Raw genomic sequence first — 115,343 nt, forward strand, 5'->3', positions numbered from 1 at the left:
GCTTAATTGATGGCGTCCTCCGCGAAGGTGAATCACTGCAGACTCTGTATTGCCTGCGTTGCGTAAGGTTCTCACCGCTTCCACCGCATCCGGCAGGGATCCGTAGGGTTTCGCCAGGCTACCATCTGCCTGAGCATCTCCATCAACGGACACATAGATGTCCATGGCAAAGCCTTCCCCCGGAACGGCAAGGACAACCAACATTGAAAGCCATTGAAGAACGTTCCACCTTGACCAAGAACATTTGAGTCTAGTTTTCATCGAACACTCCCCCTTCTTGTGTTGCTACTTCGCAGATCAGTTCAATTTCACTCACTGCCGACCGCCACAGATCCACATTTTGCCAGTGCGATGTTACACAGCTTACCATTGGCGAACGTCGGCGTCTTCAGCGACCAGGACTCACGACGTGGCCCAGGGTGTCCCGTTTGATCAATGCATTCTCATCAAACACTCCTCCCTCCTTGCATTCACTTTAACGGCCCCGGTCTCAAGAGACTTCGGCGCAACAGCAATGATTGCATCAGAAGATGGACCGTAGGTATCCGGCCTCGTGTCATCGGCAACACAAACCTGCATGAGCATGAGCAGAATGGCTGCCGCGTAGATTGTCGTCATCGTGATTGTTCCTCGCCAAATTCCAGAGACTCAGGCAACGATTGAAAGGTCACCGAGACTTCATCAATGATGGGCTTGGACTTGTTCTCTGTCGCGTCGGTGATTTTCATTTCGTACTGGAAGCCGTAACCGGCTTGCAGAGCGCTGAGATCCATTTCTGCCGGCATTCTAGCAACCTGCTTGGCGAATCCGGTTATGTAGTCGTAGCTCTCTTTGACTTCCTGCCAGTCGGTCCACCTGTCGATCTTCGCATCGTTGTCCGTGTCCACGCCGACACGCACTTCGACGTGCTCCACCCACGGGCCGGGACTCACGAAGTCATTTTCCGGCTGGGTTGCCAACCAGAAACGTCCTTCGGCAAAGCAAATATCCGGATCGGGATGCCCCTGCCCAACGTTCCCGCAAAACTCAAACTGCTCATCCAGACTCGATGACGTGAACCAGCCGACACTCATCTTGCTTCCTTTGGTGCCATGGGATCCGGCAGGATCATAGTCGCCAAACAGGTAATACTGTCCGCCAATACAGATTGATGCCCAGTCGCCGTAGGCATTCTGTTCCGGTTCATGAACTTCGTATTTGCCGATGTCCGATTTAAAACGCTCGGGAGACTCTTTGACCCAGTGGGGGTGTTTGTAGGTTTTGATCACGCCGGTCGGATTGGTGCGCTCGTCTACCGCAGGTGCGAGAATCTTGAAGCCGCCCTTCCCGTCTTTGCTGACCGCATGGCCGGCCAGCGGAGAATCGAACGAATGGCTGTTGGCATGAATCGGACTCCAGTCCTCGTAGATCACGTGAAAGTTCCCTTCCAAATCGCGAATGAAACCGCAATCGGAACCATGCGACGGATCTTCAAATGCCATTCCCATTTTTTCGCCGACCTCGCCATCGGTCAGGTCGTCATCAATGATCAGATGCGGATCCTGATCGTTGGGAAAGTCATAGTAAAAATAGGCTTGGCCATCGGCGTACTCCGCAGTGGTCATCCATCCCGACTCTTTGTCGGTGATCGGTCCGTGGTGTACCCAATTGACCATGTCGCGACTCTCCCAAGCATGATAGCCGCCCAGACTTCCTTTATTTCCACCGGGCGCGCGGAACTGGTTCGGCATCGCCGTGGTCTCCAACGGAACATCGAAGCCGTCTAAACGAACGGACTTCGGAACAAACGCTCCTTGGGACGAATCCCACGTATTTTTTTCCATGGCAGCGTGATGTCGCGCAAACATCCAATAGTTTTTCGGACCCAAACTAAGGAAAACCGGTGAATCAAAAGTACATCCGGGACCGATATCTCCGGCCGGTTCCCAGTTCTCCCAAATGGGTGACTGACGGAGGACAATCGACTTCGCCTTCTTCTTGTTGTCGAAGCGTTTCAGAACGCTTTGGAATGTCGCGGTTTTCGCAGTTGGCGAAGCCATTCCGTTTTTGATTTCGATACTGGTTTGAGTTCCGACATTCTGTTCCCAGTCCGCCTGACTGTGGACGCTCCAGGCGTTTCCCTCGTCCTTCCTAGCGGCCGGGCGCGAGCGCTCAGGTGACACACTGGGCGGCATGCGCCGCGCCGCTAACGATGAAGTTTGGCTCGAAGCGTTTGTAAACTCAGTGATGGTACGTGCGGCACATTTTTCTTTTGCGTACACCGACTTCCGGTTTTCATCGAGGATGCGAACGGTAAATCCCTCCAGTCGAGTTGAGTTTCCCGTTCGGTTGTGAACGCGAATCGAGTCGATCTCAACGCTAGTGCTTAGGTCGACTTCCCACCAAGGGTTCGTGCCATCGGGCTCGGTATGGGTCACCGAGTAATTGTTGTAGTCGCCGTCCGTGTTGCCATCGACAGCCCGCTCTGCCGCACCGCCATACACGATGGTGGACTGTGTCGCCTTCCCATTGAGTGCCACGTTCTTGCCGCCCGCGAACACTTCGACCTCAGCCAGCGAAAGAGTGCGTTGCTCGCCGGGCAGTTCGATGCGGACATATCGCCCGGTTGGCAGAGCTTCGCGCTCAACAATTCTCGGTGACGAACCAGTCGACGGTTCCCGGACAGAGCCAGCAGTCGACTCTTTGTAATAGTGCTGATGGCCCGGCAGGCGGGTGGTCTTTTCGTTCAAACCGAACAGATTGCGGTCCGCCTCGGAGACTGGAATCGGCTTGATCGTTAAATCAACCTGCCTCAAAGCAACCTGCGCGAATGTGACGCTCTGCCCCTTATTGAGTGGGACTTCATAGCTGCCGTCCTTTCCGGCTTTAAGCTTTGCCGTGGATCCATCGATTGTGATTTTCGGGTTAGAAATGTCCGTCCATACCACGCAAGGCGAACCGATCAAACTCTTCACCGTCACAAATTGAGTCACCTCCGCCCGCTTTTTGGCACTAACCAGGAAGGCTCCTTGCCCGCGCAAATCCTTAAAGGCAACATCACCCCACAGTTTCGGTGCCGCGGGAAAGACACGCAGAACTCCGCCCCAGCTTTGCAGCAACATGTCGTGAATGCAGGTGGCGAATGAAAGCGGGCTTTCGATCACTGGATTCCCCTCGGCGTACATCGTCGTTGGGGATACGCGGTCGTGCTTGATCAAGTAGTCGAGATAGTGATACGCCTGATCCGAATCACCTAGCCACGCATACATCGACGCCGCACCCGTTGCGGTATAGCCAGTCACGGGCATCGCATCCACTTTGATTCTGCTGTTGAACGTCACGTCCAACCAGCGATCCAGCGACAATCGCATCAGCTGCTTGCCTTCCGGGGTATCCGGAGTCAGGACAGCCAGCGGATAGAAAGGCAGCAGGTGGGAATAGTGACGGTGGGGCTTGTCGAAGGGAACATCCTTGCCGATGCGCAAGCCGTCTTCATCGATCTGGAAGTCAACGAGATTGTCAATGATGTTCTGCCACTCGTCAGCCAGCGGATCGTTGAGGTTATGCTCGTCGTTGATGTCGAGCAGGGTCTGGAAACACCATTTCATCAGCCCGATCGTGAAATTGATATCCTGCCCGCGACCACCCGGATACTCAGGCGACCAGCTGTTCTTAATGTGTATCTTTCCGTCGCCAGATGAAACCGGATTATCTCGCACGTAGTTCAGATAACTGTTTCCAACGCCGCGCAATTTGGAGAACAGTCCGTCGCGCAACCGCTCGCGGTCACCTGCGAACCGACAGTGTAGCCAGTAGTCGTGAAGGATCCAGCAGAGCATGTCCGGCACGGTCGCGCCCTGGCTTGCCACTAGATCTTGTGGAAATAACGTGGCCAGACCGGCGCTTTCTTTCCAGTGCTTTGGCACGTTCTTAAACAACTGCGCCTCATGTTTGTCGAACCAGTTGCACAGGGAGGAGCCGACATCCAACCGGTTGGCTGTCAGGTGCGTCCAATACTGTAGCTCCACATTCAAGTCGCCCCAGACCATCGGCCAAAAGGTCTTGTGATACCACGGGCCCATCAGATCCATCACCGGACCGTTGCCGCGGGTGGCCGACGCGAACTTGTACATCTGAATCCAGTAGAAGGCTTCCTTCTCTGGATCATTGATGGTCAAGAAGCTGAGCGGATAATATTCGTTCCACCATTTGCGGTGCGTGGACAAGAACGTGTCGTTAGAAAGTAGCGAGCTGGCTTTCTGCAAATTGCCCGTCACCCGTTCCATGCTGTCTTGCTCTGGAAAGCTGTGATGGACGCTGGCCAGCAGGATCTGTTTTCCGGTTGACTTCCCCTGGGCCTTCCAGCCCGTCGTTGTTTCGCCCCGGTTTTGATACAAGGGCTGAAAACAGAAATGCATGCCGTCCTTTTCGCTCACGGTCGGCTGCGGTGGCAATTCGTAAGGGGCTTTGCGCATCTTGTCCCAACTACCGCCCTTAGGCCCGCCGCCGCCATCCAGAGTTGTGCGTACTGGTGCCTTTGGAATATCCGGGTGCCATGAGATTGCAATCGACTCGCGATCCGCATCCGTCTCGAAATAGATCACGTCGTGCAAACTGTGAGAAAGGCCACGCAGGGCATAGGAACCTTGGGTCGTCTTAACGGTTCCGGTCAGTTCCGCGTCCCACAGGTCCAGCCGCAGATCGACGTCGGTGATGTCGCCTTCGGAAGTCAGGTTGAAATGGCCCAGCGGCAGGCGGCTTCGATAGATCCACAACAATTCGTTTCCATCATGCGGCGCGCGATGATCATAGTAGTCATGGCGTCCCGTATAAATCGAAATCACATTCTTCGCTCCGCCTTGAGCTTGATAGAACAAGAAACCCACATTGCCGTTCCCTGAGTAGGGTGCTACTTCCCAGCGGTTGGGAATCCGGTCCCAAACCATATCGTGCTGAGAGAGAAACGTTTTATAGTCGACATCGGATACGACCACAGACGTCACCGTTTTAGCTTCGTCCGCAGTCGCCGCAGGGACCCATGCCATTGAAAGTAAGATGGCATGAACAATCATTTGATTATGCGGTCGCATGGTTTTCTTTCTCAATCGATTTGGATGTCTTCGTGCGGCTTCGTTTTCTGCCTGGCGTCAACGGACTGCGTTTCAAATTCATTTCGTGAATCACGTCGCACCCATCGGCAATCAACCTAAATGTCACTTCGGAATGGGGGAGATCTGGATCGCGATCAGATTCCTTCAGGTGCCCATTCTGGGATCCCCTTTTCTTCAAGTTGCTTGTGGTAGCGGATCGCCAGTGGCTGATCCGTCGGCTTGACCTTGGGGAGGTTTTCGTTGACCAACAGCGGAGTCAATGACGTCCACCAAACGTCGTAGGACTTGCGCAAATTGCCAACGACCTCAGGATTCGAGTCGGCAACATCCGTCGTCTCACCAGGATCGGCAGAAATGTCGTAGAGTTTTTCGTTGTTGACGAAACGCCAGCGATCGGTCCGGACAGCGCACTTTAGGAACTTGAACTTTTTCTGATCACCCGTCGGCCAACGACCGCAATGGAAGAACAGTTCGCGATCGGCCCACGCTGCCTTGGGATCTTTCAACAAAGGCAAAAGTGACCGCCCGTCGAACTTTTGCACATCCTCAGGCAACTTCGCGCCCGCCAGATCGCAAAACGTCGGGTACAGATCGATGTGGGCCGCCAGCGCGTTGATGTCGACGCCTTCTCCCAACACGCCTTTCCAATACCAGAACGCGGGGACGTGCGAACCGCCTTCGTAAGGCGAATTCTTGCCACCCATCAGGTTGGCGTTGAAGTGCTTGACCCTCTTGCCGTTCAACTTGCCGCTCAAATGAGTCGCCCCGTTGTCGGTCATGAAAATGATCAGCGTGTTGTCGAGTGCGTCCCACTGGTCAAGTTTTTCCATCAAGCGACCGAAATTGTCGTCGATGTTTTCGATCATGCCGTAGCGACCTGCCGTTCCTTCGTCCCAGCCAAGATTCAAGAACCGCTTCGTGTATTTCTCCGGCGCGACCAGCGGCGCGTGCGGAGCGTTCAGCGCGATGTAGGCGAAGTACGGATTGCCGGCTTCATGTTGTTCCTTGATCCAAGCCAAACCGGATTGAAAAAACAGATCCGTGCAGAAGCCCTGGGTCTGCACAATCGTGTCGTTGTGCAGCAGCACGTTGTCGAAATAGACGTTTTCCTTGTTGGGCGGGAAATCACCCAGCGTAACCTGTCCAATTCCGCCGGAGCCATGAATCAGGACTTCGTCGAAGCCACGGCTGCCGGGCAGATAGGCTTCCTCGTCACCCAGGTGCCACTTGCCAAAGATCCCTGTGTTGTAACCGGCATTCTGCAATGCTTGCGGCATCGTAAAAGTACTCAGCGCCATCCGCTCTCGCTGCATGATCGTGTGTGTCACGCCGTTCTTAAACGGAACACGTCCGCTCATCAGTGCGGCTCGGGTTGGCGCGCATGTCGGGCTGACTTGAAAGTCGGTGAAACGCGTTGCATGCTCATAAAAGTGATCGATGTGCGGAGTCTTGACGACTTGGTTTCCCATACAAGAAAGATCGCCCATCCCTTGATCGTCGGTCATGACGAGCACGATATTCGGGCGACTGCCCATGATGGATTGTGCTTCCGCGAGACGAGCGCAGGCGAGCAGAAGGAAGATAGTGAGGATTGATTTCATGTGTTGTTTGACAGCTAGATGTGGTATGTGCGTTACTTTTTTTCTTGGTGATGCGGACTTTCCAGCAGGTGTTTTCTAAGGAGGACTTCACCGTCGTCGTTACCCGGTTCGTGACGCCGACGAGAAGGAACGCATTGAGAACGAATAATCTCTTGCTCGGGATATCTTAGTGGAATTCGGGAATCGAGATGTGCGGTGATCCCGGAGACATCGGATTCAGAATGTGGAGCCTGCGGGCTCCACAGCCAATCTACATTCGATGGTTCATGCTTTTGCCTTTCACTTAAATTCGTCAGGTGACAACAGAGAGTCGCCATTGGTTTCAAAGTGTCTGAAGCGTCTTTCGAGATCCGAATGCCCACTCAATCCTGCCTTGTATTCGTCCAGTGAGAGCGATTGGTCCTGATTGGTGTCCCAGCGACGGAATGCTCTTTGGCGGTTGGTTTTGGGGCGGTGCGTTTTGGACGACACCGTGCCCTTGAAGTTTTCGTTCTCCAACGCGGTCAACGAGTAGGGATGCTTGCCATTTTGCTGACCGATGACATCCACGACTTCCGGATAGCTCCGCAGGAAGTTGTTCTCGTCAATCAAATTAAAAAAGTAGTGCGTTGTACCCTCGGGCAACTTGGCCGACGCCTTTGACTCGTCATGTAAAGTTGCTGCCATTCGATACCACTCCTCGTACCTCTGCCCGCCATTGGGCGTGTAGATCAAGTTGGCGCGTACGACTTTGGCACCGTTCTCGTGGAACACAATGTTGACGTTGCTATCGATCTGTTCGTGCGAAACAACGTTGCAGACATGCTCTTGGTGAGGCAGTGACTTGTTGTAGTCGGGGTTGTAGTAGGGGTAGCTCGCCTTCATTTCCGACAAGAGTTGGGTAAGTCGATCGTTCATCTGCTTCGCCTTCTCCGGCATGGCTTCCGCCAGATTCGCGGACTCTTCAATGTCAGCACGTTCTTGCTTGCCGTCGTCGCTCTTGTAGAGTCGAAACAGCTCAAGCTCGCTTTCGACGTTCGGATTGCCGACGTGATCGTACTTGCGGATCAGTTTGTAGTCGCCGATTCGGATCGTACTTTCCATCGCGACACTGTGCGGAAAATGCCAAACGAGCGTGTCGCGAACTGTGCCATCTGCAGTTTTTACAACTGCTGGATCGGTGGGGTCGCCAAGCAAGAGTGGTCTTAGATCGCAGCCGTCCAAATGCTTTTCGACGGGCTTCTTGATACCGCACAGCGATAGAACCGTCGGATAGAAATCCAGTCCGTTGACCATCACGTCTGATTGGGTTCCGCCGGGAATTCCTGGCCCGGCGACAATCAGCGGGACGCGAGTGCCACCTTCGCGGGCAGAGATTTTGCCACGGTCGAGTGGATAGTTGTCTGTGATGATCTCACTGGGATGCTGTTCCATGCCGCTATTGTCGGACGTGAAAATCAGGTAGGTGTTTTCAATCAGCGTATGTCCAGGCCAACGGGGGTCTTCAGTTTGATCGAGGTAGTCGAAGAGTCTGCCGACGTGGTGGTCAAGTTCTTCGACCATCGCACAGTAAAAAGGAATTCGCTGGCCCTCAAGTTCCCATTTCTCAGGGTCGGTTGGTATATTGACGCCCAGCTTCTTGCAGTATTTTTCCAAGTTGGCGAGCGACCGAGTCTGAATTGGCGAGTGAACAAGCCAAGTTGCATAGTACAAGAAAAAGGGTTGGTCTTTGCTTTCACGCAGGAACTCCATCGCGTCTTCGTTGTTCTGGTGGTACGGGTACCCGTTTTCATCGATACGAAATGGATCGTCAGGTGCGGTACTGGCGAATCCTGTCAAGCGATGAGGGGACATTTTTTTGGTCACACCAAGACTGTGACATGTCCAATCGAAACCCTGATCTTCGGGTTGCGGAAACGCATGGTGGTTGATCGCCATGTGCCATTTCCCTCAATGTCCAGTGGCGGGAAATCGATTTCATGTCTTCTTTGATGGCTGGATGTGGTGTGTGCGTTACTTTTCGACTTGGTGATGCGGACTTTCCAGCAGGTGTTTTCGAAGGAGGTCCTCACCGTAGTCGTTGCCCGGCTCGCGAAAGACGGTATGAATATGGTTGACAGCACCGGAGTTGCGTCCGGGAGGGAAGTGGTTATCGAACTCGATGATGACGGTGGGGCCATGGATCCGGTAGTAATAGGGCTTGCCTTCCTCTGTGCCAGCCCATGCGAAATGAATCTTTTCTAACCCGGCCGCTAAGATTCGATCCATTTGGATGTGGGCAATGTTGTGTTCGAAATTGTGAACGTATTCGTTGATCAGAGACATCAAGAGGCGGCGCTGGGCGGCGTTAAGATCAGATGCCGGCAAGCCAGTTGGCGTCTTCAATTGGTCGCCGCGTGTCGGACCGGTGATCACGTCACGGGGAGCCACGTTGCCAATGATCGCTTTGGCACGCTGTTTCTCGTTAAGGGATGCGAAGAGCTGCTTCCCTTTTTCATCCTCCGCACTCTGAACTTTCCACCCCGAGTACGTTCCCTCGGGCAACCTGGCAGGGTCGGAACCCATGAATGTGGGGCGGACCGAAACTTCATCCCCAATCACGGTGATATTCAACGCAAGGTGATGTCCGTCCAATTGCCAGCCCCACGAGCTGTCCTTCGCTGGATCGCCAAAGATCCCAATCCAGTAAAGATCATGTCCAAACATGGGCGTATTGGTGGGGCGGCGTTTTTCAGCCAGGCTCTTGAGGATCTCATCAAGGTGCATGATCCCCGTCGTTTTGAGATAGCCCTGGCTGCTTAAAGTGCTTTGAAGCAGTCGATGCGCTAGCGATCGTTGTTCGGGTGACATCTCCTTGAAACTGACACCCTCTCGCTTGAAGGAAGTCGCCGGGAGATTGCTCCACGCCCGACGCTCCTGGTCGTCCAGGGTGAACGACGCTTGTTTTCGCAGTTCTGGGCTCAGACCCTCGAGGAAGCCAACCGCCGCCTGGCGAATTTCGGCTACGGGAGCCTTGGGTTGCTCCTTCTTCTCTTGAGCATTCGTGACCGTGACGCCGACTAAGAGGATCGCAGGGAGGGCGAATCGTTTCATGTTCGATTTTCCTTACAGGAATTCGGGGAGTTGATGTCCAGGCAAACTTATCGCCAAGTGATCTTAGCGTTTCCCGTTTCGGTATTGACCCAGACGCTGGCATGCTCAAATTCGCGAGTGAACTCCCAGCCATCGGGTGTGGTTCGGTCGTAAGCACCTTTGGGTGGCCCGAGTGCTTTGCGCAACTCAGGAAACTCATGTAAGGATCCTGACGACAAAGTCCATCCCCATCCGTATTGAAAGTAGGAATAGGGCTGGGCTCCGATCAGGTAACAGGCGAGGTAGTATTCCGCCCGTTCCTTGGCCAAAACGGGTTGATCACGTCTTGATCCCCGTCGACCTTGATCCTGACTCGCGCGCGGGTCGGATTCGACACCGATCCGAAAGATTGACATCTTCCCGGCCTGGGCGATACGCAGCATGTCGTCCCAGTCTTGGAGCAGACTCTCTTTGCTCAGGAGTTTCTCGTTGTAGTGCTCGAACATGCTGGCATCCATCACGGGGAAAGCATCCTTAGCAATGTCTTGGTTGGCATTGTTGCCGAGAAGGATCTTGTCCGGGCCCATTTTCCGCTTGAGCAAGGCCATCATTTCGCCCATCGCCTTTTGAACATCCTCGCTCTTGTCTGCACGAAGCCAGGCAAAACCATGCATTTGATCGATAAATGCCCCATCGCAGCCGGATTCGGCAACGCCCTTGGCAACGGTAGTCGACCACCATTCACGAAGTTCAGGATTGAGAACGTCAAAGAAGAAAACATTGCGTCGATGAGCCAGCTCTGCTGTTTTCGGATCAACGATTAGAAAACTCTTTAGCTTCGGATGCTCGTCGATCTTGTTCCGCGTGAACGCTTGATTGTAAGAGGTAAAGGGCCATGCATATGCCGAGTTGAAGTAGAACAGCACCTTCATGTCCGGCTTGATCTTTTTAAAGGCCGCGGCCTCATGCTTGGCCCCCAACTCGGCGGCACCGAGTGGGGTGCGTCCATGCGATTTTTCAATGCAGAGGAAATCCGTTCGCTCAGCAATGAACTCAACTTCCTCAGGTTCCAGCAACCGTGTCGTATCACCGAACATGTAATACATGGGCGTGGTATCCCAGCTGAACTTTGGATAAAAGTCCTTTGGCACGAATCGACTGCCATCACTATTGAGGTAGTGCTGACCTAGCAAAACCGACGGAAGCCCCGCACCGACGACGAAAGATAAAACTCCAACAATCACTCGTTTATTCATGGCTCTTCCGCAGAATCGGTGGATGAAAGTCGTCGGGTGTCACTTGACGTCTCGGTCGATAGCGTGCCAATGGCGCGAGCAGCCTGAGCGAGACTTTCCTCGTCAAGGCTGCTTTTCAAGCTCATTGGACACAAGAGCCTATGCCTTCGAAAATCCAAAGTCAAACCGGTGGTGACTTTTGAACCGGGTGTATTCGCCGAAAATATTGGGTTTTGCGAGGTCAGAATCGCGGAACGGACGGGAGCTTGCCCACCGATTCTGCTGACGAGCCCAAAAAGGAGACATTCGGATGGTCACAACTGCAACTGGATTTTGCCTCGCGCTCTCAGTTCGAAGCTGAAATTGTCGGAGTCTGTTTGCGACCATCCGTAAGGAGAGATCGCAATTTGCCTGGAATACTCAGCACTAACGATTCGATGTCGTCTAAAACCGTGTAGACAACGGGGATAACCAGCAAGGTTAGCACCGTCGAGGTGATCATGCCGCCGACGATGCAAGCTCCCATCGGCGATCGCGTTTCCGCTCCTTCGCCCAGCCCCATCGCTGCAGGCAACATGCCCATGATCGTCGAACATGTGGTCATCAGAATCGGTCGCAATCGGATCGGGCCGGCTTCAAGCACGGCCACGTTTCTTTCTCGCCCTTGAGACCTAAGTTGATTGGTGTAGTCGATCAACAAAATTGCGTTCTTCGTTACCAAGCCCATCAACATGATGATGCCAATCAACGAGAAAATGCTAATACTTTGGTTTGTGATCAACAAAGCCCCTAAGGCTCCGGTGATCGAAAGCGGCAGGGTGACCATGATTGTCAGCGGGTGCAATAGGCTTTCAAACTGAGCCGCTAAGACCATGTAAATCAGAAGCACGGCCAGCCCCATGCTGACACCGATACTTGCAAAGGATTCTCCCATGTTCTCCGCTTCTCCGGAGAATCTTGTGGTAACGCCCGGCGGTAAACCGATTCGAGATTCGATTTCGCCGGTGTTTCTAACGGCATCGCCCAGCATCATCCCAGGCGGGAGACTTGCGTTGATCGTGATCTGACGCATGCGGTCGATCCGATCGACTTGAACGGGGCCGAGACGATCTTCCGAATCGACCACGTTACGAATCTCGATTAGCTCTCCGGTGTCTGTTCTCACCGGAATGGAAAGAACGCTGTCCGTGCGGTCGCGGTCCTGTTGCACCAGACGCATGCGAACGTCAAATGTCTCGCCATCGCTTTCAAAAGTCGTGACATCGACTCCGCCAACGAGAGCATAAATCGCGTTCCCAACGTCCTGAGTCGAAACGCCCATGAATTGGGCTTTCTTGCGATTGGGATGGATTTCCAGTTCAGGTTTGGCGTCGTCCCAGGTGGAATTGACTTCGATTAACCCGACCTTCGCCAACTCCTCCTCCATTTGCTTGGAAAAGACGACGATTTCGTCTTGCTTGGTGCCGCAGATCACATATTGGTACACCGCCGTGCTGACACCGCTGGCGGAAACTCGCGGAACGATCTCGACGCTGGTTTTCAAGTGCTTTAGATCATGAAGCTTCTCACGAGCCCTATCCATGATCTCGAATTGACTGAGCGAACGATCTTTTTTGCCGGTAAGTTTGACCAACACCGTGGCGACGTTGACGCGTTCTTCGACACCGGCACCAATCGTGGTGAAGATATCGACGACTGCCGGCAACGACACCAGTCGGCGTTCGATTTCTTGCAACAAGTGATCGCTTGCCGTGATCGATGTGCCCACAGCGGCTTCGATGTGAATATTGAACTGGTCTTCATCAGCCTGCGGAACGAACTCGTCGCCCAAGAACTGCGCGATGTAAAGACTGGAAGCGAAAAACGCGATCGCTCCGCCAATCACAAACCAGCGGACTCCGATCGAAACACCGGGAAGCGTAAAACGACCTCCCAGCGAAATTCGAGGTAGGAGTTTGAGTTTCGAATTGATTGCGATGTCAAGGATACGGCGATAAAGCTTCTCCGTTCCTCCTAGGATGCTCTCAACGAAACGAAAGAGAAAACCGTGGCTCTTCGATACCACCAGGACGCGTCCGCATAGCATTGGTGATAAGGTGACCGCCATCACGGTCGAGATGAACACCGCAGCGGTCACGGTCAAGCCAAACTCGAAGAAAAACTGCCCGACCAGTCCTTCCATGAACGCCACCGGGATGAACACGGCTGCGATGGCAAGTGAAGTCACGATCACCGCGAAGCCGATTTCGTTGATCGCCATGCGTGCGGCTACGATCCGTGGATGACCGGCTTCCATGTGCCGATAGGTGTTCTCCAGTACCACAATTGAATCGTCGATAATCATCCCGACAGAAATCGTCAGAGCCAACATCGTCATCATATTGGCGGTAAAACCCATCGCGTACATGAAGGCATACGTTCCGATGATCGTTGTCGGAATCGTACAGGCCGCAACGAATGAACCGCGAAGAGAACGAAGAAACAGAAAGATCACCAGCACGGCCAATGCGGCACCACGCATCAATTCGCCTTCGGCCTCCTCAATACTGGCGTTAACGAAGACGGAATTGTCTTGAGCAATCGTGAGCGTGACTTGTTCCTCGGCGACGGATTGACGAATCTCGTCCAGTCGTGCTTTTACGGTATGGGCAACCGCAACCATGTTGGTGCCAGATTGTGGTCGAACTTGCAAACAAACCGCCAACTGCCCGTTGAGCCGTGCGATGCCACGACAATCCTCCATGCCGTCTTCGACGTAGCCAACGTCGCTGAGTCGAACCATGCGCTGGCCGTCACGTTTGACGATGATGTCAGCAAAATCCGCAACCTTTTCCAGCTTGCCCTTGGTCTTAACAATGATCTCGCGGTTGCCGGTTTCCACGCGGCCTCCGGGCGGCTCCAGGTTTTCCTGTCGCAAGACATTGATCACGTCCTGAGCGGTCAGATGGTGCGAACGGAGGTCGTCGGCGCGTAACCAGATACGAATCTCACGGTCGCGATCACCGACCATGCGAATATTGCCGACGCCAGGAATCGTTTCGATCAATGGCTTGATTCTCTCGTCAGCAATCCGTGTCAGTCGGGACACCGACAACGGCCCGGCGACTAGGATCGACATGATCGGTTGGACATCCAGATCCAGTTTTTCGACCGTCGGTTCCTCTATTTCGCTAGGAAGATCACGACGAATCAGCGAGATTTTGTCTCGCACGTCTTGTGCTTTGACGTCAACGTCCTCTTCCAGCTCGAATTCGATGAAGACCTGGGTGATCCCTTCCAAACTTTGGCTTCGCAGCGTATCAATTCCGCTGATCGTGCCAACCGATTCTTCTATTTTGTCGGCGATATCACGGTCCATGGTCTCCGGTGCCATGCCAGGATTGAGCACCGTGACGGTCACGACAGGAACATCGACATCGGGGAACATGTTCGACCCGATGCCCATGTAGGAAATGCCGCCAAAAACGATCAGCGCCAAGACCGCCATCGTGGTCATGACCGGGCGGTTAATGCACAGCTCTGAGATTCTCATTTGTGCATCGCTCCGTCCGTCGCCACCGTGACGGTTGCTTGCTCAGACAAAGTGATGCCGTGCTGCTCAGATTTCATCCGAGACCGGATCATCAAGCCGTCGTTCAAAATCGCCGTCTGTCCATAAGCAACCCGCTGCCCTTCGTTCAGACCGGACAAGATTTCGTAGTGTTCGTGACTGCAAACGCCCAAGCGAATCTCTTGGCTGTGGACTTTCCCCTGATCAGCGCCTTGGCTATGGAACACAAAAACTACCGGACGCCCTTCCTGGAACGCGACGGCTGAGTACGGCACGGTCAACGTCGCCTTTGCAGAAGCAACCGGCAGAAAAACTCGAGCAAATCCGCCGGGTCTGAGCCTACCCTCGGTGTTGTCGATAGAAAGCCGAATCAAGAACGTACGAGTGTTGGAGTCGATCTCACCACCGATACGATCGATGATGCCTGCGACCGGTTCGGTAAGCCCTTCGACAGCAATCTGGCCCGTGTCTCCAAGCTTGATTCCCGAAAAGAAACGCTCCGGAACGGCGACTTCGGCCTGCAAGACTCTGGCGTCGATCATATCAACGATCTCAGGGTCTTTCATTTCGATCAAACGATCACCGATATCGATGTAGCGGTGCGTGATGATGCCGTCATAGGGGGCCTGGATCGTCATCTTGTTGAGCGTGTCCAGACGGCTCGCGACGTCGGCTTGAGCGACGGCAAGCTGAGCCTTGGCGACGTCGATCTGCTCCGGGGTCGGTCCCGCTAGAGCGATTTCCAACGATGCTTCCGCCCGTTCGACTTCGGCGCGAACACGTGCGGCTTCGGCAACCGCTTGATCATAGACCGACCTTGAGACTGCGTTTTGCGGTAGTAGTTTTTTGAACCGATCAACTGTGGCAATGGCGTATTCGGCCTGAGCCTTCTTCTCCGCCAGCGTGGCTCGCAACTGCACGATTTCTTCATCGCGACGCCAGGAGAGTAAATCGGCAAGTTGCTTTTCCAGTAAGACGCACTGAGCCTTTGCGCCTTCAACGGCAAGTCGCTGTTCGGAATCCTTTAGTCGTACCAGTACATCGCCTTTCCTAACGATGCTACCGATGTCGATCACAAGCTGCATTGCTTCTGTGCTTTTTTTACAACCAAATTGTACGCGGCGATCCGATTCGGCGATAAATTCAACCACGCCATTGACTTCAGCGACTATCGTTGTTTTTCGCACGGGAATTAAGGTCCCAACCAGTTCCAGGTCTTGGCTAACATCTCTGCGAGTGACAGTGGCAATATCGATTTCCGGCAACGAACTTGAGATGAGCGAGACATTCGCTGTCTCTGTATCCTGCTTGCTGTCTTCCGACGACGCCAGGGGCCGATTGCATCCGCCTGCTATCGCGATAAGCAACGATCCGATGCATCCGAGTCGTCGCATCGATTGAATTCCTATGCCAAGTTGTGCTGTTTCGTTTTGCATCATTGAGCCCCATCTTGTTCCAGACCCCGCAAAAAGACATCAACTGAAATTTCCATAAACTCCACAAGACTCTTTGACCACTCGAAAGACTCCGCATAGCAGTACATGTTCACGACGCCGCGTAACATTGCGATGAAGCAATACATCAAGTCGCGACTGGAAACGGAGTGTCCGCAGGCGGTCTGCTGGAAATTCTCAAACTGTGTCGTGAGTATTTCGAGCTGTTCGCGGTGTTGTGCGAGGTGATGCTCGGGAATGGAACCTTGAAACTCCGAACGTGCGAGAATGGCGATTTCTAGGCACGAAGGGTTTTGGGCATGGAACTCTGCAAACCGAATGGCAATCGATCGCAAATGATCGCGATAGTCTTCCGACGGTTGTTTAAGCCCATCGTTGATGTGCTTGATGAGCCGGCCGTCCACTTCTCTAGAGACGGCCCAGAACAACTCTTCTTTGGTGCCGTAACTTCGGTAAACCGTCCCCTTGCCAACCGATGCGAGATTCGCGACCTCCTGGACATCTGTCCCGCGAAAGCCGTTTTGGGCAAACGTTTCGATTGCAGCCTCGAGAATGCACTTCCGCTTGGGATCGGTCTCGATTTCCGCGGAAAACAGCGCCTCTTCGGCACGGTTTGGTGCATTGTTTTGCATGGGTGTGGTGTTTTCCTGCGCCGAGTCATTGCGGACGGACGCGTCCGTCCATTTGCTAAGTGTATTTTTGGAACGCCCAGATTGCAAGAGAAGCTTCTAATTTTCTTTGCTGAAGAACGCACGTCGCAGGTTCTGCAGTAGCCTTCACGCTGTCACGGGGCGCCCAGAATGAGACCTGCCGCACTTTTGGTGAAGGCCAATTACCTTGAATAGGTGACCAACGCTCTTTCCCAGGCAAATGTCGGAGCCACTCGTGGAAACATTGCTGTCAGCTTGCGTGTCTCTTCGGCACGGCATCGCGTCGCGGCCGCCAACAGCAATAAAACAATCAATTGGCGTTTCATCTTCCGTTCTGCCGTTACTTCACTTGTGGCGGCACGCGGCCATAGGTGGGGTCGTAGATGGGGATGCCCATCCCTTGAGGAGTTTGCCAGCCAGGCGTCGGCAGGTGCGTCACATAGGCATAGTAGGGTGTGGCCGCCAGACCTGGGCCGATGAAGACCGGAGCAAGTTGGGTGACTCCCTTTTTGAGGGACACACGAAAGGTGATTTCCTTGGCTCCCTCAGGAATATCTTTGGTTTCGTCGACATCACCGATACGCAAGCGCGCCTGCTGATAATTGAACGCTTTACCATAGGTTCCGTCGTTGATCCCCATATCCGCTTCCACCGGCCAGCGTCGCAGTGAGATTTCATAGTCGCCATCGCGTTCGACCTCGATGGCCCAAAACGATGCCTCGGCAACCGCTCCTTGCTTAATATGGGACTGGTTCCATGGCGGAAGCTTGTCGATCAGCCAGTCGTGCGAAGAGAGCGAGACGATGGGCGAGTGCTCGGAGCCAATGACCATGTAGCTGGTGAGGTCGTGTTCTCGAGAGACATCGTTCCAGAACTTGTCGTATTCGCCCCGCAAACGCTGGAAGACCTCGGGATACTGAGACGCAACGTCATTCGTCTGTTTGGGGTCGGCCTTCAGTTCAAAGAGCTCTTCGCCGTTGACCAATCGCCAGCGGTCGGTCATCACGGCGCTCTTGCGCCATTTGATCGGATCGACCACGCGTTGCGATTCAACCACAAGGGCGCGATCCTGCCATTCTTTGCCATCGGTGTAGAGCAGGTCGCTGATGTCGCTTCCATCGAATTCAATGTCAGGCGTTTTAAGTCCGCAGAGTTGAATGAATGTCGGCAAGATATCGATGTGCGCGGTCAGTTGCTCGACAGATTTCCCGGCTTCAATCTTTCCATTTGGCCAACGGATAATGAAGGGAACTCGGTGACCGCCGTCGTATTCGGAATTCTTCATACCGCGCATGCCGCCATCGTAGCCGCGGCCGTTCTTCAACCCGCCGGCGGTCCCGTTGTCGGTCATGAAGACAAGGATCGTGTTGTCCGCGATCCCTTCCTGTTCGAGCAACTTCATGAGCTTGGCCATGTTGTCGTCGATGTTCGTGATCATGCCGTAAAACTCGGTAATGGAAACCTGTGGATTCCCTTCATAGGGCTTGGTGTACTCTTCAGGGCAGTAGTACGGGCTATGCGGAGCGTTGGTCGAGATATAGGCCAAGAAGGGTTTGTCCAGGTTCGCCTTGATGAATTTCATGCCCTCGTCGAACCAGACATCGGTACAGAAGCCGTCGAAACGCTGGTGCTTTCCGCCCGCGATGTAGGTGTCGTCGAAGTAGTCGTTGCCCCAATAGTCGGGCGCTTGTCCAACGCCGCCGGCCTTATGATAAACGCAATGTTGAAACCCTCGATCTTCAGGCCGGTAAGGATAGCAATCGCCTAGATGCCACTTACCAAAGAGTCCAGTGGCATAGCCGTTCTGGCTGAAAACATTGGCCATCGTGATTTCGCGTCGACGCAGCATGTTGCGTCCCTGAACCGTGTGCCAGACTCCGACGCGGTCCGAATAGCGGCCGGTCATCAGCGCCGAACGCGTCGGCGCGCAAGTGGGATCGACATGAAAGTTGTTCAGCAACGTTCCCTGTCGGCAGAGTTTGTCGATATTGGGAGTTTTGATCGCAGGGTTGCCGGTAAAGGCCAGATCGCCATAGCCTTGGTCGTCCGTGATCACGATCACGACATTGGGCTTTTCTGCTTCGACTCGGTAGGCTGTCGTTGCAAACAAACATGCGACGACAAAAAGTTGAATGAAACGTCTTGGTTGCATCAGATTCTCTTTCTAAATCTCGGACTCTTAATAAATTTCGGGAAGTACATTGGTCACGGTATCTGCTTCGAGGTCGTCAGTCGCGGGAACTCAATTACGCTGTCGGTATTTCCGATTGATCCTGGACCTGTTCTGTGTTTCCAAGTGAGTCAGTTAGTTCTCAAGAGGAATGAATTCGACGAAATCGAGGCGGACGCGTTCTTGCCGGTCTGCTTCTGCGACCAGTTTGATCTCGTCACCCGCGTTCACCTGAATGTTTTCAAAACGTCGCCAGCGCCAACAGTCTACATCCTCATCCAAGCTGAAATTGATGACCTCTTTGCCGTCAACAAAAAGTCGAACTTTGCTTTGTCCCCGTTCCTCGTCGAAATAGGAGACACGGATATCATAGCAGCCTGAGGTGTTGTCAAATCGATAGGAAGCCGATCCCTTACCAGTGGTCTCGGCGCCCCACTCTTCCACGTAATCATCGAAACGCTGGAAGTTATCGAGTTCCATCTCTTCGACCTCTTTTCCAATGATGGGCGTCAGTCCCTGCACACCGGCATCAATCATTCCCTGCTTGAAGGCCCGCATCAGGCCGAACGAGGCGCCGTCATAATGTTTGAAGGCCAGGCCGTTGACCTCGGCCGGATGTTCAAGGGCAACCTTGATCCCCCGCTTCACCAGTTCGGGTGTCGCCTTGATGCGAGGGGCAATTCCGCAAACGATGGGCAGGTCAGGACCGACCAGACGTCGACTCTTGGTCAGCCAGGCCTTGCGTAAGGCAAAGTCCTCGTCGGGCTTGCCCTTTTGTTCTTCATGGTCCTGATGGACAAGCGAACCGAGATGGCGCCCCACCTTATCCAAATGCATGCCGACGTCCTCCAGGATCCAGCGGCGGTAGGGATAGGTATCATTGTAACGCAGATGGCATTTGGGATTTTGCTTCACCCTGTCGATCTCTTCAGCGATGAGTCGATAGAACTCCGTGGTGGAGTTTCGTCTCAACCGAATCCAACTGCCCTTCTCGGGTTGACTGTCTGGATGGGCTCGCAGTTTGGGAATGGCAGCCTCAAGATCAAAACCGATCTTCATGGCTTCGGCCTTGCAGTGACGGCAAAAACAACTTCCTGCTTTGTCAATGGCATCGTTTCGATCGAAGAGGTGCTGACAGGTTTGGATATAGTCCAAGTCGTAGTTGGCAGCCAAATCGCCAAAGAGGGCTACCACGTATTCACGAACTTCCGGGTTATTGGGGCAGAACCGGCTGGTGCTCCAACTGCTGCCATCGATCTTGCGCTGTTGCCAGTCCGGGTGGCTTCTGATCAGCGATTTGGGAATAGGGAAATGAGACACCTCGGCACCGACCGCCATTCCCCTGGCTCGACAGGCATCCACCATCAGCCCGAGCCAATCCGTTTTCCTGATCCAGTCAACATCCGATAGGAGCGGTTTGACTGCTCCATAACGATCCATCTCGGGGAAAAAGGTCACCCGCGAATCTTCGGCCTGCCACGTGTCTCGAGCAGGATTGTGGGGAAACGCCGGAGCGGCAAAGGGACGGTGTTCCGCGTGCATGACCACGACCATGTAGAGATTGTTGATGCCGCACATCTGCTGCATATTGTCCAGGATGGTGTCCATGCCCTCGTCCTTAATCGTCCAGGCACGAATTTGGGCACCGACTTCAAACTCGGAAGTTGCATCGGGTTTCCATACCCTCGTGACAGCAGGAGGTCGAACTTGCGGCACGTACCCGCCCTTGTTGAAGTTTGTGGCGTCATGCAGATAGAGATCGGGACGCGGGTCCTTGTTCTTGGTCCAGAGATAGACCTCCTTCAACGTCAACCCATCGACGTGTCGGGAAAACATACCCCAGGTGCCGAGATTGCCGTCATAGAGATAAATCAGATTGGGATAGGCACCGGGCTTCTCAGGTGCAGGTTCCTGCACCTCGCCGCCACCAACACTCTCAATCTGAACGTCCTCAAACGTGATGTTTTCAAGCTTGCTCTCACTACGGCCTTCAAGCATGACGCCGAAGGTCCCCATGTCCTTGGCCGTAATATTGCGGAACGTGATATTCTTGATACTACCATACTCTTGCTTCTTCGGTTTGCCCGGCCAATAGGTCTCCCAGTATGGGTCATCAACCTTACCCAAGAACACACCCATGGCCGAGGGAATATTACTCAGGGTACAGCTCTCGACCAGAACACCGTCAATAAAGCCGCCCGTACCAATGTTAAGGAAGATACCCTGCTGCGGATCGTACTGGGTGGCGGGAGGTTTGGTGGCCCCTTCGAAATGACAGTTGCTGATGTGAATGTTCTTGAATCCACCAAAGGTCTGAGGACCAATCTTAAAACCACAAACACGACTGATAAAGGTCGAGTGTTTCACGGTCACATTCTCGATCAGAATCTCTGGCGTGCCACTCTTTAAGGTCATCGCATCATCGTCGGCTTCAACCCGGCAGTCTTCCACCAACACATTACGAGAGTCACAGATGGCCAAACCATCGGGTGTCTCGCCGCCATAGTTGTGGATGTGGACGTTCTTGACCACGAGGCCATCGACTCCAATGGGTTGCAAAGCCCAGTGGGCGGCATTGGTAATCAGCAGCTTACGCTCCAATGATCCCGTCCCCTCAACGCGGACATTCTTACACTTGATGAACCGGATCAAGTTGATCGAGGCTAGACGCTTCTTCCCCTTCAAGGCAGGAACTTTGCCGTTACCATCGATGGTCCCCTCACCTTCAATTGCCACATTTTCCTTCTCCAGAGCAACGATCAGCACGCGCGGGGCATATCGGTCTTTTCTCAACAAGAAGCTTTCATAGACCGGTTCGATATCAGCGGGATAAAGACTGTAATCGGGAGTCCCCTTGATCGTGGCATCCTTCTCCAAACGTAAGGTCACATTATCTTTAAGAAAGATTGTCGCCGTACGATATTCTCCCGGGGGAAAGAGAACCACACCACCTCCTGCCTCCGAGGCGGCATCAATGGCCTTCTGGATACTGACCGCGTCTTCGGCCACACCATTGCCACTGGCTCCATAGTCTGTGACAGAATAGACACTCCGCGATTCCTGAGCGTGGCTTGCACCAAGCGTCAGTAGAACGACGGGCGTGATTAGAACGGTTGTCAAAGCCAGTTGTTGTATCCGAGTCATCTTCAGTTCCTGGAACGTGTTTCAATCCCTTTGCTTTGTCGATCTGCGATCCGGGACTCTCACGGTTTTCTGTTCCAGGTGAAGCGATCGCCTTTGGCGAGTTCTTCCTCACGAGTCTCCGTTCCGTATCGAAGTCTTAGCGGATTTCCCCTGAGCGAACGAATCGTTGCCTCGGTTAACTGACCCTCCTGCCAATGAATGTCCACTTCAAAGCCTCCCCGCGCCCGCAATCCGCGCACAGAACCTGTCGACCAGTCCTTGGGCAGTGCTGGCAAGAGATGAACTTCGTCACCATGACTCTGCAGAAGCATCTCGGCGATACCCGCGGTGGCGCCGAAGTTGGCGTCGATCTGGAACCGGCTACCATTGAAGAGGTTTTCGGTCAGGCCGCGAATGACGTTATTCAGGTTCGTTTGGGCACGATCACCATCGCCCGCGCGGGCCCACAGCGAGATTCGCCAGGCACCGGGCCATCCACCTGAATTGCCCCGTTGGATCAGTGAGGTCCGGGCTGCATGGAAGAGCTTGGGTGTATCAAAGGGATTGATCTGGGCGCTGGGATAGAGTCCGTAGAGGTGAGAGACGTGGCTGTGCGGCTTGTCCGGGTTGTCCCAATCCTGTTGCCATTCCTGAAGCTGACCATGCCGACCGATCTTCATGGGTGCGAGCTGCGCTCGGGTCTTGGCCACCTGGGCACGGAAATCTTCGTCGACGTCGAGAATCTCGGCGGCCGCAATGCAGTTGGCGAAGAGATCGCGGAGAATCTGTCCGTCCATGGTGGGACCAGCACAAATTGAAGCACCTGAGCGATTTGAACTGAGTCCATCCCTGCTCTCACCGCCGTGACTATGCTCGGGTGAGATCGACGGCGAGGTGATCAAGTAGCCGTCTTTGTCTTGAATCAGTACATTTTCCGACAGGAAAAACTCAGCGGCTCCCTTCATGACGGGATAGGCCTTTCTCAGGTGTGCCATGTCACCGGTGTAGAGATAGTGTTCCCAAAGATGTTGACAGAGCCAGGCTCCACCGCTGGGCCACATGCCCCAGTGAGCACCGTCGACCGGCGCAGTGCCGCGCCAGAGGTCGGTGTTGTGATGAGTCATCCAGCCATCAGCGTGGTAATGCGTCTTAGCGGTCTTGCTACCCGGAGCGACCAGTTCACCGGCCATGCGTAAAAACGGCTCATGACATTCGCTGAGGTTGCCGACCTCAGCCACCCAGTAGTTCATCTCAATATTGATGTTGATCGTATACTTGCTGCCCCAGGACGGATGAAGCTCGCTGTTCCAAATCCCCTGCAGGTTCAGAGGCTGTGTACCGGGACGCGAGCCTGAAATCATCAAATAGCGGCCATACTGAAAGACTTGCTCAGCCAGGAGCGGATCGCTGCTGCCCCGGTTTGCTCTTTTGATTCGCTCATCCGTCGGCAGACTCTCCTCTTTGTTCGTTCCGCCAAGATCGATCGCCACGCGGCTGAACAGATTGGAATAGTCATCGACGTGCCGCTGGTAGAGCTGTTCGTAAGATCGGTCGCCAACACCATCGATATCGTCTCGGGCCCTCTTCACCGGATCCGCACTGACGTCCTGATAGTTGACGTAGCTGGTCGCGGCCGCATAGACAAGCGTGACGACGTCTGCATCTTGAACAGAGATTCGATCTCCTTGATCCGTAACCCTTCCACCATCGGCGATGACCTTGACTTGGGCGGCGAACTTCATTCCCTCGCCTTCCCATGGCCCGATCAAACGCCTGGCTCCACTCGTTCCCTCGCCGGTGCGTGGGCCAACTTGGCCTGTCATACGCAACGTACCGTCCGGCGTTGACTTCGACTGGAATGCATGAGGGCTTGTCATCGTCAGATCAAACGTGATTTGCCCCGGTGTATCGCAATCAAGACGGATGACGATGGCCTGGTCGGGCTGAGAAGCAAAGACCTGCCGAGTGAAGTTTGCATTGCCGATACGATAGGTGACCGTGGTCACCGCATTTTGTAGATTCAGCTCACGGCGGTAATCGCTGAGCACTTCGCCTTTGGGAAAGTCAAGAAGCAGGTCACCCAGTGGCATGTACGCCTGCTGGTACCTATGGATTCCCAGCATGTTTTCTGCGGTTGCCTCGGCCTCGGCGTATTCACCTTGCTCAAGCAGTTTTCGTACCGTGGCGAGGTGCCCGTAGGCGTCCGGATTGTCGTAGCAGTGGGGACCGCCGCTCCACAGCGTGTCTTCGTTTAGCTGTAGATGCTCCTGCTCCATCCCGCCGTACACCATGGCTCCAAGTCGTCCGTTTCCAATCGGCAACGCTTCCGTCCACTGCGCTGCCGGCTGCGTGTACCAAAGACTCAATGCATCCGGCGGGGCATTCAGAGACTCCGCGTGAAGCGGAACGGTATGCACACTCAGAAGCAGGAAACACAGACTGGCTCCTGCCATGAAACAACGCTTCTTCATCAATCGATTCATCGTGACTGCTCTCGTTGTTTTTGTGACGATAATAGGAGATCTACCAATGCTTTGCCCATCACAGACTGGAAGCCTATGCCACTTATTCTCCGCTCGCTCCTAAACGTGTTGCACCTGCAGGGTATGGCCAGCAGCGATGTCGAGACCTTGCAGAAATTGAAGGACGATGCGCTGACCGTCTCTCTGGAATCGGGCATCGATATCGCGGTCGTCAAGTTTGACCACGGCTCGGCTGGCCTGCGTTCCGGGTGCAGCGTCAAGAGTCAACTGCTTTAGGTGGAGTTTACCATAGTGCAACTCGATCGTGTTTTTCTGTCGACCACCTTGGACGGTCTGGCTGAAGCGGCCCCAGCCTTCTGCGGTGGTAAAGGCGGCGCGAAAATGATCCTGCTGCATACGCGGCCCGAAGCCGAGTTTGCCCTCCGGCCCATCGTATCGATACCCGCAGATGGCCATGAAGGCGCTGTAGCTCGCCATCGCGCGGGCGTAGTGGTCACTGCATTCTATTTCGTTATACGGGTTGCGGTCTTTCGGCAAATACCGGTCATAAATGGCCTTGCCGATCGCGAGGCCCTTTTCGACCAAGCCTTCCCAGATCATGTGGGCGGCGACCTGCCATTCGAAGCCAGTCATGCATTCATTCAAATAGCCCGCATAGTTTTTCTTACCGCTTTTCGCTTCAACCTTCCCGTGTGGAAACGAACACATGACCAATCCCGCATTGCCTTCCACCGCGTACCAACGTCCATCGGTCATTATGTTTCTGAAATCGCCCACGTTGGGTGAGAAGTTGAATGTCCAAAGCGACTCGAGCGTTTGACGGATCTTGTCTTCTGGAAGAACTCGATCGAGGCCCAGGTTCCGAAGCCAGAACTCGCCCAGAACCTGGTCGATGTGGCAACCGTTGGTGGAGCCGTGCTTTTCATCCTCGCCAGGCCCTGGTTTGTGGATGAAGTGGCCGTACGACTCCTTCCAAAGCATGTTGACCATCTCCGGAGCGCCTTTCGCGACGATTCTCTCGTAGCGCAGAGCTACTGCCGGCTGTTTCATTTGACGCGCCATGACCGCAGACGCCTTGAGCGCGGCGTGGTACAGGTTGATCAGCCAATGCACCTGTCCAAACCAGGGTTCATCCAGCGTGTTGTGCTGAGCGCCCGCCAGTAGCCCATCCTCCTCTTTATCCCATTTCCGGATCACGTGATCCATGGAAAGCTTGGTGCGATCCCAGAGCGCAGCGAGGAAGCGATAGTCCGTCGTCATCTGGCTCTCGCGCAGGACTCGAAGAATCGTGCCGCACTGACCGTCGATAGCATCCTGGAAGTTGACGATGGAATGGCGGAAGTTGATCGAACCATCGCTCGTCCTGAATCCCTTACCATACTCCACCTTGTCGCGGCATTCGCGTTCGATGACCGGAAAGATCCTTGCCAACCCCTGGGCGTATTGCCAAACGTGCGTGCAGTTTCCCGGACAGCAGTTCACGCCTTCGTCCAGGTTGTACATGCCGTCTTGCAGGGCCAACCGCTCGGCCACCTGGGTCTGCATGCAGTCGACCGTAACGAACGTTCGCTCGAGAAACCAGTACGGCAACGTGGAATCGTACCAGGTGTCGGCCCAGGTCTGAGTTGTCGTATGCAACTCCTTATCCCGGCCAGCGACGGCGCCCGCGGCATCGGTCGCAGTCGGCCACAAGGTGGAGTAGAAGTTGATATCGCGAGCTCCCGGCTTGCGTCCGAACGCCGTAACATAACTCGCATTGGGGAAACGCCAAGACAGCGAGAAGGAAACGGTTTTTTCTTCGCCGGGTTTGAGATTCAGAGTACGCCCGACCGAGGCAAATCCCCTCTCGCTGAAAGGTCTTTCGTAAACCTCATCCGTTGTCTCGTTGGTTTGCCTGGAGGCAAAAAGACCGGACGAGCCCGGCTCGGAACGCTTGATATCCACGATGTCCGGCTTTTCTTCCCCCAGCAGCCCCAACGCAATGGATCCGAAATCCGTGGCCAGCTCGAAAGACGGATCCGTTTGTTGAATCGGAGGTTTTGTCGAGAACACGATGTGGTCGATGTCGATATGTCCCCATCCGCCCGACGATGCGTCCAGAATTTCAAGATGTGCTTGCTTGCCAAGCAGTGGGGTGACGTTCCAACCGGCCCATGCCATGTCGTCGGACTGTTTGCCGGCCGCGGAGCGAACCTTTTTCCCATCCACCCACAAGCTGATGTTCAGAGATTTCTCGTCTCGTCCGCCGGCAAGGAGGAAATTGATGAACGGTTTTTCGATCTTGAATTTTGGCGAGATCAGTTTCCCCTGGGGGTTGTCGCTTCCGGTCCAAGAATTGACCAGGCCCGTGCCCTTGAATCCGGACAATTTCTGAATCGTGCGCCCGCCCGATGCCGGCCCACTGCCAAAGGCTTCTCCTTCCACCTTCCAGTCGCCGTAATCGCCTCCCTCGAAATCGGCGAACACCTCGGTTTGCTCGGGGCGATTGTCCTCGGTGGCCCGTTTCGCCCAGCATTCCACGGCCGACAATCCATCCCGCTGGCTATACCGACTCAGCCGGATGCCGCCCGCGTCTTTTCCGCTTCGGAAGTTGGAGAGGTTTTCGACCCACCCCGCAATGGCCGTCTCTTGAATCTGGTCTGTGGTGTTCTTGATCGTGTACCGCATCACGATCACGGGGTAGCTGGAATCGTCGCGGTTCAATGGGATAAAGGGAGTGTACGCTTCCAGTTCGACGCGCACGGGACAAGCCGCGTCCGCATACGCCACCCGGGCCATCGGATACCGATTGGTGAAGACCACGTCCTCAAAGCCCTGGGAATCCAGGGTAAAGACTCGCTTTTCGCCGCCGGAGACAACCTCCAACGCAAAGCCTTGGTCCATGGGGCAGTGGAGGGTGTCCGGATCGGTAAACCGAGGGCCACTTCCCATGTGTTTCGAGTCTCTTGTCCCGTCCAGATTCCAATACCAGAGCCGCCCGTCGCCGCCCAGATAGACTTGCCCTGTGCAGATGCCGCTGATGGGCATGCCGATGAATTCCAAGTCTTCACCTGTCGCACGGAGCGCCTCGCCTCTAGCGTAAAGACTTGCGATCCAATCCTTGCTGAGTTTTTTGTCGGAGGGAATGATGTGCTCAAAGTCCTCCTTGATAAAAGGCCCCGCCATGACCGTGGATCGACCCGCCAGGAGCATTGCGGCCGTCAGCCCAGATGCCTTCAAAAAATCTCGCCGGCCTTCCGGGCCCGGATCGCATGATCGGGTGCCGCCGCAACAGGTATTGCTGACGGAGTCGGATTTCTTGGTCATTGTCTATCCTGTTTTGATTGGAACTTTTTAGTGATTTCCAAATTTGGCTCGAGGAACCGTAGTGGAATTCGTCAGAATTCCCTACCTTACTTGCAGTGAACGGAATTCTGGCGAATTTCACTACAATCCAGCATTTGCGCGTTCTCGATTGCTTTTGCTTGGAGCGAACACGTCGCCGTTACTGTTTCCAATTCGGATTGTTCAGGTTGCCGGGGTACGAGTACTCCGGCCGATCCGTCCCCTCCCTATTCCAGTCGCCCAGTTCAAGGCGTATTTTCGCAGCCAACTTTTGCAGCTCCTTCGTCTGCTCTGGGACGCTCTGGGTCAGATCTTGTTTCTCGGAAATGTCGTCACCTAGATGATTCAGCACGGCGTGGTCGAGGTTCATGTAGGTTTTTTTGGGATGCTGAGCCCAATAGACACGATGGGCAGCCTGACGAGGCAGGTGCAACTTCCAAGGCCCCCTGCGGATGGCCTCGAGGGTCAAGCCGTTGTAGTATGCGAACTCTTGTCGCGGACTCTTGTCGGTCTTTCCGCTGAGCATTGGCATCACGTTATAGCCGTCGAATTTGCGGTCGACGGGAAGCGAGGCGCCCGTGGCGGCAGCAATCGTCGGCAGCACATCCAGCGCACTGACCATTTGATCGCTGACCTGCCCTGCGGGAATCGTGCCCGGCCAGCGTACGATTGCCGGGACACGGTGGCCGCCCTCCATCGTCGTGTATTTCCAGCCGGACAACGGGTACGCCGAGCCGGCCGGAAGCCAGGGACCGTTGTCCGACGCGAAGATCACCAGCGTCTCGTTCTCGATATCCAGCTGCTTGAGCGACGCAAGGACCCGTCCGACATGATGGTCCAGTTCACGCACCATCGCCGGCAGGGCCGTGGGATTCATGCCGCCCTTGCGTTTCTCGACCGAGGCCCACTGCTCGGCAGTACAGAACTCCTTGTTCGGCGACCATGGGCCATGAACCAGGTAGTGGGCCAGATAGATAAAGAACGGCTTCTCCTTTTCCCGTTGCTGCTTCATGAACGCGATGGTCGCATCGGTCAGTTTCTGATGCGCCTCGCGGAACATGATTTCGCCTTGCGGCTCTTCGTTGTGAAACCACACGCCCGGCTTTCCCACATGGAAATTGTGCTTCCTGCCGACATACTCATCAAAGCCCTGTTTCCTTGGCGCGAACTTGTCCGCGTCCCCCAGATGCCACTTTCCGTATGCCGCGGTCGCATAGCCCAGTGGCCCCAACAACTCAGCGATGGTGATCTCGCTTTGCGGCAGGCCGACGTGTTCGTACCAGTCCGTGTGTTCGGGTTTGTCGTTCGGGCAAACCGGCAAACCGTTGCGCTGGGGATAGCGCCCCGTGAGCAACGCGCCACGACTGGGCGAACAGACACTGCATGCCGAAAGGTAGTTGCTCAGGCGTATCCCGTCCGCAGCCAGGCGATCAATGTTCGGCGTCTTGATTCCGGGATCCTGCGCTCCATAGCACCCCAAGTCGTTGTAGCCCAAGTCATCGACATAGATGAGGAGCACATTGGGCGGGGCGTTTTCTGCTCCGGCAAGCAATCCGGTCAGCCCCACCACCACGCCAACAGCAGCAGCAATAACGTTAACGGTCTGGCTCATTCTTTATCCTTGTCGCGAATGCTTGTCTTTACCTGCACGGTCTTCTGTTCGCCCGAAAGGCTACGCCGCGGTGCGCCGAACGTACGGGCAGAAGCACCGAACGTGTTATGATCGCCGACGTCCTGTTGTGCCCGCTGGGCCAGCTGCATTAGCTCAGCCAATTTTTGCGGGTATTTGTCCGCAACGTCAGTGGTTTCGCCGATGTCGGCGTCTAGATCGTAAAGCCGAACCTTTTGAATGCGGATGGCGTCAGCCTTAGCGATATGATTTTTCCATTTGGTTGCAATGCTGCTTTGCTCCGGTTCGGTATGCGGAAGCATCAGCTTCCATGTGCCGCAGCGCACGGCACGAAGGCAGTCGTGTTGGTAGTAGAAATAGTTGCGGTTCAGGCTTTCCGACTTGCCGTGCATCAGCTGCGAAATATCAACACCGTCAATCGCACGATCCGTTGGGCCAGCAGTTCCAGCCAGTTTGGCGAGGGTCGGCATCATATCGATCGTCGCGGTCACTGCATCGCACTCCGTTCCGGCAGGGATTCTGCCCGGTGCACGCATAATGCACGGGACACGCAAACCTCCCTCCCAGCAGGAAGTTTTCGCGCCGCGCAAAGGCTCGGCATGGCCGCCATGGTCACCTCGCAAATGCCATGGCCCGTTGTCGCTGGTGTAGATAATGTAGGTGTTGTCGTCGAGCCCCAGCTCTTTCACTTTGTCGAGCACACGTCCAACGTTGAAATCAATCTCCTCGATCACGTCGCCATAGAATCCGCCCGCCGACTTGCCCTTGAAATCGATTGAAACGGCAAGCTTGGTGTGGGGCATGGTGTGCGCAAGATAGACAAAGAACGGCTTGTCCTTGTTTTTCTCGATAAAGCCAATCGCCTCGTCCGTGTAGCGCCGGGTCAACGTGGACATGTCGGCTTGTTTCTCAACCAACTTTGTGTTGCGAACCAAGTTCACCGACTTGTCGTTGCTGCCGGGCGTGCCGAAGTATTGATCGAACCCTTGATGTGGCGGCAGCAATTCTGGTTTGTATGCAGTCTGGCTGTGCCCAGCCAAATCCCATTTGCCGAATGCACCCGTTGTATAGCCTTGCGTCTTCAACACCTCGGCGATGGTGATTTCATCAAGATGCATTTCGGGATGAATCGAATCGGGGTCAGCCTGCCGCGCGACCCGCAGCGGGTAGCACCCTGTCATCAGAGCAGCACGCGAGGGCCCACAGACGGTCTGGGCGTAGAAGTTGGTAAACCTCATTCCCTCCTTCGCCATTTGATCGATGCGCGCCGTTTTGATGTCCGGCGACCCGAAACACCCGAGGTCCTGATAGCCCTGATCATCGGCAAAGATGATAATGACGTTTGGTTTGCTGGCCTGCGCTATCCCCGCGAAAACGCTAGAGATAACAGTCAGAAGGATGAGTCGGTTTATCGTTTTCATTGGTTTTCCTTTTTGTGGTAGTGCGGAGAGCCTTTGAGCCATTCGTAATCTACATATTGATAGGCATTCTTTCCTTTTTGAATGCTCGTGAAGTAGGAAGGTTTGCTCTGCTGATCTAATTCCTTCCAGCGCGCCAACATCGATTGCACCCGTTCGGGTTCGCTTTGGGAAAGATCCGTGGTTTCGGAAAGGTCATCTCTCAAATGAAAGAGTTGGACCTTGCTTTCCTGGACGATCAGCTTGTAGTCGCCCATCCGCAAGACCCCGCATTCATGGCCGATCTTGCGATCGGTGCGCCAAAATAGTTCTTCATGCGGAGCATCAAGCGTCTGTCCCGTCATGTAGGCGGTGATGTTGACGCCATCGAGGTCCGTCTTTGCGAGATCAACGCCAGCCAGCGATACCGCAGTCGCACCGATGTCGAGCGACGTGACTGGAAAATCCAAAACGGTTCCCGGCTTCACATTGCCGGGCCAGCGTACGACAAGCGGAACGCGTAGACCACCCTCGAAACTGTCCCACTTGGCGCCGCGCAGCGGGCGATTGTCACTCGTTCGCTTCATGCCTCCGTTGTCGCTCAAAAACCAAACAATGGTTTGTTCTGATAGCCCAAGCCGGCTGAGGCTATCCAGCAGCTTTCCGATTCCCAGATCCATCTCATAGGTCATCGCCGCATAGATCGAGCGGCTCTGCGGTTTCACCCCCGGAATCGTCGTCATCTTCTCCGCTGGAAACTTCGCGATGGTTTCGACAGGTGCTTCCAAGTACTCGTGCGGCGCGTTGTAGGACATGAAGAGAAAGAACGGATCGCTACGGTTTTTTTCGATAAAACGAAGTCCGTAGTCTGTCAACTCCCGCGTCAGGTACTGCTCCCACTCCAGCGGTTCCCTGTTATGAAGAATCGGCATCGTATGGTGCATATCCCGCATACCCCAGGGCTTGTTCATCGTCAAATACTTGCCTTTGTACGAAGCATGGTCCAACGGGTAGTAAAGACGCCCACCGCTGAGAAAACCGTACCAGTCGTCAAAGCCGAGAGTATTGGGATGCTGGTCATCGGACGTACCCATGTGCCACTTGCCGACTCCCCCAGTGACATATCCCTGCTGCTGCATCCAGTGCGCCACCGTCTTGATTCCCGCTGGCAGCCCGTGCGTGGGGTTTAGCGGTTGATTCGGATTGCCGTGCCAGCCAAAACGCGACTGCACCTGCCCGGTAATGAACCCCGCTCGTGAAGGCCCACACATCGGACCGGTTACATACCCGGAGGAAAACCGCGCGCCATCCCTCGCCAGACTATCGATATTTGGCGTCGGAATGTCTTTGCAGCCGTTGAAACCGACATCCGCATAACCCAGATCGTCCGCCATGATCACGATAACGTTCGGCCGGCTAGGATCGTGTCGAAGAGGACGTGCCGCATTCGCCGTTATGCTCAATGTGAAAAGCAGACAGACCGTAAATCGCATTGCATTTTTCATCTTTACGACTTGAATCCAGAAGCTAAGAATAGTCACTTGTTAGCCTTCGCAAGCGGTTTTGGATTGTCGACAAAAGCGGCGGGTCGGCTGTTGTCGGCGATGTCTTTTGCAAACGTCTGCAAATACTCGTTTAGCCTTCGCACGACATCCGGATTTGACTTGACGACGTTCTCCTTCTCGCCGATGTCGCTCTCCAAATCGTAAAGCTGTGTGGGCTTTCCTTTGTTCACATGCAGTTTCCACTTCCCCGACCTCACCGCGCTGAGCGTGTTGCCTTGGTGATAGAAGAATGTTTGATGTGGCGTGCCTGCGTTCCCCGTGAGCGTTGGCCAAATGTCTTTGCCATCGATCATCCGATCGGTTGGTACCTTCGCGCCAGCCAGCTTCGCAAAAGTCGGCAACAGATCCATCGTCGTCATCAGTTCGTCGTTTGACTTTCCGGCGGGGATTTGCCCTGGCCAGCGGACGACGGTCGGCTCACGCATGCCGCCTTCGAAGGTTGTGCCCTTGTTCCCACGCAACGGGCCTGGACTGGCAAAAAGGGTGTTCTTCGGCGGCCCATTGTCGGACGTGAACAGGACGAGCGTGTTTTCGTCGAGACCGTTGGCTTTGAGCGTGTCAAGGATTTGTCCGACGGACCAGTCGATTTCTGCGATGGCCTGGCGAAAGATCTGGTCCCGCGCGCGGTAGTCGATCCTACCGTTTTCTTCGCTCAGCGTCGCCACGATCTCGTCTGAAACACCTTCCAGAAAAGGAGGCGAAACGTGCAATGGAGCGTGGGGAATGGGATGTGGAACGTAGAGAAAGAACGGCTCGTCCTTGTTTCTCTCGATGAAGGACACCGCGTGTTCCGTGACTCGCTTTGTCAAGTAGTCGGCATCAGGTTCCATCTCGATCACCGTCTCATTTTCAAGTAAAGGCAGCGGTGGGAATTTGTAGTGATCCTGCCTGGGATGAAACGGATGGATGTCGTGGCTGTAGGGAATTCCGAAATATTCATCGAAGCCTTGCTTGGTAGGCAGAAACGGTGACTGATCTCCGAGATGCCACTTGCCGAAGATGCCGGTTTTGTATCCGGCAGTTTTCAGGACCTCAGCGATCGTGATTTCGTCAGGATTCAACCCCTTTCTGTCTCCGGCAAGGAGCACTCCAAAATTCGACCCCACGGCCATGCCGATTCGCTTTGGGTAGCACCCAGTCATCAACGCGGCCCGAGATGGAGTGCAAACGGGTGCCGCCACATAAAAACTCGTCAGCCGAGAACCTTCCGCTGCCATCTGATCGATGCGAGGCGTACTGACGTGCTCGCCGCCATAGCAACTGAGATCGCCGTAGCCCTGATCGTCGGTGAAGATGACGACAAAGTTGGGTTTTTCTGCGGCGCTGAGCGTTTGAATCAATCCGAGGCAAGTGAGACTAAGGGTCATTCGGACAATAAGTGCCGTAGTGGAGTTCGTCAGAACTCCTACCCAGGGAATTCTGGCGAATTCCACTACACTTATTCCGTCAGCATTTTTTCGAGCAATCCTAACACCAAATGCTTGCAACGTTTTCATTTCTGCTTCTTTCGACGAGGTGTCACGTTTTTCGTGTTCGGATCTGGATGTCTTTTCTGTCGTTCCCGGGCGATTGCTTTGATCGTGATTGAATCGACCGTATCCCAGTCTTTCTCGTGACTGATCACGGGGCCATCGGGAAACAGCGAGCCGGTCGGACGTTGTGACTTGCCGCGTTGCATGAATTCGCCGAGGTCATCTCGAGCGGATTGAGCAAGCGCCATCATCTGCCGCACGACTTCAGGATTGTCGGCCGCCAGGTCCGTGCTTTCGGCTTCGTCGGAATGCAAGTTGTAGAGAACGGGACGTTGAAGGTTGGCGAACGCTCTATTTTTATCCCAGAATGGCAGTTGCTGCTTGCTGCGCGGCAGATGGAGTTTCCACTCACCACAGCGAATCGCCTGAAGGTTCTCGCAGTTGTAGTAGTAGAAGGGTTGGGCAGTCTGCCGTTTCAGCGGCATCCCGTCAAGAAGCGGCAACAGGTTTTCACCGTCGAAAACACGATCTTTCGCAAGTGGGGCTCCGATCGCTGCGGACAATGTCGGGAAGACGTCCATCGCGTGAATACTTATGTCCGAAACGGATGGCTCTTTGACCCGAGCCGGCCAATGGAAGATAAACGGGACACGATGGCCTCCTTCGAATGTTACGTACTTTGTTCCTCGAAAAGGTTTGGCGTACGTGTTGGAAGTCGGCCCATTGTCTGAGGTAAAGACAACAAGGGTGTTGTTCGCGATGCCCGTTTCCTTCAGTGCGGTCATCATCTTACCGACGCTCCAGTCGAGTTCCTGCATCACGTCCCCACGGACGCCATCCTGTGAAGTCCCCTTGAAAGGTTTGCCTGCCTGATAGGGCGTATGCGGATAGTTGTGGGCGTAGTATAGAAAGAACGGCTCGCCACTTTTCGCCTGATCACGAATGATCGACGTGACGCGCTGCGTATAGAGCTGTGTTAGTTGATCGAGGGGCGTTGTGGCGAAGACTTCTTCATCGTTGTCGAAGAACTTCGGCGAATGGGCATAGTTACAGGGCATGCCGTAGTAATGGTCGAAACCCTGTTTTCGCGGCAGAAACTCCGGTTCGGTGCCGAGGTGCCATTTGCCGACCATGTGGGTTGCGTAACCCTGCTGTTTGAACGGTTCAGCAATTGTGATCTCATCAGAATGCAGTCCAAGGAACCAATGGGCCGTCCGGTTCGGATTGATTCCCATATAGAGTCCAGCACGCTGAGGATAGCCGCCAGTTAGAAACGCCGCTCGAGACGGTGAGCAGATCGAGGCGGCAGTGTGGAAATCAGTGAATCTGTACCCTTCTGCTGCAAGTCGGTCGATGTGTGGAGTCTTGACCTTTGTCGCGCCATAACAGCCGACGTCCGAGTAACCCAGATCGTCAGCAAGCATAAAGATGACGTTGGGCCGAGTTTGCGTTTCACTCGATTCCGCTTGAAGGACCAACGCCGGCATGATGTACGCCAGAGCGATAGCAAGCCCAACACGATTAAGAACGAGCCCTCGCATCTTCGAATCGAAAGCTTGTGTGTCTTTGTTTGCGGTTTCGATTTCCACGTTCAACATATTCACCACGGCATTTTCCGAAGTACTTTTAAATAGATAGGTTCTACTGTCGCGGCGCGAATTGATCGGTCCGGAACGGGTAAGCCGGAAGTCCAGCATCATTGACCAAGTTCACTCGCGGTTTTCCTGCAAAGGCATAGCGGACGAAACGAGGCTTTGTCAGTTCCGGTGAACTTAGTATGACAGTCTGGCCGCTCAGAACAGCCTCGGCTTTCACCCATTTGGCGGAATCATCCGCAAGCCAGAATCCGGTCGGTGCATTGCCATTCGTGGTGGTTAGCCCGTCGGCATGGTCGAAGTGAACGACCACATGATCTCCTGTGACATCGACCCTTTTCATCACCGGCCCGTGCGCCTTGAGATCTAGCCCCAGCGTGTCGCGAGCTGCCAGAAGAGCAAGCCGCTTTCCGATAGGGAGTTTGTCTTTAGGATGAATATTCTTGACATCGCCCAGATCGATTGTGTTGGCGACACCTGTGTGCGCAAGCTCCAATGCCTGTAACTGAGACTCACGCATCCAAGCCCAGGAATGAGTCTCGGGATGTTCCGCACCCAATCGCGGTCCTGTCTCCAACGCTTTGTAAAAGCCTGGCAGCATCACGACAAGAAAGTGCATTTCGTCATTGTTCCACTCTTTGCGATTTCGCAGCACCCACTTTTTGAGCGTGTCTCCATATTTCAACATACCAGAGTGACGGCTGTACCACGGCTCTTTTACCATGCCAAACATGGACTGAGTGTTCCGTTCGCCCTGATACCAGACCAAACCACGGCAGGCATAGGGAGCAAGCGGATGCATCATCGCATTATAGAGAAGATTCGATTGCCGACGCAGAAAGATATCGTCTTGCCCGCTCCACGGTCTTGGGCCGTCCAAGATCGAGGCGATGCGTTGACGGGTGGCTGTGTCGGCATCGAACTCGGTCATCATCGTTTTGAAATGTGGCACCGTTTGCGTCATATCACGTGGCATCCACGCTTCGATTGATGAGCTGCCCCAGCAGGTGAGGACAATACCGATGGGTACTTTTGCGAACTTCTCAAGCTCGTGAGCAAATGCGAAAGCCACGGCGCTGTTAGGGGGTTGCTCTGCCCATTCGCCATCACAAGCTTCCTGCTGATCGAAAGCGACCGTGCGATGAACCGTAAAACTGCGGATGTTTTCTGCGGTTGGCACCAATGCGTCGATTTCGGGTACCGCAGCGTATCCCATATGCATGTTTGACTGCCCCGAACAGATCCAGACTTCGCCAACGACGACGTCGCCGATTTCCAATCGTTCGTTTCCAACAGAAGAAGTAACTTTGATGATCCGAGGCTTGGAAGTAGAGGGCATTGGATCGAGTTCTATCGTCCAACGCTTGGAGGTATTTGTGATTGCCGATTTTTTCTGCCCGGCAAACTCGACCGTGATGGTCGCTCCCGACTCGGCCTTGCCCCAGACTGGCACCGGCATGTCACGCTGCAATACCGCATGGTCTCTAAACAGAGAACCCACCGTTAGTTCCGCTCTTGCAGCATTGGGAATCAAGCCTTCAACGGCAAGCAATAGAGTGGCTGCGGTAACTAGCAAACAACGATTCTTCATGCCAATTTTCCTGCTATTCATGGACGTTTCCTTCGTGACTTTTTACGAACTGGACAGCACCACTTTGTGGGCGATTTGCCGTCATTTGCTGAATCAATCTCGGACGGAGCGGCAAGACGCTACCCGCTGGTATTTCATGGTCCTAACCGGCGGCTAGCGCCTTGCCGCTCATAAAGGGGGCTGTCCACTTAGGTTCCGTTTGGTAGTTTCCACTTCTCTTTTTGCACAGCCGGTCGGTTCACAATCTGTCGTAACAATCGAACTAACAACCTATCCGAAAAGGGGTCTGACCCTTTGTCGACCGACGTTTTGATTGCTCAAAAACTCGTTGTTTTCCAATGGAATCGCTACCGATACGCTCAGACCAAGAGAGGGTCAGACCCCTTTTCGGATAGGTGCTAACCATAACGCACCCGCACTTCCTGACCCGCTTTCAGGTTAAGACCTTTCGGGAAACGAACAACGTAACGGCCTGCCTGAAGTTGGAACTCCGCCGGAATCTCCTTCCCATCAACGACTACGAGCGCACGATCCGCCACCGTACTGGCGACTTGATCGATGGCAAGTTCGTTCAACACAAGCTCTCCATCGTGCAACTCAATCGACGCGGATTGTTGGTCGCCCGTCACTTTCTGGGCGAAGCTGCCCCAGCCCTCGGCCGCGGTGAACGCGGCCTTAAAGTTGTCCGGCGATATGCGTGGGGCAAACCCGATGCGTCCTTTCGGCCCGTGGTACTCGAACCCGCAAGCGGCTAGGAAGACACCATAGCTGGCCATGGAGCGAGCATAGTGATCGCCGCATTCGATCTCGTTGTAAGGATTCCGCTTGTCCGCACCGTAACGCTCATGCACCGCCTTCGCGATGGCCAATCCCTTTTCGACCAGCGCGTCGCCGGGTTCTCCTTCGTAGACCATGTGGGCTGCAACCTGATACTCGAAGCCGTTCATGCATTCGTTGAAATAGCCGCCCGGGCCGGTATACACCGGTGGGTTCTCTTTAGTCCGCAGGTCATCTCCAGGAACGGCCTCGGTCGCACCGCCTTTCGGCCACGTGCACATCAGCAAACCGGCTTCTCCGGGCATTGCATACCAGCGGAACGCCTTTTCGATCTCGATGTGATCCAGGGAATATTGGCCAGCGTCGGGGGCGAAATTGTACTTCCACAGGCTGTTGAGCGCTGAAACCGTTTCTTGCTGCGGAATCACGCGGCCCAGGCCCACTTGGTGCATCCAGGCCTGCCCAAGCACTTGGTCAATGTGACAACCCTTGTTCGAATTGAGGGCACGTTTGGCCGGGTCGGGTTTGTGAATGAAGTACTCACCGTCGAACACTTCCGCGACGATATTCTTAGTACCCCGATCGATGATCGTGCGGCACTGCCTGGCGAAGTCTGTGTCGCCCATCTCGACCGCCATCGCTTCGCCCGCCGCCAGAGCCCCGAGGTACATTCCACTTAACCAACCCATCGGTCCGTACCAGGAGGCATCGAGTGTGTGCTGCTGTTTACCTTCGAGCAGCCCGTTACCGTCGCCGTCTTCACGAATCAAAAACTCCGTTGCTTGTTTGACATTCGGCCAGATCCGTTTCAGGAATTCACTGTCGGCCGACATCTGATGTTCGCGGTAAGCCCGCAGGATCGAACCAGCCTGGCCGTCGATGGCTGGAGTGGCATGGACTTCGCCACGATGCCCAATGATGCCGGAATCGGGATGAAAGCCGATGCCAGTTTTGAAGTCCACTCTCTCGCGAAAGGCTCGCTCAAGCTCGGGGAACACCCTGCCCAGCGATTGCGCATAGTGCCACACGTGCGTGCAGGTGCCGGGGCAACAATCCACACCCTCCCACGCATAAGGCCGGCCGTTGTCGAACCAATGAAACGTTTGGCTTGCGATGCAATCGATCGCAATGAAACTGCGATCGAGCAACCAGTAGGGCAGTGTACTGTCATACCAAGTCCTGTTCCACGTACGCGTGCCACCAAGCAGTCGCTGTTTGTTCTCGCCAACGTAACCGGCAACTTCGCCAGCCGATCCGAACCAAGGCGCATAGTGCCTGTGCAATTTGGCAAAATCCTGAATGCCGAGCATCTGGCTACGACCTTCGCCCTTCTCGTTATAGTCGGGGAAATACCAGGTGACGGCAAAGTCCACGGTTCTCGATTCCCCCGGCGCCAACCGGAATGCAGCAAACAACCCGCCGACGAGCAACTCTCCAAGCGGTTTGACGGCATCTTCTCTGTGCGCGAGGGGTTTCGCCTGCTTAAAGAGTTCAGACGGGCTCTCCGGATCGGTCAGCGACGGAGCGGCCGAAACCGTCAGCCCCTCTGCCGCTGCGTCATCTAGCAACGTCAGCGTGGTGGATCCGTACCCGTGTTTGTCTTCGATCCTGCCGTCGGCACGCGTTCCATCGGTGAAGACGATCTGGTCCACGGTAATGTGAGCCCAGCCACCGGTGACCTCATCGACGATATGGATGCGGGCCTTCTTGCCTTGGTAGGCCGTCATGTCGATTGACACCGGATTCAGCGTACTGCTGTTCTTGCCGGCGACGCGGGCGACCTCTTTGCCGTCAACCATCACCACCACGTACACGCCCTTTCGACTGCCGCCACCCACCGTCATGTAGATCGAGTTTCGCTCGACGGTGAACTCTGGGCTGACCAACGTACCGGTGCAGGAGTCCGCGGCGATGTGATCGCCACCAAGACGTGTGTTGTACGAATTCGCGATGTGCTGGCCCGTGTGGCCCGTGATTTTCTGCTCGACCGACCGCGATTTGACCGGGAATGGACCACCCGCGAAGGCAGCACCCTCGACGACCCAATCGCCCCAATCTTCGGCCTCGAAATCGGCGAAGAGAATGTCTTCTCGTGGGGAGGATGCCGTTGCAAAGGGCTCCACCGTGCTAAGCATACTGACCCGGCCGCCGCCTTCGATAATCCGGTTCCTGCGCTGGCCGAGAGCGGAATCCGTCAAATAGGGGCAGGTCGCGTTCTGCATCCAGCTGCCGAGGTCGACATCCACGTCAGCGTCTGACGTATTCGTAACGGTGTAGCTCATCACCGTCGCCGGCAGAGCAGAGTCTTTCGCATTGAGGGGAATAAAAGGACTGAACGCCTCAAGCGTGATCTCAAGGGGAAATCCCTTCTCGGCATAGGTCACTTTGCCAATCGGATACTCCCCCCGAAACGTCACGTCGGGGAAGCCTTGTCGATCGAGCGTTCTCGTCGTTGTCTTGTCGGACTTCGTAGCGCGGATCAGGAATCCCTGCGCCACGTCGGCGCCGTTTCGTTCGGTGTACGCTTCACCGGCTGGGACTGGTTGGGCGTAGTGTCCACCGAGTGTAAATGCCGAAATGCGTTTGCCGTGATCGCGTTCGCGTGTGTAGTTGCACTTGAAGATATCCCACAACCACAGCCGGCCATCACCGGCCAGGTAAAGCTGCCCGCAGCCAATGCCACCAACAGGCATCCCAACATACTTGAGCTGTTCACCCGAGAACACTTCGGGTTCGCCACGCTTGGTCAGCGAGGCGATCCACTCGGGCGTCAGCTTTTTATCGGCAGGGATCAGATGACCCGCGACATCTTCGGCCGTAAACGGACCAGCCATCACCTGCGCACCGATCGGAAGGGCAGAAGCGGTAGCCGTTGCACCTAAAACCTGTAGAACATCTCGGCGACTGATTTGCGGCGCGCAATCGCAGGAAGAGGAACAACACGAGGAAGTTTTGTTTTCTGAGTGAATTGAAGTCATTTCGTTTTTCCTGTTCTTTCGATTGTCGCAGCGAACGGCCAATGAGCTCTTAGCTGGACAGCGCCACTGTCATCTTCATACAAGCACGAAGCGCAAGCAGCGTGAATCACTTACGTCAATACTCACTCGCTTGCGTTTCGTGCTTGTCTTTGCAACGTTTCCACTCCAAAATTGGCGCTGTCCAGCTAGAGTCCCGGAGGAGTCAACTGACTGTGTTTTAAGATCAGCTTGTGAATCTCGGTACCATTCTCTTTGATCAGCCGGAAAGTCACTTCCGGGTCGGGCAGTTCGGCATCAATGGAGAACTCACCAAAGGCGTACTGACCGGATATGCCGTAAAACTGTGTATCCCACTTTTCGCTCGTCACCGAGGGACCAGATCGACCTCCCAGACTGCCGGCCTCAAACTCGTAGAAGGAAAAGCCGGAGGGTCGTGGAATGCGAAATCCGCGGGCACCGTGCCGGTCGCCAGAGATGAGCAGGACGCCGCCGATCCGATTCTTCTCGATCAGGCGGAAGATGCGCTCCCTCCCCTCTGGGTCCCAGACGCCCCAGGAGTCTTTTCCTTTCGACACATAGTCACTCCACATCGAACCACAAGAGAGAATGATGAACGGCCCCTTGCAGTCAAGCAGTTGCTCTTCAAGCCACTTCATCTGTTCATCGCCCAGAAAAGATCCCTTCTCGTTTTTGCGAAAGTACCGATTATCGACCATGACCACGTCGCAAGGTCCCACCCGTGCACGCAGAAAAACCCCGCGACGCTCGTCATTGAATCCATAGGACGGATTGTTCCAGGCCTGCTTAAATACATCGCATACGCCTGCTTTGTCTTGTTCGGTATAACCTTTTGGAACGCCCGCCTTGTCGTTACTGAAATAGTCGTGATCGTCCCACGTCGCGTAAACGGGAACGGTCGCTGCCAGATTCTGCCAGGCCGGTGTCAGATCCCGCATCAAGTAGTCCATGCGGTGCAATCCCAAATGGTTCCATCTATCCTGCACCGCAATATCCCCAAGCAGCAGTATGGCCGACGGTTTTCGGCTACGAATCAAATCCGCCTGCTTCAGATTCCCTATCCCCCATCGGTGAAAACAGCTTCCGAATGCGATGCGGACTTTGCCCGAAGTCGTTGCGGCAGGCGCCGTCACCAATGCTGTAGGTGCAGGAAGGGAGACCGGCTTGCCGTCCACCAGAACCCGGTAGGGATAGCGTGTGCCAGAGCTCAGGTCTGTGACCGTGACGACTGCCGTCAGATCCGATTCGACCGTGCTGTTGACGGGCCCATAGGACCGATTTTCACCGTCCACCGACACCTGTACCTCCACCTTTGCAGGCTTCAGGGTACGGATCCAGACGTTGGATCCCGTTTCGGTGACCGATCCCAACAAGGGGCCGCCCAAATGTGTCATTTCCGCCTGCCGACAGAGCGTCTGGAATTCCGGCTGTTCGGCTAGCCCCGCGAAGGTACGGTCTTTGGATGCGCTCAAATAGGCATAGGCAAATTTAAGTAGGTTTTGCTTAACAGCGGGCTGTTCGCCCCACAGGTTAAGAATTCGGAGACTTGCTTCCAAATCCCCGGTCTTGAGCTGCTGATGCAGCGAATTCTCTTCCCCAAGTACGCCCGAAGGATTCAGCGAGAATATTCCAGCAAGCAGAAGTATGGCCGCAACCATGCCCTTTTTCATCACGAGCTCCTACCTTGTTCTCTTTGCTTTTTGAATGAATCAGCTGTCGCCCTGGGGACGAATCCACATACACTGTCCGCCGCCAACAGCCATCTTGGCCGAAACCACGTCGCCGCGTTTTACGGTCGCGGGGGTGATTTCATAGGCCTCCGGATTCTCGACCCCGTGTGCATTCGGTGCATCCTGATAGAGAGTAGCCTCGTAGGTCTTGCCCGGCTCAAGGAAGTCAAGCCGTACCTCGAGCGTACGCTCGGTTTGGTCGCTGACCGAACCGACAAACCAAACATCGCCGCTACGACGGGCGACCGTGATGTAGTTTCCGATCTTCGAATTGAGGACGCGGGTCTCATCCCACGTCGCGGGCATGACCTTCAGCAATTCGAATAGGTCAGCCTTCTTCAGATACTCTTCCGGAGCATCGGGAAGCGTGACGAGCCCGGTATAGATCACCAAGGTGCGGGCGACCTCGCTGACCACCGTTGAGACATAGCTGTTCTTCTTTCTCGGCCCCTTCTCTCGCTCACCCGCATTGATGCTTTTGATCCCGAAATTGCCGTTGGCCATATCGAGCGGGCCAACCAACGCACTGACCATCGCCATCTGGAGAAACGTCTCGGGCGTAAAGGCACTTCGGCTGTCTTGCTGTGCATGGCAGTATTCGCGGGTGATCAGATTGGGCATCGTCCGCTCCACACCCGTCATGGGCACCGGGCCGTCGTGAAAGTTGATGAGAAGCTTGTTTTCTGCGGACGCATTGATGGCATCCCGAGTGAAACCGGCACGGTTGCCCATGAAGCCATATTTCATCCCTGCGGCGCCCAGACCGGCGTAATGGTTGAAGAGTGTCGGATCACCAAAGTCGCCCTTCTTACGATCGTAGTAGAGCATGATCCTGACGCCCTTTTCCTTGGCGTAGGCCGTCACCTTGGCAATGTCGACTTCCGGAGCAACCGTCATCTTTCCACTGCCCGCTGTCTTGAACCAATGGTCGTCAACGGTGAAGTATTCGAGCCCCTGTTCGGCGCAGAAATCGATCAGACGAAGGTAGCTGCGGGTATCAATGCCATAGACAAACTCGCCGTTGTTGTAGCCGTGAATCCTCCAGTCCCAGAGCCCTTTGCCTGGCTTGATCCAATCGGTATCTGCCAGTTCGCAAGGTGCAGCCAGATTCAATGCGACGGTGTTCACCGTCAAATCCCCGGCCGTTTCGCCAATCAAAACGACCCGCCACGGGGTGAGCTGCGCTGCGCCGATCGAAACCGCGGAATGGGTCGCCACGAGCCCTTTCGTGGCCGCAGCAAAGCGAATTTGCATACTCTCGAACCCGGCTGCGGAATAGAGATCGGACTCAAGCAGCGCGACGTGCAAGCCATCCGTGCGCTCGGTTACCAAGGGAACCGAGATATTCTTTGCTCTCGTGACGTTGGCAATCGGTGCGCCGCGTTGCCCAGCATAGTGTGCCGCTCCATTGAGCACCTTGTACTCGCTGGTATACGTCATGTCTTTACCCGCGGACGCTTCCGACAAGACAAAACGAAACCCGATTCCCGTGTCGAATGCGCGGCAAAGCAACTTCACCGGCGTGCCGCCCGCCGTCAGCGAAAGCGTCAGCTCGCGATAGTGGTCGCGGATGGAGCTGAATTGGCCATACACGGGCGTCCAGCTCGAATCGTTGTCGCGGATGGATTGCCCGACCCATACCATTTCCGCACCCGCAAAGATTTCCATCTTCGAGGAGCCGACAACCGGATTGCCCCTCTTAGAGATGGAATAGATCAATTCCCCGTTTTCCACCGCGAACGATGCCGCAACTTGCCCGTCCGGGGACTGAAGGGTTACGGGGGCCGCATACAAATTCGTCGCAGCAATGGCGCCTGCAACAACCGCTACCAAGTACTTCTGCATCGACTCTTCCTCCACACGCTCAAACCGCTGATCGCGGCACAGGTTCTCAAGACGTCACGTTTTCTTCATCTGCCGTTCCAAGTGAAACGATCGCCTTTGGCGAGTTCTTGCTCACAGGTCTCCGTTCCATATCGAAGTCGTAGACGATTTCCACTGAGTGAACGAATCGTTGCTTCGGTCAACTGGCCATCTTTCCATTGGATGTCCACTTCAAAACCACCGCGTGCACGCAAGCCCTCTACCGAACCGGTTGGCCACGCCTTGGGTAAGGCGGGCAGCAGATGGACTTCCCCGTCGTGACTTTGCAGGAGCATTTCTGCGACAGCGGCTGTACCACCAAAGTTGCCGTCAATTTGGAACGGCGGATGCGTGTCGAAGAGATTGGGCAGAGTCCCCTTCTTCAAGAGGTTCGTCAGTAAGAGATGGGCATGGTCGCCGTCCTGAAAACGGGCCCAAAAGTTCACCTTCCAAGCCATACTCCAGCCTGTGCCGAAGTCGCCCCGAGCTAACAGCGATTTTCTTGCCGCCTCAAACAGTTCCGGGGTCGCATTGCGCGTGATCTGGCGTCCGGGATGCAGCCCAAACAGATGCGAGGTGTGCCGATGCTTGGGATCCTTCTCTCCATAGTCTTCCACCCATTCCTGCAATCGACCCGTTTTGGGACTGATCTGCATGGGTTGTAGTTGCTCCAATGCTGCTTGGATCTCGCCACAGAACTCTTGGTCAAGGTCACCCTTAGGAGCCAGCACCTTATTGGCTTCCAGCACATTGACGAAAAGGTCGTGAACGATCTGCAAGTCCATGGTGGCCGCGTACGTGAACACCGACTCGGTGCCGTCGGCCATGATGAACGCGTTTTCTGGCGAGTGTGATGGATTGGTGACCAGCTTGCCCGCCGCTGGAGTCCCCTCGGGTGCCTCGACCAAGAAGTCCAATACGAAGCGGGCTGCACCCTTCATGAGGGGATAGGCGCGCTCAGCCAGGAACTCGCGATCTCCGCTGAACCAATAGTGTTCCATCATGTCGCGCACCACCCAGGCGGCTCCCACGGGCCAAACGCCGTGAACACCATCCGCCGGAGTGGTGAAGCCGTAAATGTCCGACAGATGATGTAAGACCCAACCACGAGCTCCGTAGTGAACCTTGGCAGTCGCTTCACCGAAGGGAACCAGGCTTTCCATATAGTCGAAATAGGGAAGGTGACATTCCGAGAGATTGCAGGGCTGGGCAGGCCAGTAGTTCATCTGCAGGTTGATGTTGGTGTGATAATCGCTGTTCCAAGGGGCGACGTAATGCTGACACCATTTACCCTGAAGATTGGCGGGGAGTGTTCCAGGCCGCGAACTGCTGATCAGCAAATACCGTCCGTACTGAAAGTAGAGTGTTTCAAATTGAGGGTCGTGGCTGCCCTTTTTCACAGCCTGCAAACGTTCGTCCGTTGGCTTCTTAACCGCATCGCTGCTGCCGAGGTCGAGCTTGACCCGATGAAAGAGTGACTGATAGTCGGCCAGGTGTGCGGTACGCAACTGCGAGTACGACTTCTCGGCCGCAGCCCAGAGGGCCTTTTCGCAGCGAGCTGTGGCATTGCCAGAGAGGTCCTTGGCATTGTTGTAACTGGTGGCTCCAACCAAAAGCAGTGTGACTTCATCGGCCTTCTCAATGATCAGCGTGCCGTCCTTGGTCGTAACACTTCCGCCACGGACCCTGGGCAAGAGCTGGGCCTCGTATTGAACTCCGGTGAGTTGACCTCGCAGGATCAGCCGATCGCGTGAATCGACCAACGTGGTGGCATCATCACGTTGCAAGCCGGCGGTAAAGCTGATCTGTCCCGGCCCGTCGGCCGCCAGCTGAATCACGATGGCTTGATCTGGGGCCGAGACAAAGACCTCGCGAGTGTGCTCGACTCCATCAACGGTAAATTGCACTCGACTGATAGCCGTGGTCAGATCCAGATCGCGACGATAACCGGAGACGGTATCGGCAGCAGGAAAGTCAAGAAAGAGGTCACCGAGAGTCTGATAGGACTTGATCCGATAGGGACTTCCCATCATCTTCTGCTTGGCGATGCGGTTGGCATCGCCATTCTTTCCCTCAAACAGCAACCGCTGAACCTCGGGCAAGGCTGCCAAGGCCTCGGGATTGTTGGTGTCGCCAGGAGCACCCTCCCAGACCGTTTCTTCGTTGAACTGGATTCGTTCATGGTCGATGCCACCGAACACCATCGCGGCCAAACGACCGTTGCCCACGGGCAGCGCTTCGGTCTCCCACTTGGTGGCAGGCTTGCGGTACCAAAGCGTCAAGGGTTCGGAGGGAGCCGGAGCATCCTCGGTAAAGGTGAAGTCAGCTTGGGGATTATTGTCTTCATTCGGCGGAGGCGTCTTGGCCTGCGTGTTGGTGGCAGCAAGCAACACAGCGGCCAAAATCACGGGTCGTAGGTTCATCATGGTTCGTCCATATTTGCTGTTTGCGTACAAATGGAACAGCGACACGTTGTATCTAGCTCGACAACGCCACCTTGTGGGCGACTTACCGTAATTTTCTGAATCAATCTCGGACTGAGCGGCAAGGCGTTAGCCGCCGGTATTTCATAGTCCGAACCGGCGGCTAGCGCCTTGCCGCTCCTATGGTGGCGCTGCCCAGCTAGGTTTGGCGGTCTTACGAGGATTTCTCACCGTTCGGTTTGACTTAGCCTGGGGCGATGCCAACCGATCGGTCTCTATCATAGCGTCGTTTGTGATGGTCTGTGGCAGCGACGGCATTTTGGGTTTGCAGATAGGCAAGAACCTCAGAAATAGACAAGGTTCACGGCGAACCTCCTTATCATCGGCAAGACGGACTCGATCAACACTCGTCGTGTTACCCCGTGCCACGACCGTGCAACCCCTACCATGCGTAGGCATTGGGGAGTCGACGTCGAAAACAAGACGACGTTCGGATGCTCATCGAGCCAATCTACGCACCTGATGGAGCGATCATCTTCTGTTTGAGTCGCTGTCATCGCTTTGTGCCCTGCTGGAAAACCCAAGTTGCCACACTCTACCGCTGCAATGCGGATGGCACCGGCATACGCATGCTGTCTAACAATGCAGAACAGGAAAACACGCCATGGATGCTGCCCGACGGTCGCGTACTCTACATGCGATGGGAATACGTTGACCGCAATCAACTGCTCTACCATCACCTCTGGACGATCAACCCCGACGGGACATCCGTGATGGTGTATTTTGGCAATCAGTATCCAGGCTATGTGATGATCGATGCCAAGCCAATTCCGAACACGAACAAGATCGTGGCGTCCTTTTCACCTGGACATGGCATCCCCGAACACATGGGGTTTGTCACGATTGTCGATCCCAATGGCGGTCCTGACGACATGCAGATGACTCGCCGAATTAGCTCGAAAAGCTACCGCGATCCGTACCCGCTCAGCGAAGACCTGTTCCTCGTTGCAAATACGAAAGGAATCCATTTCTTGAATGGGCAAGGCGAGACGGAATCGATCTTTGAGCCGAAACAGACAGATGCCCGTTGGCAGTGCCACGAACCTCGCCCGTTGCGTGCACGCGTGCGAGAGGCGAACACTGCAAGCCATTATGAACCAGCATCCGCGACCGGACGCCTGTTCCTGGCGGATGTCTATCAAGGCCGCAATATGGAAGGCATCCAAAGAGGGGAGATCGAGAAACTGCTGATACTCGAACAACTTCCCAAACCCGCCAACTTTTCTGGCGGATCGGAGCCCTTAACGATCGGTGGCACGTTCACATTGCATCGGGTACTCGGTACCGTCCCGGCGGACGATGCGCCGATCGATTCCTACGCGACCGATCAGGCTTACTGGGAAACGTCCCAGTTTTCGCGTTTGCCGAAATGAACGGACTTCGGAGAGATGCCTCGAAAACCTCCTGCGCACGCTTCCGCCGGATGAGCCAAATTCATTGCTGACGGTCCGCTAGCGTGTTTTTGTAAATGATGTGGGAGCTAATCGGAAAAAGAGTGGCAGAAAGCGATCACGCCTGCATTTTCCCGCCAGCATTTCCTAGCAAGTCAACTTGGATGGAAAGCGTCCGCAGCAAGACGACCGAAATCGGTGTAAGATTGGTCGTTTGCCGTGTGCACAATCCCTTCCCCCTATCCTGTAAGCGAGCCTGCCGATGAAGACCACACTGACGTTCCTTTTTTGCCTTGCCCTTTCCTGTGCCGCAACCCTCGTCTGCAATGCAGCCGACGATGGCTGGAAGCCCTTGTTTGATGGCAAGTCCATCGACGATTGGACCGTCCGTGGAGGAACCGCGCAGTATCGAGTCGAAGACTCCGCGATTGTGGGGACGACCGTTGAGGGCAGTGCCAATACGTTTCTATGCAAAGGCCCTTATTCGGACTTCGAGCTGGAATTAGACGTGAAGTGTGATCCGGAACTTAATTCGGGAATCCAGATTCGTTCCCACGTTTACGAAAAAGACACGCCCCAGGCTTCGAAGCCCAAGAACATCCGCAAAGCGGGTGTCGTCTACGGTTATCAATGTGAAATCGCGAAAGCAGCGGGTGGTGTCGCCGGCAACTTTTGGGACGAAGCGCGCTGGACTCGTTGGCACGATGATTTCACAAATAAGCCCCAGGCACAAACGGCGCTAAAGGACGGCGAGTGGAACCATTATCGCATCGTTGCAGAAGGCAACCGCATTCGATCGTGGGTGAACGGAGTGCCCTGTGCCGACTTTACCGATGACATGGACAGCAGCGGTTTCATCGGCCTGCAAGTTCATGGCATCAAGAAAGGCGCGGGGCCCTACGAAGTTCGTTGGAAGAACGTGCGGATCAAAGAACTTGGCGAAAAGTAGTCGACGAGGGACGTCAATTTTACTAATGATGCCAACGGCATCGAAGAGGGTAGCCCCGGGTCGCTGAAAGCGGACCCGGGGAAAAAGCGGACCCGGGGAATACGCCACCGCGTTCAGACAGCGTCCCCGACGGACCGTCGTCCGCCGGGAATCGGCTGCACCCTTGGCGCACCGTCGGCCGGGATATCCCTTGTCAAGTTGCACCTCTGCAAAGCTCGACTCCGTTTGCTATCGGCAACCGCACGATACCAAAACTTAGTGAGCTCCTGCCTGCAATGATTGGACACCGGAGCATTGCCCTGGAAAACCTCCAGCGCACGCTTCCGCCTGATGAGCACAAAAAAGGACGGGCACACATGCACCCGTCCTTTTCTTAGGAATCACTCTCCAATTGGCAGTTAGTCGCGATAGCGGCCACCGCCGCCTCCGCCACTGGGTCGACCGCCACCGCCACCACTGCGGCCTCGGCCTCCACCACCTCCGCCACCGCCTCGACGACGTCGGGGTCGATCTTCGCCGTCACCGCCATCACGGTCACCGCGGTCGTCCTCTTCGCCTTCCACTGCGGCTGCCATTTCGTCTTCTTCGCCCAACTCTTCCAAGGCTCGACGACGGCTCAATTTGACGCGGTCGTGCTCATCGACGTCGATCACCAACACCTTCATCGGATCGCCGACGGCGACCACCTTGTCAATGCTGCTGATGTAGCCGCTGCTCAATTCGCTGATGTGGCAAAGCCCATCGCGGCCCGGCAAGATCTCGACGAAGGCACCAAAGTCCTTGATGCTGCTGACGATGCCGTCATAGATCTTTCCGATCTGGACCGTTGCCGTGCAGGCTTCGACTTGCCGCATGGCTTCCGCGGCCGATTCCTTGTTCGTGCTGGCAACCAACACGGTTCCGTCGTCATCGACTTCGATGACACAACCAGTTGTTTCTTGGATCCCACGAATGTTCTTTCCGCCCGGTCCGATCAACGCGCCGATCTTATCGGGAGCGATCTTCGTTCGCAGCAATCGCGGCGCGGTCGATGCCGTTTCGCGACGCGGTCGCTGGATGGTCGTCAACATCTTACGGAGAATCTCGATACGAGCTTCACGCGACTGCTTCAGCGTTGCTCGAATCACTTCGTCGCTGATTCCAGTGACCTTCAAGTCGAGTTGAATGCCGGTGATCCCATTCTGCGTTCCCGCAATCTTGAAGTCCATGTCACCGAAGTGATCTTCGGTGCCAAGAATATCGGTCAACAACGTGAAGTGGTCCGAGTTGGGATCTTGGACCAAGCCGACCGAAATACCGGCGACCGGGTTGCTGATTGGAACGCCTGCGGCCATCAAGCCGAGCGTCGCACCACAAACCGAAGCCATGGAGCTACTTCCGTTGGATTCCAAAATGTCACTGATCACTCGGATCGTGTAAGGGAAATCCTCTGCGGCAGGCAACACCGGGGCAACGCTTCGCTCGGCCAAACAGCCATGTCCGATTTCACGACGTCCTGGGCCACGAATCGGGCGACATTCGCCGACCGAGAACGAGGGGAAGTTGTAATCGAGCATGAACTTCTTGCTGTACTCTTCCTGTAATCCATCCACACGTTGTTCGTCGCGAGCGGTCCCCAGCGTGACGGTGATCAACGCTTGGGTTTCGCCACGTTGGAACAAGGCGGATCCGTGAACTCGTGGCAGCAGATCGGTTTCGCAGTAGATCGACCGCAAACTTTTTCCATCGCGTCCATCCGGACGTGTGCCGGCGAGAATCAAGTCGCGGACGACCTTTTCTTCGAGGTCGTGCCAGACCGACTTGAAGCGATTTCCATCGATCGCTCCGTCGGCTTTCGGATCCGGAATCACGTCGCTCATGGCACGATCGCGGAGAGCCTTGACGGCATCGGTGCGATTCTGCTTGCCCGAGGTCTGCTGGGCGTCGCGGAATTGGTCGTAGTAAGCGTCATTCAAACGCTGGAACAACCCATCGTCCTCGGGTGCGACGTAGTCGATTTTCTGAGGCTGAACCTTCTGGTACAGCTCGTCCTGCAGTTCAATGATTTCTCGGATCGTTGCATGAGCGAAATGGATCGCTTCGATCATCTCGTCTTCGGCCATCTCGTTGGCGAAGCCTTCGATCATCGCGACCTTGTCTCGCGAACCACTGACAATCATGTCCAGTTCGCTTTCTTCGAGATCATCGAAGGTTGGGAAAGCGATCAGCTTCCCGTCCACCTTGCCGACTCGCACCGACGCGACCGGACCCTGAAACGGCAGCGGGCTGATGTGCAACGCCACACCGGCACCGTTCATCGCCAAAATGTCGCCATCGTTTTGCATGTCGCTCGCCATAACGAACGCTTGCACCTGAACTTCGTCCTTGTACCCGGCTGGGAACAACGGGCGAATCGGTCGGTCCATCAAACGGGCACTCAACGTTTCCTTGGTACTTGGGCGTCCCTCTCGTTTGAGGAACCCACCAGGGAACTTTCCTGCCGCAGCCAAACGCTCGCGGTAATCACACATCAGCGGGAAAAAATCAAGTCCCGGCCGCGGGTCACTCGACGCTGCGGCAACCAACACGGTCGTCTCGCCATACTGAACAATCACCGAACCGGCAGCTTGCTTGGCCAACTGGCCCGTTTCGAACGACAACACGCTGTGTCCGATTTGCTTTTCAACTCGTACTTTATTCACAGTCACTTTGGAAACCTTCCTTCCACCTACTACAATTTCATTAACATTACAAAAGAATTCACGCGATTGATCCCCTCCAGCGTGGATGCTTGGGGGCAGCGCATGAGACAAACAAGCGAAGCGGGTCGCCGATTCGAAAAAAGAGCGAAAGGGACACCCGAGGCGTGGCACACAGCCGTGGTATGGCCTCTGGCAGAAACCCGATCGAAATCAGCGCACGGCAAACCGCCGCCATTAACCGCATGGAATGCAACAGAGAGAAGATGCTTTGGCCCGCCGCTCTCGGCGAGCCGAGCTGTTTGCCAACAATCGCACCGATGCGGTGTCTACGTTTGGGCTATTTACGGATGCCCAACTTACCGATGATATCGAGATATCGCTGCGGGTCCTCACTCCGCACATAATCCAGCAACCGTCGGCGGCGGCTTACTAAGCCCAACAGCCCACGTCGCGAAGCATAATCTTTGCGGTGAGTCCGCATGTGTTCCGTAAGACCGTTGATGCGTTCGGTTAAAATCGCAATCTGAACTTCGGGGCTGCCGGTGTCGCCGGAAGCCTTCGCGTGTTCGCCAATGACTGCGGTCTTACGCTCTTTCGAGATCGTCATTCTTGTTCTTTTCGTTTCTATTACGTCAAGTTTCTTTGATTCAGACTTCGTTTCGCCGTCTTCAACCAATTGGATCGTTTTCTACTCCAGTCGGGTAGTTTACCGGCAGCTGGCAATCACGCAACGGCAAATGGCCCCCCAAAGTGGTTTCACCGGCCGAAAATCCACGACGGTGGATGAACCTGCTCCCCGCTGGCAACGTCTTGGATCGGAGTGCCGCAGCCCACAACCGTTCCGCAGGCCGCAACCCCGAACCCTGCCCCCCCCCGACTCCGAACGTTTCGGGCTGTGGGTTCCCGACCCGCGGCATTTCTGTCACCTGCGGATCGATGGCTTGCAGCGCTGACGATGCCAACGATTCTGGTGGCGCGACCCGCCCTTCCGCAAGGGGCATCATTCCTCCAGGCGTTGACAGTTCGGCGTCCACAGTTGACAGTGTCAGCCTTACAAATACTGGTTTCTTCCACCCGGTTTCTCACACGCTCATGACCGATTCTTCTGCCCCCAAAACGATGCTCGACAAAATCTGGGACGAGCATGTTGTTTTTCAGCCCGAAACGGGCCCTGCGATCCTCTATATCGACTTGCACTTGGTCCACGAAGTCACCAGCCCGCAAGCCTTCGAGGGGCTGCGTCTGGCCGGCAGGCCGGTGCGGCGCCCCGCGCGAACGATCGCAACCCCCGACCACAATGTCCCCACCAGTGACCGCAGTTTGCCAATCGCAGACGAAATCAGTCGCAAACAGATTGAAACACTGCGGCAAAACTGCAAGGAATTTGGTGTCACGCTGTTCGATATCGACGACGTTCGGCAAGGAATCGTGCACGTCATCGGGCCTGAAAACGGCTACACCCAGCCCGGCATGACGATCGTTTGTGGTGACAGCCACACGGCGACGCACGGTGCCTTCGGTGCCTTGGCGTTCGGAATCGGGACCAGCGAGGTGGAACACGTGCTGGCAACCCAAACCCTGCTTCAATTCAAACCCAAGACCTTTGAACTTCGTGTTGACGGGACGCTGGCCAAAGGCGTCACCGCGAAGGACATGATCCTGTACCTGATCGGTCAGATTGGCACCGCGGGGGGAACCGGCTACGTCTTGGAATTCACCGGCGATTGCGTGCGAGCTCTTTCAATGGAAGAGCGCATGACTGTCTGCAACATGTCGATCGAAGCGGGGGCCCGAGCCGGAATGATCGCGCCGGATGAAACGACCTTTGACTACCTGCGCGGGCTTCCTGAATCGCCCCAGAACTTCCAAGCATCCGTCGAGCGGTGGAAAAAACTGCCTTCCGATGAGGGCGCACGCTACGATTTGTCCAACACCTACCAAGGCAAGGACATCGAGCCTCAAGTCACTTGGGGGACCAATCCCGGCCAAGTTCGCAGCGTTTCCGACGCGATTCCCGATCCGAGTGACTTCAGTGATGCGACGGAGCAAAAGTCGACGGCTCAAGCGCTTGAGTACATGGGGTTGAAGGCGAAAACGCCAATTCAAGACGTCACGCTCGATCGCGTCTTCATCGGCTCGTGTACCAATGCCCGAATCGAGGATTTGCGAGCAGCAGCAGCAGTGGTCAAAGGTTACCGGGTCGACGGCCGCGTCGATGCGATGGTGGTTCCCGGCAGCGGCCAAGTAAAGAAGCAGGCCGAATCCGAGGGGCTCGATACGATCTTCCGAGAAGCAGGTTTCGATTGGCGAGAAGCGGGTTGTAGTATGTGTTTGGCGATGAACCCCGACAAACTGGCGCCCGGCGAGCGGTGTGCGTCGACGAGCAACCGCAACTTCGAAGGTCGCCAAGGAAAAGGCGGCCGGACCCATCTGGTCAGCCCCGCCATGGCGGCAGCAGCGGCCGTGAAAGGTCACTTCGTCGATATTCGCGACTGGAAATACACACAACAGTAGCTTCCGATCGAGTCCCGCCGAACTCAACCACCCCCCCCCTTTCACTTACATCCAAAATGCAACACTTCACCATTCACAGCGGCGTTGTCGCCACCATGGATCGGGCCAATGTGGACACCGACCAAATCATCCCGAAGCAATTCCTGAAACGGATCGAACGAACCGGGTTTGGCCAATTCCTGTTCTTCGATTGGCGATTTCTCGATGACGGCTCCACGCCCAACCCCGAGTTTGAACTGAACCGGCTGAATGTGAAAGACGCGTCGATCTTGGTCGCTCGGCAGAATTTTGGCAGCGGCAGCAGTCGCGAGCATGCCGTTTGGGCGTTAGCGGATTACGGGATTCGATCGGTGATCGCACCGTCGTTCGCCGATATTTTCTTTAACAACTGTTTCAAAAACGGCGTGCTACCGATCACGCTTTCCGAAGCGGACATCGACGAACTGTTCCACCGAGCAGCAGCGAATTCGCCCTATCAATTGACGGTCAACCTCGAAAATCAAACGGTCAGCGATGATGCTGGCTTTGAGCGAAGTTTCGAAGTTGAATCGAGCCGCCGGCACAACCTGCTACATGGGCTCGACGATATCGCGCTGACGCTGCAGAACGAGGAAAAAATAACCGCCTACGAAAACGCACGAAGCTGGTAGAGGGACACAGAAACACCGGGAGATCGAGTTTATCGCTCGCGGTGACAGCTTTTCGGATCGAGTGTATCACACTCAATTCACCAAGAGGACAAAATCCTACCTCATCCGGTGGATGCGTGCGTGGAACCCAGACTCGAGGTTAGTGGAGGTTTGGCTCCAGTGTCCAATGATCTCTGAAAAAGGAGTCCCCGACGGTGGTCTGACGAATCGATGTTAAGACGTATCGAAAAGTTGGCCGCGCGTTCTGGGCCCTCCCCCTCGCTTCGCTCGACCCCTCCCGCTGCGCGGCTCGTTGCACCCCACATCCTAATCCGGTGATATTTTTTTGGCTCCTGGTCCGAATGTGTTCCATGCGTTGGACAGGTCGTGGCAGCGTTGCATTCCGATCCACAAGGTCTGCGTCGGTATCGATCGGTAAGGTGTTCGCCAGCATCCAGCAAATCGGATCCTCCCCTTCGGGTACATTGACCTCTTCGCACAGCACCACGTTGACGCGGACGCTCGGGGGAAGATCCTTCGAGCCAACGAATACTTTCCTTCTCGGAGGTCGGGCAGTTTTTAAGTTGTTTGATTCCAGGCATTTACGTGTATGAAGCACTTCTCCCTCTGGGAGAGGTCGAGCGAAGCGAGGGAGAGGGTTTGTCGCAACCGCACTTCAGGCCGTCCCTCCCCCTCGCTGCGCTCGACCCCTCCCGCTGCGCGGGCAGGGGTTCATCGTGTAACTCACTTCTGAACAACAACTTAAAAACTGCACGACCTTCTCGGAGATGGGGGGACTGCGTCGCTTGTCCGATTTTTGCGAAGGTGTAAGCTCGCTGAGGCTCTTGCGCACATAGGTTTTTCGGCTCATCCGGCGGAAGCGTGCGCAGGAGGTTTTTGAGGCATCTCTCCGGTGTCCCATCATTGCTGGCAGGAGCTATTTTCACTTGTTATCGTGCAGTTGCCGGGTAGAAACGGAGTCGAGCTCTGCAGAGGTGCAACTTGACAAGGGATATCCCGGTCGACGGTGCGCCAAGGGTGCTACCGGTTCCCGGCGGACGACCGACCGTCGGGGACTCTTTTCTAAGAGATCATTGGACACCGGAGCCATACCTCCAAAAAACCTTGAGTCTGGGTTCCGCGCGCTTCGGTCGGATGAGCCGGTTTTTTGACCGAGGAGTCCGAGAGCCACCGCACCCATGAACCGCACCTCCGTGCAACAGGCTTTCCCATGTTCGCAGCACCAGCGCGAACCGCAAGGCAACAATCATTCGCAGCGGTATGTCGAAAGTCCAGAGCGAAATCTCGTCACCTACCCCGCAGATGTATTAAACACCACCCGAGATGCGCGGTGCAACGAGCCGCGCAGCGCAAGGGGTCGAGCGCAGCGAGGGGGAGGGCCCAGAACGCGCGGCCAACTTTTTCGATACGTCTTAACATCGATTCGTCAGACGCATCCTGGGGGGGCCTTCGCCGCACGGCGTTCTACTCAACCTTGGTCGTGACTTCGAAACCGAGGTCTTCGATCATTTGCCGATCGGCTTCGGGGGGTTGACCTTTGGTGGTCAGATAGTCGCCGACAAACATGCTGTTGGCGACGTACAATCCCATCGGCTGCAACGTTCGCAAGTGAACTTCACGACCTCCCGAAATCCGCAGTTCGCGGTCGGGAATCACAAAGCGGAACATCGCCAGCGCCTTGAGGCACTTATTCGGTGTGAGTGTCGCTTTGCCTTGGAACGGCGTTCCTTCGATCGATTCCAAGAAGTTCAGCGGAATCGAGTGAACCCCCAACTCGCGAAGGTCCATGGCCATCGACACGACGTCCTCCGGTCGCTCGTCCATACCGATGATACCACCGCTGCACATCTCCATCCCCGCAGCTCGCACATGCTTGAGCGTTTGGATGCGGTCCGCATAGGTATGCGTTGTGCAGACCTCGGCATAGTGCGTTTCACTGGTGTTCAAGTTGTGATTGACGCGGTCGACACCGCATGCTTTCAATCGCTCCGCTTGCTCTTGATTCAGCAGCCCCAAGCAAGCACAAATATCCAGATCGTACTTGGCCTTGATCTCGGGGACGATTTGTTCCACCGCAGCCATTTCGCGTTCGTTCGGCCCGCGAGCGGAGATGACAAGGCAGTATGTCTTCGCACCTTGGGCAGAAGCCTGCTCCGCAGCCTTCATCAACTCCTCGCGTTTGAGAATGTTGTATTTGGGGACGGGGGCTTCGGAGACCTTCGATTGGCTGCAGTAGTGACAATCCTCGGGGCAAAGGCCGCTTTTGGCACTCATCAAGAAGTTAAGCTGAACGGTACGACCAAAGTAACGGTTGCGAATTTGGAACCCAGCAGCCAAGATGGCGGGGACGTGAGCGTCGGGGGCTTCGAGTATGGCTAGGGCTTCCTCGCGAGTCACCGATCCACCGTCGAGGACTTTGTCGGCGAGTAGTTGATAGAACTCGATGCCGATTTGTGGCTCGGTCAGGGTTGCGGTTGCGTCGGATTGCAGCGTCATTATTTTCTGCCTTTGGCGTATTCGTTCAGTGTTTGGGCGAGAGGACATTACGTGGGACAAGTCAAAACGAACCGCCGGCCGTACCGGAGCGGTTCCCAGGTCTGTCGTCCGATGGGCTAATGATCCGTCGACCGATGGGATTGATAGCCAGTATGGTGAACGGGGTATTCAAGATCGACAAGCCGGCTAAGGATTGATTTTTGCCATGGGCCAATACTTTGTGCGAATCGGTTCGCTAGGGGAACTTTTTATTGCCCAAACCACGGCGACGTTTCGACGCGGCGTCGATTTTCCATGCGAAAACGGCTTAAAACGGGCGGATCGCGTGATTGTGCGGACCGGTCGCGGGGTCGAACTTGCGGTGGTCGTGTCGCCCATCCGAAATCTTGGCACGGACGGATCGAAATCTCCTCTCGTGACGATACTTCGGAAAACGACCGAACCCGATGAGTTGCTGATTCGGCGTCTCGACCGACATCGGCGGGCCGCCATCGAGGGATGCCGCAGCGCGTTGTCCGAGGCCGGTTCGGCAGCGATTTTGCTGGATGTCGACCAACTCTTTGACGGTGGAACGCTGATCATGCAGTTCCTTGGACCCGTCGATTCGGTTGCCGAATCGATCTCAGCGAAAGTGACGGCAAAGTACGAATCGATCGTTCGTAGCCGCCATTTTGCAAAACTCCTCCAGCACGGATGTGGCCCAGACTGCGGTACCGATGAAGGGATTGGATGCGGCGGTTCGTGCAGCGGGTGCGGCTTGGCCTGTGGAAAACTGAATTCCTAATCGGGCCAGGACACCGGTGTCGGTCGCGAGGGCATAAAGCGATCGTAGGAACCCCTGGATGTGGCGTTGCGTGGCGATTCACGCCAGCGTATCGTAGAGGGGCCGTGGTTTTTCGCATTCCTCTTCTTTCACCGGTGGCTTCGTGGCCAATCTATCGGATCTTCAGATCGCCTCGTTGATGGATGAAATTGCCAGTGCGATGCGTTCGGGAACACCGGTCATTGATTCGATGCGCCGGCTGCAAGACAAACGTCTTGGCCGCGTTGCCCTTGTCGCTGGTTCGATTGCCGTAGCGCTCGATCGGGGTGAAAGTGTTCCCACAGCGGTTGGAGCCCTCGATTCACCAATCGCCCAACAGGCCGCCGCCAGCGTTTCGGCGTCCGAGAAGTCGAACCATTCGGTTCTGATGGAACGCTTTTCGAGACAATTGCGGCGGCGGGCGGAGTACGCGCGGCGATTACGGTTGGCATGGTTCTACCCCTTGTTGTTGGTCGTCGTGGGCTACTTTGTCGCAGTGCTCTGCTTGGCTCCGATGATTTGGGCCAACCAGTCGGGTGAATTTCATTGGCCCGCTTGGGTTGTCCGACTAAGCGAATGGCTGTTGGCGAATTGGTATTGGCCGCCGGTCGTGTTTGGGGTTGTTGTTTTCCTGTTGTTTTTGCTGATTCGTTCTCGCCGTGGTTTTCCGCGATCGATTCGTTTAGGGCTCTTTTGCAGCTCACTTGCCGATCAGATTGCTAACGAGGTTCCCGAGGATGTTGCGATCCGCGCGGCTGCTTCTTTGGCCGGTGACCGCATGCTTGGTTCCCTCGAATCCCCCTCACTCCAATCGCCGCAGCTTCAGCGAATTTTATCGGAAGCCGAGATCCCGACCCAGAATTTACCAGGCATCAATCAGCAGCAAATCACGGTGTCCGTGTTGCATTATCTGGCGGCGATGTATAGCGAACGATCTCGCAGGCATGTCTACTTTTGGGCTCAATTGTTGCCCCGAATCGCCATGGCGGTGATCGGGGGTGGGTTGGCCCTCTCGTATGTTTGGTGGGTCATTGGCCCGGTTTATCGACAGGTGGCGCAGTGGTAGCGGGGAACCGATCAAACGTGACGCTCGATCCCGTGGCCATTCGTTTGGCCGAAGCGGGGCAAACGCAATCGACGAGTGCGATCGAGTGGCTTGAAGCTCAGCACTTCCGGTCGGTGATGGTGCGGCGTGCGATCTGGTGCACTGCCGCAGGCTGGTTGTTGGTCTTGCTAGCAGCCGCGGTGGCGAGTTTCGTCGCGGTCCGCTTGTCGATGGACGTCTATAAAATGGCCGAAGAAACGAGCATTCGGCCGTACGGGCAAAATCCTTGGCGACTGTTGTGGGTGCCCGCCGTGATGGTTGCCTTCACGATCTTCTTGGTCGTCGGTGGCATCGTGGGCTCGTTGCTTGGCATCATCCCAGGATATCGGGCGACTCGATCCGCCATTGACTGGTCGGCGGCCACCGATGCCGTAACGCGGCTGCTATCGGTCGGATGCACCTATCCCGAAGCGTTCTCGACGGCGGCACAAATCGTTCGCGATCGCGGCAGCCGCAATTGGTTGACCCAGTCGGCTGCTCGAGTCGAACGGGGCGAATCGGTGATCAGCCAGCCGAGCCAAACGCGGAAAGACGCTGCCATGCTCGAAGCGTTTCTTTCGCCCAGTGGAAACGCACCGGAGAACCAGTGGCGATTGGCTGCCGACCATTTCTTGCGACTCTCACGCAGCCGTTTGACCTTGTTGACTCAATCGATGCCCCTGATTTCAACCATCCTTGCCGGCGTTCTCATTTGGCTTTCCATTTCGACGTCCTTGGCGTGGTTTTGGCTAGCCGTGTCCGACTTGCTCACAGGATTGACATGAGAAAAGTAGCGAGCGGATTCCTGTATGTTGTTTTTGTGATCGTCATTTTGGCGGTTGCGCCCTCTTTGTTGAACTTGATCATTGCGGTGTTGCTTGTCTTTGCGATCCACGATTTTCGCTGGCGACGTCGTGATCACTTCAAGCAGATGCTGAATTCAGCGATTCGGGTGGTGAGCGATCAAGACCAGGGGCTCGAGAAAGTCGTCGCGGCCTTTTCGAAATCGGGACCGATGAAATGGCAGTGCTACGAGTATTCGCAGCGTCTTCGCGCCGGCCAAGAACCGGTTGCCGCTGCGGCGGTTTCCGGAATTCCGCTGGAGCTGTCAACCGCGATTTCGCTGCGTTTGCCACCCGGGCATTCCTCGATACCCGCTGCGGAACGCGAAGAGGACGCGAATCATCTTTACCGCGAGGAATTGGGGAGCATCGACAACACCACGATGCCGGTTTACGGCCAATTCGTCTATCTGTTTCTTACGGCGATGGTCACCTGCTTGGTGTTTCGATTCATGATCTTGTTCATCACGCCAACGGTTTTCAAGATGCTTGAAGAATTCGGGATCGCCTCGTCGCTACAGCAGAGGTGGATGCGCGATGGTGGCACCGGCTGGCTGCTGCTTGGGCTCGTGGCAATGATCGTGTTTGTCGTCCCGTTGCTGTCTCGAGGGCATTTCTTCGGGATGCGTTTTCCTTCCTGGCTCCCCCTGTTGCCGCTCAGCGCGGAACGCAAGTCGGAAATCCTCGTTGGGCTTGCCGATGCGATCGATTCCGGAATGTCCCTTGAATCGGCACTCAAAATTGGTCACTCGATTTCGATGCGCTCAAACCAACGCCGAGAGATCGGCCACGCGTTGCAGTTGGTGGAATCGGGGACACCGCCGATGACGGCGATGCAACAGAGCGGTTGGATCCGTCCATCCGAGGCGGGATGGCTCAGCGGGGCCTCGCCGCACCGCGCGGCCGAGTTGATGCGAACGATCGCGGAACAGAACGTTCGAGACGCAAACGCGAACGCACGGTGGTTTATGGAATTGTTTTTCCCTGCCATCATCTTGGTGCTCGGCGGGCTGGTGCTCGGCTATGCGTACGGGTTCTTTCACGCATTGATGGAGCTGATCAATGGGCTTAGCTAAGAAGCGACGCGGTAGTTTGATTTTGGAGGCTGCCATTTCGTCGCTGCTGTTGGTGACCGCGACCGTGGCACTCCTGAAATTTGCCAAGAGCGCCTCGACGTTGAATCAGCAAGCCGATCAGCGATTAGGCTTGATGCTGGCAGTGGAAAGTACGCTGCAGCGACTGAATGACGTGCCGAAGGATTCACTTTCGGAGGAATCCGTGGCGATCGCGGAAACCATCTCAAAGCGGTGCAAATGTGACATTCAAGTGGACCTGGACCCCTTTGAGTCAAATGGCCTGAGCGGCATCCACCTGCGGGTCCAAGGAAGCGGTGCAAATCAAGCGGTCATCACGCTGCATGATTGGCGCTTCGATACGGAGGAAGCCGCCGATGAGTAGTCGAAGCAAACGTCCCTCTGCCCACCAACGTAGCGCGATCACGCTGATCGAGGTCATGGGGACCTTGTCCGTTTTGTTGGCACTCGGACTCGCTGCGGCGTCGATCTTGCAAGGTGTTACGGAGATTGGGCAAGCTCGAAACCAATCGAACCAGGTTCGTTCGTCGGTCCGTCGGCTGGTCAACCAACTGCGAACCGATGTCAAGAATGCAAGCGAAATCACTGTCGTGGATGAGGCGTTGCCCATTACGATTCGGACACCAGAGTCCGAAATCCGTTACACATTTGACACGGGCTCTCACGAAATGCGGCGGGTCGTGTTCCGATCCGAACCAGGGCAATCGACGCTCGCGTCGGCCGCCGAATCGTTCTCGCTGCCGCATTCCCGTGAGCCGACCGTGTCGGTCGACGACGATTTCGTGACGGTCGACTTGTTGGGCCAGGACGCAGCGACTCCGTGGATGATTGAGGTGAAACGATGAATCAGCGTCGCTCTGGGGCCGCATTTTTGCTGCTGGTCGTGCTCGTTTTGCTCGTCATCGTGGCTGCGGTGCGCACGATGGTCCAAGCCGAGTATGCAGCTCGGCGAGGAGAGACCGATCGCATGCGTGTGCAGATGTTGATCGCAGCAACCGAAGCGGTCGAGCCCTTGGTGAACGACTCCTTTTCCTCGGTCGCTTTGCCGATCGAACCGTCCGCAAACGAGCGGATTGAATTGACCCTCAATGATGAAAAATCACAGATCATCGCGAGATGGCGACGCGGAGACGACGTCGTCGACGAAGTCTCAAGATCTCTTCCAATCAAGGTAGAAACCGAATGATGAACTCTTTTCCTTTCACCCGGTCAAGCTTCGTCGGACGCCGCTCGCGACCGAGATCCGCTGGATTTACGCTCGTTGAGCTGCTGGTGGTGATCGCGATCATCGGCGTTTTGGTGGGACTCGCGCTTCCAGCGATGCAGAACTTGCGAGAGCTGTCACGACGGACCGCTTGCCAACAAAATCTGGTGCAACTATCGCTGGGACTTTCTTCCTACGCACTACATCACAGCCATTATCCGATTGGCACGATTGCCAAAGCAGGCCCCGTTCGAAGCGAACCGGTGGGATATCACCACAATTGGATTTCCGGATTGCTGCCAAACATTGATGCCAAGGTTGTCTACGAAGCGATCGATCGTGAAACGAGTGTCTATTCGCCTTCGAATGCCGAGATCCGTAGTCTCTCGATACCGACGTTAATCTGTCCCTCCGAAACCGGAATGCGTCAGAACACCACCTGCTACGCGGGGATTCATGCATCGACCGAAACGCCAATCGATGTGACCAACAACGGGGTGATGTTCTTGAACAAGCCAATTCGCGATAGCGATATTACCGACGGGCTGTCCTATACCGTCTTTGTTGCCGAGAAGTTGTCGCGGTTTGAGGAAGATCTTGGATGGAGTAGCGGGACGCGATCCAGTTTGCGCAACACCGGACACCAAATCAACGCGGAATTAGCGCGCATTCGCGGACCCCAGGGGCCCGATCAGGAGGTGGACGCGCTGTACGTCGGAGGAATCGCAAGTGATCACCCCGGAGGAGCTCATTTGTTGATGGGTAGCGGTGAATACAAGTTCCGCAGTGATACGATGGACATGGAGATTCTGCGTCAAATGGGTTCAAGATCGGGTGATCCCTTGCCGTTGGAATGGAAGTCCGATGAGCCACCCAGCGAATCCATCCCTTTGGTGGATTCAGCAACCGCCGCCGCAAGGACGCCAAACGATGGTGGCGATTCCAATACGGTGGATTCCGACGGAGGTGGAAGCGAATGAGTCGCCGCGCTGCATTCACGATGATAGAAGTCTGCTGTGTCGTTGCGATCATCGGCGTTCTGGTGGGGCTACTGCTGCCAGCGGTGCAATCGGCACGCGAACAGGCGCGGCGAACGAGCTGCGCGAATAACTTGATGCAGGTCGGCTTGGCCACCCATGCCTATCACACGGCCTTCGACCAATTGCCGGTCCAGTTATCGGGTACCGATGGCAGCAGCCAACGGCGTGCGGACAACGATCGTCGGCTTAGCGCCTTTGTCGCTTTGCTTCCGTTTCTCGGTCAACAACCCCTGTGGGAAGCGATTCAGTCGCCGCTTGATCCTGACGAGGACTTCGGCATGGAAAACTGGGGTTCGATGGAGATGTATGGCGGTGGGTACGAATTCGACGAGATGGAGATGGATTCGTTGGGCGATGTATCAGAGGCCGATGAGGACGCTGAATCATCACCCTGGCCCGTCGGTGGTCCCGAACCGTTTGTTGCAAGCTATTGGCCCTGGCAAATCGAAGTCACACCGCTTCGTTGTCCAAGCGATCCGGGGAGCGGACACCCGGCGATGGGACGATCGAATTATGCGGTCTGCTTGGGCGATGGGATCCTCGCAGGCAACTCAGGACCGTTCAAAGAGGTCAAAGGAACCTTTGTCCTCGACGATGAACTGGCGGCACAAACCGACGCGGCGATGCGAGGCATGTTTGTTCCTCGAGTCGTGACGCGTTTGTCCGATGTGACCGATGGGTTGTCGACGACCATCATGTTCGGTGAAATCGTTACCGACTTAGGGGACCGCGATATCCGCAGCGAACCGATCCCAGGGCCGGCGGATGGGTCAGGCGAATCGCTACGTCATTCACCGAATTGGGCGCGTGGCGGAGTACAAATTGATGTGGAGCGACCGCACTTTTGGTATCTGACGACTGCCAATACAAAGTTGGCCGTTGCCTCGGATCAGCGTCGTGGAATTCGCTGGGCCGATGGCATGCCGCTCTATACCGGTATGAATACGATCTTGCCACCCAATCGAGAGATCGTTCTGGTTGCCGACCAAGACGACGCTGCCGGAGTGCTCGGGGCAAGCAGTCGACACCAAAGCGGTGCCTACGTCTGTTTTGCGGACGGACGGGTTTCCTTTGTGTCCGACAGTATTGACGCCGGTGACTCGAGCAACAGCACGGTCTACGTGGGGAGTCCCAATCCGCCAAAAAGTAAGAGTCCATTTGGGCTGTGGGGATCGCTTGGCACTCGGGCCAGCCACGAGTGGAAGGCAACGGAGTTTCGTGGGGCCGAAAGTATCTAGCCCGGATTATTCATCCGTCCAAACCTATTCCCCGTAACCCTTTGTATGCGATCAGCTTACACCGATTGAGAAAAAAACCGACTGCGCACGTTGGAGTCGTAGGCTTTAGCCGATTCAGCAAGGGTCCAGCACGCAATCGGCTAAAGCCTACCACTCCAACGTATCATCCGGGCTAGCCACCGTCGCCAGACGGTGGACCACGTTCTGGCGAACGTGGCTACGCTCGCAACGTGCATCATTGTGGGTCATGACGAAGGCTTGGGCCCCGCAACGTTGGAAACGGGTGACAAGGGTGGTAACTCCTCCGCCAACCGTTCGCGGAATATTTTGCTGTTGTGGCGGATGTCGACTGGCAAAGGTTCGCTGCGGATGATGATTTCTTGAATACGTCGCGTGATGGGATTCCGTGAAGCCAACTCCAATAACTCAGCTTTCAAGGTCTCGCGTTGAGGGTCACTCGCCGGTTGGTCGGCTGGGTGAGTTTCTACAAGAATCACCGGAGTTTGATTGGGTCGTTCGCCACGACCGACCAGAGCGCTACGGTAAACCTTGGGGTGAGCATTGAAAACGGATTCACAGGGGATCGTGAAGAGTGTTCGGTTGTTCGTCACCACGCGGTGAGCCTTGCGACCACAAAACCAAAATCGATCCTCGGGGTCCAGGTACCCGCAATCCCCCATACGATGCCACACTCGGTCCTGATCGCGGACCTTATGCATCGAGTTTTGATCGCTCCGGACAACGTACTCGGTTGTCACCATCGGACCGGCAACCATCAATTCGCCAATCTTGCCTTGTGGACGCTGCTTCGTTTGCTGGATCTCTGTGATCGGTCCATCTTCGATTTCAATCACACGCCACTCGACCCCTTCGAAGCGAGTTCCGACGCAGACGCCCTTACCTTTGGCGGAGGCTGGGCCGGTTTCGGCGATGACTTCACGAGATTCAATCGATGCGATCGGAAGCGCTTCGGTCGCGCCGTAGGGCGTCATGATGATCGCATCGGGATTCAGCAATTTCCGTAGGCTTTGAAGGGTCGACGCCGGCACCGGTGCGCCGGCCGACAAGACCCGCCGCAACGTCGGAAAAGGCTCTTCGACGCCATGCTGTTCGCACCACTTCACAACGGTGTTCCACAGTGCTGGTGAACCAAACGCTTGGTCGACTTCCCATTGGGTCGCCGCTTCGATCAATCGTGCGGGGTTGACATCGGCGGGACGCGTCGGATCCATGTCGGGAATCACCGTGGTGACGCCCATTACGGCATCGAACAAACCGAACAGTGGGAAACAAGCCAGATCTCGCGATCCGCGACGGATGTCATAACGCTCGCGAATCCGGTCAATTTGTGCGTGGAAGGTCCCGTGAGTGTACAACACGCCCTTCGGTGGCCCGGTGCTGCCGGTCGTGAAGATGATGGCCGCTTGGTCGGAGGATCCAACGGTGGGCAAGACCGACGCGTCCGCAGTCGCCCCCATGTCCGCAATCTGACGCAACGTCTTGCCACCCCACAACCAACGGCGTCCCGTCGTCACGTTCCACTTTGCCGTTGGGAAACGCTTGCGAAGCACTGCGCGAACCAATTGGGCTCTGGGGATCCCAACGAAGCCGTCAACGTTCGACTCACTCAGACAGTCGACCAGGTGTTTTCGCCCAATACCAGGATCGATCAAGACCGCGACCACACCGGCTTTCAACAGCGAGAAAACCAACTCAATAAACGAGGCCCCGAAAGGCACCATCATGGCCAATCGCATCCCAGGTTGGATGCCCCAACGGATCAGTCCTTTGGCGATTTCGTCGCTGCGTTGGTCCAATTGTTCGAACGTCGTCAGATTGTAGGTTCGCAAACCATCGCGACGTGGCGGGCCGCTCGGTTCGGCAATCGCTATCGCCGCTGGGGTCAGCGACCGAATCACCTTCAGCCGCGCTGCGACATTTCCATCCGTTGGTGAGGGGCTCATTGTATTGCCTCGCGAACCTTGCTTGACTCGATGACGGTTTGCAGCATTTGGGTCGCGATCGGGACGTGGCTCGCCCCCTGCAACCCTTTCCACCCGGGAACGCCGTTAACTTCCAACACGCGTGGGGATCCATTGACCGAGTCGATGACGTCAACCGAAGCGATCACCAATCCCATCTCCTGAGTGACACGCCGTGCTAACTCGGACTGTTCGGAAGTCGGCTCAATCGCGACCGTCTTACCGCCTTGCGAATGATTGGTCCGGAAATCCAAGTCGTTTTCTCGACGAGCCGCGATCACATCGTCCCCAATCACCATCAAACGCGTATCACGGCCACCCGGCGGTACGAACGCTTGAATGTAAAACGCCGCATCGAGTTGCTCGAGCGTTGCAAACGTGTACCAGGCCAATTGCGCGTCCTGAATTCGCATCACTCCGCGTCCCTCACCACCAAAGATTGGCTTGACAACGCAATCACCGCCGAGTCGATGGAATGCGGCGACCGCTTCGCTGCGTGATTGAACGACGACCGTTTCAGGGACGGCGTAACCGAGTCGAGCCACGCGAGCGAGCGAGGCAAACTTGTCGATGGCGAGTTCGAGACTGGCAGGCGAATTGATCACGGGAACTCCGGCAGCGCACAGCCCATGCAACACCGCAAGCCGAAAGGTCACCTTCTCCAGCGACCCCGGCGGCATGGTCCGCGTCAAGACCGCATCGAAACGGTCGATCATCTCGGCCGATGAGCCATAGCCGTCACATCCAAGACCGACAACTTCTGGGGGCGTGGCAACACAAGCAAACAACGACTCGTAGTCGCTAAAGTGCAATTCGCAACCAAGCGTTTCGGCAGCCATCTTCAACTGGTTGGCGTGCCAACCATCGCCACATCCAAGCACCAAAATTCTGACTTGGTCACTCATGATTGAAACGACCGCAAAAGAATGCTGGTTTCAATGCTGCCGGCACGAAAGGTCCGCCCGCTGCGCAGATTATGGATCGCGATCACCGCCGGGCTAAATAAGAAAGGATCGACCTTGTAAAAGTCGTAATCGTAAGCTTTGAAAATCTCGGCGAAGGGGCGGCCGTGATCCGAGGAGTGGCTACTTGGGACTGCGTTCGCGACCGCATTAACAGCATCATCATCGTGATCGACCCACAACGTGACCGTTGCTCCGTAGAGGATCGCGTCGTTGGTGCGTCCAATCCCTGTCACCGTATCGCTTGGCCTTGCTGGCGGCGGAAGCGGTGCATGGCCGGTCGCTGAAACAACGCTCCGCACGTCAAATTCCAACGCATGTAGTTTATGTAGCGCCGTTTCAATCGATCGAGCGACGACTTGCACGCTGCCCGCGATCGAAGTGCTCGGCGCGATCGCGATTTGCACGTTAGCGGCCGGGACTCCACAATCCTTGGCGATCAATCCGACTGCGGACGTCGTCAACATCTTGTCGGACTCGAGCACCCCCACCACCTGATCGGCGGTCTCGATCAACTGCAAATCGACAAGCATCGGCTCGCGTCCACGGGCCGCACGCATCGGACCACTTCCCATTGCAAAAAAGTCATCGGTCGCCACAGGCCACCCGGCGTACTGACATGCCAAACCGGCGCCAATCGGATGGTCGGTTTGAACAAAGATCGCGTTGGGACTGGCGAACGTAGCGGAATCAGCCGGTACGATCACCACGTCCGCAAGGTCGCCCAGGCACAACCGCGCCAAACCGATTCCTGCGGCCAACGATCCAGCCGTATGGATCCCTGCGTCCAACACGGACGCTCCCGCAACCGTCGAAGCCATCATCCGCTGCCTCGCGGCGTTGCGGCAAAGGTGGTCAAAAAGTTTGCAGGCGAGTAAATTGAACATAGGCAAATGGTCGCCGAGGGAAGTCCGGTTGTCCAGCCGACCGAAATGCTTACCCCTGCCCAAAAACGCAAATATCGATCATCTTGAGGGGCCGGCGAAGTCACACGGCTTTGGACCACCGGCAAGATTCCGTAATCCCCAATCCCGACGTATTGGCGGTTTTCGACTACGTTTTTACGACTATCCCCATTATCCTCTCATGCCGTTAAGCATCGTTCATTATCCGCATCCCACACTGCGGTACCGCAGCAAACCCATTCGTCGCGTTGACCAAGCTCTGCGGGGAATCGCGGACGAGATGCTTGATTTGATGTACCAGTTCAACGGGGTTGGTTTGGCGGCCAATCAAGTGGACTTGCCGCTGCGTTTGTTCGTGGCCAATCCCGCTGGAAAACGTGACGAGGGGGAAGAGCTAATCCTCGTCAATCCCGAACTGCAAATGCCGCGTGGCAACGAATCCGACCAAGAGGGCTGTTTGAGTCTCCCCGGGTTGTACGGGCAGGTGAAACGCCCCAAAGCCATTCGTGTCAGTGCCTATGACTTAAAGGGGAACTCGATCGAACGCAGTGTCGATGGATTCTTGGCTCGAGTGCTGATGCATGAGAACGACCACCTCGACGGAGTGTTGTTCTTTGACCGGATGACCGACGAAGCGAGGCGGGAGCTGATCGACCCACTCGCAGAATTTGAAACCGATTTTCGCTCGCGACAATCAACCGGCGAAATTCCCACGGACGAAGACTTGATCGGCCGATTGGATGAATGGACCGAGCGATATGCCTAAGGATTTAAGCCAACCAGCGGAGTCGAAGCTGCGGATGATCATGATGGGCACCGGCCCGTTCGCGATCCCTTCGTTCGATGCACTTCGCCAAGCAGGTCACGCCATCGAGTTGGTGGTCACTCGGCCGCAGCCAGCGATGAAAAGCCGAAAAAAAACTCCCCCTTCGCCTGTTCGAGATTGGGCAGCCGAACATCAATTCGACTTGTTCGACCCCGCCAGCATCAATGACGATGCAGCGATCGAACACCTGCGCGCGGTATCGGCCGATTTGCTGGTCGTTTGCGACTATGGGCAAATTCTCAAGCCGTCAGCCTTGTCCACTGCATCGCTCGGTGGCATCAATTTGCATGGATCCTTGTTGCCCGCTTACCGAGGCGCCGCTCCGGTTCAACGCTCCATGCTCAGCGGTGATTCGGTGACTGGCGTTTCGGTCATTCATATGACACCCAAACTTGACGGTGGCCCGATCATTGCGACTCGCGAAACCATGATCGCAGACCACGAAACCGCAGGCGAATTGGAGGACCGATTGTCACGGATGGGGGTGGAAGCAACGAACGAAGCGGTCAATCAATTGATCCATTGGGATCGCGATAGCGAAATCGGAGTGGTTCAAGATCCCGCCTTTGCGACCCGTGCACCGCGATTGTCAAAAGCGGAGGGCGAAATCGATTGGAGCCAAACCGCGAGATTGATCGACTGTCACGTGCGTGGCATGCAACCCTGGCCGGTCGGTTACACCTTCGTTCGCGTCGAAGGAAAGGACGATCCGGTTCGCTTGGCGATTAAGCAAGTTCAAATGGTTGGCGAAGTCCCCTCGGACGTTCCCCCCGGGACGATCACCATCGATGGCGGATTGAAGATTGCTGCGCAAGATCGTTGGATCCAGATCGTGAAATTGCAACCTGCAGGAAAGCGAGAAATGGCGGCCGACGAATTTCTCCGAGGTCACCATCCAATCGCCATTGCGCATTGAGCCGTTGCTACGGCTTTCTCTTTACCCTCCCGCTCGCGGAGGCCGTGAATAGAGTTCCGCAAATTATAAATCGAACGTCCCACGTGGTCAAAGAGGGTGGCCATGGGCTGAGCGCAGCGATGCCCATGGATCACCGAATCATCCGGGCGAACGAATCCTCGCGAATCACGTGCCGCGACGATTGCCGTACCAGCGGATATGCATTCGATCGCAGTAATGGAAGCCTCGTGATTGAGTCCATGGACGCAACCAAGCCGCCGATTCATCAATCTCGTGGACTGCCATCCCTTGCGGCATCACCCAAACCTTTTCCGCCGCAGCTTGAAGCGATTCGACCACCTCCAGTAATTCGTTTTGATCCTCCTCGCAATCCACGACGAACTTAAGTTGAAAGTCTTCACTGCGCTCGATCAGCCGCCGCATGACCTCGATCGGCATCCGCCGTTGCTCGTGCCGTTCGCTCCAACGAGCATGCTTGATCGCATCGGGCGCACTGCTGCGAAATTTCGGGCTGATCGACAGCAGGTCGCATTCGACTTCTCGGTCAATCGTTCCCGCGGTTTCAATCGTGACATGATGGCCCGAGGCCCGCAGTGCGACCGACAAATCAACGGATTCGGGGTGCAGCAGAGGCTCACCACCGGTGAACACGACGTGCTCCAGTCCCACTTCGGCTGCTTCTTGCACAAGCGACTCCACCGATCGACGCTCACCTTCGGGATTCCACGATGCATAGGGGGTGTCGCAAAACCAACAACGCAAATTGCAGCCGCTGGTACGAATAAAGAAGCTGGGGGTGCCGGTTAACATCCCCTCACCTTGACGGCTCGTGAACGTTTCGGAGATGCGCAGCGCCACAGCCTCGGCCGAGGTCCCCTTGGTCGATGTTGCCGGAGCAGGTAAAAAATCAGAATTAGGAAGCGGAGAAATCAACTTTGAGCGAATCAGAAAATTTTGCGGGCATTTTGGAAGTCTTCGACAATCCAAGTCCCGCCCGGAACTATACCATCGAGCACCATTGCCCCGAGTTTACCTCGGTGTGCCCCAAAACGGGTCAGCCCGACTATGGGACGGTGGTCTTTACGTACGTACCCGACCAACGCTGCGTCGAGCTGAAAAGCTTGAAGATGTACTTACAGCGTTTTCGCAATGAAGGAATCTTCTACGAAGCGGTTACCAACCGAATCATGGACGACTTTCTCGCCGTCGTAAAGCCGCGTCAGGCGAAAATCGAGACCCGCTGGACGCCGCGCGGTGGGCTCTGCAGCAACATCACGGTTGAGTATCCTGAGCGAGATTGACAGATTTTTTCCGCCTTGGAGAGCAATTTCGGGCCGGTCGTGCCGTACGAAGTTGCTTCCGCATTCCTCTAACCTTTCCCAAATCCACCATGACCATTCCTGTTTTACTGAGCGGATTCGCTGACGAAGCGGCCAATGAAAAACAAGCCATCCAGCAATACTCCGCATTCGCTGCGCTCGGATTGAAGTATTACTCGATTCGTTTCATCGATGCAGGCGAAGGAATCAAAAACGTGATGGCACTCAGCGAATCGGAGATCGAGCACCTTGTCAAACTGCAGGGCGATTACGGATTGCAGGTCAGCAGCATCGGTTCACCAATCGGCAAAGTCAAACTGAAGGATATCGACGACGGCACCAGCAACAAGTACGTTCCGTTCGAGGAGTATCTGAAGTCAGACGTCCAAACCGCGTGTGATCGTGCCGAAGCGTTTGGGGCCAAGTTGATCCGAGGGTTCGCATTCTATCATCCCAAGGGAACGAAACCCGAAGATCATATCGACCAAGTCGCAGATCAATTAGGACAAATCGCCGAGGTCTGTGACCAACGCGGGTTGACATTCGGTCTCGAAGTCGAGGCCAACTTGGTAGGCCAAACAGGCCCCTTGCTTGAGGCGATCGCCACGAAAGTCAACCATCCCGCGATGCTGACGATTTTTGACGGAGCAAACATCGTCACGCAAGGCTTTACACCGGACGAGACCTACGGTCAGTATTTGGCGATGAAACCGAGTCTTGGATGGGTCCACATCAAGGACTACCACGACCCCTCGCCGACCGCTCGAATCGAACATGTCGATGAAGCGAGCCTGAGTAATTTTGTGCCCGCCGATCGTGGAGACAGTGGCCACGAAGCGATCCTCCGTGACATGAAGGACTTGCTGCCCGAGTTGAACCAACGAATGGTGTCACGTGGAGCCGCAGGGGTCTTCATGGATTTGGAACCCCATGTCAAAGGTGGAGGCCAGTTCGGCGGTTTCAGCGGCCCCGATGGTTTTGGCGTCGCACTTCGAGGCCTCTGCCGAGTTCTCGATTATGTCGGCATCCCGTACGAGCTGAGAAGTTTTGAGAACATCAAAGGCTGGGCGTAGCCAAGGGACCGCTTCCAAGTCGTTTCCGCTTCCCCCGCGAGACGGCAGAGGGACCATTGAGCGTTCAATAAGCGTCTGTGAATGATGGAACGCACGCCTGCCGAATGGCATGGGTACCTCCACCTCTCCACTCTGGCTCCCTTCTCCCCCGATTTTCGGAGGTCGTGCAGTTTTTAAGTTGTTGATTGAAAAAGACTTACAAGATTTACCTCTCTCTGGGAGAGGTCGAGCCTAAGCGAGGGAGAGGGAAAACGGGCTGCGATTACAACATGAAATTCCAGCACGGTTTCTATACCGGCCCTCCCCTTCGCTGCGCTCGACCCCTCCCGCTGCGCGGGCAGGGGTGGTTGGATACCTAAACACTTCAGCAGTCACAACTTAAAAACTGCACGACCTCTTTCGGTGGGAGAAGGGTTGGGGATGAGTGGGTGGCGGCAGCGTGATCGCGACAAAAAGCCGGTCCGCAATCCGTGTGAGGGACACGTGAGGTGATCTGCGTCGAACCCGGATTGTTGATGGATTCATGAAAACGCATCGTAAGCACTTTCCCGTGTTTGGTTTACAGCAGTGAGTCGAGAAACAGTCTGCGCACGTTGGTGCAACGGATTTAGCCAGCATTTCTTAACCGATGCCGCCTCAAACGCGCGTCTAACTTTGGAAATGGGATAAATCAAAGATAAAGACCATGGATATGGTCAAAGATGACAGCCGGGCGTGACGGCGAAGCGAAACCCCCCGGAAACGTGTTCCTTCATCAAACCCTCGACCACGTGCGTGGTCGCAGCGGGTAGCCGGGGGTGAGAGCGAAGCGAAAACCCCCGGAAACGTGTTCCCTCATCAAACCCTCGACCACGACGTGGTCGCAGATTCCGGCGTGGTTCCGCGATGACCACGACGTGGTCACTGCAACTGGGCACTCTCGAAGTTGGGTCTTCTCGAAGGGCGGTACACCAACTTGCACCACCAAAGCTCCAGTCTAGTGGACCGTCATGGTTAAAACTGCGAGTTGGGACGTAGTGGACTTCGCCAGAAGTCCCTAAGAACATTTGAGTTACGGATTTCTGGCGAAATCCACTACCCTAAAAGCTAATGCTGACGGTCCACTAGAGCAATCGTCCGTCTTGCAACTCGCGGCGCTGCTGGAGTGCCGCCGCTAAGGTTTCGCTGTGAGTCACCGCAATCAGGATGACGCCACTTTCACTTTGCAGTGACAACAACAACTCGGTCACCGCGTCCGCCGTTCGGCGGTCAAGGTTACCTGTCGGCTCGTCCGCCAAGATCAACGAGGGCTGCATCACCAACGCCCGCGCGATCGCGACCCGCTCTCGTTCCCCACCCGATAACTCGCTCGGTAGATGACCGATCCGGTCCGACAATCCCACCGAATGCAATAAATGCTCGGCGCGAACAAAGGATTCCGACTTGGGCTTGCCATGGGCCAACGCCGGAATCAAGACGTTCTCAATCACCGTCAACTGCGGCAACAAATGATGGTCTTGAAACACAAACCCAATGTGCTCGTTGCGAAATGCCGCCAACTGTTTTGGCGAAAGCTGAAAAGGATCCTGCCCATCAATGTGCACCGATCCCTGATCCGGATGGTCGAGGGTGCCGAGAATGTGCAGCAGCGTGCTTTTGCCACTACCGCTCGGGCCGACGATCGCTAACGATTCGCCAGCGGTTAAGTCGAGTGACACGCCATCGAGGACACGCAGCGAATCGGCTGCGGTGGCGTAGGACTTGGAAACGTTTTCAACCTTCAACTGGCTTTCGTTACTCATCTGCCTATCCAATCATCTCACATAGCGAAAGGGTCGCGAGTCCATAAAACGTGTACTCCACATCCGTCACGTCATCAAGCACCAACCCCACAAAACCGCCGCGATCGCGCTGCATCGACGTTGCGTAGCGACGGATCGCAGCGACGTCGATGGCCGACGCCGCGTCCAGATCCGTCAGCGTCAACAATCCGGTGAAGGAACTGAGCAAATCAGCGAACGGGATCCGCGTGTTCGCCGTCATGCCTCCCTCCTCTGACTGCATGTCCGATAAAAACTCGATTGTTGCCGTGTGGTCAAACGCATCAAGCTGACGCAGCGTCTTCAAGGTTCCGATTGCTGCCGCCGTCGGATTGACTCCCGCCCGTTTGGCGGCGCGGATCTCTAAAAAGCCACCCTCTTGATGCGACTGAGAGGCAAGGAAACGTAAAATGCCATCAACATCCTGGACAGGAATTTCAATCAATTCGTGACACAACAGCGATAAGAACGTTTGGTAGGTGCTGCCAGCGCGGCCTTCGGGTGTTTTGGCAAATCCGCCGTCATCGGTTCGTAACGTCGCCAGCAGTCCGGCGATGTTGCTCCGCCACGTTGCATCCGCGTCATCAATCACCACGACGCCGGCAGCCAATTCGCAAATGGCGGCGCCAAAAACGAGCGAGATCAAATCGACAATCGATTCGCGGGCCTGCATCCGGCTACGTAGAAACGCCGCAGCGCTGCCGGCGACGTCATGATCCAATGCCCCCAAAATCCAGAGCCCACGGAGTGCAAACGCGGTGTAATAGGGATCGCTTTCCCCTTCACGACCAGCGAACCCGCCATCGGGCCGCTGCTGAGCGACCAACCAATCGGCATGCCGGTCACGCAAACTCGCCGGTAACTTCGGCGCACCGAGCGCAAGTCGAAACGTCAATTCCTGCAAATAGCTCAGTGTTGGCTCGCAATCGCTCACGCGGTCCCTTGAGGATTGAAGTACTCAGGTTCGTTCCCTTGCTTCCACTTGATGTTGCACCCGATCGACGGTGTCTGCTTTTCGCTCGGCCAATCGCCGGCCAAGACCGCATCGATTGCCGCCCGCAGATCCACCCCGGTCACAGGAATGTCGGTCTTCGGTCGACTGGAGTCCAATTGACCGCGATAGGCCAATTTCATATCGCCCGCTTGCGATTCCGGTGCGAACAGAAAGAAGTCGGGAGTGCAAGCGGCATGGAATCGCATCGCAACCGATTGGTCCTCGTCGTACAAGTAAGCAAACGAATAGCCCCGATCTGCCTTTTCTTGCTTCATCGCTGCCGGGGAATCTTCCGGATAGTTCGCGGCGTCGTTGCTGCTGATTCCGACCACGCCCACTCCCTTAGCCATGTATTCATCGCTGAGCAACCGGAGCTGTTCGGCAACATGCTTTACGAAAGGACAATGGTTGCACATGAAGATCACCAACAACGCTTTCGAATTCGAAAAATCCGCAAGCGAGACGGTTTGTCCGTCGCAATCCGGCAACTGAAAATCGGGGATCGAAGTCCCAAGCGGCAACATCGTACTGGCGGTTCGAACCATGAAACTAGCCCTCGAATTCAAGGAAAATGTAAAAAAGATGTCAGATGTCAGGGGTCAGGGGTCAGATTTTTGTTTTCCTTGCTCACTGCTCACTGCTCACTGCTCACTGCTCACTGCTCACTGCTCACTGCTCACTGCTCACTGCTCACTGCTCACTGCTCACTGCTCACTGCTCACTGCTCACTGCTCACTGCTCACTGCTCACTGCTCACTGCTCACTGCTCACTGCTCACTGACATCTGCTCACTGACATCTGCTAACTGCTAACTGCTAACTGTCATCTGTCATCTGCTCCCCCTAACGCAACCGGTTCAGCAAACGCCCCGGGCTTCCCATCGCGTGGTACCCCCCATCAACGTGCAGAATCTCGCCGGAAACCCCGCTGCTCAGATCGCTCAACAAGAACGCCCCGGTCGCCCCAACCTCGTCATGGCTGACATTCTTCCCAAGGGGTGCGACTTCTTTATAGAGGTCCAACATCCCGTCGACGCCCGCTGCACGACCGGCCAACGTACGGATCGGACCCGCTGACAACGCATTGACTCGCACATCTTGCGCTCCCATTTCGAAAGCCAAGTAGCGAACGGCCGCCTCCAGAGCCGCTTTGCAGACTCCCATGACGTTGTATCCCGGCACACAACGTTCGCCACCAAAGAACGTCATCGTTGCGATCGCGGCCCCAGGATTCAAAATGGGACGAGCTGCATTGGCACAGGCGAGCAACGTGTAGACGCTGATATCCATCGCCAATTTGAAGCCCGCTCGACTCGTTTCGACGGTTTCTCGAGACAAATCGTCGCGATCGGCGAACGCGATCGAATGCAGCAAAAAGTCGATCTTACCGAACTCCTTGGCGGTGTATTCAAAAACACTGCGGATATCTTCATCTTTTTGCGCATCCATAGGTATCAGGAACTTGGCGTTCTCGTACGGATCGGTCAATTGTGAGACACGGCGGCGGCTTCGTTTGCGAGGATCGTCCGCGCGATCAGGAAGATGGGTAAAACCGCACTCACCGCCCGACTCCATGATTCGTTTCGCGATTGCCCAAGCGATCGAATGATCGTTGGCAACGCCCAGTATCAGACCTTTTTTGCCTGCAAATTGCATTATTTCTTTCCTATTAAGCTTGCCGATTAACCCTGCCCGGTGAGGGATCGCAGGGCACAGGATAACGGCAAAGCACCTAACTCGTCTATTTGCCTTAAAAAATCGACCTCGACCGTTTTTGGCGGGGATCAATTTCGCAAAATGTACCGCGGGGTACGGTTTGTCGCATCCCATCGAATCTCGCTCGTCGGTATACTGTATATCTATTCATTCGGAGTTCTTTTTGATGACACATGGACAAAATCTCCCCTATCCCGATGAGGTCGGGCCTGACGGGATTGAGGTGCGTCTGTCACTCGAGATCTTCAAGACGCTGCAATCCAACTTTTCTCGCAGCGAATTCTTGGTGTCCGCCATTCCTGGTGTTCTGCAGTCGATGGGCAGCCAAGTGGGCGGGTTGGTCTGTCAACGTCGCGGCAAATGGGACCGAGAATGCTGGGTAGGCGAGAAAACGCCCTTTCCCGACGATTTGGTCAGCGAAGCGCTCGATAACGGGTTGCCGACATGCAACGAAGAGTGGTTTGCTGCCCCGTTGGACGCAGGTCATCTCTCTGACGACGATCTTCCCGATCCTTCGGTTTCCGCTTCGGCACTCGTCTTTCGTCTTGCCAGTCGTGATGGATCAGTTGATAGCTCTCGCGCGTCGAGCCGAGTGCGATCGGCTGCCAATCTGCTCGCTGGTGCTCTCGACCGAATCGACAGCCACGACCGCCACGTTCGGCGCATTGAACAATTGTCGATGGTGCTCAAAGCGGCCGCCCAATGGCAACAGATTGGCGAGGATGAGACGCTGTTGGAATGCATCGCCAACACGGCCACTAGGTTGCTGCGTTGTGAACGCGCCAGTATTTTCTTATGGGACCGGCGACGGAGCAAGTTGATCGGGCGGCCTGCCTTAGGGGTCGAAGGCCGATCGTTGGAAGTCGACGATGATGCGGGCGTCGTTGGCGAAGTGCTGAGGACGGGGGAAGCCAAGATTTGGAGCTTCAGTAGCCGGGATGACGAGCGACGCGTGAATCGGTCGGTCGACGAATCGCTCGATTTCAAAACGCGTTCTCTCGTTGCCGTTCCGATGGTCAGCCGACCGGTGGGCGAGCAACGCGAAGAAACGATCGGCGTGTTCGAGGCGATCAACCATGTCGACGGCGAATTCGATTCGCTCGACATGTCGGTGCTGTCCGACTTGGCCCTGCATGCCGCGGTTGCGATCGAAAGTCTCAGGACGCGGCAATCGCTGCGAGAATCGCGTGACCGGTTGGTCAGCGATGCGGCATCGGCATCGCCGTTGTTGGGCAGCCATCGGTCGATCGAGATGATTCGCAACAGTGCCAAGAAGGTTGCCGCGACCGATTTGAATGTCCTGGTACTCGGTAGCAACGGGACTGGCAAAGAAGTATTGGCCCGCCAAGTTCATTACGAAAGCAAACGGCGGCATGGCCCGTTTATCGCCGTCAACTGCGCCGCACTGGTGGAATCGTTGCTCGAAAGTGAACTCTTTGGGCACGAACAAGGGGCGTTTACCGATGCCCAACAAACTCGGATTGGCAAGTTTGAACTGGCCAAGGGAGGCACGCTGTTCCTGGATGAAGTTGGCGATTTGAGTGCCGGCGGCCAGGCAAAGTTGCTGCGAGTGCTCGAAGACAAGGTGGTCGTGCGAGTCGGAGGGGCAACCGCAATCCCGGTCGATGTGCGAGTGATCGCGGCAACGAACCAACCGCTCGAACAGCGGATTGCCGAGAAACGTTTTCGCGAGGATCTCTTTTTCCGGCTCAATGTCGTCTCGTTAACCTTGCCGCCGCTATCACAGCGAGGCAGCGATGTCATCGAGCTCGCCGAGCATTTCCTCGCTCAATTCTGCTACCAGATCGGTCGTCCCGTGCCGACGCTCGACGACACCGCGCGGCAAGCGTTGTTATCGCACGCTTGGCCCGGCAACATCCGCGAATTGCGGAACACGATCGAACGCGTCAGTTATCTGTGTGTCGAGCAGACCATTGAGGCCGACGATTTGATGCTCAATGGGCCCACGGGAGCACGCGCACCCCGAGGCAGCGATTCCGCTTTCTTAGCCTCGTTGCCACACACCCTGGGCGAAGCAACGCGAGACTTCCAGGTGGCGCATATCGAGCGAGCGATTGACATGTCCGGAGGCAACATGACGGCCGCAGCGGAACGATTAGGGTTACATCGTTCGAACTTATATCGAAAGATGAGGCAACTCGGAATGCCCACCTCCGCCAGCGAAGCAGCCGACGAAAACGACCTAGGATAACGCGTTGGAGTTCAGGCTTTAGCCGCATCCGAGCAACCGCTGGAGTTCAGCCTTTAGGCGATCGGCTCTCAGCAGTCAGCTTTCGGCTATCAGCAGTCAGATCACAGGCGACAGCAAGACGAAGATCGCCAAAAGCGAGCGTCCGACTGAGGAAATCCCGTCACCCCGATGATTCATCCGTCCAAATCTATTCCCCGTAACTCTATGTATGCAATCAGCTTACATGGATTGAGTAAAAAACAGACTGCGCACGTTGGAGTCGTAGGCTTTAGCCGATTCAGCAAGGATCCAGCACGCAATCGGCTCAAGCCTACCACTCCAACGAATCATCCGGGTTAGCGTGAAGAATGACGACCACGAACGTGGTCACAGCCATTAGCCGGGGGTCGTGCGAAACGAAAAACCAATGGAAATGGTTCCTTAGTCAGCAAGCAGCTAGTTCAATACCTTTACGCCCGCTGGCGTTGTATTCCAAAGCCTAGGGTCGCGCCGCGGCGAAGTCGCAGAGCGCATCCTAGTGGCCCCCTGGAGTCAAACCGCTTCGCGGTAAATAGAGTTCCGAAACTTATTTACCGAACGTCCTTACGGGATCAACAAAGGCTTTTGTGTACGTCATCCGTGGGCAATGTGCGTTACAGGCTGGAGGCCAATCCCCACGTATTTCCCGCGAGATCCTTAACATCTGGCATCGCAGGCCATTGCGGTATGGAAGAGGGATACGCCAACGGCGTTACATTCCAGAGCCCAGGGTCGCGGCTCCGCCGCGCACCCTGGGATCGCTAACACTCGATCCATTTTACCCCGAATGGGGTTGTACAAATCATCCGAAGCCTCTTCCCAACGGCCGCAGAGGCCACGGATACGATACAATCGTCTTTCACGATCAAACCCGCACCGACGACCCCGCAACCGCGAGCGAGAGAACCATTGAGTTTGCAAAGAACCCTCGAACCTGAATCGATGGACACGATGGAAGAGGCGATCTTGTATGTGGAGATGAACCATGCCGAGGTCAACCGGCTGTTCGCCGAGGATCTGTTCGCAGGCGGCCCCGTCGGTCCACGGGTCATCGATCTTGGGTGTGGTCCCGCGTTGATCGCGATCGAGATCGCCAGTCGTGATGGAGAGTTGCAGGTGATGGGGATCGATTCCGCCGTCGAAATGCTCGACATGGGTAAACGGCAAGTCGACATGGCCGGGTTATTGGGGCAAGTTTTCCTGCAACACGCCGACTTGAAGCAGATGGGCGATTTCGAAGACGGTATGGCGGACACAGTCGTCTGCAACAGTGTGCTGCATCACTTGCCGCAGCCCCGTGTGGGACTCGAGACGGCCCTGCGGCTTGTCAAGCCAGGCGGCCGGGTATTTATCCGCGATTTGTACCGTCCCGAAACCGAGCAAGAGGTCGAGCGATTGGTCGAACTTCACGGGACCGGGGAACCCGAGGCAGCCCGTCAATTACTCCGCCAATCGCTTCACGCGTCGCTGACACTCGGTGAGGCAAAAGCCCTCGCCGAATCCGCCGGCATCTCACCCGATGCCATCCAAATGACCAGCGACCGCCACTGGACGTTAGATTGGAAGGAAGGAAGTTAGCTATCAGCCGTCAGCCGTCAGCGTTTGCAGCTGACCGATTTGAGTTCTTGCTGCTCACTGTCATCTGACATCTGAAAACTGATTCCCGCCATTGTCGATTCTGGGCGAGGTGACCAGAATAGTGGAACCGTAGCCACACAAAGCAGCGTTTTAGGCGGACGCTGAGGGGGGGGGCTGGGAGTCTTCACTGGCATTCGCCCGTGCGATGCATCTGCATCCTTTCCGTACCGATCCACCCGATTCGGGGACAACAGCTGAAGCAGCGTCCGTTGTCACCCAAGTGGACGAAGTCCGCGCCCGCTGATCCGCTGGAGTTCAGGCTTTAGCCGAAGAGAGCAAGATCACAGTCATCAGATCACAGACAACAGCAAGACAAGATCGCCTAAAGGCTAAACTCCAACACGCGCTGGAGTTCAGGCTTTAGCCGCAAAAGAGCAGACAACAGACGTCAGTTCACACGCAACAGCAAGAAGGAAAGAAAAACCGGCGTCCGGATGAGGAAGTCGATTCCTACCAAAACACCGAGAATGACGACCACGACGTGGTCACAGAAGGTAGCCGGGGGTCGAGCGAAGCGACAACCCCCGGAAACGTGTTCATCCACCGAACCCTCGACCACGACGTGGTCGCAGAAGGTAGCCGGGGGTCGAGCGAAGCGAGCAACCCCCGGACCCGTATCCATCCACCGAACCCTCGACCACGACGTGGTCGCAGAAGGTAGCCGGGGGTCGAGCGAAGCGAAAACCCCCGGACCCGTGTTCATTCATCAAACCACCGACCACGACGTGGTCGCAGATGCCTGACTGGTTCTGCGATCCCTCGCAGGATCGGGCTGTCCGGCTCGGATCCATCATCCGCCGGCATCACTGCGATCCGTCACGGCTACCCTCTTCGACCACGCTCATGGTCGAAGAGGGTAGAAATGCTAAGCCAACAAGATCGACTAAGGGACCATCCGCAAATAGGTTACCGAATTTAATTGTAGCGGCAGGACGCAAGCCCAATACCGCTAAGTCGAGATGTGTTTTGGTTAGCGGAGCGGCGCAAGTCGCCCGGTCTTTTGAGGGAATTGGCGAGCCCTCGGCACCGGACGGCTTGCGCCGTGCCGCTAAGACGGTAACTTATTCGCCGACCATCGCCTAAAGGCTAAACTCCAACGCGCTGGAGTTCAGGCTTTAGCCGCAAAATCAGCTCACAGTCGCCAGATTTCAGACAACAGCAAGAAGAGCCGGGCAGAAACGCAGATCCCCCTCCCCCCCTGTCATCTGCTCACTGTCATCTGCAAACTGCTCACTGTCATCTGCAAACTGCTCACTGTCATCTGCAAACTGCTCACTGTCTCCTGACTCCCCTCCCCTCCCCTCCTTCCCCCTGTTCCTTATGGCTTCCGAAAAACTGCCTCCATTCGCTTCTCAATGGGCCAAGCAATGGAAACATGCGGGTCCGCGGCTCGAAGCGATCCGTGACGAAGAACTGAGGCAAACGGGCTCGCAGCCACGAACTCGAGGGACGCCAGCGATCTTGTTCGAAAAGTACCCCGAGAAGAACGGGTTGTGTGTCATGCAGCGGTGGTTTGCACGCCAACAGCTCTTGCAGTTGCATCGCAACGTTTCAACGGACGATTCGACAAAACCAGAATCATCGTCTTTGAAGGGCCCACAATGACCTCATCCCCCAACTTTGACTTTTCGCACTTGGTCCTAGCGGAACTCAAAGAAGAACCGGAAATCATCGACACGCTGAATCAACTCAGAGACAGCTGATCGCTGTTAGCCGACCGCCAAAAGCTGATTACCCGAAGCAAATCAACCACGGAGTCACGGAGAGACACAGAGAAACAACGCTGACTGAGCACAACTCCGTGTTCCTCGGTGCCTCTGTGGTAAACACCTGCTTCCTGATGCCTTTTCCCTGTTCGTGTCATTCGCATGATTCGTGGTCAATCCCGTCCGCCCACTGCTTACTGAGAGCGGTCAACCGACCGGGGCCATAACAAGGTCGCCTGAAGGCTAAACTCCAACACGCGCTGGAGTTCAGGCTTCAGCCGCAAAGAGTCAGATTACAGTCACCAGTTCACAGACAACAGCAAGAAGGGCCACGCAGAAAGCCTTGCTTCCCTGCTAACTGTCACCTGTCATCTGTCGTCCACCGTCTGATTTCCTCCGCCCCTTCCCCAAGTAACTATTTTCCTTGTCAAAACGCATCATCATCACCGGCGGAGCTGGCTTCATTGGCTCCAATCTTGTTCGCATGGCGGTCGAGGCCGGCCATCAGGTGCTCAATCTGGACTGCCTCACGTATGCAGGCAACCTCGCTTCGCTTGCTTCCGTCGCAAAGCATCCGGCATACCAATTTGCCCAGGTCGACATTACGGACGCCGACGCGGTCAATGCACGCGTTAAAAACTATCGACCCGATGCGGTGATGCATTTGGCGGCGGAAAGTCACGTCGATCGCTCGATCGACGGCCCGGGGCAATTCATCCAAACGAACGTGATCGGCACGTACAACCTGCTGCAATCAAGTTTGAACCATTGGCGCTCTTTGCCCCCAGAAGATGCCGATCGATTTCGTTTCCTGCACGTTTCCACGGACGAAGTTTACGGATCGCTTGGCGCGGAGGGGAAATTCACAGAAACCACTTCCTACGACCCGCATTCCCCTTACTCGGCGACTAAGGCATCGTCTGACCATCTCGCGCGGGCTTGGCACGACACCTACGGCTTACCGGTATTGGTAACCAACTGCAGCAACAACTACGGGCCTTACCAGTTTCCCGAAAAGCTGATCCCGGTTGTGATATTGAAATGCCTTCGTGGCGAGAGCATTCCGGTCTACGGCAAAGGGGAAAACATTCGCGATTGGCTCTACGTCGACGATCATTGTCGAGCGCTGATGGCAGTCGCCAATCATGGCAAGCCTGGTGAGACTTACAACATTGGTGGGAACAACGAACGAACCAACCTGCAACTTGTGCAATTCCTTTGCGTCCTGATGGACGAGCTTTCCCCCAAAACCATTCCCAATACCTCCCCTCGCCCCGGTTCGGGGAGAGGGGTTGGGGGAGAGGGGGCCATCGCACTCGCTTCTAGCCACTCTAGCTTAATCACCTTCGTGACCGACCGGCCCGGCCATGATTTGCGTTATGCAATCGATGCGACGAAAATTGAGCGAGAGCTCAACTGGCGTCCTCAAGAAGATTTTGAGAGCGGCTTTCGCAAGACCGTTCAATGGTACCTGGACAACCAGTCATGGTGGCAGTCGATCCCAAGCAACGAATGGGCAGGAAGATGAAGGGCATCATTCTCGCTGGCGGATCTGGCAGCCGCTTGCATCCGTTAACGATCGGCATGTCCAAGCAGATGATTCCGGTCTTCGACAAACCGATGATTTATTATCCGCTGTCGGTGTTGATGCTATCGGGGATTAGCGAGGTTTTGATCATCTCGACGCCAGTGGATTTGCCAAATTTTGAGAGATTACTCGGCGATGGTGCCGCACTCGGATGCTCCTTTCGATACGCGGAGCAGCCGGAACCGAAGGGTGTGGCCCAGGCGTTTACGATTGGCGAGTCCTTTATCGGAAGCGACAAAGTTGCGTTGATTCTGGGTGACAACCTATTTTATGGATCCGGTTTTGGAAGTTGGATCCGCCGGAATACGGATCCCGATGGAGCGGTCATTTTTGCAGCCTGGGTCAGTGCCCCGGAGCGATACGGGGTGGTGGAGTTGGATTGCCAAGGCAAGGCGATTTCGATTGAAGAGAAGCCGGTCAAGCCAAAATCGAATTACGCGATCCCTGGTCTCTACTTCTACGACAACCAGGTTGTCGAGATTGCCAGGAACATCAAGCCCTCGGCGCGAGGCGAACGGGAGATTTCGGCGATCAACAACGAGTACCTCGATCGGGGCAGTCTCACGGTGAAGGTCTTTAATCGAGGGATTGCCTGGCTTGATACCGGCACCTTTGCGTCCCTCAGCGAAGCATCGACGTTTGTTCGAGTGATCGAGGAACGGCAAGGACTGAAAATTGGCTGTATCGAAGAAGTCGCGTACTACATGAATTACATCGATCAGCCCACGCTCCTCGAGTTGGCAGAGCGCTACAGCAATAGTGGATACGGAGACTATCTACGAAACGTTGCCCACTGGCCCCGCATCACCGACAACTAACGAGGCAGCATTCAGTAGTCGGTTCCATCGAAGTTCCGCCACGAACCACCCCTCACACCCAGCCGATCGCTCTGACAAATGTCTTTTGCAAGCTGACTGCCGAAAGCTATCAGCTATCAGCCGAAATCCGACCGCCGAAAGCTGCCCCCTGCCCCCTGCCCCCTGTCCCCTGACATCTGACATCTGACATCTGACATCTGACATCTGCTCCCCCCCCCCTTTTCCTCAAATCCCCTTCCATCGTCCCGACCGACAATCTCTCGGATCAATTGTCTTTGTCTGTCGATGAAACGATTGCCGAAGGGACGAGGGACAGGCAAGATGTAGGGACAGACGGGAAGGAGGCACCCAACGCTTTCAAAAACCCCCTGTCACCCAAGTGGACGAAGTCCGCGCCGACTGCAGCGCGCTGGAGTTCAGGCTTTAGCCGCAAAAAGTCAGATTACAGTCATGTGCCAGCTGACTGCTGATCGCCACTTCCAACCACAGAGTTCACCGAGAAGCACAGAGATCCCCCCGCACAAAGACTCTGTGTCACTCCGTGCTCTCTGTGGTAAACACCAAACACCAAACACTCCATTCCTCATTCCTCCACTGCTTCGTGAAAACTGTCCACTGAGAACTGCTTTCCTTATTCAATTAACTTCCCCCTTCATGCTGTCCACCGAAACTCTCGAAGCCTATCGACGCCTGACTCCCGCGGAACGTCTGCAACTGACGTTTGAGTTATGCCGCCCGGCATGGAAAGCCCTAACGGAAGGGGATCCAAAGTTGGTAGCCCGCCGACTGGCGCGTTTGCGACAAGAAAACAGTACGCGAACCCGGCGGATTAGCGAGGGGTTCCGACGTAGCGAACAACGTCTCATCGACACGCCAATGTCAAAACCAGATGCCTAAGTCGATCGAGGATGTCCTTTTTGAAATCGTCAGCGTCTGCGAGTCGATGGAGCTGGACTTTGCGATCATGGGCGAGACTCCCTTTCAACAGTCGATCATGCAACGGCGGCAGCGGTTTGAATTGTCAAGTCATTGGTTGTACTTCGTCACCCCTGAGGACCTGATCTTGCTGAAACTGCTCGCGAATCGTCCGCGCGATTTGGGCGATGTTGCCGATGTGATCTTCGTGCAAGGCGAGCTGGATCAAAAATACCTCCAGCAGTGGGCTGGCATCCTTGGCATCACCGACCGCCTCAACGAAAACCTGACGCCTGACGCCTGACCCCTTCACTTTCCTGAGAACTGAGAACTGAGAACAGATCTCTATCACCGATGTGGACGCTCGTCCGCGCCGACCGAACCTGCTGGAGTCCAGGCTTCAGACGCAAAAAAAGTCACAGACAGGTGGCAGCGGTCAGCTCTCAGCTTTCGGCTTGCATGTGACCGTGACCTGACCGCTGACCGCTGATAGCTGACCGCCGAAACACTAAACTCCAACACCGCTGAAGTCCAGGCTTTAGCCGCCGATTCGCGTAGTTTCGAGCCCCCTCCAACACTGCAAATCAACCACAGAGTCACCGAGAAGCACAGAGCCCCCCCTGCACCAAGACTCTGTGTCCCTCTGTGCCTCTGTGGTAATCACCTGTTTCCTGACGCCTGACATCTGACTCCTGACTCCTAACTCCCCCTCTCCCAACTTGTCAAAACGCATCATCATTACCGGCGGAGCAGGCTTCATTGGCTCCAATCTTGTTCGCATGGCGGTCGAGGCTGGCCATCACGTGCTCAATCTGGATAGCCTCACCTATGCGGGCAACCTCGCTTCGCTTGCTTCCGTCGAGAAGCATCCGGCATACCAATTTGCCCAAGTCGACATTACGGATCCCGACGCAGTCAATGCTCGCATTAAAAGCTTTCGACCCGATGCGGTGATGCATTTGGCGGCGGAAAGTCACGTCGATCGATCGATCGACGGCCCCGGTCAATTCATCCAAACGAACGTAATCGGCACGTACAACCTGCTGCAATCAAGTTTGAACCACTGGCGTTCATTGCCTCCGGAAGAGGCCGATCGATTCCGTTTCCTGCACGTTTCCACGGACGAGGTCTACGGATCGCTTGGCGTGGAAGGAAAATTTACCGAAACGACGCCGTATGACCCACATTCGCCTTATTCGGCGAGCAAGGCATCGTCCGACCATCTCGCTCGCGCTTGGCACGACACCTACGGGTTACCGGTACTGGTAACCAACTGCAGCAACAACTACGGCCCCTACCAATTTCCCGAAAAGCTAATCCCGGTAGTGATATTGAAATGCCTTCGTGGCGAAAGCATTCCGGTCTACGGCAAAGGGGAAAACATACGCGATTGGCTCTACGTCGACGATCATTGTCGAGCGCTAATGACCGTGGTCAGTCAAGGCAAACCCGGTGAGACTTACAACATTGGTGGGAACAACGAACGAACCAACCTGCAACTTGTACAATTCCTTTGCGACCTGATGGACGAGCTTTCCCCCAAAACCATTCCCAATACCTCCCCTCGCCCCGGTTCAGGGAGAGGGGCCGGGGGAGAGGGGGCCATCGCACTCGCTTCTAGCCACTCTAGCTTAATCACCTTCGTCACCGACCGGCCTGGGCATGATCTTCGCTACGCAATCGATGCAACGAAAATCGAACGAGAGCTCAACTGGCGTCCCCAAGAAGATTTTGAGAGTGGCTTTCGCAAGACCGTTCAGTGGTACCTGGACAAACAGTCATGGTGGCAGTCGATCCTCAGCGGTGATTACCGACTCGAGCGCCAGGGCGTCAACCAAACCTAGAGAGTCTTAATTCAATCACTTCTAGCGACTAGCTCCTAACCTCTAACTACTACTTCCCATGACACCCTCTCGCTCAAACACTCGCCGCTCGCCGCTCACAGCTCGCAAAGGCATTGTTTTAGCGGGTGGATCTGGATCGCGATTGCATCCTGTGACGAGAGCGGTCAGCAAGCAACTGCTGCCAATCTACGACAAGCCGATGATCTACTATCCGCTTTCGGTACTGATGCTAGCCGGAATTCGAGAGATCCTGGTGATTTCGACGCCCGATGACTTGCCTATGTACCGAAAACTGCTCGGCGGTGGCGGGGATTTTGGGATTCGATTGACTTATGCAGAACAACCACGGCCTGATGGATTAGCACAAGCGTTCTTGATCGGTGAGGAATTCATTGCCGGCGATCCGGTGACGCTGGTTCTTGGTGACAATATTTTTTATGGGCAAGGGTTTTCACCGAAACTGAAAGCCGCTGCCCAGCAAACCATGGGTGCGACCGTGTTCGGTTACGAAGTCCACGATCCAGAGCGCTATGGAGTTGTTGAATTTAACGCGGACGGTAGAGCGATTTCGCTCGAAGAAAAGCCGAGTGTTCCCAAGTCGAACTTCGCGGTTACCGGCCTTTACTTCTATGACAATCAGGTTGTCGAGATTGCTAAGTCGATCAAGCCTTCCCCGCGAGGCGAGTTAGAAATCACATGCGTGAATCGTTGCTATCTTGAAAAAGAGATGCTAAATGTCGAGGTACTCGGCCGCGGTCACACTTGGCTTGACACGGGAACGCACGACAGCCTCCTGGAGGCATCCATGTTTGTCAAAACGATCGAGCATCACCAAGGATTCAAAGTAGCATGCTTAGAAGAGATTGCGTTTAAAAAGAAGTGGCTCAGCGTAACGCAGCTTGAAGCAGTTACCGCCAGTTTAGGAAAAACATCCTATCGCGATTACCTTGATAGCTTGCTCGCCAGCCAAGTCTCTAATGGTTGAGTGCCAGATAGCTCGCCCGCGCCACAAAAGCAATGTCAACGCACTACCAACACCCTTTAGCCGACGTCCAGTCATCGCGAATCGGAGACGACACTCGGATTTGGCAATTCTGTGTTGTTCTTCCGGGCGCAAAGATTGGAGCGAGGTGCAATATCTGCTCCCATTGCTTTATTGAGAACGACGTTGTGATCGGTAATGGAGTGACTATCAAGTGTGGTGTGCAACTGTGGGACGGAATCACCATCGAAGACGACGTCTTCATTGGGCCAAATGTCACGTTTACTAATGACCTCTATCCGCGAAGCAAGCAATACCCAGCTGAGTTTGCTCGCACCATTGTCAAGCACGGTGCCTCGATCGGAGCAAACGCGACGTTACTTCCAGGTATAACCATCGGTGCCGGAGCAATGGTTGGTGCAGGAAGCGTCGTGACGAAAGACGTCGCCGAAAGGACTCTTGTGTTAGGGAACCCGGCGAAGCGAGTTCGCGAACTGAGCTCCGAGCAAGGTTAACCTGATGTCAATCGCCGACTGTAACCTCATCGACTTACCAAAGATCTCAGATCATCGAGGGAATCTTACTTTCGTCGAGAGTAGAATCCATATTCCGTTCGCGATCGAGCGGGTCTATTACCTGTACGATGTGCCGGGTGGAGCCGAACGTGGTGGGCATGCTCATAAAGAACTCTGCCAACTAATTGTTGCCATGTCGGGCAGCTTCGATATCGTTTTGGACGACGGTAAAGAAAAAAAACGAATCCATTTGAATCGCTCCTACACGGGGCTCTATGTCTGCCCCATGATTTGGCGTGAAATGGACAACTTTTCGTCCGGAAGCGTCTGTATGGTCTTAGCTTCAAATCGTTATGACGAAGCCGATTACTATCGCGATTATCAAGACTTTCTTAGAGCAGTCGAATCATAATTAATGGACGTCCCCTTCCTCGAATTGAAACCCGCGTATTTGGAGCTAAAGTCTGAATTCGATGCCGCATACCACCGCGTAATGGAATCCGGATGGTACTTGCTCGGAGCGGAAGTCAAGGCCTTCGAGTCCGAGTATGCTGCGTATTGCGAAACGGACCATTGCGTCGGTGTCGCCAATGGGCTCGAAGCGATCAAGTTGGCACTATTGGCCGCCGATGTCGGCCCCGGCGATGAAGTGGTTGTCCCGGCGCATACCTTTATCGCGACGTGGCTGGCTGTATCGTCGGTCGGTGCAACGATTGTCCCTGTTGAACCTGATCCCGTCACACTGAACATTGATACCGATCTAATCGCTCCCGTCATCACTTCGAAGACCAAGGCAATCATTCCAGTCCACCTGTACGGCCAGCCCGCACACATGGCCCCGATTATGGAGATCGCGGTAGAACACGACTTGGTTGTAATCGAAGACGCCGCGCAGGCCCAAGGGGCAACCTACAAGGGCCGCCGCGTCGGATCACTTGGCCACTTGGCCGCACACAGTTTTTATCCAGGGAAGAATTTGGGTGCCTTCGCTGACGGTGGTGCGGTTACTACCAGCGATCCTGGCTTAGCCGAGCGAGTGCGGATGCTCGGCAATTACGGATCGCGTCAAAAGTACAATCATGAAATCGTGGGAACGAATTCGCGGCTCAGTGAATTACAGGCGGCGTTCTTGCGAGTTCGACTTTCGGTTCTGGACCAGTGGAATGATCGACGTCGTGAACAAGCGGCCCAGTATACTCGTGAACTAGCGGCCTGCGCCAACATAGCACTGCCCCAACCACGCACGGATACGAATCCTGTTTGGCATTTGTACGTCATTCAGACCGATCACCGCGACGAGCTGCAAAAACACTTGTCCGATTCAGGAATTGGAACGGTTATCCACTACCCAATTCCCTGTCATCGATCCGGGGCGTATCGGGAGTTAGGGTTTAATGAATTTCCAATCACCGAAAACATTTCCAAACGATGCCTCAGCCTCCCAATCGGACCGCATGCACGTGACCCAGTGAAGGTTGCAAACATGATTATTCGATTTCAACCAGGAAATGCGGCTAGTGTTTAGTCTTTTTTCCTGCATCGTCAAACGTGTGTTGAGAACAGTTCGAAGCAATCGACTACCGAAGCCAACTTCGGGTGTTGGGAGGTTTGTATACAAATCCAATCGTGTCTCGCTGAACTTGAATCGGCATCCCACAAGTCAGATTGTTTTAAACGGAAACGTCTATCTGCAGTCGGATTTGGGGGATCGAGGTTTCGTCAATATTTCTATGGCGGAAAATTCAATACTCCTAGTTGACGGTGACTTAATTCTGGGGCCAGGTGTTCATTTGCAAGTATGTAAGAATGCGACTTTGACTTTCGGCGGACGTAAGTCATCGTCGGGTAGTGGTATTACCTGCAATACGCGAGTCATGGTTAATCAAAATTTGACAATCGGTTCAGATTGTTTAATCGCATGGGATTGTTTTATTTCCGATTGTGATTGGCACCAAATCCACAACCAGCCAAACACAATCTCAGTAAAAATCGGCGATGGCGTCTGGGTAGCTCAGGGGGTGACGATTCTTAAGGGAAGCAACATCGGTAGCGGAAGTATCGTTGCAAGCAAATCGGTCGTCGCGGGAGGCGTGTTTGGGCCACAATCTTTGATTGCAGGCAATCCAGCGAGGGTGGTTCGACATCCTGTTGCTTGGTCTCGCGATTTGGATCCAACGCATTGATTCAATCCATTAATCGGCAAGACGAACTGACGACTCGGGAACAGGACACTCGAAATTCAATAGTTTCGGCAGACCACAAATCTGAGTCGAACAGCTATGGTCAGGTACTGAAGGCATCGTCAATCATTGGTGGGTCCCAAGTGGTGACGGTGATCATCGGGATGGTCCGAACCAAGTTGGTGGCGATGCTGATCGGGCCGACCGGGATCGGGCTAGTCGGCATGTTCCAGTCGATCACTGGGCTGGCCGCTATCATCGCTGGACTGGGGATCCAAACCAGCGGGGTACGGGATGTCGCCGTGGCCGCCGGCGCTGCCGACGAGCGCCGTATTGCCGAAACGGTTTTGACCCTCCGCCGCGTCTGCTGGCTCACCGGACTTCTGGGTTGTTTCCTCCTCTATCTCAGTGCCGGTTTCCTAAGCCAAAAGACATTCGGTTCCCTCGACTACGTTTGGGCAATTCGTTTACTTGGCTTAACCATTTTGATGGGCAACATCGCCGGTGGACAATCGGCGATCATCCAAGGGACGCGTCGAATCGGCGATTTGGCGAGAATGCGAGTCCTCAGCGCAGTCGGTTCGACAGTGGTCGCGGTCGGTTTTTACGTCTGGATGGGAATCGATGGCATTATCCCCGCACTGCTAGCGATCGGCGCCATCACGCTGGCCGTTTCCACATATTTTGCCCAACGAGTACCGATTCAGAAAAGCTCCATACCATTGCGGGAGAGCTTGCGACAAGCCCGAGGACTCTTGAATCTTGGCCTAGCGTTTGTTTGGAGCGGGCTGATGGCCACGCTCGTCGCATACCTGACACGAGTTTGGATTGCGGCAGAAATCGACCTTCGTTCCGTAGGCATCTACACGGCGGCCTTTGGACTCTCGGGACTGTTTGTCCAGTTCGTGCTGCAGGCGATGGGTGCCGATTACTATCCGCGATTAACCGCGGTGGCGCATGATCCGGTCCAGATGAACCAGTTGATCAATCAGCAGACGGAGATTGGATTACTGTTGGCATTCCCGGGATTACTGGCAACTCTTGCGCTTGCACCGTTAGCCATTGCGTTGTTTTACACAGCGGAATTTGCACCGGCGGCGGGGCTCCTTCGATGGTTCGTCCTGGGCTGCATGGGGCGGGTTATATCCTGGCCCTTGGGGTTTTCGATGCTCGCACTGAGCCGAGGCAATCTTTTTGCCCTTACCGAAACGATCTTTAATCTACTGCACTTGGCGGGAATTTGGGTTGGACTTCATTACTTTGGTCTGCAGGCGGTCGCGGTCGCCTTTGCGTTCCTCTATTTGGTCTGTACGGCGGGCATGCTAATCACGACGCATTACTTGACAGGCTTTCGCTGGAACCATGAAGTCATCAAATTGCTCGCTTGGATGATACCGGTTGCCTTGGTCGTCCTTTTGCTCGACGGCTGGTTGTCACCAGCTTTCAGTTCCTGTTTTGGCGTCATAGCGACAATGGTGGCAACGGTCCTGTGCCTTAGGCATCTGGTGACGTGTTTAGGTACCCAGCACCGCATTTCAAAAACCTTACTTCGCATTCCCGGTGGTATTTGGTTCACACGAGGACTAAACCAGGCATGACAAACACGGGCAAAGACGCACTCGAACGTCCGTTAGTCACCTTCTCGCTTCTTGCTTACAATCAAGAGAAGTATATCCGAAAGGCAGTAGAAGGTGCCTTCGCCCAGACCTATTCGCCCTTGGAAATAATTCTCTCTGATGATTGTTCTACAGATTCAACATTTTCAATCATTCAAGAAATGGTCGCAGACTATCATGGCCGCCACCGCGTTCAGGTCATTCGAAACGAAAAAAACCTTGGTCTGATAGGCCATATCAACAAAGTGTTGTCAACGGTCAAGACAGATTGGGTAGTATTGGCTGCTGGAGACGATGTTTCACTCGATCACCGATGCCAGGAAATAGTTGAGAGGGTAAGGAGGGAACCTGATTTAAAGGGTCTGTTTTCGGGTTACATTGAATGCGATGAATTGCTGTGTCCGATTCGTACCGTGACCCCGTTGCAAGCATCAAATATTGGCGCGTTGCAGGTCTGTCGTGGCGGCGGGTATGTTTTCCCTGGGGCAACTTTTGCCATCCACCAAGATTGCTTTACGCTCTTTGGTCCTCTTCGGCCTAGGATTCTAGCCGAGGATTGGGTATTGCCGCTTCGCGCGGCAGTACTGGGAAAAATTGGTTTCCTTAAGAGCAGTCTCGTTAAGAAACGAGGACTCTCAGAGTCGCTGACACGTGTAAACAAACGAATAATGGGGGACATTCTACCAAAAAACAGTTGCCCTGAAGAAATATACGAAAACCTCGCTACAATCCGAAGGGCCCACCGATCAGGTGAGATCAGTCTCTTGAAGTCGAAAACGCTTGCTATCACTATTCAGCTGCATTGGAATATCCGTTGCTGCGAATGTGCAAATGAGCCGGTTGGCACGCTGCGTCTGCTTAGAGGACTGGCATCCAGTTTCATATTAATGCGACTTCGGGATACTATTCGTTTATCTGAAAACTGCCTGACGCTGTTCCTCAACAAGAGCAGAGCACGCAGTCAAGAGAAATGCAAGAACCTTTGAAAGCAGAGCAAAAACAACGATGATGAAAGTACCGTTTCGCAAAGGCACTGTTACGGTTGTTATTCCTGCTTACAACTCGGAAAAGACAATTATTGAGGCCCTTGAGAGTGTATTATCGCAGACACTCCTACCGTCAGAGATCATAGTCATTGACGATGGATCCGTTGATGGTACAGGTCGTATTGCAAATGGCCTGTCGGACTTAATCAACGTCATTCGGCAAGAGAATTCCGGTTCAAGCGCTGCGAGGAATAGGGGGATAAAAGAGGCCCGTGGTGAGTGGATCGCCTTTCTTGACGCGGATGATCAGTGGAAGTCAAATCGTCTTGAGTCCCAATTCAAACTCTTGAGGGAATGCCCCAATATAATGTGGATGTCGGGCATGTACGATATTGTGAGAAGTAGGAAGGTGGTGGGGCAGTCGTCTCTTGGCATGCTTTGTGATCTTGCTGAGACCACATGCGTTGTGCCGGACGCGTTGGAACTGCTCGCGAGTGGGGCATCTCTATGGACCGGAACTGTCTTGGTCAAGAGATCAGCACTTTCCGAGGTTGGTGATTTTGATGTCCGGCAGCGAACGAGTCACGATACAGATATGTGGATCAGGCTAGGTGTTCGTTTTCCTCGCATTGGATTTGTTCGAATTCCAATCGCGAAATATGCTATCGGTAGAGAAGCCAGCCTGACCGCGACTGCCGTTGCGGATAGTGATGAGACCAGCATCCTTATGCTGGAGCGGATCATAGCAACACTGCCTCATGTACCAGAAAACCGGAGAGGTCACCTGTTAACGTTTGCAAACATGAGGGCAACCCAGACTCTTCAGTGCGCGATCCGTGCGGGAAGGACGAAGCACGCACGAAGGTTAATGAACGAACTGCGCAACTTAAAGCTTAACGGGTGGCCATTTTGGTATTCGATGGCAACTTCAATACCAGAACATGTCGCAATCCCCGCCACCTCCTTTGCAAGGCGCCTTCTGCGAAGAGGGATATAAGCTGTACCTAAGTCCTTTATAGGTAGATGCGTTTTGAATATTGCTTGACGTTTGTCGAGGCAAGCGGTGCGATTTTGGTTTCTGGAATGCTCCACAGCACCCGCCCCAAGAGTTATGAAAGTCTATCAGCCAAGATTGGCGAAAGGACTTTCAATGAAGAATCGAAAACGACATTCACCCGAGCAAATTGTCAAAAAGCTGCGTGACGCCGATGCGTTGCTCGCGGCCGGCAAGAGTGTTGGCGAAGTATTGCAGACGCTCGAGGTCAGCGAAGCGACGCTCAGTCGCTGGCGAAGCCAGTTCGGCGGCATGAAGAGTGAAGAAGCCAAAAGATTGAAAATGCTCGAGGACGAGAACAATCGGCTCAAGAAGATCGTTGGCGACCAAGCCCTCGACATACGGATGCTCAAGGAGATCACCAAGGGAAACAGACAAGCCCTCAGTCGCGACGTGATACCGTGCAGACGCTCCAGCGGAAGTTCTCCGTCTCGGAGCGTCGCGCGTGCGAGGTTCTCGATCAGCCGCGATCGAGCCAGCGATATGTAGGGCAACCCAAGGGCGAAGATGCGCGGCTGACCAGGGAGATTCTTGAACTTGTTCGTCAGCGACCTCGATTTGGCTATCGGCTTGCGTCTAGCCTTGCTTTCACACGTATTCGCCATTTAGAAGATGAAAGATTTCCGCCGTTTATCCCCGCACAGATGCCCACACTCGCTCGGATATGTGAGGGAAAGAAGAAATAATGTTGGCAAAATCGGAAACTAAACCTCGCATGATATCGCACCAATTCGCGATGCTGTTCTGCACAGGAATTGGCGTGCTTGGGTTCGCGTTAGCGTACCAAGCCCCAAGAAACCTCGACGCGACGTTTCTTTGGACCTGCCTCACTCTGGTCCTAGCTCTAAATTTGACAGTGATTGCCACGAAGTGGCTAGAAGGTCGCGAAGCAAACTGGCTTAGTCCAGATGCACTGTTTACACTATCGTACACCATTGTCAACTTTGCGTATGTTTTCTTCTGGCTTTCTAAGTCCTTAGAAAGACATACACATATATGGAATTTCAAAAGGGCCCACTGCCCTGAAACCGTTTGCACTGCAACAGCAATGGCACTAGCGTGCCTTGCAACTTTCTTGGCCGGGTACTACGCGATTCCAACTCGTTTGTCCCCGAGTCGACTGTTTGATGCAATTGACGCTCGAACTCGAGAAAAATTGTGCCTACTGGCTGACTGGATGTTGCGAATTGGTTTTGGCGGATTCTTAGCATTCGTGGCAATTATCGGGCCGAGCGTCGTTTTTGGGTCGTACAAAGGAACGAATGTGTACGGGTTTATACCCAATGTGTTCTACCTTGCTGGTATGGTAACGCTAACCAGTGGGTTGGTCCTAGCAATTGCTCTTCGCAAAAGATACAACCACAGAAAGGGGACTTTTCGTAGCTTATTAGATATCCTGCTCGTTACAATATCATTGATCGCAATGAGCATTCATGGAGATCGAGGAACTATCGTATTTATTCTTGGTGGTGGCATTATTGCATTCAATGAATATAGATCTAAGATCAGAGTAAAACACGCGTTGCTCCTTTGCATCCTAGCAATTATTGCATTGGGATTGATTCGCGCTCGCCGTTTTGAAGGGCGGACAAAAAACTTGGGAATCCTATCCCAGGCCCACAGTTCATTTGTTAACTTTGGCTCCAGTTCTGTCTGCAATTATCTAGCCGTTCAACATTCGCCGGACCGGCATGGTTACTACTACGGAATAATGCAGTTCAAGGCATTAGTAGGAATAGTTCCGTTTGGAAGAAGGCTTGCAGGAATCACTGACTCAGTCGAAAATAGCAGTTCCACTCTATTTACTTACCTCGTATACGGACATGGAAGTAGAACCGGCACCGGAACCACTATGTTCGCTGACTTTTACCTAAACTTTGGTTTCCCAGGCACAGCAGTAATATTTTTTATAGCTGGCGCTTTTTCGCAAGGCATACGAAACAGAAGTCTGGCGTCAAATTCCCTACGTCTGCACGTCAGTTACGTTGTTTTCTGTTCATTTCTATTAATTGTCCCACGCTACGACTTCACAAGCGGATTTATTCGATACTACATTTACAGCATGCTTTACATAACCCTTGTATCCTTCTACTTAAAGGCTCCGCTTCTATTGTCACGATTCAGAATTCGTGAGCAATCACGTGTGGTCCATATCGAAAATTGACAATTGCAAATGACAAAAACTACTAGTACTAGCGAAATACTTCTTAGAGTCGCGGATGAATTAGTCGCGGAGAGGGCATTTACTGACAGCATGCGATTCATTCGTTTGTTCCAGTCAGTTTTTATGAAAACTGATCTTTCGGGAAAGTCTCTGCTTGACGTAGGATGCGGCGTTGGAGCGCTAGCCCTTGGCAGCGCTGCATCGGGCGTAAGGCATGCGGTTGGGCTGGAGCCGGAAGTCGACGGAAGCACTTCCGGTTTTTTCTGTACCGGTGAAAGGCTGATAAAGTCATTGGGTTTTTCCAATGTATCCATCCGCAATAATATGCTAGCGAATTACGATTTCGATGAGAGTCCGTTTGATGTTATAGTCATGTACAATGTGATCAACCATTTGAATGAGGAAGCTTGCTCTAGGATTCTAACATCAGATGAAGCACGCACACTTTATATACAGCAACTCTCGCATCTACGGGAATATATATCACCTGGAGGAGAAATGCTCGTCGCTGATTGTGCTCGAAGCAACTTCTTTGGAGATTTGGGTATTCGCAACCCGATAGCAAAAACGATTGAGTGGCAGAAACATCAGAATCCCCGAATTTGGGCATCTATCTTTGAGGAGGCGGGTTTTAGCTCGACGGAGTTTTGGTGGAACCCAATTCACAAACTCCGTGGATTTGGAAGATTTGCACGAACGTCAGCTATAGCCTACTTTACGAACAGTCATTTTGTTTTGCGAGCAGTAAAATAGCAAATAGATTGCATTTGGATGGGACGAACTTGCATCAAGCAGAAATAGCTGCGTCAATCAACTTTATATGCATTTTGTCCTCTTCGACGGACTATTTGGACCGGCTCTATTCTTTAAACGCCCTAGGAAAACTGATTGGTCGGAACGTCGTCATTTGCAAGGAAGTCAATACGGATCTTGAGAAAGCACTGCCGGAAATACAGTTTGTTACACCTCCCAAGTACCTAAAGGGTTTTAGTTTTTTTCGATGGGCGGCTTCACAGGCCTTCAAAATTTCTAGTAGCTCAAACGCAGAATCTTGGAACATTATGGAAATTGCGGGCGGTGCTTCGCTCTTAATTTTGCGCTATGTTTACTTCTCGAAAGTTGCATCCAGCGTACTGTTTGTAATGCCAAGCAGGACACTCTTTTTGGAACGCGGCTGGCGGCGTGATGTTCATTCCGCGAAAATCGACTGGCGGCAAGAATTTGCATTGTATAAGCGTTGGCTCAGTTGGTCCGTACGCGAGCGTGTTTATGCGAATACAGTGAACTTCGTCTTTGCAAATTCACAATTGAATTTGGATGAGTTGCAACGTCAATGCCGAGGCCGGAAAACCGGAGTGATTCCAAATTGTGTGCGCCCACCGGTTCCAATGGGGAAACCCCGTCTTTTTAGACCAGATATGCAGTGGAAGTTTCTGGTAGTAAGCGAGCTTGAACCGCACAAAGGAATTGGATGTTCATTGGAGGTGCTGCGGCAGTTAAGAAACCAGGGGGTAAAATACGTTTGCAATTTTGTCGGTCGAGTATCTAAGACGAATGAAAAATGGCTCGCGCGGACAAAGCAGAAGTATATTGACCTAGATGGAATGGTGAGTTGGCATGGAAAGGTCAGTCGTTCGAGCTTAGACGAGCACTATCGTTCAGCAGATATTTTATTGTTGACTAGTTTCTACGAGGGCTCACCACGTGTAGTGTATGAGGCGAGTAGCCACGGCTGTGTGGTTGTTGCTTCCCGTTTGTCAGGAACACAACTGATCGACCCGGATGATAAATTTCTGCGTTTTTTCCCTGCGGGCGATGCCAACGCTGCAGTCTCGGCAGTGTTGTCAGTAATGAATGAAGGTCTGCAGTCTCGTTCGGAGGAGGCAATGCAAGCGATGCAAGAAAGATTTACACCAGAAGCAAGAGCTGCAAGAATAGTCAGCGTACTTTCGATTTAGTAGGTTCAATTTTGTGTGAAGTCTCCCGGATGATGGTTCTGAATTTCTTGCCCGTTGCGAGCGGAGGTGGTTTGCAAAATTCGCTTAGCTTTCTTACCACGTTAGATCTAACAACACGGAAATATTTTGTGTTGTGTCGGTCAGGGTCAGAGATCGAACGACTTTGTCTTAAACTCGAAATAGAGCATCTTTCTGTGCGGAATCGTGTGATGTTTGAAATGTATGGAGCGAAGAAGCTTTTTGCGAAAGGCACTCCCTGCTTCACGATCTTCGGTTCTCCCGTGTTGTCGACACGCGACGATTGGATCAACATTTGCGGAGTCGCTTTCTCGAATCTGTTTTACCCATCAATCGATTTCTGGGGCCATCTCGGGCGATGCGGCAAGATGATGAAGCTCCTTAAGGATTGTCTTAGAAAACAGGCGATCAAGCAAGCGGATGGCTGGATCTTTGAGACTGGGGTTCTAGCGGAGATGTCTAGGAAAGCTGGTTTTCCTAGCAACAGAGTGTTTTGTGTTCCTATGGCGGTCAGCGAAATCGTTGTTCGATCAAGTGATGCTGCTAGTTCAATTCGGTTTGATAAATCAAGAAGGACTATTTTGTATTTGGGTGCTGGCCACCCAAATAAGCGACAGCATTTACTTCCGGACATTGTTGATCGACTCGAGCGACTAGCTCCGGGGTCTTACCGAATTGTTGCGACAATGAACGAGTCATCGGACTATGCAAGAAGAGTACTGACGGAGATTCACACACGCAAGCTTTCGGGATCATTCGAGAACATTGGACCAGTTGCACCTGAGTGTGTTGGATCGCTAGTAAGTTCTGTTGACGCAATGTGCTTGTTGAGTGTCCTGGAAAGCTTCAGTAACAACTTCGTGGAATCGTGGGCGTTGAAGAAGCCTCTTTTTGTGACGGATGGGACTTGGTCACGCGATGCATGTCATAACGGAGTCGTTTACATCGATCCGAAAAAACCATCCGCGACGGCGGATTCGATTCACCAAACGCTTACGTCACCCGAATCGATACAGAGGGTCACCGAGGCCGGCTCTGCAGTATTGGCAACGCATCCTTCCGCCAGCCAAAAGACAAAGTTGTATTTGGAGGTTATCGATAAAGTGATCGCGTTGGGGCCTTGTTCACGTATTTCTAAATCTCAGATTGACTATGGGAAGTTGTTGACTTGAGACAGATACTTGTTATTTCCTACGAGGCGGTGATGCGATGTTTGTTTTCGCTGCCGAGGTTCCGTTGGTGTATTTTTCTTAAGTGTTTACTCCTAAGAGCCATGGGGGCGCGGGTTGGCAGGGGAATAACAATATATCCTGGGGTCTGGATCGCACCTGGGCGAAATCTTATTATTGGTGACAGTGTGGATCTCGCACTGGAGGTACTTATTGTCACTTCTGGTGGCGTCGATATCGGTGATCGGACGCTGATCGGCTATCGAACCCATATTTTCTCGACGAACCACGTTATAGCTCCAATAGGTTGTTCGATTTTTGAAAGTGGTCACGAAAAGAAGAAGGTAACGATCGGTAAAGACGTTTGGATTGGTGCTGGTTGTACGATTTTGCCAGGCGTAACTATTGGCGACGGTGCAGTGATCGCAGCTGGCAGTGTCGTTACGAAAGACGTAGCGTCTTTGGCCATCATGGCCGGCGTCCCTGCACGGCTTGTCCGTTTTCGTGAATAAGTCTGTCAACTAGCGCGCCTTAGCAAGGTTGAAAACTCAAACGGGGCAAAGATCAGCTTGACCGCTTTGATCTTTGGGCGGCATCATCCGATTTTTGATTCCACCTTGTTCATCCAAGTGCGGCAGAAAGAACCTGGGGAATTGACTTTGATTGTGACGGTGCCCGCGGGGTGTGAATGGTCGGATGCCGAGGTTTTGAAGGGGTTCGATTTGACGAACTTGAACTTCCAATTTGCGGTCGAAAGAAGACGCGAGCCGATCAGGACGGCGAGCGGCAAGCTGCCGCTGAAGGTGACGTAAGAATCGTATGTAGCTGAAGTCGCAAACCGCAAACAATCGCCTTGAACAGTGCTGCGATCGTAGCTGAAGTGGGAGTTGGGCGTTTCCACGCACAGCCTGGTTTACCGATTCGTGTGATTCGTGCTGCTTATCGACTGGGATGGCGGATGCTGGGTGTTTACCACAGAGAGCACACAGTGTTTGGCGATTGCCTTCTTCGTGATTCTCAGTGACCTCCGTGGTTGGAAATTAGCTATCAGCAGCAAGGCGGGGCATTCTTCTGCCTCGTTTCCTGGAATGACGAAGTTATTTTTGAATTACTCTTAATGCCGCGAGGGACGTCTCTGCGACTTCCCCTACGAATACAACATGAAACAAATACTGCAAAATCTTGGCTCCGGCGAAACGCTTCTCGCCGACGTTCCCACTCCTCGGCGCGGGGCGGGCTCGGTTCTAATCCGCACCTCTCGCTCACTCGTCTCTCTCGGCACCGAGAAGATGCTGATTGATTTCGGCAAGGGAGGTTTGATCGCTAAGGCTCGGTCGCAGCCCGATAAGGTCAAGCAGGTTCTGCAAAAGGTCAAGACCGACGGACTCTTGACCACAATCGATGCGGTTAAGGCGAAACTTGACACTCCCATCCCTCTTGGCTATTGCAATGTGGGACACGTCGCCGAGGCGGATTCGACCGCCACATACAGAGTCGGTGACCGTGTCGTTTCCAATGGGCCGCATGCCGAGTTCGTGTCAGTCCCATTGAATTTGACGGCTGGAATTCCCGATTCGGTCTCTGACGAGATGGCGGCCTTTACTGTCGTCGGTGCAATCGGGCTGCAGGGGATTCGGCTTTTGAATCCGACGCTCGGGGAACGAGTGGTCGTCAGTGGACTGGGATTGATCGGATTGCTTGCGGTGCAAATCCTGAAAGCGTCGGGCTGTCAAGTTCTGGGAATCGATTTCGATGCGAAAAAGCTCGAACTGGCTCGCAGCTTTGGCGCTGAGACTTGTGACTTGTCCGCTGGACAAGATCCAGTGGCGGTGGCCGAGAATTGGACCGATGGCGTTGGTGTGGATGCGGTTTTGATTACGGCGTCAGCCAAGACGGATGAACTGATTCACCAAGCAGCGACAATGTGCCGGCAACGTGGCCGGATCGTGCTCGTTGGTGTGATTGGGTTGAACTTGCAGCGAGCCGACTTCTATGAGAAGGAGTTGTCGTTCCAGGTGTCGTGTTCCTATGGCCCCGGACGATACGACGATAACTATGAAAAACGGGGACTCGACTATCCAATTGGATTTGTGCGGTGGACTGAGAAACGGAATTTCGAAGCGATCCTGCAATTAATGTCAGATGGCAGGATCGACGTTGACCCGCTGATCACTCATCGCTTCGCATTTGATGACGCACTGAAAGGCTATGAGGCAGTTGGTGAAAAAGGCGCGATGGGAATTGTGCTGGAGTACGGAGACAGCAACGAGTCGCGAGCGGCGAGGGGCGAGAAAGAAACGCAAAAGAGTGGTCAGTGCTCAGGCGACAGCAAACAGACCGGGGACGAGGCTAGTACGGATGGAACGAGAGCATTCCGCAAGCAGGGCGAGGATGTTCAGCACAAAAAGGATCTTTCGCTCGCTTCTCGCAACTCGCCGCTAGCTACTGATATCGGCGTGGCCTTTATTGGCGCGGGCGGCTTTACGACTCGGATGCTTTTGCCGCTACTGCCGAAACAGGGCGTTGACCTCCGCACGATCGTTAGCGGCACGGGGGTCTCGGCCGCTCATGCGAAATCGAAGTTCGGTTTCGCGGAGGCCAGCAGTGATTATGCTTCCATACTGGCGGACGATTCCGTTGATGCGGTCTTCATTACGACGCCGCATAACATGCACGGCCGAATGGTTTGCGATGCCTTGAATGCGAACAAACATGTGTTCGTTGAAAAGCCGTTAGCTTTGACGTTAGAAGAGTTGGCGGAAGTGGAAGCATGCTGTGCCAATCATCCCGACCGGCTGTTGATGATCGGTTTCAATCGCCGATTTTCGCCTCACTCGGTTGCAATGAAAGACTGGCTGCTTGGTGCTCCGTCGAACAAGTCGGTAATCATCACGGTGAATGCAGGTGCAATTCCAGCAGACCACTGGACGCAAGACCCACTGGTGGGTGGCGGCCGGATTGTAGGGGAAGCGTGTCATTTTATTGATTTGGCTCGTTTTTTGGTTGGGTCTCCGATTGAAGTCGCCACCGCGTTTCCAATCCGCGGCGGGGACGGGCGACTGGGTGATTGCGTGACGATCCAATTGACGTTCATGGATGGGTCGACCGGGACCGTGCATTACTTGGCCAACGGTAGTAAAGATTTCCCGAAAGAACGAGTGGAAGTGTTCGCGGGTGGAAAGGTGATGGTGTGTGACAATTTTCGATTGTCGAAAGAGATCGGCGGAAAGCGGAAGTTAAAGACCAGTAAACAGGATAAAGGGCACGAGGCTGAGTTGGCGGCGTTTTTGAAAGCGATTCAAGAGGGCCGCGTGTGGCCGATCACCGCAGAGGAACTTTTCGAAGTTTCACGAATCGCGATCGAGTGTCAATCGGTAGCTGCTTGCTGAATTTGGCGTCCTAGGAAAAGAGGGTGCCGAGTGATTACCACAGAGAGCACGGAGTGACACAGAGCGATGGTTCTTGCTTTCTCTGTGCTTTTCTGTGACCTCTGTGGTTGTTCCCTGATTCTAGATTCTTAAAAACCGGGGTACTCGACGTTTACCACAGAGAACACGGAGTGACACGGAGGAGTTGATATTTGCTTTCTCTGTGGTTCTCTGTGAACTCTGTGGTTAAATCTCCCCTAATTGGCGAATCGCTTTAGGCCGTCCACCAACTTCACGACATTGAAATTGATCAACAGGCCAATCTTCTTGCCACTCAGTTTGAGGTACGACAGCAATTGTGCATCGTAAAGCGGAATCATCTTCTCGACGGATTTCAGTTCAACGATGACGCGTGACTCGACCAATAAATCCAATCGATATCCAACATCCAGTTGCACCTCTTCATATTGAATTGGCAGTGGCACTTGAACACCGACGTCGAGACCACGTTTGCGAAGTTCGTAGGCCAGGCACGCCTCATAGGCCGATTCCAGTAACCCAGGCCCCAAGTGTTGATGCACCTTGATCGACGCGTCGACAACTTGCCCCGTGATGACGTTGACTTCCATCGAACCGCAATGCTCCAAAGATCGGCTACCGAGTGAATTCAATAGCTTACCACGGAGACCACGGAGTGACACAGAGCATTGTCTGATGATTACGCTGTGGTTCTCGGTGATCTCTGTGGTAGTTCCCTGACTTCAGATACCTAAAAACGGGGGCGTTTGATGTTTACCACGGAGAACACGGAGTCCTTTAAGTTTGCTTTCTCTGTGCTTCTCAGTGAACTCTGTGGTTGATTCTTGGCTTTAGATTCCTGAAAACTGGAGTGCTTGGTGTTTACCACGGAGGGCACGGAGTGACACAGATCATTGACTCATGATTTCTCTGTGCTTCTCTGCGACCTCTGTGGTTAATCCTTGACTGCGAGCGTGAATGCTTGGTGTTTACCACGGAGAACACGGAGTGACACAGAGCATTAACTCATGATTTCTCTGTGCTTCTCTGCGACCTCTGTGGTTAATCCTTGACTGCGAGCGTGAATGCTTGGTGTTTACCACGGAGAACACGGAGTGACACAGAGCATTGACTCATGATTTCTCTGTGTTCCTCAGTGACCTCTGTGGTTGCTTGCTTTGTTTTTGATTCTGACGAAGGGGTGCTTGATGTTTACCACAGAGAACACAGAGTGACACAGAGGAGTTGATGTTTGCTTTCTCTGTGGTCCTCAGTGAACTCTGTGGTTGCTCCCTGATTTTAGATATCTGCAAACGGGCGCGTTTGGTGTTTACCACGGAGAGCACGGGGTAACACAGAGCATTGACTCATGACTACTCTGTGGTCCTCGGTGATCTCTGTGGTTGCTGCCTGATTTTGAATTCCTGAAAACTGGGGTTCTCGGAACGTGTCAACAAGTTTGAGACAACATATTCTGGAATTTAGTGTGTGAAGCCAGCGCTATCGGGGGCCAGCCCCCGAACCCCCGGGATTTTTTCAGGCATGACTCGGGTGTTCAAAGTTTTGTTGTCGGGTAAGTTCGTTGCGTTCGGTGAAACGGAAGCTGGCTCTGCGGGGACGCAACCAGCCAAGGGATAACCGGATCGAGGGTGCGTCAAAGACGCTTCTTGCGGGCCTCCAGGACAATGAATTTCTGGAGGCCTTTTTTCGTTTACTGGCAACTGTACCGGAGGATTGATCCAGGCAGCAGTCGGCAGTTTGGCGGGTCGCGGAACACCGTTGACGAATCGCTCAGGTTTTGTTGCAAACGCCAGATCCAAAGTGTTCGTTCGTGACGCGATGATGCCATCGGCCAGTCCGTAGTGCAACGACGCCGGAGTCACTAGGCCAATCCCGCTATGGTAATGCTCGTTGTTGTACCAGCCAAAAAACTGACGGCTATGCGACAACGCGTCTTGATAACTTCCGAATCGGCTCGGAAACTCCGGTTGATACTTCATCGTTTTGAACTGGCTTTCCGAGTAGGGATTATCGTTGGATACATGAGGGCGGCTATGGGATTTGGTGACGCCCAAGGAACCCATTAAATTGGCGACGCTGTGCGACGTCATCGAAGGGCCTCGGTCACTGTGAATGATGAGTTGATCACGCACGACTTTTTGCTTCTCAATTGTTTCCTGAATCAGTTTTTTGGCCAAATTGGCTTGTTCGCGATGAGCCAGCATCCAGCCGACGGTGTACCGGCTGAAAATGTCGAGGATCACGTAAAGATAATAGTAAGTCCATGTTTCGGGTCCTTTAAGCTTCGTGATGTCCCATGACCAGACTTGGTTGGGGCCCGTCGCGAGCAGTTCGGGTTTTCGATAGTTGGGGCGTTTGAGTTGATCTCGTCTTTCCCGATTGGTCTTGTTTTGAGCAAGGATTCGATACATCGTCCGTACGCTGCACAAGTAGTTGCCTTCGTCAAGCAGCGCGGCGTAAACCTGATATGGCGACTGGTCAATGAAGCGATCACTGTAAAGCTCCTGGCGTACGTTGCTGCGTTCTTCTTCACTCAACGCACGAGGCGAAGCAGCACGACTGGCCGTTTTCTGTTGCGGTAGACGTCGTCGGTAAAGTGTCGCCCGGGACACCGTTAAAGCGTCGCAGGCGTTGCTCACACCGACTTGTCGGCCCAGTTCTTCAGCGGCGATCAATCGTTTTTCTCGCGCCGATTGATCCCGATCATTTCCGACACTTTTTTTTGAACTTCGATAATCAACTCGGCTTGCCGAAGCCGTTCGGTGAGCCGTGCATTGTCACGCTTTAGCTTTGCCAATTCCTGAGTCTCTTGTTTGTTCAAATTCGGTTTGCGGCCGCGCTGTTTTGAGCCCAGCGTTCCCGAATCCCGCTGCTTTCGCCAGCTACTGAGATTGGACGAATACAAGCCTTCTCGCCTCAGCAACTCGCCAAGTTCACCCGGCGCGGTGCATTGGTCAGCTTCGGCAAGGATCTGCTGCTTGTATGCCAGCGTAAAACGGCGACGAGTGGCCTTCTCCGTGACTTCCGGAGATATTTCTATTTCTTTTTTCGAAGGTTCTGACATCAAAGTTCTCCAAGCCCTCAAGCTTAAATTAAAACTTCAATGTTGTCTCACCTATATTGTCACAGAGGGCTTGGTGTTTACCACGGAGAGCACAGAGTTACACAGAGTACTTTATGATTGCTTTCTCTGTGGTCCTCAGTGAACTCTGTGGTTGACTGGATTTTTCTTTTTCCATGAAAATACTTTTTTATTGCCACTACTTCCCACCGGAAGTGAATGCTCCGGCAACTCGCACCTACCAGCACGCTCGCCGCTGGGTCGCCGCTGGGCATGATGTAACGGTCGTGACGTGCGCCCCGAATTGCCCTGACGGCGTCGTCTTTGACGGCTACAAAAATCGACTGCTTCGCCAAGTCGAAATGGTCGATGGGATTCGTGTCGTGCGAGTGTGGACCTATGTGGCCGCTAACGCAGGCATGCTGCCTCGGATCGCGAATTACGTCAGCTACCAAATCAGTGCGATGTTGGCGACGCTCCGTTTGCCGCGTCCCGACGTGGTGGTCGCCACCAGTCCTCAATTCTTTTGCGGATGGGCTGGCGTGTGGGCATCGAGACTCAAGTGGCGTCCCTTCGTCTTGGAAATCCGCGACATTTGGCCTGAATCGATTGCGGCTGTGGGCGCGATGAAAAAGGGCATTGCGACACGGTTTCTGGAATGGCTCGAGCTTCGCATGTATCGCGCTGCTGACCATATCGTGGCGGTTGGAACGGGGTATCGTGACAACGTGGCACGTAAAGTCCCCGAGATGGCCGATAAGATCTCCGTGATCACCAACGGTGTCGATGCCGCTAGCTTCGAACCCTTGCCTCGCGACGATGAATTCTTGCGAAAATATGGATTGCAAGACAAATTTGTCTGTAGCTATGTCGGTACGATCGGGATGGCTCACGGATTGGAAGTCGCTGTAAAAGCAGCTGCGAAGCTGAAAGCAGCAGGACGCACGGACATCGCTTTCTTGATTGTCGGTGATGGGGCTTATCGAGAACGATTGGTCACGATGGCTTCCGAAAAGGGGGTCTCCAAATTGGTTGTCTTTACCGGCCGGTTATCGAAGGAACAAATGCCGACGGTGTTGGCCAGCAGTGATTGCTGCTTGGTCCATCTGCACGGTACGGACTTGTTTGGGACCGTCATCCCATCAAAGATCTTTGAGACAATGGCGATGGAACGTCCGATCATCATGGGAGTGAAAGGGCCCGCGAGAGACATCGTGATTGAAGCGGGCGGAGGTCAACCGATGATACCGGATGACGATGACGACTTGGTCCGAATCGTGACCGAAATGGCTGATCATCCAACCGAATTAGCAGAAACGGCCAAGCATGCGAGAGCCTATGTGCTAGAACACTATGATCGCGACCAATTGGCAGCAAAGATGCTCGACATTCTCGTCGCCACAGCCAAAAAGTAGAAATGCCGGTTTTGGTTCTTACCACAGAGAGCACGGAGCCACACAGAGTTCTTGATGCCGGGCGCCTCTGTGGTTCTCAGTGACCTCTGTGGTTTAGAACGATTTTTCATCTTTCAGTACTGATTCGTAATATATTTACCACAGAGAACGCGGAGTAACACAGATTCGCGGCTTGAACTTTCTCTGTGGTTCCCTGTGACCTCGGTGGTTAAAACGACTTCTTGTCTTTCAATGCTGATGCGATAATTCTTTACCACGGAGAGCATCGAGCTGCACAGAGTTCTTGATGCATCGCATCTCGGTGGTTCTCCGTGACCTCTGTGGTGAGCCCTTCTTAATCAATTGATCCGCGTCTACTATCTGCTTCGATACCATAAGCTGTCTCAGCTTGCGTGGCGTGCGTACCGCACTCTACAAAATCGTTGGCCCGATCGGTTTCGTCGTCCGTATCGCCCCCCCACGGGTTCCTGTGCAATCAAGTCTGATGCAATCGATCGGCTCAATCGAATGGCGGATCGCCGTTTGCTCGCGTGGCCGCACCGCCACGACCGTAAGATGCTCGAGCATATGAGCTCCGGTACGTTCACTTTTCTGAACGAGACTCGCGATTTAGGAGTTTCCGTGGGGCAGGTCGCAGAGACTTCTCGAGATCGGCTGACGGATGGAAACTCTACGCAAGTTCCCCTAAAACTCAATTGGCATCCCGAGGCACCTCGACTGTGGCGTTTTCATCTTCACTATCACGAAGCGCTCCTGGAGTTAGCTTCGCTGGTTTCGGTTGATGCAGCTTGGGCAATCATTGACAGCTGGCTTTCCAACCCCAAGAACCAAACGCCGCACAGTGATCCTGATGCTTGGCACCCCTTCTGTATTTCACAGCGGCTGCCGATTTGGTTGATGTTGGCAAGTCAATATGGGGTTCCTGACGGGTTGCGGAAACGATTTTTCCAAAGCGTCTTAGCGCAAGTTCAGTGGCTTTGGACGCATCTCGAGTGGGACCTCGGTGGCAACCATTTGTTGGAAAATCTTCGAGCGTTAGCCATCGCCAACATGGCTCTCGAGGGCGATCTGCCGCTGGATGCTCGACGACTGTCCAAATGGATTGATATCGAGCTAAAAAAACAAGTGCTTCCCAGTGGCGAGCACTTCGAACGGACACCGACCTATCATGCGATCATGACGTTAGCGGTCATGGAAATCGCCGACGCCGTCGATGGCAGCGTCGCCGCAGGAGATCTCGCCGAGAAATCCTGTTCCGCCGCAAACCGAATGCGAGAATTCCACGGCACCATCCTGCACCCTGATGGCCAAATCCCACTATTAGGCGACTCCGTATTCGGTGAAACGCCACACGTAGGGGAAGTCGCAGAGACTTCCCAACTGAAATCCTCCGAGCTCTCTTCGAGTTCGGCTACATTTGAGCCTGACTACTGGACATGGTGGAGCGACAATCGAAAGGACTTCTTGCTTTTCGACGTAGGTGCGGTCGCCTGCGATCATCTTCCGGCACATGGTCACGCTGACCTTTTTGGTTTGGAAGCGTCGATAGGCGGTGAACGCTTTCTCGTCGACACTGGCACCTACGACTACGACGACTCACCAGAGCGTCAAGCTTCGCGATCGACCTTGTCACACAACACGCTAGCGATCGACGGCGAAGATCAATGCGACGTGTGGTCCCGTTTCCGCATGGGACGCCGTGGGCACGTCCTATGGAAGCGTGCAGGGAAATCCGAAACATCTCGATGGTGCATGGCCGCTCATGACGCTTACAGGTTTCTTGGTATCGGAGAAACCATACGAACGGCAATTGTCATTGACGACAGTTCTCTGGAGACAACTTGGTTGATTGTCGATTGGTTCACGGGACCTGGGCACCATGATCTAATCTCCACACTGCAACTCGAGCCCAATTGGAAGGCAACCATTCAAACCAGCGGCGAAGTTATTTGCGAAAACGCGGAATTGGAACCGCAACCAAGGATTCGCATGCTGACCGAGGGAGAGTTGTCGATTGAACCCGGAGTCTATTGTCCCGATTTTGGTGTCGCGTTACCTAACGAGTCCATCGTGGCCGCAGCAATACGTTTCGAACGAGAACCGGTCGCATGGCAAATTTGCCCCGGAGGTTGCGAACTCAATTTGAGTATTCGCTTGTCCAACAATGAACTGATTGTCGAGTCCGTTGACGACAAGGGTGAGATTCTCAGGGTCCCTATCTTGTCATAGCAGAAGTCGCAGAGACTTCTGACTTTCCACGTTTACTACTGAACCCTCTGCGAGCTCGGCTGCGAATTACTTCCCTGCGGATCTGCGACACCCTTCGGGGTCGGACAAAACGTTCGGTTCACGGTCCCGGGGGTGCGTCGCGAACGCGTCGACCCCCGGCTACCTTCTTTGACCGCGTTTGCGGTCAGACTCGTGCTTCGCAACGACCCCCGGACACCTTCTGCGACCACTCCGTGGTCGGTGGTTCGATGGCGGGCTACGGTTCCGGGGGTTTTCGCTCCGCTCGACCCCCGGCTACCTTCTTTGACCGCGTCGTGGTCAGATTCGTGATTCGCAGCGACCCCCGGTCACCTTCTGCGACCACGCCGTGGTCGGTGGTTCCATGGCAGGATACGGTTCCGGGGGTTTTCGCTCCGCTCGACCCCCGGCTACCTTTTTTGATCCCATTGCGGGATCATGACGCTCGCGTGACTCCATCTGATTCCGGCTTGCTCTAACCTCTCGTCTCTAACCTTCCAACTAATCGATGACCAAAACTGTGAACCTTGCTTGCGTGGTCGGTGCTCGACCCAACTTTATGAAAATGGCTCCGTTGCTTCGTGCGTTGAATGCGACCGGTAAGGCCAAGTGTACGTTGATCCATACCGGACAGCATTACGACAAGGCGCTTTCGGACGTCTTCTTTGAACAGCTCGATATTCCCAAACCCGATGTCTCACTCGACGTCGGTTCGGGGACTCAAGCAGGCCAAACCGCCAAGATCCTCGAGCGGATTGAACCGGTATTGGAAGCCGGGGGAGCGAATGGCAAACCGTTCGATTATCTGGTCGTGGTTGGGGATGTGAATTCGACGATGGCGGCGGCGATCGCAGCCGCAAAACTGGGGATCAAGGTCGCTCATGTCGAAGCGGGACTACGCAGCTTTGATCGTGCGATGCCGGAAGAGATCAATCGGATGGTGACCGATTCGATTTCCGATTTGTTATTGGTTTCAGATCCGATTGGAATCGAGCATTTGAAGCGGGAAGGACACCCGGATTCGGCAATCCATTTGGTCGGTAACCTGATGATCGATACGTTGATGCATTCGCTCGAAAAGTCAAAAGCGACCTCGGTGCTGGAGCAGACGGGGCTTCACGCAGGCGATTACGGAGTGGTCACGCTACACCGTCCGTCGAATGTGGATGACAAGGAAACGCTTTCGAATATTTTGAAGGTGCTCCGCAAAGTGAGTGACGAGTTGCCGATTGTTTTTCCAATCCATCCGCGAACGCTGGCGCGCATCGAGAGCTTTGGGCTGCATTCGTTACTTGCGGAGGCGCCCGGGATCACGGTGATGCCTCCGCAAGGCTACTTGGAGTTCCTGTCTCTTACCAGTAACTCAAAGGTCATCGTCACCGATTCGGGGGGATTGCAAGAAGAATCGACGGTAATGTCCATTCCCTGTTTGACGATGCGAGAGAACACCGAGCGACCGATTACCGTGACCGAGGGGAGCAGTACGCTGGTTGGCAACGATGCAGATTTACTCGATCAGCAACTGCAATTAGTGCTGAGTGGCAAGTACGATGTGGGGCACTGTCCCAAGGAATGGGACGGCAAAGCCGCGGGCCGGATCGCCGAAATTCTGGTTGGCTAGAACTGTGCTGATTCGCTCGCTCCCTTCGAATGCGAGTCGCGGTCGGCGTTCGGCAGTCAGCTGTCAGGTACTGCTAGAAACCGAAAGTTCCGTCCGGTCGCACGCTAGCTTATCGACACGGTATCGCTCGCACGGTAGGTGATTGACCCTGAGGGACGTGCGTCAAATAAGTTTCGGCACGCCATTTACCGCGAAGCGGTTAGACTCCAAAGCCCTGGGTCGACGCGCAGCGGCGCACCCTGTGGTGGCCACGGTGTCAACATCGTTATCCTACGCCGCAGGCGTTGTACAATGACGCCAGCGCCGATTGGCATCATTTTGCGGCGTCGATGTCGTTCATTGTAAAACCTCTTCGAGGTATGCCGCGTGACGTGGTCGGTGTCCTAGGGTGCGCTCTGCGACTTCGCCGCTGCGCGACCCTAGGCTCTGGAGTATAACGCCGTTGGCGTAAGAGCATTCTAGAAAGACCAAAGGATCGCAGACGGTCAACGAGGAAAACTCCCCCTTCCGACCCTGACAGGGTCGCAGCGATCCGTGATCTTCGACCCTGCCAGGGTCGGGCCAGTTGGTTGTTACGTGGTCCCGCGCATGCGCCGCTTCGCAGCGACCCCGGGCTCCCTTCTTTGATCCCAATTCGGGATCGTGAGGCGCGGTCTGTAGTCTGACTTAAGTCGTCTGGGGTCTGACGTCTGGCTCTGCGACGCCCTTCGGGGTCGTGTCGAGTCGTTTGGTTGGCGGGTCCCCGGGGTTACCGCTTCGCTCGACCCCGGGCTACCTTCTTTGATCCCACTTCGGGATCATGACTGGCGATCGGCCGCGAAGGGGGCGTTTCCGTTCTCGGCGGTCCAACGCGAACTGAAGAAATTGTGTCAGTTGGGGGTTACCACAGAGAGCACGGAGTGACACAGAGTTCTTGATGTCGGTCAGATGTCAGATGTCAGTTAGCAGGAAAATCAGTCAAGTGGCAGCTTTCAGCCGTCAGCTTTCGGCAGTTAGCTTTCAGGGGTATCTGACTTTCTGCCCGGCTCTTCTTGCCCTCTTGCTGTCGTCTGAGATCTGGTGACTGGGATCTGCCTTCTTCTTGCTGTAGTCTGTAGTCTGACGACTGTAATCTCGCTTCTTTGCGGCTGAAGCCTGGACTCCAGCGCATGTTGGAGTTTAGCCTTTAGGCGATCGTGTCTAGCTGTCGTCTGGTACAATGGTGAATTGGACAGCGTCACTTTATCAGCGGCAAGACGCTCAGTCCGGGATTGATTCGGATCATTTTGGGAAATCGCCCACAACGGGGCGCTGTCCCGTTAGGTTGTCGCAATTGAAGTCGCCGTTGGAGTGCAAACCCTGATGAGTACGGTATCCACGCTTGCGGAGCAGCGAGTTGTTTTGGACTCGATCAGCTGGGCAACGTACTGCGCGTTGACCGAAGAGCCCAAGCGGAGTCGTGGGCGAATGACTTACGACCAAGGAGTGCTTGAAATCATGTCTCCGATGTTGTCACACGAGTCAGCAAAGAGGCTTCTGGCTCGAATGATTGAACAGTTTACGCTCTTGCGTGAGATCGACATGCGTTCCTCTGCGTCGACGACGTTTCGGCGGCGTGATTTGCAGCGTGGCTTTGAGGCGGACGAATCCTATTACATCGAGCACGCGGCAGTCATTCTTGGTAAAGAAGAAGTCGACCTCTCCATCGACCCGCCTCCGGATTTAGTGATTGAAATTGAAATCACCCGTTCGGCCGTTGATAAGCTCGCTCTCTTTGCGGCCATGGAAATCCCAGAAGTGTGGCGGTATGACGGACGGGGTCTCACGCTTTGGACATTGCAAAACCGTTCCTACATCCAAATCAACGAAAGCCAGGTTCTCAGCGGATTCCCAATTCCCTTGGCGGTCGAACTGCTAGGGATTCGGTCCGAAGAAAGCGAAACGGGGCTGATTCGTCGGTTTATCAGCCACTGCGTTTGATTCGGGTAAGAACGGAATCGTTGGGTGCGGGCTAAACACATCGATCTCGTTCCTTGATCCGGGTTTTGGCGGCGATCAGCGGTCAGCGGTCACAGCTATCGGCAGGTGATTGATCCTGACAGGGTCGCAGAGAGTAGCCGTTGGTTAATCGCAGCACTACCAACGGTCAACGAGGAAAATTCCCCCTTCCGACCCTGACAGGGTCGCAGCGGTCCGTGATCTTCGACCCTTCCAGGGTCGGGCCGGTTGGTTGTTACGTGGATCCGCGCATGCGCCGCTTCGCAGCGACCCCGGGCTACCTTCTTTGATCGCTTTCGCGGTCAGATTCGTGCTTCGCGGCGACCCCCGGACACCTTCTGCGACCACTCCGTGGTCGGTGGTTCGATGGCGGGCTACGGTTCCGGGGGTTTTCGCTCGGCTCGACCCCCGGCTACCTTCTTTGACCGCGCTTGCGGTCAGATTCGTGCTGCGCGTCGACCCTCGGACAACTTCTGCGACCACTCCGTGGTCGGTGATTGGATGAATGGACACGTTTCCGGGGGTTTTCGCTTCGCTCGACCCCCGGCTACCTTCTTGGACCGCGTTTGCGGTCAGATTCGTGCTTCGCGAAAATCCGGGCTACCTTCTTTGACCACATGCGCGGTCGTCATTATTCGTCTTCACGGGACTGCCAAGGCAGGACGCTCTCGTTTGGCGACCCTGCTTTGCTGGTGACTGTGATCTGACATCTGTTGTCTGTTGTCTACTCTTTTGCGGCTAAAGCCTGAACTCCAGCGTGTGTTGGAGTTTAGCCTTTAGGCGATCTTGGCTTTCTGTCGCCTGTCGCCTGTCGCCTTTTGACCGAAACCCTGAAAGGGTCCGACAAGCGTCGTATTGTAAAACCTCTTCAAGGTTTTGATGTTTGGTGTGCTGCGTTAACCCAGGGTGCGCTGCGCGACCTTGGGCT

Annotated in this window: 81 protein-coding genes and 2 pseudogenes (1 of these 83 only partly in view); 45 read left to right on the forward strand and 38 right to left on the reverse strand. The window is 54.6% G+C overall.

Going from position 1 to position 115,343, the window contains the following annotated elements; all coding sequences use genetic code 11:
* The 25 genes from Poly41_RS25985 to Poly41_RS26105 form a co-directional block, all read right to left on the reverse strand.
* On the reverse strand, positions 1-261 hold the 5' portion of the coding sequence (locus Poly41_RS25985; RefSeq protein WP_231615948.1) for a right-handed parallel beta-helix repeat-containing protein. 2,004 nt of this gene lie to the left of the window's left edge; only the first 261 of its 2,265 coding nucleotides appear in the window; its start codon is at positions 259-261; its stop codon lies off the left edge, out of view.
* A 171-nt stretch (positions 262-432) separates the two neighbouring features.
* Complete coding sequence (locus tag Poly41_RS34380; protein ID WP_197231638.1) at positions 433-618, reverse strand: hypothetical protein; 186 nt, start codon at positions 616-618, stop codon at positions 433-435.
* The gene (locus Poly41_RS35535; protein WP_315853747.1) at positions 615-5,069 is read right to left on the reverse strand and encodes a glycosyl hydrolase family 95 catalytic domain-containing protein; all 4,455 of its coding nucleotides are present in this window, start codon (positions 5,067-5,069) and stop codon (positions 615-617) included. Before Poly41_RS35535 ends, Poly41_RS34380 begins: the two co-directional genes overlap by 4 nt.
* Positions 5,070-5,224: 155 nt before the next feature.
* Positions 5,225-6,691: an arylsulfatase gene (locus Poly41_RS26000; protein ID WP_146530291.1), complete on the reverse strand. Its 1,467-nt coding sequence runs from the start codon at positions 6,689-6,691 to the stop codon at positions 5,225-5,227.
* A gap of 279 nt (positions 6,692-6,970) precedes the next feature.
* Complete coding sequence (locus tag Poly41_RS26005; protein WP_146530292.1) at positions 6,971-8,608, reverse strand: sulfatase-like hydrolase/transferase; 1,638 nt, start codon at positions 8,606-8,608, stop codon at positions 6,971-6,973.
* A gap of 75 nt (positions 8,609-8,683) precedes the next feature.
* Entirely contained in the window at positions 8,684-9,763 is a 1,080-nt protein-coding gene (locus tag Poly41_RS26010; protein ID WP_146530293.1) for a DUF3500 domain-containing protein, read from the reverse strand.
* Between the two features lie 47 nt (positions 9,764-9,810).
* Positions 9,811-10,998, reverse strand: coding sequence for a putative glycoside hydrolase (locus tag Poly41_RS26015; RefSeq protein WP_146530294.1), 1,188 nt, complete (start codon positions 10,996-10,998; stop codon positions 9,811-9,813).
* Between the two features lie 325 nt (positions 10,999-11,323).
* Entirely contained in the window at positions 11,324-14,509 is a 3,186-nt protein-coding gene (locus Poly41_RS26020) for an efflux RND transporter permease subunit (protein WP_146530295.1), read from the reverse strand.
* Entirely contained in the window at positions 14,506-15,921 is a 1,416-nt protein-coding gene (locus Poly41_RS26025) for an efflux RND transporter periplasmic adaptor subunit (RefSeq protein ID WP_197231639.1), read from the reverse strand. The genes Poly41_RS26020 and Poly41_RS26025 overlap by 4 nt, the downstream gene beginning before the upstream one ends.
* A gap of 41 nt (positions 15,922-15,962) precedes the next feature.
* Positions 15,963-16,613, reverse strand: a complete 651-nt coding sequence (locus tag Poly41_RS26030; RefSeq protein WP_146530297.1) for a TetR/AcrR family transcriptional regulator — start codon at positions 16,611-16,613, stop codon at positions 15,963-15,965.
* 200 nt (positions 16,614-16,813) lie between these two features.
* Positions 16,814-16,957, reverse strand: coding sequence for a hypothetical protein (locus Poly41_RS34385; RefSeq protein ID WP_197231640.1), 144 nt, complete (start codon positions 16,955-16,957; stop codon positions 16,814-16,816).
* Positions 16,958-16,971: 14 nt separating this feature from the next.
* A complete protein-coding gene (locus Poly41_RS26035) occupies positions 16,972-18,783 on the reverse strand; it encodes an arylsulfatase (protein ID WP_146530298.1) in 1,812 nt (603 codons plus the stop codon).
* Positions 18,784-18,936: 153 nt separating this feature from the next.
* Positions 18,937-21,945, reverse strand: a complete 3,009-nt coding sequence (locus Poly41_RS26040) for a glycosyl hydrolase family 28 protein (protein ID WP_146530299.1) — start codon at positions 21,943-21,945, stop codon at positions 18,937-18,939.
* A gap of 59 nt (positions 21,946-22,004) precedes the next feature.
* Positions 22,005-24,407 carry a glycoside hydrolase family 95 protein gene (locus tag Poly41_RS26045; RefSeq protein ID WP_231615949.1) on the reverse strand — a complete coding sequence of 801 codons (2,403 nt, stop codon included), beginning with the start codon at positions 24,405-24,407 and terminating at the stop codon, positions 22,005-22,007.
* A gap of 99 nt (positions 24,408-24,506) precedes the next feature.
* Positions 24,507-27,713, reverse strand: a complete 3,207-nt coding sequence (locus Poly41_RS35105; protein ID WP_231615950.1) for a GH116 family glycosyl hydrolase — start codon at positions 27,711-27,713, stop codon at positions 24,507-24,509.
* A 178-nt stretch (positions 27,714-27,891) separates the two neighbouring features.
* The gene (locus tag Poly41_RS26060; RefSeq protein ID WP_146530300.1) at positions 27,892-29,343 is read right to left on the reverse strand and encodes a sulfatase-like hydrolase/transferase; all 1,452 of its coding nucleotides are present in this window, start codon (positions 29,341-29,343) and stop codon (positions 27,892-27,894) included.
* Complete coding sequence (locus Poly41_RS26065) at positions 29,340-30,782, reverse strand: sulfatase family protein (protein ID WP_146530409.1); 1,443 nt, start codon at positions 30,780-30,782, stop codon at positions 29,340-29,342. Before Poly41_RS26065 ends, Poly41_RS26060 begins: the two co-directional genes overlap by 4 nt.
* A complete protein-coding gene (locus Poly41_RS26070; RefSeq protein WP_390621491.1) occupies positions 30,779-32,158 on the reverse strand; it encodes a sulfatase-like hydrolase/transferase in 1,380 nt (459 codons plus the stop codon). The genes Poly41_RS26065 and Poly41_RS26070 overlap by 4 nt, the downstream gene beginning before the upstream one ends.
* A gap of 137 nt (positions 32,159-32,295) precedes the next feature.
* On the reverse strand, positions 32,296-33,690 hold the full coding sequence (locus tag Poly41_RS26075) for a sulfatase family protein (RefSeq protein WP_231615953.1): 1,395 nt from the start codon (positions 33,688-33,690) through the stop codon (positions 32,296-32,298).
* A 125-nt stretch (positions 33,691-33,815) separates the two neighbouring features.
* Positions 33,816-35,393 (reverse strand): sulfatase family protein, encoded by a 1,578-nt coding sequence (locus tag Poly41_RS26080; protein ID WP_231615960.1) that lies wholly within the window; start codon positions 35,391-35,393, stop codon positions 33,816-33,818.
* 43 nt (positions 35,394-35,436) lie between these two features.
* Positions 35,437-37,002, reverse strand: a complete 1,566-nt coding sequence (locus Poly41_RS26085) for a sialate O-acetylesterase (RefSeq protein WP_390621482.1) — start codon at positions 37,000-37,002, stop codon at positions 35,437-35,439.
* Positions 37,003-37,379: 377 nt separating this feature from the next.
* Positions 37,380-40,592 carry a GH116 family glycosyl-hydrolase gene (locus tag Poly41_RS26090; protein ID WP_197231641.1) on the reverse strand — a complete coding sequence of 1,071 codons (3,213 nt, stop codon included), beginning with the start codon at positions 40,590-40,592 and terminating at the stop codon, positions 37,380-37,382.
* Between the two features lie 329 nt (positions 40,593-40,921).
* Entirely contained in the window at positions 40,922-42,424 is a 1,503-nt protein-coding gene (locus Poly41_RS26095) for an alkaline phosphatase D family protein (RefSeq protein WP_146530303.1), read from the reverse strand.
* 39 nt (positions 42,425-42,463) lie between these two features.
* Positions 42,464-44,329: a glycoside hydrolase family 97 protein gene (locus Poly41_RS26100; protein WP_146530304.1), complete on the reverse strand. Its 1,866-nt coding sequence runs from the start codon at positions 44,327-44,329 to the stop codon at positions 42,464-42,466.
* Between the two features lie 65 nt (positions 44,330-44,394).
* On the reverse strand, positions 44,395-46,773 hold the full coding sequence (locus Poly41_RS26105; RefSeq protein ID WP_146530305.1) for a glycoside hydrolase family 95 protein: 2,379 nt from the start codon (positions 46,771-46,773) through the stop codon (positions 44,395-44,397).
* 491 nt (positions 46,774-47,264) lie between these two features.
* On the opposite strand from Poly41_RS26105, the gene Poly41_RS26110 reads away from it, so the two are divergent.
* Positions 47,265-48,203 carry a TolB family protein gene (locus tag Poly41_RS26110; RefSeq protein ID WP_146530306.1) on the forward strand — a complete coding sequence of 313 codons (939 nt, stop codon included), beginning with the start codon at positions 47,265-47,267 and terminating at the stop codon, positions 48,201-48,203.
* 280 nt (positions 48,204-48,483) lie between these two features.
* Positions 48,484-49,170, forward strand: coding sequence for a 3-keto-disaccharide hydrolase (locus Poly41_RS26115; protein ID WP_146530307.1), 687 nt, complete (start codon positions 48,484-48,486; stop codon positions 49,168-49,170).
* A 398-nt stretch (positions 49,171-49,568) separates the two neighbouring features.
* Here Poly41_RS26115 and Poly41_RS26120 read toward each other — a convergent pair whose 3' ends face one another.
* Positions 49,569-51,857 (reverse strand): polyribonucleotide nucleotidyltransferase, encoded by a 2,289-nt coding sequence (locus Poly41_RS26120; protein WP_146530308.1) that lies wholly within the window; start codon positions 51,855-51,857, stop codon positions 49,569-49,571.
* Between the two features lie 331 nt (positions 51,858-52,188).
* On the reverse strand, positions 52,189-52,458 hold the full coding sequence (gene rpsO / locus Poly41_RS26125; RefSeq protein WP_146530309.1) for a 30S ribosomal protein S15: 270 nt from the start codon (positions 52,456-52,458) through the stop codon (positions 52,189-52,191).
* A 485-nt stretch (positions 52,459-52,943) separates the two neighbouring features.
* Between rpsO and leuC the strand changes: the two genes are divergently transcribed.
* Complete coding sequence (gene leuC, locus Poly41_RS26130; protein ID WP_146530310.1) at positions 52,944-54,365, forward strand: 3-isopropylmalate dehydratase large subunit; 1,422 nt, start codon at positions 52,944-52,946, stop codon at positions 54,363-54,365.
* Positions 54,366-54,421: 56 nt separating this feature from the next.
* Complete coding sequence (gene leuD, locus Poly41_RS26135) at positions 54,422-55,015, forward strand: 3-isopropylmalate dehydratase small subunit (protein ID WP_146530311.1); 594 nt, start codon at positions 54,422-54,424, stop codon at positions 55,013-55,015.
* Between the two features lie 1,464 nt (positions 55,016-56,479).
* On the opposite strand, the gene bioB is transcribed toward leuD, so the two are convergent.
* Positions 56,480-57,511 carry a biotin synthase BioB gene (gene bioB, locus Poly41_RS26140; RefSeq protein ID WP_146530312.1) on the reverse strand — a complete coding sequence of 344 codons (1,032 nt, stop codon included), beginning with the start codon at positions 57,509-57,511 and terminating at the stop codon, positions 56,480-56,482.
* A 205-nt stretch (positions 57,512-57,716) separates the two neighbouring features.
* Here bioB and Poly41_RS26145 point away from each other — a divergent pair, with 205 nt between their 5' ends.
* The 9 genes from Poly41_RS26145 (at position 57,717) to Poly41_RS26185 (ending at position 64,815) form a co-directional block, all read left to right on the forward strand.
* Positions 57,717-58,295 (forward strand): hypothetical protein, encoded by a 579-nt coding sequence (locus Poly41_RS26145; RefSeq protein WP_146530313.1) that lies wholly within the window; start codon positions 57,717-57,719, stop codon positions 58,293-58,295.
* Between the two features lie 142 nt (positions 58,296-58,437).
* Complete coding sequence (locus Poly41_RS26150) at positions 58,438-59,379, forward strand: type II secretion system F family protein (RefSeq protein ID WP_146530314.1); 942 nt, start codon at positions 58,438-58,440, stop codon at positions 59,377-59,379.
* 17 nt (positions 59,380-59,396) lie between these two features.
* Entirely contained in the window at positions 59,397-60,182 is a 786-nt protein-coding gene (locus Poly41_RS34390; RefSeq protein ID WP_197231642.1) for a hypothetical protein, read from the forward strand.
* Positions 60,179-61,315, forward strand: coding sequence for a type II secretion system F family protein (locus Poly41_RS26160; RefSeq protein WP_197231643.1), 1,137 nt, complete (start codon positions 60,179-60,181; stop codon positions 61,313-61,315). Before Poly41_RS34390 ends, Poly41_RS26160 begins: the two co-directional genes overlap by 4 nt.
* The gene (locus Poly41_RS26165; RefSeq protein WP_146530317.1) at positions 61,302-61,697 is read left to right on the forward strand and encodes a hypothetical protein; all 396 of its coding nucleotides are present in this window, start codon (positions 61,302-61,304) and stop codon (positions 61,695-61,697) included. The genes Poly41_RS26160 and Poly41_RS26165 overlap by 14 nt, the downstream gene beginning before the upstream one ends.
* Positions 61,690-62,178, forward strand: a complete 489-nt coding sequence (locus tag Poly41_RS26170) for a hypothetical protein (protein WP_146530318.1) — start codon at positions 61,690-61,692, stop codon at positions 62,176-62,178. The genes Poly41_RS26165 and Poly41_RS26170 overlap by 8 nt, the downstream gene beginning before the upstream one ends.
* Positions 62,175-62,519 carry a hypothetical protein gene (locus tag Poly41_RS26175; RefSeq protein WP_146530319.1) on the forward strand — a complete coding sequence of 115 codons (345 nt, stop codon included), beginning with the start codon at positions 62,175-62,177 and terminating at the stop codon, positions 62,517-62,519. The genes Poly41_RS26170 and Poly41_RS26175 overlap by 4 nt, the downstream gene beginning before the upstream one ends.
* Positions 62,516-63,517: a DUF1559 family PulG-like putative transporter gene (locus Poly41_RS26180; protein ID WP_197231644.1), complete on the forward strand. Its 1,002-nt coding sequence runs from the start codon at positions 62,516-62,518 to the stop codon at positions 63,515-63,517. The genes Poly41_RS26175 and Poly41_RS26180 overlap by 4 nt, the downstream gene beginning before the upstream one ends.
* Positions 63,514-64,815: a DUF1559 domain-containing protein gene (locus tag Poly41_RS26185; RefSeq protein ID WP_146530321.1), complete on the forward strand. Its 1,302-nt coding sequence runs from the start codon at positions 63,514-63,516 to the stop codon at positions 64,813-64,815. The genes Poly41_RS26180 and Poly41_RS26185 overlap by 4 nt, the downstream gene beginning before the upstream one ends.
* A gap of 245 nt (positions 64,816-65,060) precedes the next feature.
* On the opposite strand, the gene Poly41_RS26190 is transcribed toward Poly41_RS26185, so the two are convergent.
* The 3 genes from Poly41_RS26190 to mch are packed head-to-tail and all read right to left on the reverse strand — an operon-like array spanning position 65,061 to position 68,646.
* The gene (locus Poly41_RS26190; protein WP_146530322.1) at positions 65,061-66,779 is read right to left on the reverse strand and encodes a fatty acid CoA ligase family protein; all 1,719 of its coding nucleotides are present in this window, start codon (positions 66,777-66,779) and stop codon (positions 65,061-65,063) included.
* Positions 66,776-67,702, reverse strand: a complete 927-nt coding sequence (locus tag Poly41_RS26195) for an ATP-grasp domain-containing protein (RefSeq protein WP_146530323.1) — start codon at positions 67,700-67,702, stop codon at positions 66,776-66,778. The genes Poly41_RS26190 and Poly41_RS26195 overlap by 4 nt, the downstream gene beginning before the upstream one ends.
* On the reverse strand, positions 67,699-68,646 hold the full coding sequence (gene mch, locus Poly41_RS26200; RefSeq protein WP_146530324.1) for a methenyltetrahydromethanopterin cyclohydrolase: 948 nt from the start codon (positions 68,644-68,646) through the stop codon (positions 67,699-67,701). Before mch ends, Poly41_RS26195 begins: the two co-directional genes overlap by 4 nt.
* Before the next feature lie 199 nt (positions 68,647-68,845).
* Between mch and def the strand changes: the two genes are divergently transcribed.
* Both def and Poly41_RS26210 read left to right on the forward strand, forming a co-directional pair.
* On the forward strand, positions 68,846-69,430 hold the full coding sequence (gene def / locus Poly41_RS26205) for a peptide deformylase (protein WP_146530325.1): 585 nt from the start codon (positions 68,846-68,848) through the stop codon (positions 69,428-69,430).
* Positions 69,423-70,406 carry a methionyl-tRNA formyltransferase gene (locus tag Poly41_RS26210; protein WP_146530326.1) on the forward strand — a complete coding sequence of 328 codons (984 nt, stop codon included), beginning with the start codon at positions 69,423-69,425 and terminating at the stop codon, positions 70,404-70,406. Before def ends, Poly41_RS26210 begins: the two co-directional genes overlap by 8 nt.
* A 165-nt stretch (positions 70,407-70,571) precedes the next feature.
* Here the strand turns inward: Poly41_RS26210 and Poly41_RS26215 are convergent, their stop codons facing one another.
* Positions 70,572-71,216, reverse strand: a complete 645-nt coding sequence (locus Poly41_RS26215) for a 7-carboxy-7-deazaguanine synthase QueE (RefSeq protein ID WP_197231645.1) — start codon at positions 71,214-71,216, stop codon at positions 70,572-70,574.
* 125 nt (positions 71,217-71,341) lie between these two features.
* Here Poly41_RS26215 and queF point away from each other — a divergent pair, with 125 nt between their 5' ends.
* On the forward strand, positions 71,342-71,707 hold the full coding sequence (gene queF, locus Poly41_RS26220) for a preQ(1) synthase (RefSeq protein WP_146530327.1): 366 nt from the start codon (positions 71,342-71,344) through the stop codon (positions 71,705-71,707).
* Positions 71,708-71,796: 89 nt separating this feature from the next.
* Positions 71,797-72,798, forward strand: coding sequence for a sugar phosphate isomerase/epimerase family protein (locus Poly41_RS26225; protein WP_146530328.1), 1,002 nt, complete (start codon positions 71,797-71,799; stop codon positions 72,796-72,798).
* A 1,103-nt stretch (positions 72,799-73,901) separates the two neighbouring features.
* On the opposite strand, the gene Poly41_RS26230 is transcribed toward Poly41_RS26225, so the two are convergent.
* The 4 genes from Poly41_RS26230 to Poly41_RS26250 all read right to left on the reverse strand — a co-directional run bounded on the left by Poly41_RS26230 (position 73,902) and on the right by Poly41_RS26250 (position 77,246).
* Positions 73,902-74,579: an ABC transporter ATP-binding protein gene (locus tag Poly41_RS26230; protein WP_146530329.1), complete on the reverse strand. Its 678-nt coding sequence runs from the start codon at positions 74,577-74,579 to the stop codon at positions 73,902-73,904.
* Between the two features lie 4 nt (positions 74,580-74,583).
* The gene (locus Poly41_RS26235) at positions 74,584-75,531 is read right to left on the reverse strand and encodes a prenyltransferase/squalene oxidase repeat-containing protein (protein WP_231615955.1); all 948 of its coding nucleotides are present in this window, start codon (positions 75,529-75,531) and stop codon (positions 74,584-74,586) included.
* Positions 75,528-76,136, reverse strand: coding sequence for a thioredoxin family protein (locus Poly41_RS26240; RefSeq protein ID WP_146530330.1), 609 nt, complete (start codon positions 76,134-76,136; stop codon positions 75,528-75,530). Before Poly41_RS26240 ends, Poly41_RS26235 begins: the two co-directional genes overlap by 4 nt.
* A 297-nt stretch (positions 76,137-76,433) precedes the next feature.
* Positions 76,434-77,246, reverse strand: a complete 813-nt coding sequence (locus tag Poly41_RS26250) for an enoyl-ACP reductase FabI (protein WP_146530331.1) — start codon at positions 77,244-77,246, stop codon at positions 76,434-76,436.
* A 226-nt stretch (positions 77,247-77,472) separates the two neighbouring features.
* Here Poly41_RS26250 and Poly41_RS26255 point away from each other — a divergent pair, with 226 nt between their 5' ends.
* The 24 genes and pseudogenes from Poly41_RS26255 to Poly41_RS26370 all read left to right on the forward strand — a co-directional run bounded on the left by Poly41_RS26255 (position 77,473) and on the right by Poly41_RS26370 (position 104,076).
* Positions 77,473-79,518, forward strand: coding sequence for a sigma-54 interaction domain-containing protein (locus Poly41_RS26255; protein WP_146530332.1), 2,046 nt, complete (start codon positions 77,473-77,475; stop codon positions 79,516-79,518).
* Positions 79,519-80,445: 927 nt separating this feature from the next.
* Entirely contained in the window at positions 80,446-81,114 is a 669-nt protein-coding gene (locus Poly41_RS26260; protein WP_231615956.1) for a class I SAM-dependent methyltransferase, read from the forward strand.
* Positions 81,115-82,494: 1,380 nt separating this feature from the next.
* Positions 82,495-82,779 carry a hypothetical protein gene (locus Poly41_RS26265; RefSeq protein ID WP_146530333.1) on the forward strand — a complete coding sequence of 95 codons (285 nt, stop codon included), beginning with the start codon at positions 82,495-82,497 and terminating at the stop codon, positions 82,777-82,779.
* 585 nt (positions 82,780-83,364) lie between these two features.
* Positions 83,365-84,408 (forward strand): dTDP-glucose 4,6-dehydratase, encoded by a 1,044-nt coding sequence (gene rfbB, locus Poly41_RS26270; protein ID WP_231615962.1) that lies wholly within the window; start codon positions 83,365-83,367, stop codon positions 84,406-84,408.
* Positions 84,405-85,286: a glucose-1-phosphate thymidylyltransferase RfbA gene (rfbA, locus tag Poly41_RS26275; RefSeq protein WP_146530335.1), complete on the forward strand. Its 882-nt coding sequence runs from the start codon at positions 84,405-84,407 to the stop codon at positions 85,284-85,286. The genes rfbB (Poly41_RS26270) and rfbA (Poly41_RS26275) overlap by 4 nt, the downstream gene beginning before the upstream one ends.
* Before the next feature lie 654 nt (positions 85,287-85,940).
* Positions 85,941-86,183 carry a hypothetical protein gene (locus tag Poly41_RS35110; protein WP_146530336.1) on the forward strand — a complete coding sequence of 81 codons (243 nt, stop codon included), beginning with the start codon at positions 85,941-85,943 and terminating at the stop codon, positions 86,181-86,183.
* Positions 86,176-86,505: a hypothetical protein gene (locus Poly41_RS26285; protein WP_146530337.1), complete on the forward strand. Its 330-nt coding sequence runs from the start codon at positions 86,176-86,178 to the stop codon at positions 86,503-86,505. The genes Poly41_RS35110 and Poly41_RS26285 overlap by 8 nt, the downstream gene beginning before the upstream one ends.
* A gap of 475 nt (positions 86,506-86,980) precedes the next feature.
* A complete protein-coding gene (gene rfbB, locus Poly41_RS26290; RefSeq protein ID WP_231615963.1) occupies positions 86,981-88,045 on the forward strand; it encodes a dTDP-glucose 4,6-dehydratase in 1,065 nt (354 codons plus the stop codon).
* A gap of 58 nt (positions 88,046-88,103) precedes the next feature.
* A complete protein-coding gene (gene rfbA / locus Poly41_RS26295; RefSeq protein ID WP_146530339.1) occupies positions 88,104-89,030 on the forward strand; it encodes a glucose-1-phosphate thymidylyltransferase RfbA in 927 nt (308 codons plus the stop codon).
* 32 nt (positions 89,031-89,062) lie between these two features.
* Entirely contained in the window at positions 89,063-89,542 is a 480-nt protein-coding gene (locus tag Poly41_RS35540) for an acyltransferase (protein ID WP_146530340.1), read from the forward strand.
* 4 nt (positions 89,543-89,546) lie between these two features.
* A complete protein-coding gene (locus tag Poly41_RS26305; RefSeq protein ID WP_146530341.1) occupies positions 89,547-89,954 on the forward strand; it encodes a sugar 3,4-ketoisomerase in 408 nt (135 codons plus the stop codon).
* Positions 89,955-89,957: 3 nt separating this feature from the next.
* Positions 89,958-91,067 carry a DegT/DnrJ/EryC1/StrS family aminotransferase gene (locus Poly41_RS26310; RefSeq protein ID WP_146530342.1) on the forward strand — a complete coding sequence of 370 codons (1,110 nt, stop codon included), beginning with the start codon at positions 89,958-89,960 and terminating at the stop codon, positions 91,065-91,067.
* Entirely contained in the window at positions 91,060-91,725 is a 666-nt protein-coding gene (locus Poly41_RS26315; RefSeq protein ID WP_197231646.1) for an acyltransferase, read from the forward strand. Before Poly41_RS26310 ends, Poly41_RS26315 begins: the two co-directional genes overlap by 8 nt.
* On the forward strand, positions 91,722-93,320 hold the full coding sequence (locus tag Poly41_RS26320) for an O-antigen translocase (protein ID WP_197231647.1): 1,599 nt from the start codon (positions 91,722-91,724) through the stop codon (positions 93,318-93,320). Before Poly41_RS26315 ends, Poly41_RS26320 begins: the two co-directional genes overlap by 4 nt.
* Positions 93,317-94,324: a glycosyltransferase gene (locus tag Poly41_RS26325; RefSeq protein ID WP_146530345.1), complete on the forward strand. Its 1,008-nt coding sequence runs from the start codon at positions 93,317-93,319 to the stop codon at positions 94,322-94,324. Before Poly41_RS26320 ends, Poly41_RS26325 begins: the two co-directional genes overlap by 4 nt.
* Positions 94,325-94,343: 19 nt before the next feature.
* Complete coding sequence (locus Poly41_RS26330) at positions 94,344-95,321, forward strand: glycosyltransferase family 2 protein (protein WP_146530346.1); 978 nt, start codon at positions 94,344-94,346, stop codon at positions 95,319-95,321.
* 153 nt (positions 95,322-95,474) lie between these two features.
* Positions 95,475-95,947, forward strand: a pseudogene (locus Poly41_RS26335) (transposase); the annotation flags it as partial.
* Positions 95,948-96,234: 287 nt separating this feature from the next.
* Positions 96,235-97,542, forward strand: a complete 1,308-nt coding sequence (locus Poly41_RS26340; RefSeq protein WP_197231648.1) for an O-antigen polymerase — start codon at positions 96,235-96,237, stop codon at positions 97,540-97,542.
* A gap of 9 nt (positions 97,543-97,551) precedes the next feature.
* Positions 97,552-98,295, forward strand: coding sequence for a class I SAM-dependent methyltransferase (locus Poly41_RS26345; protein ID WP_146530348.1), 744 nt, complete (start codon positions 97,552-97,554; stop codon positions 98,293-98,295).
* Between the two features lie 29 nt (positions 98,296-98,324).
* Positions 98,325-99,500: a glycosyltransferase family 4 protein gene (locus tag Poly41_RS26350; RefSeq protein WP_146530349.1), complete on the forward strand. Its 1,176-nt coding sequence runs from the start codon at positions 98,325-98,327 to the stop codon at positions 99,498-99,500.
* Between the two features lie 521 nt (positions 99,501-100,021).
* Positions 100,022-100,690 carry a glycosyltransferase gene (locus Poly41_RS26355; protein ID WP_231615964.1) on the forward strand — a complete coding sequence of 223 codons (669 nt, stop codon included), beginning with the start codon at positions 100,022-100,024 and terminating at the stop codon, positions 100,688-100,690.
* A gap of 185 nt (positions 100,691-100,875) precedes the next feature.
* Positions 100,876-101,199 (forward strand): acyltransferase, encoded by a 324-nt coding sequence (locus Poly41_RS34395; RefSeq protein WP_197231650.1) that lies wholly within the window; start codon positions 100,876-100,878, stop codon positions 101,197-101,199.
* A 57-nt stretch (positions 101,200-101,256) separates the two neighbouring features.
* A complete protein-coding gene (locus Poly41_RS26365; RefSeq protein WP_146530352.1) occupies positions 101,257-101,499 on the forward strand; it encodes a hypothetical protein in 243 nt (80 codons plus the stop codon).
* Positions 101,500-101,847: 348 nt separating this feature from the next.
* The gene (locus Poly41_RS26370) at positions 101,848-104,076 is read left to right on the forward strand and encodes a bi-domain-containing oxidoreductase (RefSeq protein WP_146530353.1); all 2,229 of its coding nucleotides are present in this window, start codon (positions 101,848-101,850) and stop codon (positions 104,074-104,076) included.
* A gap of 236 nt (positions 104,077-104,312) precedes the next feature.
* On the opposite strand, the gene Poly41_RS26375 is transcribed toward Poly41_RS26370, so the two are convergent.
* Positions 104,313-104,756 (reverse strand): GxxExxY protein, encoded by a 444-nt coding sequence (locus tag Poly41_RS26375; RefSeq protein ID WP_261344916.1) that lies wholly within the window; start codon positions 104,754-104,756, stop codon positions 104,313-104,315.
* Positions 104,757-105,800: 1,044 nt separating this feature from the next.
* Positions 105,801-107,158, reverse strand: a pseudogene (locus Poly41_RS26380) (IS3 family transposase); the annotation flags it as partial.
* Between the two features lie 173 nt (positions 107,159-107,331).
* On the opposite strand from Poly41_RS26380, the gene Poly41_RS26390 reads away from it, so the two are divergent.
* The 4 genes from Poly41_RS26390 to Poly41_RS26405 all read left to right on the forward strand — a co-directional run bounded on the left by Poly41_RS26390 (position 107,332) and on the right by Poly41_RS26405 (position 114,397).
* On the forward strand, positions 107,332-108,570 hold the full coding sequence (locus Poly41_RS26390; RefSeq protein WP_146530356.1) for a glycosyltransferase family 4 protein: 1,239 nt from the start codon (positions 107,332-107,334) through the stop codon (positions 108,568-108,570).
* A gap of 507 nt (positions 108,571-109,077) precedes the next feature.
* The gene (locus Poly41_RS26395; protein WP_146530357.1) at positions 109,078-110,799 is read left to right on the forward strand and encodes a heparinase II/III family protein; all 1,722 of its coding nucleotides are present in this window, start codon (positions 109,078-109,080) and stop codon (positions 110,797-110,799) included.
* Between the two features lie 526 nt (positions 110,800-111,325).
* Positions 111,326-112,438: a non-hydrolyzing UDP-N-acetylglucosamine 2-epimerase gene (wecB, locus tag Poly41_RS26400; RefSeq protein WP_146530358.1), complete on the forward strand. Its 1,113-nt coding sequence runs from the start codon at positions 111,326-111,328 to the stop codon at positions 112,436-112,438.
* 1,341 nt (positions 112,439-113,779) lie between these two features.
* A complete protein-coding gene (locus Poly41_RS26405) occupies positions 113,780-114,397 on the forward strand; it encodes a Uma2 family endonuclease (RefSeq protein ID WP_146530359.1) in 618 nt (205 codons plus the stop codon).
* Positions 114,398-115,343 lie beyond the last annotated feature (946 nt).

It is taken from the genome of Novipirellula artificiosorum, from assembly GCF_007860135.1.
Taxonomy (GTDB): domain Bacteria; phylum Planctomycetota; class Planctomycetia; order Pirellulales; family Pirellulaceae; genus Novipirellula_A; species Novipirellula_A artificiosorum.

Bases quoted from the DNA above. Each gene is read 5' to 3' on its own strand.
- Poly41_RS34380 (WP_197231638.1), bottom strand. From the start codon at position 618: ATGACGACAATCTACGCGGCAGCCATTCTGCTCATGCTCATGCAGGTT.
- Poly41_RS35535 (WP_315853747.1), bottom strand. From the start codon at position 5,069: ATGCGACCGCATAATCAAATGATTGTTCATGCCATCTTACTTTCAATG.
- Poly41_RS26000 (WP_146530291.1), bottom strand. From the start codon at position 6,691: ATGAAATCAATCCTCACTATCTTCCTTCTGCTCGCCTGCGCTCGTCTC.
- Poly41_RS26005 (WP_146530292.1), bottom strand. From the start codon at position 8,608: ATGGCGATCAACCACCATGCGTTTCCGCAACCCGAAGATCAGGGTTTC.
- Poly41_RS26010 (WP_146530293.1), bottom strand. From the start codon at position 9,763: ATGAAACGATTCGCCCTCCCTGCGATCCTCTTAGTCGGCGTCACGGTC.
- Poly41_RS26015 (WP_146530294.1), bottom strand. From the start codon at position 10,998: ATGAATAAACGAGTGATTGTTGGAGTTTTATCTTTCGTCGTCGGTGCG.
- Poly41_RS26020 (WP_146530295.1), bottom strand. From the start codon at position 14,509: ATGAGAATCTCAGAGCTGTGCATTAACCGCCCGGTCATGACCACGATG.
- Poly41_RS26025 (WP_197231639.1), bottom strand. From the start codon at position 15,921: ATGCGACGACTCGGATGCATCGGATCGTTGCTTATCGCGATAGCAGGC.
- Poly41_RS26030 (WP_146530297.1), bottom strand. From the start codon at position 16,613: ATGCAAAACAATGCACCAAACCGTGCCGAAGAGGCGCTGTTTTCCGCG.
- Poly41_RS34385 (WP_197231640.1), bottom strand. From the start codon at position 16,957: ATGAAACGCCAATTGATTGTTTTATTGCTGTTGGCGGCCGCGACGCGA.
- Poly41_RS26035 (WP_146530298.1), bottom strand. From the start codon at position 18,783: ATGCAACCAAGACGTTTCATTCAACTTTTTGTCGTCGCATGTTTGTTT.
- Poly41_RS26040 (WP_146530299.1), bottom strand. From the start codon at position 21,945: ATGACTCGGATACAACAACTGGCTTTGACAACCGTTCTAATCACGCCC.
- Poly41_RS26045 (WP_231615949.1), bottom strand. From the start codon at position 24,407: ATGAATCGATTGATGAAGAAGCGTTGTTTCATGGCAGGAGCCAGTCTG.
- Poly41_RS35105 (WP_231615950.1), bottom strand. From the start codon at position 27,713: ATGACCAAGAAATCCGACTCCGTCAGCAATACCTGTTGCGGCGGCACC.
- Poly41_RS26060 (WP_146530300.1), bottom strand. From the start codon at position 29,343: ATGAGCCAGACCGTTAACGTTATTGCTGCTGCTGTTGGCGTGGTGGTG.
- Poly41_RS26065 (WP_146530409.1), bottom strand. From the start codon at position 30,782: ATGAAAACGATAAACCGACTCATCCTTCTGACTGTTATCTCTAGCGTT.
- Poly41_RS26075 (WP_231615953.1), bottom strand. From the start codon at position 33,690: ATGACCCTTAGTCTCACTTGCCTCGGATTGATTCAAACGCTCAGCGCC.
- Poly41_RS26080 (WP_231615960.1), bottom strand. From the start codon at position 35,393: ATGTTGAACGTGGAAATCGAAACCGCAAACAAAGACACACAAGCTTTC.
- Poly41_RS26085 (WP_390621482.1), bottom strand. From the start codon at position 37,002: ATGAATAGCAGGAAAATTGGCATGAAGAATCGTTGTTTGCTAGTTACC.
- Poly41_RS26090 (WP_197231641.1), bottom strand. From the start codon at position 40,592: ATGGCTGGTCCGTTTACGGCCGAAGATGTCGCGGGTCATCTGATCCCT.
- Poly41_RS26095 (WP_146530303.1), bottom strand. From the start codon at position 42,424: ATGAAAAAGGGCATGGTTGCGGCCATACTTCTGCTTGCTGGAATATTC.
- Poly41_RS26100 (WP_146530304.1), bottom strand. From the start codon at position 44,329: ATGCAGAAGTACTTGGTAGCGGTTGTTGCAGGCGCCATTGCTGCGACG.
- Poly41_RS26105 (WP_146530305.1), bottom strand. From the start codon at position 46,773: ATGATGAACCTACGACCCGTGATTTTGGCCGCTGTGTTGCTTGCTGCC.
- Poly41_RS26110 (WP_146530306.1), top strand. From the start codon at position 47,265: ATGCTCATCGAGCCAATCTACGCACCTGATGGAGCGATCATCTTCTGT.
- Poly41_RS26115 (WP_146530307.1), top strand. From the start codon at position 48,484: ATGAAGACCACACTGACGTTCCTTTTTTGCCTTGCCCTTTCCTGTGCC.
- rpsO (WP_146530309.1), bottom strand. From the start codon at position 52,458: ATGACGATCTCGAAAGAGCGTAAGACCGCAGTCATTGGCGAACACGCG.
- leuC (WP_146530310.1), top strand. From the start codon at position 52,944: ATGACCGATTCTTCTGCCCCCAAAACGATGCTCGACAAAATCTGGGAC.
- leuD (WP_146530311.1), top strand. From the start codon at position 54,422: ATGCAACACTTCACCATTCACAGCGGCGTTGTCGCCACCATGGATCGG.
- bioB (WP_146530312.1), bottom strand. From the start codon at position 57,511: ATGACGCTGCAATCCGACGCAACCGCAACCCTGACCGAGCCACAAATC.
- Poly41_RS26145 (WP_146530313.1), top strand. From the start codon at position 57,717: ATGGGCCAATACTTTGTGCGAATCGGTTCGCTAGGGGAACTTTTTATT.
- Poly41_RS26160 (WP_197231643.1), top strand. From the start codon at position 60,179: ATGAGAAAAGTAGCGAGCGGATTCCTGTATGTTGTTTTTGTGATCGTC.
- Poly41_RS26165 (WP_146530317.1), top strand. From the start codon at position 61,302: ATGGGCTTAGCTAAGAAGCGACGCGGTAGTTTGATTTTGGAGGCTGCC.
- Poly41_RS26170 (WP_146530318.1), top strand. From the start codon at position 61,690: ATGAGTAGTCGAAGCAAACGTCCCTCTGCCCACCAACGTAGCGCGATC.
- Poly41_RS26175 (WP_146530319.1), top strand. From the start codon at position 62,175: ATGAATCAGCGTCGCTCTGGGGCCGCATTTTTGCTGCTGGTCGTGCTC.
- Poly41_RS26180 (WP_197231644.1), top strand. From the start codon at position 62,516: ATGATGAACTCTTTTCCTTTCACCCGGTCAAGCTTCGTCGGACGCCGC.
- Poly41_RS26185 (WP_146530321.1), top strand. From the start codon at position 63,514: ATGAGTCGCCGCGCTGCATTCACGATGATAGAAGTCTGCTGTGTCGTT.
- Poly41_RS26190 (WP_146530322.1), bottom strand. From the start codon at position 66,779: ATGAGCCCCTCACCAACGGATGGAAATGTCGCAGCGCGGCTGAAGGTG.
- Poly41_RS26195 (WP_146530323.1), bottom strand. From the start codon at position 67,702: ATGAGTGACCAAGTCAGAATTTTGGTGCTTGGATGTGGCGATGGTTGG.
- mch (WP_146530324.1), bottom strand. From the start codon at position 68,646: ATGTTCAATTTACTCGCCTGCAAACTTTTTGACCACCTTTGCCGCAAC.
- def (WP_146530325.1), top strand. From the start codon at position 68,846: ATGCCGTTAAGCATCGTTCATTATCCGCATCCCACACTGCGGTACCGC.
- Poly41_RS26210 (WP_146530326.1), top strand. From the start codon at position 69,423: ATGCCTAAGGATTTAAGCCAACCAGCGGAGTCGAAGCTGCGGATGATC.
- Poly41_RS26215 (WP_197231645.1), bottom strand. From the start codon at position 71,216: ATGTTAACCGGCACCCCCAGCTTCTTTATTCGTACCAGCGGCTGCAAT.
- Poly41_RS26225 (WP_146530328.1), top strand. From the start codon at position 71,797: ATGACCATTCCTGTTTTACTGAGCGGATTCGCTGACGAAGCGGCCAAT.
- Poly41_RS26230 (WP_146530329.1), bottom strand. From the start codon at position 74,579: ATGAGTAACGAAAGCCAGTTGAAGGTTGAAAACGTTTCCAAGTCCTAC.
- Poly41_RS26240 (WP_146530330.1), bottom strand. From the start codon at position 76,136: ATGGTTCGAACCGCCAGTACGATGTTGCCGCTTGGGACTTCGATCCCC.
- Poly41_RS26250 (WP_146530331.1), bottom strand. From the start codon at position 77,246: ATGCAATTTGCAGGCAAAAAAGGTCTGATACTGGGCGTTGCCAACGAT.
- Poly41_RS26255 (WP_146530332.1), top strand. From the start codon at position 77,473: ATGACACATGGACAAAATCTCCCCTATCCCGATGAGGTCGGGCCTGAC.
- Poly41_RS26265 (WP_146530333.1), top strand. From the start codon at position 82,495: ATGGCTTCCGAAAAACTGCCTCCATTCGCTTCTCAATGGGCCAAGCAA.
- rfbB (WP_231615962.1), top strand. From the start codon at position 83,365: ATGGCGGTCGAGGCCGGCCATCAGGTGCTCAATCTGGACTGCCTCACG.
- rfbA (WP_146530335.1), top strand. From the start codon at position 84,405: ATGAAGGGCATCATTCTCGCTGGCGGATCTGGCAGCCGCTTGCATCCG.
- Poly41_RS35110 (WP_146530336.1), top strand. From the start codon at position 85,941: ATGCTGTCCACCGAAACTCTCGAAGCCTATCGACGCCTGACTCCCGCG.
- Poly41_RS26285 (WP_146530337.1), top strand. From the start codon at position 86,176: ATGCCTAAGTCGATCGAGGATGTCCTTTTTGAAATCGTCAGCGTCTGC.
- rfbB (WP_231615963.1), top strand. From the start codon at position 86,981: ATGGCGGTCGAGGCTGGCCATCACGTGCTCAATCTGGATAGCCTCACC.
- rfbA (WP_146530339.1), top strand. From the start codon at position 88,104: ATGACACCCTCTCGCTCAAACACTCGCCGCTCGCCGCTCACAGCTCGC.
- Poly41_RS35540 (WP_146530340.1), top strand. From the start codon at position 89,063: ATGTCAACGCACTACCAACACCCTTTAGCCGACGTCCAGTCATCGCGA.
- Poly41_RS26305 (WP_146530341.1), top strand. From the start codon at position 89,547: ATGTCAATCGCCGACTGTAACCTCATCGACTTACCAAAGATCTCAGAT.
- Poly41_RS26310 (WP_146530342.1), top strand. From the start codon at position 89,958: ATGGACGTCCCCTTCCTCGAATTGAAACCCGCGTATTTGGAGCTAAAG.
- Poly41_RS26325 (WP_146530345.1), top strand. From the start codon at position 93,317: ATGACAAACACGGGCAAAGACGCACTCGAACGTCCGTTAGTCACCTTC.
- Poly41_RS26330 (WP_146530346.1), top strand. From the start codon at position 94,344: ATGATGAAAGTACCGTTTCGCAAAGGCACTGTTACGGTTGTTATTCCT.
- Poly41_RS26345 (WP_146530348.1), top strand. From the start codon at position 97,552: ATGACAAAAACTACTAGTACTAGCGAAATACTTCTTAGAGTCGCGGAT.
- Poly41_RS26355 (WP_231615964.1), top strand. From the start codon at position 100,022: ATGGCGGTCAGCGAAATCGTTGTTCGATCAAGTGATGCTGCTAGTTCA.
- Poly41_RS26370 (WP_146530353.1), top strand. From the start codon at position 101,848: ATGAAACAAATACTGCAAAATCTTGGCTCCGGCGAAACGCTTCTCGCC.
- Poly41_RS26390 (WP_146530356.1), top strand. From the start codon at position 107,332: ATGAAAATACTTTTTTATTGCCACTACTTCCCACCGGAAGTGAATGCT.
- Poly41_RS26395 (WP_146530357.1), top strand. From the start codon at position 109,078: ATGGCGGATCGCCGTTTGCTCGCGTGGCCGCACCGCCACGACCGTAAG.
- wecB (WP_146530358.1), top strand. From the start codon at position 111,326: ATGACCAAAACTGTGAACCTTGCTTGCGTGGTCGGTGCTCGACCCAAC.
- Poly41_RS26405 (WP_146530359.1), top strand. From the start codon at position 113,780: ATGAGTACGGTATCCACGCTTGCGGAGCAGCGAGTTGTTTTGGACTCG.